Origin of the sequence: Microbacterium sp. CH1 (assembly GCF_001595495.1) — a bacterium.
In the GTDB taxonomy this organism is placed as follows: Bacteria; Actinomycetota; Actinomycetes; order Actinomycetales; family Microbacteriaceae; genus Microbacterium.
In genome coordinates this window covers 661,851-771,077 of sequence record NZ_LOSO01000011.1, presented here as the reverse complement: position 1 = coordinate 771,077, position 109,227 = coordinate 661,851, and the positions used below count along the sequence as shown (strand labels likewise).

Genomic DNA, 109,227 nt, shown 5'->3' with positions numbered 1-109,227 from the left:
CCCCCGCAGCGCAGAGCACCACCGCCCAGAGCGCGGGCGTTCCGGTGGTCACCGCCACGGCGCCGAGGGCGGTCACGGCGATCTCTCCCGGAACGACCACGAAGAACGCGTCACCGAGCACGAGCAGGCTCATCGCGGCCAGGCTCCAGGGGCCGGCGAGGACGTCGGCGATCAGGTCTGTCGGCACGGGCGTCACTCTGCCCCGGGGCGGTGAACGGGAACCAACGCGCGGATAACCGGTGACCCGTGATCCAGCATCCGGTGAACATCCGGTGCCCGACCCCGATTCCCCTCGGCGGGGACGGGGAGCGCGGCCATCCTGAAGGGGTGAGAGTCGCGATCGTCACCGAGTCCTTCCTTCCGCACATGAACGGTGTGACCGGATCCGTGATGCAGATCCTTCGTCACCTGGAGCGCCGAGGGCATGACGCCTGTGTGCTCGCTCCGGCCGCGATCGGAATCCCGGCAGAGCTGCACGGCGCGCCCGTCACCGCGATTCCCAGCGTCCCGCTCCCGGGATACCGGGACGTCCGCGTAGGCGCGGCGACGGCTCGAAGGATCGGCACGGAGCTCGACCGCTTCCGTCCCGACGTCGTCCACCTGGCGTCGCCGTTCGCGCTCGGGTGGCGGGGCCTGCTCGCCGCGGAACGCGGAGGTGTCGGGACGGTCGCGGCGTACCAGACCGACGTGGCCGCGTACACGGAGAGATACCGCGTCGCGGCAACGACCGGGATCGCCCATGCCCACATCGCCCGACTGCACCGCAGGGCGACACTCACGCTCGCGCCGTCCACCGAGTCGGCACAGCAGCTGAGCCGGCTCGGCATCGACCGCATCCGGTCCTGGGGGCGGGGTGTGGACGCCGAGCTCTTCCACCCCTCGCGGCGCAGCGGCGCGCTCCGGGCCGAGTGGGGAGCCGAGATCGTCATCGGCTATGTCGGACGCCTCGCCCCCGAGAAGCAGGTGGAGGATCTCGCCGCGCTGCACGGCATTCCCGGCACGCGTCTCGTCATCGTCGGAGACGGCCCCCGGAGGGAGCGGCTGCAGGAGCAGCTTCCCGACGCCCTCTTCCTCGGGCGGCTCGACGGGGAGGTGCTCGCGGCGGCGCTGGCCTCCTTCGACGTCTTCGTGCATCCGGGGGAGAGCGAGACCTTCGGGCAGACACTCCAGGAGGCCCATGCGAGCGGTGTCCCCGTGGTCGCCACAGGCAGAGGGGGCCCGCTCGACCTCGTCCGGCCCGGCGTCGACGGGTGGCTGTACCGACCAGGAGACCTCGCAGACCTCCGCCGTCGCGTGACCGAGCTCGCCGGAGACGAGCGCCGGCGTCGGGCGTTCGGGGAGGCGGGCTGGAGCGCGGTGCAGGGCCGGAGCTGGGCGCACCTCGGAGATCAGCTCCTGGATCACTTCGAGGAGGCACAGACGCTGCACGTCGTGGACCGTCGTCTGCGCGCTCGCCGCCTCGTCCGGCCGGAGCCGGCCCCGCACGCCCCCGCGCGCCGCTGGCGGCGGATCGTCGCCCTCGGCGACTCGGTGACCGAGGGGCTCTGCGATCCCGGACCCGATGGGGCGCTCCGCGGGTGGGCGGACCGGCTCGCGCTGCTCCTCGCCGCGCGGGGAGGCCTCCACTACGCGAACCTCGCGATCCGGTCGAAGCGCGTGGCCGACGTATGCGGACCGCAGCTGGAGCGGGCGCGCGAACTCCGCCCCGACCTGGTCACCGTCCTGGTGGGTGCCAACGATCTCGTGAGGCACCGCGTCGACGTGCCCGCGCTCGCCGCGAGCCTGGAGACCGCGGTACGGCGGCTGCGTGCGACCGGTGCCGACGTGATCCTGGTCACGCCGTTCCTGCCCGCCCGTCGCGCGGCGGCGCTGTACGCGCGGCGCTTCTCCGCCTTCGCCACGGCGCTCGCCGGGGTCGCTGCGCGGACCGGTGCGATCCTCATCGACACCGATCTGCTCCCGGCGCTGGGGGAGCGACAGCACTGGGGCGAGGACCTCGTGCATCTCGGCAGTCGGGGTCACCGCGTGCTCGCCTATCGCGTCGCGGAGGTGCTCGGGGTGCCGCACGCCGATGCGCTGGGAGCGCTGGATGCGGCGTTGCACGAGAACGAGCCGATCGGACGCGCGGCCTGGTGGCGGCAGTACGCGCTCCCGTGGGTGTGGCGACGACTGCACGGCCGCGCCGCGGGGGACGGGCGTCGGGCGAAGCACGACGACTACGTCTACCTCGGGCGCTCCACCGTGCCGCAGGATGCCAGCGTGGTCTGACCGGCGGGAAGCCTCAGCGTCGCCCCATCCCGTGGTAGGTCCAGCCGGCAGCCCGCCAGGCGTCGGCGTCCAGACAGTTCCGCCCGTCGATCACGATGCGGCCCCGCACGAGCCCGCCGGCGTGCTGGGGATGGAGCTCCCGGCGGTACTCGTCCCACTCCGTGACGACGACGACCGCATCCGCGTCCCGCAGCGCCTCGTCCCTGGACGAGGCGTACCCGAGTTGCGGATGCCGTGCGCGGGCGTTCTCGATCGCCGCGGGGTCGGTCACCACGACATCGGCGCCCAGTCCGCGCAGCCGCACGGCCACCTCCAGGGCGGGGGAGTCGCGGACGTCGTCGCTGAAGGGCTTGAAGGCCGCACCGAGGACGGCGATCCTCCGCCCGAAGACGAGGCCGCCGAGCGCATCCACCACGAGGCGCACCGCCCGATCCCGTCGGCGGAGGTTGATGGCGTCCACCTCGTGGAGGAACCCGACGGCCTCCCCGCGTCCGAGCTCCTGGGCGCGCGCCGCGAACGCGCGGATGTCCTTGGGCAGGCAGCCGCCCCCGAACCCGATCCCCGAGCCGAGGTAGCGGCGGCCGATGCGCGAGTCGTGTCCGAGTGCTTCGGCGAGGAGGGTGACGTCCGCTCCGGCCGCCTCGGCGATCTCGGCCATGGCGTTGATGAACGAGATCTTCGTCGCGAGGAACGCGTTGGCGGCACCCTTCACGAGCTCAGCGGTGGCGAGGTCGGTGACGAGGAAGGGCGCGCCCGCGTCGATCGCCGCGGCGTACACGCGGCGGAGCAGGTCGACGGCGGCGGCGCCCTGCGGGGTGTCCTCGGCGCCGACCACCAGACGGTCGGGGCGGAGGGTGTCGTGGACGGCCCAGCCCTCCCGGAGGAACTCGGGGTTCCAGGCGAGCATCGCGCCGGTCTGCGCGATCCGACGGGCGAGACGGGTGGCGGTGCCCACGGGGACCGTCGACTTCCCGGCCACCACCGCCCCCGGCCCCAGGTGCGGGAGCAGCCCGTCGATCGCCGCGTCGACGAAGCGGAGGTCGGCTGCGGGCCCGGAGGCGGACTGCGGGGTGCCGACCGCGAGGAAGTGCACCTCCGCCCCGGCAGCGGCCGCCGGATCCGCGGCGAAGCGCAACCGCCCTGACCGCACTCCCTCCTCGAGGAGCTCGGCGAGGCCCGGCTCGAAGAAGGGCGCGGCGCCCGCGGTGAGGTCGGCGACCTTGCCCTCGTCCACGTCGATCCCCACGACATCGTGACCGAGCGAGGCCATCGCCGCGGCGTGCACCGCTCCCAGATACCCGCATCCGATCACTGACATCCGCATGCGCTCAGCACAGCCGAGCCTTCTCTCGCTCCGGCGCACGCCGGGTGAACACCGGGTGACGGTCGGGTGTCGGGACCGGGTCGCGCGCGGAGCCCTCGGGTCTTCGGGCACACGCTGGTAGTGTGGTCGAGGGTGACCCCGGTCATCCGATAACTTCACATCGACTCATGGAGCGATCGGCGGAGAAGCTGGTCCCCTGTGGTGGGTTCCTCGGCGCAGGTCGGGTGGCTTTCTACTGGTGGCCAGCGCAGGCGAGATTCGCGGGAATGCCCGCGCGCCCGAACCCTTCCGTTCCGCTCCTTTGAACACGCTCGCGCGTCACACGGATTCGCGAGTCTAAACAAAGAAGGAGAGACCTCTTGGAAGGTCCTGAAATCACCGCCACCGAGGCCGTTCTCGACAACGGCCGCTTCGGCACCCGCACCATCCGCTTCGAGACCGGCCGCCTCGCGCAGCAGGCTCAGGGCGCCGTCGCCGCCTACCTGGACGGCGAGACCATGCTCCTGTCGGCCACGAGCGCGGGCAAGCACCCGCGTGAGGGCTTCGACTTCTTCCCCCTGACGGTCGACGTCGAGGAGCGCTCCTACGCCGCCGGCAAGATCCCCGGCTCGTTCTTCCGTCGTGAGGGTCGTCCCTCGACCGAGGCGATCCTGGTCTGCCGTCTGATCGACCGTCCGCTCCGCCCGTCGTTCGTCGACGGCCTGCGCAACGAGGTCCAGATCGTCATCACGGTCCTCTCGATCGCGCCGGGCGAGTTCTACGACGCCCTCGCGATCAACGCCGCGTCCGCGTCCACCCAAATCTCGGGTCTGCCGTTCTCGGGCCCCGTCGCCGGTGTGCGCCTCGCGTTCATCCCCGGTCACGGTCAGCACGAGGACCAGTGGGTCGCGTTCCCGACCGCCGAGCAGGTCTCCGAGGCCGTGTTCGACCTCATCGTCGCCGGCCGCGTGGTCACCAAGGCCGACGGCTCCGAGGACGTCGCGATCATGATGGTCGAGGCCGAGGCGACCGAGGGCAGCTGGAACCTGATCAAGGCCGGCGCCACCAAGCCCGACGAGACCATCGTGGCCCAGGGCCTCGAGGCCTCGAAGCCGTTCATCGCCCAGCTCGTCAAGGCCCAGGCCGAGCTCGCCGCCACCGCGTCGAAGGAGCCGGGCGTCTACCCGGTCTTCCCCGCGTACAGCGACGAGGTCTACGACTTCGTGTCCGAGCGCGCGTTCGCCGAGCTGAGCGACGTCTACCAGATCGCTGACAAGACCGAGCGCCAGAACGCCGACGACGCGATCAAGGACCGCGTCAAGGCCGAGCTCATCGAGGCCACCGAGGCGGGCTCGCTCCCGGCTGCGGCCCCGCTGGAGTTCTCCGCGGCGTACAAGTCCGTCACGAAGAAGATCGTGCGTGGTCGCATCCTCACCGAGGGCACCCGCATCGACGGCCGCGGGCTGGCGGACATCCGTCCGCTCGACGCCGAGGTGCAGGTCATCCCGCGCGTGCACGGCTCCGCGATCTTCCAGCGCGGCGAGACCCAGATCATGGGTGTCACCACGCTGAACATGCTCAAGATGGAGCAGCAGATCGACTCGCTGTCGCCCACGACGAGCAAGCGCTACATGCACCACTACAACTTCCCGCCCTACTCGACCGGTGAGACCGGCCGCGTTGGTTCGCCGAAGCGTCGCGAGATCGGGCACGGCTTCCTCGCCGAGCGCGCTCTGGTGCCGGTTCTGCCGAGCCGCGAGGAGTTCCCGTACGCGATCCGTCAGGTGTCCGAGGCGCTGAGCTCCAACGGCTCCACCTCGATGGGCTCCGTCTGCGCGTCGACCCTCTCGCTCCTCAACGCGGGTGTGCCGCTGCGCGCCCCCGTCGCCGGCATCGCGATGGGTCTCGTCTCCGACGAGGTCAACGGGGAGACCCGGTACGCGGCGCTGACCGACATCCTGGGTGCGGAGGACGCGCTCGGTGACATGGACTTCAAGGTCGCCGGCACGAGCGAGTTCGTCACCGCCATCCAGCTCGACACGAAGCTCGACGGCATCCCGTCGTCGGTGCTCGCGGGCGCGCTGACCCAGGCCAAGGACGCTCGTCTGACGATCCTCAACGTCCTGAACGCCGCGATCGACGCTCCCGACGAGATGGCGCCCACCGCGCCGCGCGTCATCAGCGTCCAGATCCCGGTCGACAAGATCGGCGAGCTGATCGGCCCGAAGGGCAAGACGATCAACGCGATCCAGGACGAGACCGGTGCGCAGATCTCCATCGAGGAGGACGGCACCGTCTACATCGGCGCGACCGACGGCCCCTCGGCCGAGGCCGCCCGTGCCCAGGTCAACGCGATCGCCAACCCGACCAACCCGGAGGTCGGCGAGCAGTTCCTCGGCACGGTCGTGAAGATCGCCACCTTCGGCGCCTTCATCTCGCTGCTGCCGGGCAAGGACGGTCTGCTGCACGTCACCGAGGTGCGCAAGCTCGCCGGTGGCAAGCGTGTGGAGAACGTCGAGGACGTGCTCTCCGTCGGCCAGAAGATCCTCGTGAAGATCACGAAGATCGACGACCGCGGCAAGCTGTCGCTCGAGCCCGTGCTCGACGACGCGCCCGCTGCGGACGAGACTCCGGCCGAGGACGCCGCCGAGTAAGACAACGGATGACACGGAACCCGGGTCTCTCCGTCGGAGAGGCCCGGGTTCCGTCGTCTGTGCCGTGATCGAAACGTTATGGGAAGTTTGCGCGCCGTTCCCCGGATTGGTCGGGACGTTCGCGCATGTCGCATACCCTCGAAGTACGCACCGGGGGGTGCCAGCGAAGCAGTGATGTCGATCGGCTCCGGCCGGTCACGGCGGGGGTGAGAGTATGCGGTTGTTCAGCGTAGGCGCAGGAACACCGGCTGAACGCGCCCCGCAGGAGCACGAGGACCACCCGTCCGCCCCCATCCCGATCGTCGGGCCCGGCGTGGGGGAGTCCATCCGCGCCGCCCTCGGCGAGACCGGGTACGAGACGTTCCCGCTCATGCTCGGCGCCGCGGAGTTCGGATGGAACGTCGATCTCGAGACGAGCCACGGCATCCTCGACCGCTACGTGGAGTTCGGCGGCAACGCCATCCATACCGCGGACGGGTTCTCCGGCGGGCGGAGCGAGCACATCCTCGGGCAGTGGCTGCGGTCGCGGGACCAGCGCGAGCGGGTCGTCCTGAGCGTGCGCATCGGCGCGCACGCCGACAACCCCGGCCTGGGATCGGTCAACCTCGTCCGTGCCGTCGAGGGGTCGCTGACCCGGCTCGGCGTCGAGCGCATCGACGTGCTGTACCTCGACGCCACGCTGGACGCGACGACCAACCTCGAAGACACCCTGGCCACGGTCGAGTGGCTCGTCGAGGCGGGGAAGATCGGGGCGCTCGGTGCGTACGGCTTCACGCCGGAGAGGCTCGTCGAGGCGCGGATCCTCGCGTCGGCGGGGTATCCGCGCATCACGGTCATCGACACGCCGTACAACCTCGTCCGTCGGCAGCCGTTCGAGGGCGACCTGCGGCTCGTCGCCGGCGCGCAGAACCTCGCCGTGACGCCGTCCCACGCGCTGGAGCACGGATTCCTGTCCGGCCGTCACCGGACGAAGGCGGTCGCGTCCCGCGGCGTCCGCGGCGAGCAGCTGCGGGGTCACCTCAACCGCCGAGGGACCAAGGTGCTGCGTGCGCTGGATCAGGTCGCGGCGGAGCTCGCCGTGCCTGTCGCGGCCGTGTCCATCGCGTGGCTGCTCGCGCAGCGCACGGTCGCCGCGCCGATCGTGAACACGTTCGCGACCGACCACGTCGACGAGCTCATGCAGGGCGCGGGCGTGACGCTGTCCCGGGTGCAGGTCGCCGACCTCACCCGCGCGGGCGCCTGAGCTCGCGGCGCCCGTGACATAGGGTGGAAGAGGAAGACCGGCGGATGCTGGCGACGAGGCGAGCGAGCGAGTTGTGACGCACTACATATATCTGGTCAGACACGGTGAACATCAGGATGCCGAGCACGGCCTCGCCGACGGACCCCTCTCCCCGCGCGGTCAGCGGCAGGCGGAGCTCATCGCGGATCGCCTGTCCGGCCTCCCGCTCGACGCCGTCTGGCATTCGCCGCTCCTCCGCGCCGCGGAGACGGCGCGAGCGATCGCCGGCCGACTCCCGTCCGTGGATCCGGAGCCCTCCGCGCTGCTCTTCGACTGCGTGCCGACGGGGATGACGGAGGAGACACCGGCCGTGTTCGAGCCCTTCTTCGGCTCCGTGACCGAGGCGGAGATCGAGGCGGGCCGCGCGCAGATGTCCGATGCCGTCAATGAGTTCCTCGTGCGGAAGACCGGCGACGTGCACGAGGTGCTCATCACCCACAACTTCGTGATCTCGTGGTTCGTGCGCGAGGTCCTCGCCGCACCGGACTGGCGCTGGATGACCCTGAACCAGTCGCACTGCGGGTTGACGGTGATCGCGCAGAAGCAGGGACGGCCATGGACCCTGCTCACGCACAACGACACCGGCCATCTTCCGATGGAGCTGCGGACGGGCATCCCGGACGCGTTGCTGGTCTGATCGACGCCTCCGCGCGCCGCGACCCCCGGCCGACGCCCGGAAATAGACTGGACGCATGACCACGAAGGTAGCCCTCGTCGGCGGGACCGGAAAGCTCGGGACGATCATCGCTGCGGTGATCGAGGAGCTCGAGGGCTTCGAGGTGAGCCGGGTGCTGACGTCGGCGAGCGACCTGTCGGAGCTCGCGGGCGCCGACCTCGTGATCGACGCCTCCACGCCGCAGGTCAGCATCGACGTGGTGCGCACGGCCGTGGAGCACGGGCTCAACATCCTCGTGGCCACCTCCGGCTGGTCGGCGGAGCGGATCGCCCTCGTCCGGCCGCTCGTCGAAGCCGCCGACACGGGAGCGGTGTTCATCCCGAACTTCTCCCTCGGCTCCGTTCTCGGCTCGGCCCTCGCGGCGGCCGCCGCGCCCTACTTCGGCTCGGCGGAGATCGTCGAGGCGCACCGGGAGACGAAGGTCGACTCGCCCAGCGGGACCGCCGTCCGCACGGCGGAGCTCATCGCCGCCGCGCGTGCGACCCAGGGTCCGGTGAGTGCGCCGCATGCCGATCAGCGCGCCCGAGGACAGCAGGTCGGCAGCGTGCCCATCCACTCGCTCCGCCGCCCAGGGGTGATCGCCAAGCAGGAGGTGATCCTGTCCGGTCCGGGGGAGTCGCTGACCTTCACGCATGACACCACGGACCCGGCCCTGGCGTATGCGCCGGGGATCCGCCTGGCCGTGCCCTATGCGGCCACCGCCACCGGCGTCGTGGTGGGCCTGGAGAACATGCTCGACATCGGCATCCGCTCGTGATGTCGCGGATCGGGGTCGGGCTGATGGCCGCGGCCCTCCTGCTCTATCTCGTCGTGGCGGGCTGGCTCGCCGTCATGTTCCTCGCCGTGGGGACGCCTGTCTCCATCGGGATGGGCATCACGCTCCTCGTGCTCGCACCCGTGGGCGGGTGGGCGCTGGTGCGCGAGATGCTCTTCGGGTTCGGTGCCGACCGTCTGGGACGCCTGCTCGACGCCGAGGGCGGCATGCCGCCCGTGGAGACCGAGCTCACGCCCAGCGGACGCATCGCCCGCAAGGATGCCGACGCGCTCGTCGCGCGCTACACGGCGGAGGCGGAGGCGGCGCCCACCGACTGGCGGGCGCGCTACCGTCTCGGCGTCGTGCAGGACGCGGCGGGACGCCGCAAGGACGCCAGGGCGAGCATCCGACAGGCGATCAGCCTCTCCCGCGCCTGACGTCCACGCGGCTCAGGCGAGAGTCGCCTCGAGCGTGATCTCGATGCCCGCGAGAGCCTGGGACACCGGGCATCCGGTTTTCGCCCCCTCGGCGATCTCCTGGAACTTCTCCGCGGTCAGACCCGGAACCGTCGCGTTGACGTTGAGGTGGCTGCCCGTGATGCCGACGCCCGGCTTGAAGGTGACCGAGGCGCTGGTGTCGACGCGCTCCGGGGGCGTGCCGTTCTCGGCGAGTGCGTGCGAGAGCGCCATGCTGAAGCAGGAGGCATGCGCCGCGGCGATGAGCTCCTCCGGCGTCGTGGTCGTCTCGCTGCCCTCGCTGCGGGACCTCCAGTCGATCGGGAACGTCCCCAGATGCGAGGAGGAGAAGGCGACCGTGCCGGAACCCTCCGTGAGCGATCCGGTCCAGGTGGCGGCGGCTTCACTGGTGACGGGCATGGTTCCTCCGGTTCTGACGCCACCGGGGGAGCGGCGTCGCTTGCTCGTCAGCCTACCGAGCGACCGGGCCTTCGGGAACCGGCGTCAGGCGGCGCGGCGCGGTCGGCCGGTGAGCCCGACGCGCTGCAGCAGGAGGTAGAGCTGGCACCCGAGGCACAGTCCGAACACGGCGTTGAGGAAGGCGGCGAGGAACGCGGCGGCGGTGGCGATCGGAAGGGCCCACGGCACGCCGGCGAGGTGGAGCAGGAGGCCGAGTCCCACGACGACGAGACCCACGCCCTGGGCGAATCGCGGGGGACGAGGATCCTCCAGCTCTGCGGGCGGCGCGAGGCGCGGACGGACGAAGCGGCGGAAGAGGACGCCCCACGGTGCGGTGGCGGGAGAGACGACGCCCCAGAGGAAGAGCCCCGCGATCAGCGTGGCCAGGACGAAGCCAGGGTCGAGCACGCGCGCGACGAGCCCTGCAGTGGATACCGCCCAGCCGCCTCCTCCGATGAACGCGAACTCCGACGACGTCGTGAGCGCGAACCAGCGATCGGCGGTCCGCGCCGTGGAGATCCCGATGAGGGCCAGGAACGTCGCGACGGCGAGCAGGAGTGCGGTGATCCCGGCGGCGAAGCGGGGCCCGCGCGGATCGATTCCGGGGGGAGGGGTCATCATCTGCTCCAGACGGGGTCTCAGACGGCGGCGAGGGCGTGGGTCAGGATCTCGCGAGCGGGTATGCCCGCGAACCGGGCACTGACTCGCCCGGTGGCGTCGAGCACGAAGGTGGTCGGCGTCTGCAGCACACGGTAGCGCGCCGAGAGATCCGGGCGGTGCGTGAGATCGACCTCGATGTGCGCGAGGCCGGCGTCCTCAGACGCATAGGAGCCGAGAAGACGACGCACCTGGGGGCACCGGGCGCAGGTCTCCGTGCTGAACTGCACGAGCGTCGCCGTGGCCCCCAGCGCCGCGCCCTCCGCATCAGCGGGATCGAACCGCAGGTCGCCGCCGTCGCGGCGGCGGCCCTCTCTCCCGCGGAGCACGAGCCCGACCACGGTGGCGAGCACCAGCAGCGCGGCCAGGGCGGCGAGAGCGAGCGCGGGGGACATCCCTCGAGGCTAGAGCCGTGGCCGCAGAAGCGTCGCGATGTTTCGGTCCGTGACGTGCGGATCGCGTCACGGCCACTGCCCCCGCCGGGAGCGGGGCGGGTATCCTGACAACCATGAGCGCCGCTGTTCCGACTCCGTACGAAGACCTGCTCCGCGACGTGCTCGAGACGGGCACGCACAAGAGCGATCGCACCGGGACCGGGACCACGAGTGTGTTCGGGCGGCAGATCCGCTTCGATCTCGCGGAGGGCTTCCCCCTCATCACCACGAAGCGCGTGCACTTCAAGTCCATCGCGTACGAGTTGCTGTGGTTCCTGCGCGGCGATTCCAACGTCCGCTGGCTGCAGGAGAACGGGGTCTCGATCTGGGACGAGTGGGCGGACGAGGACGGCGACCTCGGCCCGGTGTACGGCGTCCAGTGGCGGTCCTGGCCGACTCCCGACGGCGGCAGCATCGATCAGCTGACCGAGGTCATCGAGCAGATCCGGCGCACACCCGACTCGCGGCGTCTCCTCGTCTCCGCCTGGAATCCCGCCGACATCCCGGACATGGCGCTCGCACCGTGCCACGCACTGTTCCAGTTCTACGTCGCCGACGGAAAGCTCTCCTGCCAGCTCTACCAGCGCAGCGCGGACATGTTCCTCGGCGTCCCCTTCAACATCGCCTCCTACGCGCTGCTGACGATGATGATCGCGCAGCAGGTGGGGCTGGAGCCCGGCGACTTCGTGTGGACCGGCGGGGACTGCCACGTCTACGACAACCACGTCGAGCAGGTGCGCGAGCAGCTCACGCGAGAGGCCTACCCGTACCCGACGCTGCGGTTCGCGCGGAAGCCGGAGTCGATCTTCGACTACCGGTTCGAGGACTTCGTCGTCGAGGACTACCAGCACCACGCACCGATCAGGGCGGCGGTGGCGGTATGACCTGGGTGGGGCTCATCTGGGCCGAAGCCGCCGGAGGCGTGATCGGCGCCGAGGGCGGCATGCCCTGGTACGTGCCGGAGGATCTGGCGCACTTCAAGGAGACCACGCAGGGGGCTCCGGTCGTCATGGGACGCAAGACCTGGGACTCGCTGCCCGAGCGATTCCGTCCCCTGCCCGGTCGCGACAACATCGTCGTGACCCGCCAGCAGGACTGGACGGCGGAGGGCGCCCGCCGTGCGTCCACGGTGTCCGAGGCCGTGCGCGGCCAGGAGAAGGTGTGGATCATCGGCGGTGCGGAGATCTTCCGTCAGGTGATCGCCGACGCCGACCGGCTCGAGGTCACGGAGCTCGACCTCACGGTCGACGGCGACACGTTCGCTCCGCCGAAGACCGGGTGGCGCGTGGTCGACGAAGGGGACTGGCAGACCTCCCGGACGGGCGTCCGGTATCGCTTCCTGAGGTACGAGCGCTGATGCCCACCGCACTGATCACCGGAGCCAGCGCGGGGCTGGGCGCCGAGTTCGCCCGTCAGCTGGCACGTCGACGCGCCGACCTCGTGCTCGTGGCCCGCTCGGAGGAGTCGCTCTCGGCTCTCGCGGGGGAGTTGCGCGGCGAGTGGGGAGTGGCTGTCGAGGTGCTCCCGGCCGATCTGTCCGAGGAGGCGGGCGTCGAGCTCGTCGCGGCTCGGCTCCGTGATCGGGACGATCCGATCGACCTGCTCGTGAACAACGCCGGGTTCGGATTGCCGTTGCAGTTCGCCGACAACGACATCGAAGACGAGGTGCGGCATCTGCGTGTGCACGTCGAGGCCTCCATGCGCCTGATGCACGCGGCCCTGCAGACCATGCGGGGGCGGGGCGGTCGGATCATCAACGTCGCCTCGGTGGCCGGTTTCATCTCGCGGTCGACGTACTCCGCCTGCAAGGCCTGGCTCATCGACTTCAGCCGGTGGGCGAACACCGCCTACGGCCCGGACGGCGTGAGCGTCACGGCACTCTGCCCCGGTTTCACGCACACGTCCTTCCACGAGCGGATGGGTCTCGCGGTCGGCGAGGAGGGCGTGCCGACCTTCCTGTGGCTCGATGCCCGAGACGTCGTGCGCGAGGGGCTCCGCGACGCGGCGCGCGGCAAGGCCGTGTCCATCCCCTCCGTGCGTTACAAGGCCGTCGTGGCCGCGACGAAGGTGCTGCCCCGATCCCTCACCGCGGCGGTCGCCCGTCGGGGTCGGGTCTGACCCGCCGTCAGCGGAACCTCCCGAGACGGATCCCGGCGAGGGCGATGGCGGCGATCGTCTCGCCGTCCGTGATGCGGCCGTCGGCGATCATCCGCAGGACCTCGCCGAACGCCACCCACTCCACGGTGTCGATGCCCTCCTCCGCGCGGCTGTCGACCGCATCGTCGACGCGCTCGATCTCCCGGGCCAGGAAGACGTGCTCCGTGGCCTCCGCGACGCCGTCGAGCGCGTGGGTCGTGCCGAGGAGCTCCCACCGGAGCGCCCGGTACCCGGACTCCTCGAGGAGCTCGCGTTCCGCGGCGGCACGCGGGTCCTCACCGTCGGAGCCGCCGGCGGGCACCTCGACGGACGGGCCGATCGTGTAGCGATCGATGGTGACCAGGCAGACCCGGTCGTCGGCGTCCATCGCGACGATGAACACCGCCGGGTTCCGCACCGTCATGACGCCGTAGACGCCCCGGCCACCCGGTCCGGTGACGTCGTCCTCGCGGACGCGGATCCAGGCGTTCTCGTAGGTCGTGCGTGAGGCGTGCGTGATCCAACCCATGGTGCGAGCCTACGGCCGACAGGAGAGGAGGACCGGACGCGTCCGCGACAGCGCCATCCGACCCGATACGCTGGACGCATGACGCACTCGGGCAACCCCTTCGGACAGGTTCTCGTCGCGCTCGTCACTCCGATGACGGCCGACGGCGAAGTCGACTGGCCCGCCGTCGAGAAGCACATCGATGACGTGATCACCGCAGGCGCGGACGGCATCGTCGTGACGGGAACGACCGGCGAGACCTCGACCCTGACGGACCCGGAGAAGCTCAAGCTCGTCGAGGTCGGCAAGTCCGTCTCGTCGGGTCGCGCGAAGATCATCACGGGGGGCGGGTCGAACGAGACCGCGCACGCCATCGAGCTGTACAAGGCCAGCGAGAAGGCCGGTGCCGACGGCATCATGATCGTCACGCCGTACTACAACAAGCCGACGCAGGCGGGCATCCTCACGCACTTCCGGCTCGTCGCCGACGCCACCGACCTGCCGGTCATCCTGTACGACATCCCCGGGCGGACCGGTGTCCCCATCAAGTACGAGACGATCCTCCGGCTCGCCAAGCACCCGAACATCCTCGCGGTGAAGGATGCCAAGGGCGATTTCTCCGAGGTGAGCCGTGTGCTCAACCAGACCGACCTCATGTACTTCTCCGGTGACGACGCGAACGTGCTGCCGCACCTGTCGATCGGGGCGACCGGCCTCATCGGCGTGACGGCGAACGTCGCCGCCGCTCCGTACCGGACCATCATCGACGCGGTGAACCGGGGCGACCTCGCCACTGCGACCGCTGAGCACAAGCGGCTGGAACCGCTGGTCCGGGCCGTCATGACGCACGTCCCCGGCACGGTCGCCGCGAAGTACATCCTGCACGGGCTGGGTCGCATCTCCAGTCCGCGTGTCCGCCTTCCCCTCGTCGGCCCGGAGGAGTGGGAGGCCGCCCTCATCGAGGACGAGCTCGATCTCGTCAGCGGCGTGCCGGGGGCGGAGTTCTCGAACTTCCGGCCCGATCGCAACGCGGCCGCGGGCGGCGCCCTGCCGAAGGTGCACGGCACGACGCGCTGAGCCGCGTCACCATGAACGAACGGACGCGTGGAGTGTCCGACTGAGGAGACAGCATGTCCATTCCCCTGGCCGAACCGTCCGCTCTCGACGAAGGGACGCTGCGGGTCATCCCGATCGGCGGCCTGGGGGAGATCGGTCGCAACATGACCGTGTTCGAGTACGCCGGCAAGATCCTGATCGTGGACTGCGGGGTGCTCTTCCCGGAGGAGCACCAGCCCGGCGTCGACCTCATCCTCCCCGACTTCGAGCCGATCCGTGACCGTCTCGACGACATCGTGGGCGTGGTGCTGACGCACGGGCACGAGGACCACATCGGGGCGGTTCCGTACCTGCTGCGGCTGAAGAGCGACATCCCGCTGATCGGCTCCGGACTCACGCTCGCCCTCGTCGAGGCGAAGCTGAAGGAGCACCGCATCAAGGCCTTCACCCTGACCGTGAAGGAGGGTCAGCACGAGAAGGTCGGGCCGTTCGACCTCGAGTTCGTCGCGGTGAACCACTCCATCCCTGACGCGCTGGCCGTCGCGATCCGCACCCCCGCGGGCATGGCCCTCGCCACCGGCGACTTCAAGATGGACCAGCTGCCCCTGGACGGCCGCATCACCGATCTGCGCGCGTTCTCGCGCCTGGGGGAGGAGGGCGTCGACCTCTTCCTCGTCGACTCCACCAACGCCGACGTCCCCGGCTTCACGCCCACGGAGCGCTCCATCGGCCCGGTCCTCGACCAGGTCATCGGCAAGGCTCCGCGCCGCGTGATCGTCGCGAGCTTCTCCAGCCACGTGCACCGCGTGCAGCAGGTGATCGACGCCGCGCACGCGCACGGGCGTCGAGTCGCGTTCCTCGGCCGCAGCATGGTCCGCAACATGACGATCGCGGAGCAGCTCGGCTACCTCAAGGTGCCGGCGGGCGTGCTGATCGACTTCAAGAAGGCACGCGACCTCCCGGACGAGCAGATCGTCTACATGTCGACCGGTTCGCAGGGCGAGCCGATGGCCGTGCTGAGCCGCATGGCCAACATGGACCACGCCATCGAGGTGAGCGAGGGCGACACCGTGATCCTGGCGTCGAGCCTCATCCCAGGCAACGAGAACGCCGTCTACCGCGTCATCGACGGGCTCACGAAGCTGGGCGCGAACGTCGTGCACAAGGCCAACGCGCGGGTGCACGTGTCGGGGCACGCCGCGGCCGGTGAGCTGCTCTACTGCTACAACATCCTCAAGCCGAAGAACGTCCTCCCTGTCCACGGGGAGTACCGGCACCTGATCGCCAACGCCAAGCTCGCCCAGGACACCGGGATCCCCGAGCAGAACACGATCATCGCCTCCAACGGCACCGTGATCGACCTGAAGGACGGCGTCGCCCGGGTGGCCGGGCAGCTCGACCTCGGGTTCGTCTACGTCGACGGCTCGACCGTCGGCGAGATCACCGATGCCGACCTCAAGGACCGTCGCATCCTCGGCGAGGAGGGGTTCATCTCGGTCATCGTCGTCGTGGATGCCGCGACCGGGCGCATCATCTCGGGGCCGGAGATCCACGCGCGCGGCGTCGCCGAGGACGACGCCGTGTTCGACGACGTCGCTCCGAAGATCGTCGCCGCGCTGAAGGAGGCGTCCGGCAACGGTGTGCGCGACACGCACGCGCTGTCGCAGGTCGTCCGCCGGACGATCGGCCGCTGGGTGAACCAGAAGCTGCGTCGTCGCCCGATGATCGTCCCTCTCGTCATCGAGGCCTGACCCTCGGATCACGGCGTGCCGTCGCGCGCCGTGATCGTCGAGTTCCGCGTGGTGACGCGGAGATGTCGGTCGCGGGTCGTACCGTGGAGGCATGGCCAGGAGCAGCACCAAGACCGAGCGCGCCTCGACGAGCGCCCCGTCGCGCCCCAAGCGGCAGGCGGCTCCGAAGGCGCAGCCCGCACCCAAGAAGTACATCGACGAGGCGGACAAGCCGCCCGTCGCCGCGCGCGCCTGGAACGGGCTCGCGCACGGCGTCGGCGGACTCTTCCGGGCCTTCGGGCCGGAGACGCTGCAGAAGGACGACCGCAGGGACGGATTCCCGTTTCTGCTGGTGATCCTGGCGGCGCTCGGTGCCGTCAACGAGTGGTTCTTCATCGGCAACGAGGTCGCGGCGAACATCAGCGCCTACTCGGTGGGGCTCTTCGTCGGTCGGGTGGCCTTCATCATGCCGGTGCTGCTGCTCCTCCTGGCGGGATGGCTGTTCCGGCATCCGTCGTCTGTGCACGACAACGGGCGCATCGGTATCGGCTTCGGGATGTTCGTGCTCGCTCTGGCGGGGATCTTCCACGTCGCCGGCCCTCGTCCCCACCCGAACCAGGGCATGCCAGCGCTGAGCGAGTCCGGTGGCCTGCTCGGGTGGCTCGTGGGGCAGCCCCTGACGTACCTCACCGACATCCCGGCCTACCTCATCCTCGGGCTGCTCGCCGCCCTGAGCATCCTCATCCTCACGAAGACGCCGCCGAACCGCATCGGTGCGCGCCTGGGAGACCTCTACGCGTGGATGTTCGACGCGGAGCGCCCGGAGAAGCCGGCGAAGGACACCGCGGCCGCGCTCGACGAGGCCGACAAGGTCGACGACCCGGACGTGCTGCCCTGGTGGCGACGCAACAAGACCGGTCGCGAGGAAGACCCCGACGAGGGCACGCTCGCGTCCGACGACATCACCGCGCTCCTGTCCACCACGGAGGCCACCCCCGCATACGACCAGGCCGTGACGGTGGCGAACCCGTACGACGCGGCGACCGAGGTGCTCAGCGACGTGCGGTCCGTGACGGACGCCCTGGCGGAGCAGCAGACGACCGCGCTGCTGGACGACGAGTCGGACACCGGCGAGATGCCGGAGTTGCCCGGACTGGACGGCTTCGGCACGGAGGGCCCCGGCGACCGCGGCCCGCAGGCCCCCGTGGCCCCCTACATCCTCCCGTCGCCGGGCGTGCTGTCCGAGGGACCGCCCTCGGTGGCTCGCTCGGAGGCGAACGACCGCATCGTCGAGCAGATCACCAGCGTCCTCGACCAGTTCAAGGTCGACGCCAAGGTCACCGGCTTCTCCCGTGGTCCGACGGTCACGCAGTATGAGGTCGAGGTCGGCCACGGCGTCAAGGTCGAGAAGATCCTGCAGCTCAGCAACAACTTCGCCTACGCGGTCGCCTCCAACGACGTTCGCATCCTCTCGCCGATCCCCGGCAAGAGCGCGATCGGCATCGAGATCCCGAACACCGACCGCGAGACGGTCGCCCTCGGCGACGTGCTGCGGTCGGCGGCTGCGCAGAAGAGCACGCACCCGCTCACGATCGGTGTCGGCAAGGACGTGGGTGGCAACTTCGTCGTCGCCAACCTCGCGAAGATGCCGCACCTCCTGGTCGCCGGTTCCACTGGCTCCGGTAAGTCCAGCTTCGTGAACTCGATGATCACGAGCCTGCTCATGCGGGCGCGCCCGTCCGACGTGCGCATGGTCCTCATCGACCCGAAGCGTGTGGAGCTGACGAGCTACGCCGGTGTCCCGCACCTGATCACCCCCATCATCACGAACCCGAAGAAGGCCGCCGAGGCGCTGCAGTGGGTCGTGAAGGAGATGGACATGCGGTACGACGACCTCGCGTCGTTCGGCTTCCGCCACATCGACGACTTCAACCGCGCCGTGCGCGCGGGCGAGGTGGAGGTGCCCCCGGGCAGCGAACGGGTGCTCAAGCCGTACCCGTACCTCCTCGTCGTGGTCGACGAGCTCGCGGACCTCATGATGGTCGCCCCGCGCGACGTCGAGGACTCGATCGTCCGCATCACGCAGCTCGCCCGCGCCTCCGGCATCCACCTGGTGCTCGCCACGCAGCGCCCGAGCGTCGACGTCGTCACCGGCCTCATCAAGGCGAACGTGCCGTCCCGTCTCGCGTTCGCGGTCACGAGCGTCACCGACAGCCGCGTGATCCTCGACAGCCCCGGCGCCGACAAGCTCATCGGCCAGGGTGATGCGCTCTTCTCGCCCATGGGCTCGTCGAAGCCGTTCCGGCTGCAGGGTGCGTGGGTCGACGAGAAGGAGATCGACGCGGTCGTCAAGCACGTCACGCGTCAGGCGCGTCCCGAGTACCGTGCCGACGTCCAGGAGGCGATGGAGCCGGCGAAGAAGAAGGAGGTTGACGAGGACATCGGCGACGACCTCGAGCTCCTGCTCGCGGCGGCCGAGCTCATCGTCTCCTCGCAGTTCGGATCGACGTCGATGCTGCAGCGCAAGCTGCGGGTCGGCTTCGCCAAGGCCGGACGCCTCATGGATCTCCTCGAGTCGCGCGAGGTCGTCGGCCCCTCGGAGGGCTCGAAGGCGCGCGATGTGCTCGCGACCCCCGAGCAGTTGCCGCAGGTCATGGCGAAGCTCCGCGGCGAAGACGTTCCGTCGGCTCCGGCGGCTCCGGCTGCGCCCGCCGCCGCAGCGGTGCCGCCGGCCGAGCGGGACCCGTTGGAGGCGCAGTACGACGGCCTGCCGGTCGTCGAAGCGGAGGGCGACGAAGACGCCTGGGGCCTGACGGGACGCGACTGATGGCGATCCCTCGGCAGCTCCCCAACGCCATCACGGTGGCGCGCATCCCGCTCGCCGTGGTGTTCTTCGTCCTCCTGCTCGTCGGCGGGACGTACGGCCTCGCCGATCTCACCGTGCGCTGGATCGCCGCCGTCCTCTTCATCGTCGCCATCTCGACCGACTGGGTCGACGGCTACCTCGCACGTCGCTACGACATCGTCAGCGACTTCGGCAAGCTGTGGGATCCGATCGCGGACAAGCTCCTCACCGGCGCCGGATTCGTCGGGTTGGCGATCCTGGGCGAGGTCTCCTGGTGGATCGTCGTGATCATCCTCGTCCGCGAGTGGGGGATCACCATCCATCGGCTGGTCGTCGCGAGCGAGCACGTTGTCGCGGCCGCCTGGATGGGCAAGATCAAGACGGCGTTCCAGGGCGTCGCCCTCGGCTGGGCTCTCCTGCCGCTGCACGTGTTCATCGGGCTCAGCCCGTGGACCGTCGTGACGACCGTCCTCATGGTCATCGTGCTCGTGCTCACCGTCGTCAGCGGGATCGACTACATCGTCGCGCAGGTGCGCGGCGCGCGTCAGAGCCGATGAGCGGCACGACGCCGGCCGAGGCTCTGGACGCTCTGCATGAGCGCGGCTGGACCCTCGGTGTCGCGGAGTCGCTCACCGGCGGTGCGGTGTGCGCGGCGCTTGTCGCGATTCCCGGCGCCTCCGCCGTGCTCCTCGGCGGCGTCGTCGCCTACGCCACCCCCGTCAAGCACACGCTGCTCGACGTCGACACCGACCTGCTGGAGCGATACGGGCCGGTGCATCCGGAGGTCGCGCGGCAGATGGCCGCCGGAGTGCGCGAGGCCGTCGCGGTGGATGGTCTCCCCGCCGATGTCGGGCTGTCCACCACGGGGATCGCGGGCCCGGAGTCCCCGGATGGGCAGCCCGTGGGCACCGTCCACATCGGCGTGGTCACCCCAACAGTGAGCCGGACCCGACCGTTCCACTTCGAGGGGGACCGCGACGCGGTGCGAGCGCAGACGGTCGCGGCGGTCCTCGATGTGCTGGCAGCTACGCTGCGGGAATAGCGACTCCCCGCGTCATGTTGATACGGATGTGCTCACATTTAAACCACAGAGTGCAAGGGTAGATTCTGTGCAAGCCAGGAGGACTAGACTGGCCGTCTCTTCGAGGGAGACCTCGATTCACGAACTGCGGAGGAGGTTCCGATGATTCTTGTACGACAGGAGATCGGCGACGTGCTGAGGGACTTCCGTCTGCAGAAGGGGCGGACGCTCCGGCAGGTCGCGAGCAAAGCATCCGTCGCTCTCGGTTATCTCAGTGAGGTCGAGCGCGGACAGAAGGAGGCCTCGAGCGAGATCCTCGCCTCGGTGGCAGAGGCGCTCGACGTCCCCATCTCCACGATCATGCGCGAGGTCGGGGACCGCATCTCGGTGCTCGAAGGCATCCAGGTCTTCCCGGACGTCGTTCCGGACGACCTGGTCGCGTCCGTGGAGCCCGAGCTCTCGCTCCGCTGACACTCGGAGATCCCCCTGATGCGACGCAGTGAGTTCCTGCGCGCCGTCGACGCCGAGTTCCATGCCCGAGCCTCTTCTCTGGTGAATGACCTCGTGCTCTCCGGCATGGGGGGACGAACGGCGCTCGAGGCTCTCGAAGCCGGGGTACCTCCGCGCGACATCTGGCTCGCGCTCTGCGCCGACATGGATGTCCCCGAATCCCGTCGCCACGGCGTGGGGCGTCTGGAGCCGCGCGGCCGGTGACGGCGGCTTCCCGGGTGTGCGGAAGTCCGACACGCCGAACCGGCGTGTTGTCGAAAATCTGTTCGAACCAGGCGTAGTCTTCTGCACAAGTGGTCAGACGGTTCTGGTCCCCACGATCCCCGGCTCCTCGACGCAATGTCGGAGGCCCGCCGTACCGTGAGGTCCAGGCTGAAAAGCCATACGCCTTGTCGGAGAGTTCCTTCCGCCGGAAGAGCCGCGACAGCCTACAGGCGGCAGCACACGCGCAGAAGGAGCACACCATGCCATCACCCGCCGACCGCGAGAAGTCCCTCGAGACCGCCCTCGCCCAGATCGACCGCCAGTTCGGAAAGGGCTCGGTCATGCGGCTGGGCAGCGATGAGCGTGCCCCTGTGGCCGTCATCCCCACCGGCTCCATCGCCCTCGACGTCGCCCTCGGCGTGGGAGGTCTGCCGCGTGGACGCATCGTCGAGATCTACGGCCCGGAGTCCTCGGGTAAGACGACGCTGACGCTGCACGCCATCGCCAACGCCCAGCGGGCCGGCGGTATCGCGGCATTCATCGACGCGGAGCATGCGCTCGACCCCGACTACGCCGCGAAGCTCGGCGTCGACATCGACGCCCTTCTCGTCTCGCAGCCCGACACGGGTGAGCAGGCTCTCGAGATCGCCGACATGCTCGTGCGCTCCGGTGCCATCGACCTCATCGTCGTCGACTCGGTGGCGGCCCTGGTGCCGCGTGCGGAGATCGAGGGCGAGATGGGAGACTCCCACGTGGGTCTCCAGGCCCGCCTCATGTCGCAGGCGCTGCGGAAGCTCACCGGTGGTCTGAACCAGACGAACACGACGATGATCTTCATCAACCAGCTGCGCGAGAAGATCGGCGTGTTCTTCGGCTCCCCGGAGACCACTGCCGGTGGTAAGGCGCTGAAGTTCTACGCCTCCGTGCGTATGGACATCCGCCGCATCGAGACGCTCAAGGACGGCACGGACGCCGTGGGTAACCGCACCCGCGTCAAGATCGTCAAGAACAAGATGGCCCCGCCCTTCAAGCAGGCGGAGTTCGACATCCTCTACGGCGTCGGCATCTCCCGCGAGGGCAGCCTGATCGACTTCGGCGTCGAGCACGGCATCGTCAAGAAGTCGGGATCGTGGTATACCTACGACGGCGATCAGCTGGGCCAGGGCAAGGAGAACGCGCGCACGTTCCTGCTCAACAACGCCGACATCGCCCTGGCGATCGAGAGTCAGATCAAGCAGAAGCTCGGTATCGGCGGCCCGGCCGCGGCTCCGGGTGCTGATGAGCTGGCCGAGCGTCGCCCGGCCTGATGAGTGACCAGCGTGGGGGCGATTCCGAGCGGATCGCCCCCATCATCCCTCTCTTCGGCGGACCCACGCGGGCGGAGCATCCGGCCGGTGGCGGTGCAGACGAGTCGTCGTCCGCACCGCCTGCGCGGTCGGGGCCGCCCGCGGACGCGGCGGGACTCTGGCGGTCGACGTGGCACGAGCCCGCGTCGGCAGGGGCCCCGTCGGTCGACGACGGTTCTCCCAGCGCGCGGCACCCGGCCCGGGGTGCCTCGGCGCGAGCCGCTTCCCGGGGCGGGAAGACCACCACGTTGCGCGCCGTCGGCGGCGTGTCCCGCTCGACGGAAGAGGGGGCGGACGCAGAGAGCGGCCCCTCGGCGGCGGAGATTCGAACGACGGCGGAGGAGTCGTTGGTGCGGAAGCTCCGCACGCGGTCGCTGTCCGTCTCCGAGGCCCGGCTGGTGTTGAAAGGGCACGGGCTTGCGACGGACGCCGTCGAAGACGTGATCGACGACTTCGTACGGCGCGGATACCTCGACGACGCCGTGCTCGCCGAGCTCCTCGTCACGTCCGGCGTCGAACGCAAGGGCCAGGGGCGGGTCGCGCTGTCTCGAGCGCTCGCGCAGCGGGGCATTCCTCGTGACGTCATCGACGCCGCGCTCGATGAGCTGCCCGACGACGACGCGGAGCGGGCACTGGAGTTCGCCCGGACCAAAGCGCGGTCGATGGGACGCCTCGACCCCGACGCGGCGCTCCGCCGGTTGGTCGGGCAGCTGTCGCGCCGCGGGTACGGGGGATCGGTCGCCATGAACGCGGCGAAGACCGCGCTGCGGGAAGCCTCGTTCGGCGGGGGCGTCTCCGGCGTCCGGTTCGTGGACTCCGACTGACGGTTCGCACGCGATCGGCTCTCGGCGACGCTCGTACAATGGGAGCATCATGACTATCCCCCGCAGTGAACCGACGATCATCAGCGCGTCGTCGGCGGCCGTCGACGACGACGGGCGCCAGCGATCCTACGAAGTGCGCACCTTCGGCTGCCAGATGAACGTCCACGACTCCGAGCGTCTGTCCGGGTCCCTGGAGAGCGCCGGCTACATCCGCGCCGAGGCCGGAGCCGAGGCCGACGTGGTGATCATCAACACCTGCGCCGTCCGGGACAACGCCGCCGGGAAGCTCTACGGGACGCTCGGGCACCTGGCCGCCGTCAAGCGCCGCAAGGCCGGTATGCAGATCGCCGTCGGTGGCTGCCTCGCGCAGATGGACAAGCAGGCCGTGCTCGACAAGGCCCCCTGGGTCGACGTGGTCTTCGGCACGCACAACATGGGGTCCTTGCCCGGTCTCCTGGAGCGCGCGCGCCACAACGGTGACGCCGAACTCGAGATCCTCGAGTCCCTCGAGGTCTTCCCGTCGACGCTTCCCACCAAGCGTGACTCCGCGCACAGCGGCTGGGTGTCGATCTCCGTCGGCTGCAACAACACCTGCACCTTCTGCATCGTCCCGAGCCTCCGGGGCAAGGAGAAGGACCGTCGCCCGGGCGACATCCTCAACGAGATCCGCCTGCTGGTGGAGGACGGCGCCATCGAGGTGACGCTCCTCGGGCAGAACGTGAACTCGTACGGGGTGGAGTTCGGGGATCGTCAGGCGTTCGGAAAGCTCCTCCGCGCCGCGGGCGAGATCGAGGGGCTCGAGCGCATCCGCTTCACGAGCCCGCATCCCGCCGCCTTCACGGACGACGTGATCGACGCGATGGCGGAGACGCCCGCCGTCATGCCGCAGCTCCACATGCCGCTGCAGTCGGGGAGCGACCGGATCCTCAAGGCGATGCGTCGCTCCTACCGCAGCGAGCGCTTCCTGGGCATCCTGGACCGCGTCCGCGAGCGCATCCCGCACGCGGCCATCACGACCGACATCATCGTCGGCTTCCCCGGCGAGACCGAGGAGGACTTCGAGGACACGATGCGCGTCGTCGAGCAGTCGCGCTTCTCCGGAGCCTTCACCTTCCAGTACTCGATCCGCGAAGGCACCCCGGCGGCCACCATGCCGGACCAGGTGCCCAAGGACGTCGTGCAGGCTCGCTACGACCGGCTGATCGCGCTCCAGGAGCGCATCTCGCTCGAGGAGAACCAGAAGCAGGTCGGCCGGGAGGTCGAGGTTCTCGTGTCCACGGGCGAAGGCAAGAAGGACACGGAGACGCGTCGCCTGACCGGGCGGGCGCAGGACAACCGGCTCGTGCACTTCGAGGTCACTCCCGGGTCCGAGCTGCCGCGCCCAGGGGATGTCGTCACGGTGACGGTGACGCACGCCGCACCGTTCCACCTCCTTGCCGACGACCCGACCGGTGCCCCGCTCCGCATCCGCCGGACGCGTGGCGGGGATGCCTGGGATCGGGGACAGGCCGAGTCGTGCGCCGTGCCGGCACCGAGCGACGGCGCTCCGCGCGCCGTCTCCCTCGGACTGCCGACCCTCCGCGTCGGAGTGTGACCGCGCCTCGGCTCTGGGCCGTCGTCGGCGCGACCGGCACGGGGAAGAGCGATCTGGCGCTCGATCTCGCCGAGGAGCTCCGGCGGCGCGGCAACCCGGCGGAGATCGTCAACGCCGACGCCATGCAGCTCTACCGTGGCATGGACATCGGTACCGCGAAGCTGTCGGTCGCCGAACGTCGCGGCATTCCGCACCACCTCTTCGACGCGCGAGAGGTGACGCAGGACGCCGCCGTGGCCTGGTATCAGCCGCTCGCACGAGAGGCCGTGCGGCAGATCCACGCGGCGGGAGGAGACGCGATCCTCGTCGGTGGATCCGGACTCTACGTGTCGAGCGTCGTCTACGAGTTCCACTTCCCGCCCCGGGACCCCGCTATCCGCGAGCGTCTCGAGCAGGAACTCGATCGCGAGGGCGTCGGGTCTCTGCTCCAGCGGTTGCGTGAGCGCGATCCGGAGGCCGCGGCCCGAGTGGACCCGCGCAACGGGAGACGCGTGATCCGCGCGCTCGAGATCATCGAGCAGGGGAGCGAGACGCATGGTGCCGTCCTCCCCGAGACGCCGACGCTCTGGTATCCGCACACGCGTCTGATCGGGCTGCACGTGGATCGGGGCGAACTCGTCGCCCGCCTCGATGCGCGCGTGCGTCGGATGTGGGAGCACGGCCTGGTGGCCGAGGTCGCCGGGCTGCGGGACCGCGGTCTGGAGCGGGGGACGACAGCCCCGCGGGCGATCGGATACGCGCAGGCGCTCGCACAGCTGGACGGACGCTCCACCGCCGAGGAGGCGATCGCCGAGACGCAGGCGCTCACGCGGCGCTACGCCCGTCGGCAGGTGTCGTGGTTCAAGCGCTACCCGGAGCTGGAGTGGGTGACGCCACCCGTGGCCGTCGTCGACCTGCTGCGGGACTGACCGCGATGTCGGTGGCCCGTGCGAGCATGCGCGTATGGCCACTCACTACTTCACCGCGTCCAGCCTGGACGGCTTCATCGCGACTGCCGAGCACTCCCTGGACTGGCTGCTGAGCCAGGACATCGACATGGAGGGTCCGATGGCGTACCCCGCCTTCGAGAAGAGCATCGGCGCGCTGGTGATGGGGGCATCCACGTTCGAGTGGGTCATGCGCCATGAGGAGGGCCGCTGGACGTACACGCAGCCCACGTGGGTGCTCTCGCATCGTGATCTCGCGGTGCCGGAGGGGGCCGATGTCCGCGTGACGAGTGCCGACATCCGCGACGTGCACAGCGCGATGCTCGACGCCGCGGGTGGCAAGGATCTCTGGGTGGTCGGCGGGGGAGACCTCGCCGGGCAGTTCGCCGACGCGGGGCTGCTGGACGAGGTCTGGGTGCAGTACGCACCCGTGACCCTCGGCAGCGGGGCCCCGCTGTTGCCGCGGCGGCTCGATCTGGAACTGATCGAGGTGGCCCGCAACCGCAGCTTCCTCTGCGGGCGCTATCGCGTCGCACGGCCGGGCGCAGGGTCGTCGGCTCCCTAGACTGGTCCCATGGTCGCATTCACCAAGGGGCACGGTACCGGCAACGACTTCATCATCATCGCCGACCCCGAGGGGCAGCTGGAGTTGACAGCGGAGCAGGTCGCCGTGCTCTGCGATCGCCACTTCGGCATCGGCGCGGACGGCGTGCTGCGCGTCGTGCGCTCGTCCGCGATCCCGGAGGGTGCAGCCGCCCTGGCAGAAGAGCCGGATGCCGAATGGTTCATGGACTATCGCAACGCCGACGGCTCCGTCGCGGAGATGTGCGGGAACGGGATCCGGGTCTTCGCCCACTACCTCGTCCGCTCGGGTCTCGCGGCGATCGAGCCCGGCAGCACGCTCCCGATCGGCACCAGAGCCGGCGTCCGTGACGTCACCCGCAGCGTGAGCGGCTATCAGGTCGACCTCGGCGCGTGGAAGCTGTCGGGAGACGACCCGCTGGTGCGCGCGGACGGGCTGACCGTCACCCGTCCGGGACTGGGCATCGACGTCGGGAACCCGCACGTCGTGGTGGCACTGGCCTCGGACGCGGAGCTCGGACTGCTGGAACTCACCCGCACGCCCGAGCTGGAGCCGGCTCCGCCCGCGGGAGCCAACGTCGAGTTCGTGGTGCCCGGTGAGCCCCTCGTCCGCGACGGCATCGGGCACGTGCGGATGCGCGTCTTCGAGCGCGGCGTCGGCGAGACGCTGAGCTGCGGGACGGGTGTCGCCGCCACGGCTCTTGCTGTGCGCTACTGGGCCGGCACTCAGGCCCCTGACAACTGGCAGGTCGAGGTTCCCGGCGGCACGCTCGGCGTTCGCATGTTCCCCGCCGAAGACGGAGAGCACGTCGCGCTGTCCGGGCCCGCGCAGCTCGTCTATCAGGGTGAGGTCGACCTCGTCTGAGGCCGCGGGGCTGACCTCTCAGACGACGTCGATGGGCTCCGTCGGCGGTGTTCCGTGCTTGCGCACCTTGAGGATGCGATAGCCCTTGCCGGTCGCCGTCCGGAAGACGCTGTAGCCGGGCTGGAAGGTCGCCGCGATCCAGCGCTGCAGGGAGTCGGCGCCGAGGTTCCGCTGGACGACGAGCCACGCATCGCTCCGCTCGTCGAGCCTCGGGATCCACTTCTCGAGCAGACCGTGCAGCTCGTTCTTGCCCACCCGGATCGGGGGATTGGATCGGATCGTGCGGAAGGTCACGTCTGCGGGAACATCTTCGGGCAGTGCGGCGTTGATATTGGAGAGGCCGAGGGCTGCGGCGTTGCGACGCACGAGGTCCAGAGCCCGCTCGTTCACATCGACCGCCCAGACGGTCGCGTGCGGCGAGGCCAGCGCCATCGACAGGGAGATCGGCCCCCACCCGCTGCCGAGGTCGAGAAGATGACCTCCCGGTGGAACCGGAGGCATGTTGGCGAGAAGCACTGCGGTGCCGGCATCGAGTCGATCCGGGCTGAAGACGCCACCCGCGGTGGTCACTTCGAGCTCTCGTCCTGCCAGGGATACGCGGATCTTGCGCAGGTTCTCGGGGCTAGCCGGGGCCGCAGTGAAGTAGTGGTCGGACCCCATACGGTGAGCGTACCGGACGGCGCGGGCTAAGGTTAAGGCTCGCGAGGAAACCAGAGACAGGAACGGATGACGGAGACGAAGACACCCTCCACCGACGACCAGACGGTCGACCGCGTGCTGGCGAACGCAGAGAAGCGCTCGGAGGTGCGGATGTTCGGCGCCGCGCAGGCGCTCCAGGACGAAGCGACGGCCGCGCACTCGACCGCAGACGGCGACCAGTGGGACCTCGAGGACCGGCATGCGCTGCGGCGCGTGGGCGGTCTGTCGACCGAGCTCGAAGACGTCACCGAGGTCGAGTATCGCCAGCTGCGGCTCGAGAACGTCGTGCTCGTCGGCGTGTATCCGCAGGGGGCCCAGGAGGACGCGGAGAACTCGTTGCGCGAGCTCGCTGCGCTCGCGGAGACGGCAGGCGCCGTCGTGCTCGACGGCGTGCTGCAGCGCCGTCCGCACCCGGACGCCGCCACCTACCTGGGACGCGGCAAAGCGCAGGAGTTGAAGGACATCGTCGCCGCCGTCGGCGCCGACACGGTCATCGCTGACACCGAGCTGGCCCCCAGCCAGCGACGTGCGCTCGAAGACGTCGTGAAGGTGAAGGTGATCGACCGGACCACCGTGATCCTCGACATCTTCAGCCAGCATGCCAAGAGCCGAGAGGGCAAGGCCCAGGTCGAGCTCGCGCAGCTCGAATACCTGCTGCCCCGCCTGCGCGGCTGGGGTGAGTCGATGAGCCGCCAAGCCGGTGGACAGGTCGGCGCCGGAGGCGCGGGCATGGGCTCGCGCGGACCCGGTGAGACGAAGATCGAGCTCGACCGCCGACGCATCCGGACGAAGATGGCGCTCCTGCGCAAGCAGATCCGCGACTTCGCTCCCGCGCGCGAGGCGAAGCGGGCTGAACGCAAGCGCAACACCATCCCCTCCGTCGCCATCGCCGGGTACACGAACGCCGGGAAGTCGAGTCTGCTCAACGCTCTGACGAGCGCGGGCGTGCTCGTGGAGAACGCGCTGTTCGCGACCCTCGATGCGACCGTCCGTCGGTCCGAGACCGAAGACGGCCGCGTGTACACGCTCACCGACACGGTGGGATTCGTGCGCAACCTGCCGCACCAGCTCGTCGAAGCCTTCCGCTCCACGCTGGAGGAGGTCGGTGACGCGGACGTCGTGCTGCATGTGGTCGACGGCTCGCACCCCGACCCGGCCGGCCAGCTGCAGACTGTGCGCGACGTGATGGGCGATGTCGGCGTGCGCGACATGCCCGAGATCGTCGTCTTCAACAAGGCCGACCTCATCCCCGAGGACGAGCGGCTCGTGCTGCGCGGTCTGGAGCCGCGGGCGCACTTCGTCTCGTCACGGTCCGGCGAGGGCATCGTCGAGCTCCGCGCGGCGATCGAGGAGGCGCTGCCGAAGCCGGCCGTCGAGCTCCACGCCGTGATCCCGTACGACCGCGGTGACCTCGTCGCGGCGATCCACGAGACCGGGATGCTGCTGTCCGTCGAGCACCAGGAGGCAGGGACAGCCGTGCACGCGCACGTGTCCGAGCGTCTCGCCGCCGACCTCGCGGCCTACGTCGTCAGCGACTGACGGCGGAGGCTCAGCGAGCGAGGAAGCGCGCCTCGACGGTCGCCGTGAGGACGATGTCCTGCGGCTCGTACTCCATGGCCGGCGCGGTGTCGGCCGCGAAAGCGACGGCACCGCGTGCCTTCCCCAGCGGAGCTCCGGGCGATGGCGCCGCGGAGAGCAGGCCCATGTCGGCGATCTCCAGGGGCGTCACCTCGGCGAGGCCGAGCGCGGTGGCGTACGCCTCCGCTCTCGTCACCGCGACGCCGACGGCCTGCGCGGCGACCTCGCGCTCCACGCGGACGCGGGTCTCGAGGGTGAGGTGCCAATCGACCCCGCCGATCTCGACACCGTCCCACGCGGAGATGTCGGAGATCCAGAGGGAGAGTTCGGAGGCCTCCGCGAAGGTCGCGGTCACGTCGATGCTCGCGTAGTACACCGGGGCGAGCCGCTTGCCATCGGCGTTCCAGGGGCGCTCGGCGCGCACGGAGAGCCGCGTGCTGCTCCAGTCGAGGGCGGAGCCGGCGTCCACGCGTCCCACGATGCTGCTGCGGACCGGCTCGGCCAGGCGCATGACGTGATCGACGACGGTCGCGCGCTCCGGACCCTCGGCGCGGACCGAGACGCGGATGGTCGCCCGTTCCGGCGCCAGGCGGGCTTCGTGTTCGCCGCGGACGGTGACGGTCACATCGCTCATGGGGCGACTCTACGCGACGGGCACGGCGGCGGGGAATGGCGGCGGCGGCGCAGACGTTGTAGTCTGTGATGCTCGGGCGCTCGTCGTCCGAGGCTGACAATTCCACAGTGTGACAGCGGCTCCTTCGAGAGAAGGACCACGGGGCTGATCGGTTTCGACAGCGCCTGTGAATCCACGAGAAGCGGGCCGAGGATGCAGAGTTATCTCGTAAACGCTCTCTGCAAAACAATAGTTGCCGAATCCAAGCGCAACGACTTCGCCCTCGCTGCCTAAGCGAGCCCGATAGTCCGTCAGACCGTATGTGATTCCGATACGGATCCTGGCGTCATCTAGGAATCTTGCTGCGTGACGGCGTCTGGACGTCACGTGGGACTCTTCCCAGGCTGGGCTCGTCGACTTAGGTGTCTGTGACAAAGGTCGGAGCCGAGCAGAACGCTTCCACAGACTGCGCCCGGAGAAGGCGTGGAGACTCAGCGTTGGACGGGGGTTCGATTCCCCCCAGCTCCACCAGGTCGCTGTCACACAGAACGAGGCCCGCCTCCCTAGTAACCACTAGGGAGCCGGGTCTCTTTTGCGTTGTGGATAACTCGTCAGGCGGCGATGCCTGCCCACACTTTGCCCACATCTGCTGCGGTCGCCCGCTCGTCGAGCCGGTTCGCGACGTCGTCGAGGTTGTCGTCGAACAGGTCGGCGTACGTGTCGAGGGTCATCGCCGCAGACTTGTGTCCGAGCATCCGCTGCACGGCCTTCACCAGCGCGCCCGAGCTGATGGCGAGCGACGCCGCCGTGTGCCTGAGGTCTTGCGGCGTGAGCCGCTGCAGGCGGGCTTCCTCAGTCGCGCGTGCAAACAGGGCCCGGCGCCCTCGCTCGTCTTGGCGCGCCGCAGGAAGTTGCCGCTCGCATCACCGAACACGAGATCGCCCTTCGACTTGCCGCCGCACTGCCCCTCGAGTGCGTCGACAACGAATCCGGGGAACGGGACTGTCCGCTTCTCCCACGACTTCGGCGCGCCGATCTCGATCACTCCGTGTGCCTCGACCGCGGCCCGGTTCACGTGCACGCGACGGCCAGGCATGTTGATGTCGGAGACGCGGAGCCCGATCGCCTCGCTCCATCGAAGCCCACAGTAAGCGAGGACGAGGGTGAGCCTGACGAAGGTGTGGTCGTGCGTCGCAGCCGCGAGGCGCACGACCTCCGCCTCGGAGAGGTATCGGCGCTCCTTGGCCGAGACCTTCTTCGGCAGGTTCCTCGCGCCGCGGGCCGGGTTCTTCGAGATCCGACGATCGCGCACCGCGACGTCGAGGATGCCGGCGAGCACGCCGAGCGCGCGCAGCACCACGGGCGCGGATCGCGGGCCGGGTGGTGTTCCGTCGGACCCGCTGCCGGTCGGTGACTGCCGTGCCGGCATCCTGCGCGACGACATCGACGAGATCAGGCGGAGCGTCAAGGCCACCGACTCACGGCTCTACGGCGTCGAGCAAACCCAGAACTTCCAGGCACGCGACATCCTCGGCATCCGCGAGGAGATCGGTCAGATCCGCACGTCCGAACGCGACCAGTGGGACGCGATCGAAACGACGGCCGACAAGCGCCGGCAGAACCCAGGAGGCACTCCATGAGCAAGATCTGGTTCCCGCTGCAGCGAGCGATCCGCACCGCGGTGCAGGTCTTCATCGCTGCGGCGGCCGTCCTCGCGACGACCGTCGTCGTCGCCCCGCAGATCATCGACGCCGTCGCCGACCTCGTGCCCGGGCCGGTGATCGCCTGGGCGACGGCCGCGGTCGCGACGCTCGCCGCGATCAGCGCCGCCATCGCCCGCGTGATGGCAATTCCTGCCGTCGACGAATGGCTCCGCCACATCGGCGCAGGATCGGCACCGGCCGGAGCCGTCGTCGCTCAGATCGACGGCAACGCGACCGGACTGACCCGCCGCCAATGGCGCCATGCAGGACGGCGCTGACACCGGCACCGACGACGTGGCCGAACTCTCCCGCGAGTGACGCCGACAGACGAGACCCCCACCTAGCCTCCTGGCTGGGCGGGGGCTTTTCGCGTTCACGGGGCACCGAGGATCGCCGGGGCGGTGGTGACGTAGAGCGGCAGTCCGGCCGCGCTCATCGCGCGCACGGGCTTAGCTGATCGCGTCCATCTGTCCGGTGACCGGGCTGGTGTTCGCGGGCTCCGGGACGAGGTACAGGCCGGTTGGGGCGCTGGCTGTGTAGGCGAGCGTATCCACCCATGCGCGGTTGATCGCGGGTTGCCGGCTGCCGGCGTACTTGAAGACGATGGACGAGCCGGCGTGCACCCATACGGTCGTGCGTCCTCCGCCAACGCTGCTGTCGTCTTTCCAGGTGAAGGGAAAGGGCTCGCCGCGGCGGAGCTTTGCGGTGATGACGAGCTGAATGTGCGTGAGTGCGCGATCCTCGACCTCGACCTTGGGTCCACCGTCGTAGATGAACTTGCCCATAGTGGGCTCCTCTGTTCTGCCACAGGAACCTGTGTCAAGAGGCGCAACCGAGCTGATCGCTTTGTGGTGTAGCTTCACGGTCCCACGTCACTGGAGGAATAGCCACCCTCTACGTTTGTCCGCCCGTGGAGACAAAAGTCGGGGTGAAGCTCAGCTCAAGCCTTCACCCCAGAAGTCGTCATTCCAGTCCCTGAAGGAGTTGCCCTGCGCACTCGGCGCGGCTCCAGCGGGGTGGTCGACGCTGACAACCGCTCTCGTGTACTGGGTGACGAGGACGCTGAGCGTTTCGAACCGAGAAGCGAAAGTCACAAAGCCCGATTCGCCCTGGGACGCGGATTCGATCCGCTCCATCAGATCGCCGACGTCGCAGTCTGCGGCCAAAATGAAACTGTCTCCGTCGATGCTGATTCGTGTAGTGGGATTCATGGCAATCTGTGCATCGTTCGCGGAAAATGGTTCATGCGATGTTCTGTTCACGCAACACTACGCCCCTCACTGACCCTGCACTTCCGGGGCTTGCGTAACCGTCGAACCTGTGCAGGCCAACGCGCGTAGACCGTCACCCCTAGAGTGAACCCATGGGAACCATCCAGTACGGCGACAGCAGCGAGATCCACATCGAAGACCGAGCTCTCGCGCACCTCAAGGTTGCGATCGCGACCAAGCTGCGCCGCAACGAGAGCTTCACCCTCTCTTGGAAGCACCCAGAAGGCGACGCCCCCGGTCGCTCCACAATCTGGCTTCACCCGTCCATCCCCCTGCGTTTCACGTTCGAGACACCGGAGAACCCGCAACTCAACGCCAAGTGGGTTCAGACGCTCATGATGGAAGCCAGCTCCTCCGGCGGTATCACCCTCGTCGACGAGGTCGTTGACACCCCAGTGGAAATCGATGCTTCCACCCTCGCCGGCCTAGGGGCAGAATAGGCGGCACCGGGGAGGGGAGCGCGCGCCCATCTTGCGGCGCAGCTTGCTCGGTTGATCCCCTTCCCGCCGACCGCGGGGAGGGGATCATCTCTTCTCACTCGACGCTGATGGAGAGCGGTAGCGCGGCGGCCTGACCGTGGCCGAGAACTGCCGGTGTCGACGGAGCTGGGAGTGACCGGCGGTGCTGACCCAACGCGATGCACGGCTCTAGCGCGGCCAGCGTCCTTCGGCGAGCACGTCGGCGGGGTCGCCGGCGGTCGAGCGGAGCTCGGCGATCACGGGTGCCGGGTCGGTGGTGTACCTGTTGCGGGAGCAGAGCGGGTCGAGGGCGATGCTGGGCTTCACGGTGGGGGAGAGGGCCCGAGTGGGCATGGCCGGGTGTCCTTCCTCCGGCCGAGACGAGATCTCAGTCTACGGTTGCCTCGTCGCCGCAGCGTGGGTGCTGGGGCGGAGGGGGGACCTCGTTACGAACGTGACCATCGCGCTGAGCTATGTCGGCGACGACGAGCTTCCTGCCGACGACCCCGGATCGACCAGAGCAGACAGCTCGTGGGCCCTCGCGCTCGAGCGCTTCATCACCTTCCCACCGTGGACGATCGAAACCCCGGAGGGACCCGAGTACGCGCTCTGGTGGGAAGCCCGCCAGGGAAGCGACTGCGAAGACGGTCTGCGACAGGCGCCGCGGCGCGGTGACCGCGATCGTCTATGCGGTCACCCAGCGGACGCCGTCGGCGTCGGGCGCGAAGCGGCGCCCGGCGTCCGTCTCCAGCTCCTCCATGAGCGGGATGATGACGCTCCACAGCGCCCAGTGCTCCGGCGTGCCTTCACCACCTTGTGCCCTCCCTTCCCACCGGGCGGCCGCCGGAAGCGGAACGCGGAAGCCGAACCGGGTCCCCGTCGAGTCGGTGACCTCTGCGCTCAGCGACCCCGCTCCGGCCGCCAACTGCGTCAGGGTGAAATCCCGGGGGACGATGAGTGTTCCCCGCGCACGGTCCCAGGCCTCGCGGACCGCCGTCAGGAACGGCCCCGCGATGATGTCGGTCGTCATCAGAAGTCTCCTTCCCCGATCGGCGGGACAGCGCCCGCCCGTTCGACTCCCTCATCGCGATGATCGCAGGCGGAGGGACCGGATGTCTGTCCCCTCTTCGGGGGACGCGACCGATGCGCGGTGCGCGTACGGCCGAACCGGCGCGCGCGCAAGGGGGTCGGAGGCGACTGCGCTCGCGAGGTACCAAGGGGGTCCACGACGAAGGGAGACGCCATGCCGAAGGGCGATGTCGACACGTTCCACCAGGAAGGCGGCTGGTTCAATCGCGTCCAGGGCGAGGTGAACACGTTCAGCGGGCCGCATGACACGAAGGACGAGGCGGTCGCCGTCGGGCGGGAGACGGCTCGGGCGCGCCAGGTCGAGCACCTCATCCGACGGGAGGACGGCACGATCGGGGAGCGGAACAGCTACGGCAACGACCCGCGCGACGTCCGCGGCTGAGAGGTGGGCGGGGATGCACGCGGCATGACAGCCCTGGTGGCCGAGGCAGGCGAGGCCTAGCATTCGGTCATGGGGTTCATCATGTACGACAGCACGAGCCAGCTCCACATCGAGGACCGCGCGCTCGCGCACCTCAAGGTCGTGATCGCGACGAAGCTCCGACGCAACGAGAGCTTCACGGTGTCGTGGACCCACCCCGAGGGCGACGCATACGGACGCTCCACGATCTGGCTGCACCCGTCGATTCCGCTGCGCTTCACCTTCGAAGGGCGGGAACCGCCGAAGCTGAACCCACAGTGGATCGACGACCTCATGCAGTCGGCGAACTCGACCGGCGGCATCACCCTCGTCGACGAGATCGTCCAGAGCTCGTCGACGGAGTGACAGCGCAGGAGCCCCACCTCGTCGCGAGGCGGGGCTCCTGCGATCCGGACGAGCGGCTCAGTGTGAGTGGTCCGGATCCTCGGCGAGCACATCGTCGCCGTCGTCATCCGATCCGTCCGTGGGCGGAACGGTGCGCGGTTCGCCCTTGTTGTCCTCCGCGCCGAGGTTGTCGTTCTCCTCGGGGCCGGGGGAGGGCTCGGTGCTGATGTCGTTGCGGTCGCTGTCGGTACCCATGCGCATTCCTTTCCTCGACGGATGTCACCAGCATCGTCCGTCTGCGGCCTCAGGCCCAGCGGCTTGACAACAGCAGCCGAGTGGTGTGCGGCGTCAGCGCTGTCCCTCGATGAGGAGGAGCCCCTGCTTCGTGTCGGCGACCTTCACCCAGCCGTCGCCGAAGAGGTAGGTCATGCCGTACCCGTCCTCGTCCGTGCTCATGGCGAACTGCGGGTCCTCGGTGACGTACGTGCCCTGAGCGTCTTCCTCGCTCCGCCACCCCTCCTCCTCCAGGCCCGCCTGCGCGCGCTCCGCCTCCTCGGCGGACAAGGGGGACCAGCCGTACATCTGACCGTGGTCCGAGGGCACGCTGAAGTCCGCCCAGAAGCAGAGGAGTCCCTGTGTCAGCTCGATGCCCCCGACACGGAACTCGCGTGGCTCTGCCGTCCAGCCGGCGTCGGTGAGGGCCGCGACGGTGCCTTCGGTGATCATCGACTCGCACGTGAGCTCGTCCCCGCTCGGTGTCGCGCTCGCGCCGGCGTCTGCCGTGGGAGCGGCCGAGCCCGGCGCCGACGGATCAGGGGTGCTGCCACCCGTGCAGGCCGTGAGGGCGGCTCCCGCGAGCACGAGACCGGTCAGGATCGCGAGTCGTCGGGTGGTCATCGTGGCCTCGGGGTGGTCAGTCGTGCAGGAGACGGAGGAACTCGTCGTGAAGGGTGCCGTTGGTGGCGAGCGTCGAGCGGGCGGAGATCGTCTCGGAGCCGTCGAATGCCGTCATGCGCCCGCCGGCCTCATTCACGATCGCCACAGCCGCTGCGATGTCGTACTCCTTCACATCGAACTCCGCGACCGCCTCCAGTCGCCCTTCGGCGAGGAGCATGTAGGCGTAGATGTCGCCGTACGCCCGATCGCGCCAGACGCGCTCGCTCAGGCGCAGCAGGGCATCCAGCTGCCCGGCGTCACGCCACTGCGCGATGCTCTGGAAGCTCACGCTGGCCTCGTCCAGCGAGGAGACGGTCGAGGTGGCGAGACGGCGCTCGCTGCGGTCGCTGACGGTCCAGGCGCCATGTCCGGCCGCCGCCCACCAGCGTCGACCGAGGGCGGGCATGCTGACCACGCCGACGCGCGGCACGCCGTCGATCGCGAGGGCGATCATCGTGCCCCACAGCGGGACACCGCGGAGGAAGTTCGCGGTGCCGTCAATCGGGTCGATGATCCACTGCCGGGCGGTGCTGCCCTGAGCGCCGAACTCTTCGCCGAAGATGCCGTCATCGGGACGATCCTCCTCGAGGATCCGGCGGATCGCCCGCTCTGTCGCCAGGTCGGCGTCCGTCACGTGCGAGTGGTCCGCCTTCGTGGAGATCTCCAGGTCGGCGGCGTCGAAACGGGGGAGCGACTGGGCATCCGCGGCGTCGGCGAGGCGAAGGGCGAGCTGGAGATCGGCGCGCAGGTCGGCGGCGTCGGGAGTGGCGGTCACGCTTTCAGGATAGTCGCCGCCCGGACCGCGCCCGCAGAGACCATCGGCCAGGATCAGGGGGGCGAAACGCCCGAGCCACGCCCGGGCCGCGCTGGATTTCGTGTCGGCGCCATCCGCTGGTAATGTAATTCCTCGGTCGGGGTTATCCCGGGCCACGCACCTCTAGCTCAATCGGCAGAGCAACTGACTCTTAATCAGTGGGTTCAGGGTTCAAGTCCCTGGGGGTGCACGGAACAAGCCTCAGAGATCTCGCCATCTCCGGGGCTTTTTCTCTGCCTGTTTCGGGGCCGGATCGCTCAGGGCGGGATCGAAATCGTGCCTCTCGCGGCCGGGAGAGGCACCTTTTCGAACCCGCATGGGGCGGGAGGGACGACCTGCCGACGCGGGGATCGGAAACGCGCGCTGCGGCGGCGGGTGACGCGGGCGTCAGGCGCGGCGGACGGAGAGCAGCTGCCAGCCCTCCGGGACCTTCGCCTCGATGCCCGCCATGTCCTCGGCCTCGATCTGCTCGACGCCGTCGACGCGCTGGAACGTCCCCGTGGCCTCCATCTTCGCCTCACCCTTGAGCATGCGCACCGGAGCGGAGGTGAGCGCGTAGCCCGGCTCACGATGAGCCTCGAGCTGTGTGTGGACGTCTTCGAGGGATGTCCCGGTGACGTCGACGGTCATGGATCCTCGGGGGCGGATGAGGGCGACGAGCATCCGTCCAGTCTACGAGCGGACCGTGCTGCTCACAGATCCCAGTCGAGCGTGGAGCGCACGTCGATGGGGGCGTCGTGGCCGGCGTCCTCGCGGATCAGGTAGACGACGACGCGCGACTGCGCGGTGATGAGCACGCTCGTCAGAGCGTCGCCGGTCGCCAAGTCGATGAACGTCGGTTGCGAGCGCGCCGCCGCCTCGATCCGAGACATGAGGTCCGCGACATCCGTGCTGCGAGGCAGGAGGAAGTCGTGCCCATCGATCTCGATGTGCGTCGTCGTCATTCCCGTCTGGTTCCCCATGGGCTCCACGGTACGAACCACCTCGATCCCCGACAAGAGGGGTTGAACCCTGTCGACCCTCGTGTTAGGAGCGGGTGAGAGCGCTCTCGCTGCCGTCCGGCTGCTGCTGGTCCGCGGGCTCGGGGACGAGGTACAGACCGCTCGGGGCGTTGGCGGTGAACGCGAGGGCCTCGATCCAGGCGCGGTTGACGCTGGGCTGGCGACTGCCGTGGTACTTGTACACCAGCGAGCTTCCGGCATGGATCCAGACCGTCGTGCGGCCGCCGCCCATGCTGACGTCGTCCTTCCAGGTGAAGCCGAAGGGCTCGCCACGGCGGAGCTTCGCGGTTATGACCAGTTGGATGTGAGTGAGAGCGCGGTCTTCGATGTCGACCTTGACGCTGTTCTCGTAGATGAACTTGCCCATCGCAAGATTCCCTTCTCTCCACGGGAACCTGTGCAAGAGGCGCGGCCGAGATGACCGCTGGTGTGGGGTGTGCTCAGCGTGTCACACATTCGCCCGATCTCCTATCCCACCGGGGTGTCGCGAGTCCTGGCGTGTCTCTCCGTTTCAGGCCACCGGCTCGAGGAGGGTCGGGTCGGAGGGGTCGACGGTGCGGGTGTTGCTCACCTTGCGGTCGACGACGTGTCCGCGGAGCGTCGCCGCGACATCGGCGGAGGTGTGATCGAGCATCGCCAGCGTGTCGAGCTTGGTCTGCCCGGTGAGCTTCTCCGGTGTGAGCCACGCGTCCCAGGTGTCCGGAGTCAGGAAGGCGGGCATCCGGTCGTGCACCTCCCCACCGGCGTCTCGCGCTTCCCGGGTGACGACGACGAAGCAGCGCACCTTCTCTCCCTCATGCTCCATCGACCAGGTGAGGCCGGCGGCGGCGAGCAGGCCGTCGCCGTGGAGGAAGTGCGGGGTCTTGTGGCCCTTCTCGCCCGTCCATTCGAAGTACCCGCGCATCGGCACGAGGCACCGCGCGGCGGAGAACGCCGGCGCCCAGAACCCGGCGGCGAGCTTCTCCATCCGCGCGTTGATCAGCGGGGCGCGCTGCGGACGGTTGGGGGGACTCTGCCAGTCCCACCGCACGAGTTCGAGGATGCGGCCCTCGCCGCGGTCCCGCACGATCGGGGCGCTCTCGGTCGGCGCGATCGAGTACGCGCCGTGCCAGGACTTCCACCAGTCCTCCGGTCGCCCACCCTCGGCGACGAATTCCCGGATCAGCTCGTCCGTCGTCGCGTCGTTCGCGAATCGTCCGCACATGTCGTCGCCTCCGTCTCGCCGGTCGCTCGCGCCGCGGTCGGCATCGCCTCCATCATGGGGCATGGCGCGGACATCCGGTCAGACGACCTCGATCACCGTGCCGGCGGTGAGGCTCGAGAGCTGGGCGAAGGTCAGCGGCATGACGGTGTGCGGATGGCCGGCCGCCGCCCAGATCACGTCGTGCGCCTGCAGGGTGCTGTCGATGAAGGTGGGGAGGGACGTGGGATGGCCGACGGGCGCCACTCCGCCGATCGCCTGTCCGGTGGCGTCGCGCACGGTGGCGGGCGGTGCCATGACGACCTCGCTCGCCCCCACGCTTCGCGCCAGGACGGCGAGGTCCGCCCGATGCCCGCCGCTGGTCATGACGAGGACGGGCCGACCGTCGGCGAGGAAGACGAGACTGTTGGCGATCGCGGCGACGTCGCAGCCGATGGCGGCGGCCGCCTCGGCGGCGGTGCGCGCCGAGTCCGGAAGGACCCGGATCTCGGTCTCGACACCGGCCGCGAGGAGGTGTTCCTGCACGCGTCGGCTGCGCTCGGGGAGGGGAGGAGCGTCGGTCATGTCCTCACGGTAGCCGAGCGGGTCAGCCGGCGTCACCGACGAGGATCGCCGCCGCGTCCTCGGTGGCCACGTCGCCGGGCTCGTCGTCGATGTGCGCGAGGACCTTCCGGCCGAGGAGGATCGTCAGCGCGGCCAGCAGGACGGCGGCGGCGGCGAAGAGGTACGGCACGGTGGCGGTGAACAGGTGCCACAGCAGGGCCGCGATCGGCGGGGCCATCGCGCCGCCGAGGAAGCGGACCGCGGAGTAGGCCGAAGAGGCGACGGAGCGGGGGAGGTCGGTCGCCTCCATGACGGCCTCGGTCAGCACGGTGTTCATGATGCCGAGGAGCAGACCGCCCACGATGATGCACACGACGAGAGCGGCCGGTTCGGCGACGACGAATCCCGCGACCACGAGGTCGACGGCGAGCAGGGGCAGCACGGTGAGGATCACGTGCGTCCTCGGCATCCGGCGCATCAGCACCGGCGCGACCCACACGCTGGTGATCGCGAGGGCGACACCCCAGCCGAAGAACGTCAGGCCGATGCCCATCGCGCCGAAGCCCAGGGGGAAGGGCGAGAACGCGAGCAGCACGAAGAAGCCGATGTTGTAGAACAGGGCGGCCACGGCGAGGATCGCGAGCGCGGGACGGCGCAGAGCCGTGAAGGGGGCGGAGAACTTCACCGGGGTGCGCTTCTCGCCCGGACCCCGCAGCAGCACGAGCACGGCGATGAAGGCGATGGCCATCAGGGCCACGACGCCGAAGAACGGGCCGCGCCAGCTCTGCTCGCCGAGGATGCCGCCGAGCAGGGGACCCACGGCGATACCGAGGCCGAGCGCCGCCTCGTACAGCACGATGGCCGCGCTGCTGCCGCCGGATGCGGCGCCGACGATCGTGGCCAGCGCCGTCGAGATGAACAGCGCGTTGCCCAGCCCCCAGCCGGCACGGAAGCCGATGACCGCGTCGACGCTGCCGCTGATCGCGCAGAGGAGGGCGAACACGACGATCAGGCCGAGACCGACGAGGAGGGTCGCCTTGGCGCCGATCCGGCTGGAGATCCAGCTGGTGACGAGCATCGCGAGGCCGGTGACGAGGAGGTAACTGGTGAACAGCAGTTCCGTCTCGACCGGCGTGGCCTCGAGGGACTCCGCGATGGCCGGGAGGATCGGATCGACGAGGCCGATGCCCATGAAGGCGACGACGCACGCGAAGGCGACGGCCCACACCTGGGCCGGCTGCCGCCAGACCGAGGGGGCGGGGGTTGCGGGGGCGGTGTTCAACGGATGTCTCCTGTCCGGTCGGCTGAGGTGTGGGCGGCGAGGATCTCGGCCGCACGGGTGAGGGCATGCCAGTCGTCGTCGTCGAGGTCGGCGAACCGCGGTGCGATCGTCGCCCGGAACTCGGAACGCCAGGCGGCCAGGGCCGCCGTGCCGTCGGGGGTCGCGGCGACGACGGTGGCACGGGAATCGTCGGGGTCGGGCGAGCGGCGGACGAGGCCCTCGCGTTCGAGGGTGCCCAGCAACCGGGTCATCCCGGGCTGTGTCGTGCGGGCCGCCGCGGCGAGCTCGCCGACGCGACGGGGACCCGACTGGTCGAGCAGGCTGAGCACCCGCCATTGCGCGGCGGGGGCCTCGTTCCCCGCGTCCTGGGCGGCGATGCGACCCAGCGCGTAGCCCGAGAGCACGAGCGACGGGATGACCTCAGAGCGATTCATACCAGAAAGTATATACCGGTTGGTATGTATCAAGGTCACCGTCGGGCGTGCGCGATCCTCGCCGAGAGCTGATGCGCGTGAGCGAGGAGGATCCGGCCCAGCTCGGCCTGACGCTCCGGGCCGAAGCGGAAGGCGACACCGGTGAGGCTGAGCGCCCACTCCGGGCGTCCGGCGCGGTCGAACACCGCCGCGCCGAGGCCCCAGCTCCCCTCGACGATCAGGCCGGGGTTGACGGCGAACCCGCGTTCCTTCGTCTCGGCGAGGCGCTTCCGCAGCGGGCGCTCGCCGTGGGCACGCCCCCAGTTCTCGACGAGCTCCGGATGGCGCTCCAGGTAGGCATCCACATCGTGGTCGGGGAGGAAGGCGAGGATCGCGAGGCCGGCGCTCGCCACGCCGAGCGGGAAGCGCACCCCCTCGCTCAGCACGAACGAGCGGATGGGGAACGACCCCTCCTCGCGCAGCAGGCAGACCGTCTCGTCCGCGCGGCGGACGGAGAAGAAGGCGCTCTCCTCGGTCTTCACGGCGAGCGACCGCACGATGTCCCGGGCCAGGGTCGTCACGTCGTATCGTGCGGCGGCCACGGATCCCATGAGGAAGAGCTCGGGTCCGGGCATCCAGCGCGTGCTGTCGGCGTCGCGGTCGACGAGGCCCTCCGCGCGGAGGGCGCTGAGCAGGCGATGCGCGGTGGGCCGGGAGAGGCCGGCGCTGCCGGCGAGTTCTTGCAGGGTGGCACCGTCGGTGCCGGCGGCCGTCACCAGTCGCAGGAGCCGCGCCGCCCGCGCGACGGCCTGAGTGCCGGGGACGGGATTCGTCGCAGTGTCCACATCGTGGACGCTAGTGGCGCGGGCGTCCACATCGCAAGAGGGCGCTGGCAGTGACTGCGCCGGGGCGGGAGGCTGGTGGGGACACGGAACCGAAGGAGCAGACGTGATCGACAAGCAATGGGAGTCCGCGGCCGCCGCGGTCGCCGACATCCCGGACGGCGCCTCGCTCGCGGTCGGAGGCTTCGGGCTCTCCGGGAACCCGATCGCCCTCATCGAGGCGCTCCTCGCCCAGGGCACGACCGACCTCAGCGTCGTCAGCAACAACTGCGGGGTGGACGACTGGGGGCTCGGCATCCTGCTCGCCGCGCAGCGCATCCGCAAGATGACGTCGTCGTACGTGGGGGAGAACAAGGAGTTCGAGCGGCAGTTCCTGTCCGGGGAGCTCGAGCTGGAGCTGACCCCGCAGGGCACGCTCGCCGAGAAGCTGCGGGCGGGAGGATCCGGGATCGCGGCGTTCTTCACCCAGACGGGCGTCGGCACCCAGGTGGCCGAGGGCGGTCTGCCTCGCCGGTACCACGCCGATGGCTCGATCGCGGTGGCCTCGCCACCCAAGGACGTCCGCACGTTCACGGTGCACGGCGAACCGCGCGAGTTCGTGCTGGAGGAGGCGATCACCACCGACTTCGCCCTTGTGCACGCGGCCCGCGGCGACCGGCACGGCAACCTGGTTTTCACGAAGGCCGCGCGGAACTTCAACCCGCTCGCCGCGATGGCCGGGCGCGTGTGCATCGCGCAGGTGGAGCGGCTCGTCGAACCGGGAGAGCTCGACCCGGACGCGATCCATCTGCCCGGCGTCTTCGTGCACCGGATCGTCGAGGTGGGCGAGGACATCCCGAAGCGCATCGAGCGACGGACCGTCGCCGCGGAAGGAGCCTGACATGGCGCTCACGAGAGACCAGATGGCCGCGCGTGCGGCGGCCGAGCTGCCGGACGGCGCGTATGTGAACCTCGGCATCGGCCTGCCCACGCTCGTGCCGAACCACGTCCCGTCCGACGTGACCGTGGTGCTGCAGTCGGAGAACGGCATCCTCGGGGTCGGGCCCTATCCGCGGGAGGACGAGGTCGACCCGGATCTCATCAACGCGGGGAAGGAGACGGTGACCACGCTGCCCGGGGCGGCGTTCTTCGACTCCGCCCTCAGCTTCGGCATGATCCGCGGCGGGAAGATCGATGCCGCGATCCTCGGGGCGATGCAGGTCTCCGCCACGGGCGATCTCGCGAACTGGATGATCCCCGGCAAGATGGTCAAGGGCCCCGGGGGCGCGATGGACCTCGTGCACGGCGCCGGACGGGTGATCGTGCTGATGGAGCACGTCGCCAAGGACGGCTCGGCGAAGATCGTCGACGTCTGCACGCTGCCGTTGACCGGACGCGGCGTCGTGGACCGGATCATCACGGACCTCGCGGTGATCGACGTGACGCCGGACGGGCTCGTCCTGGTCGAGCTCGCGCCCGACGTCTCGGTGGAGCAGGTGCGGCAGGCCACGGAGCCCCCTCTCCGCCTCGCCCCGGAACTGGACAACGGAAGGACCGAGATCAATGAGTGAGAACGACGTCGTCATCGTCGCCGCGGCGCGCACCCCGCAGGGGCGGCTGAAAGGACAGCTCGCCGCGTTCACGGCGCCGCAGCTCGGATCGTTCGCGATCCGCGGTGCGCTGGAGCAGGGCGGGGTGGACCCGGCAGACGTCGATGCGGTCATCGTGGGGCAGGTGCTCGCCGCGGGGTCGGGACAGAACGCCGCCCGTCAGGCCGCCATCGGCGCGGGAATCGGCTGGGACGTCCCCGCCCACTCCGTGAACAAGGTGTGCCTGTCGGGGCTCACGGCCGTGATCGACGCGGCGCGCATGATCCGGACCGGGGACGCCGAGGTCGTCGTCGCCGCCGGCATGGAGTCGATGACCCGTGCACCCCATCTGCTCATGGGATCGCGCGATGGCTGGACCTACGGCACCGTCGAGGTCCTCGACCACATGGCCTACGACGGGCTGACGGACGCCTACGACCGGGAGAGCATGGGCGCGTCCACGGAACGGCACAACGCGCGCTATGAACTCACCCGGGAGGCCCAGGACCAGGTCGCCGCGCTCTCGCATCAGCGGGCCGCCGCCGCGCAGGAGAGCGGTGTGCTGGACGCGGAGATCGTCGCCGTCGAGGTGCCGCAGCGTCGGGGCGAACCCGTGCGGGTGACCCGAGACGAGGGGGTGCGCCCCGAGACCACGGTGGAGACCCTCGCGGGACTGCGAGCCGCCTTCGCCGAGGGCGGCTCGATCACGGCGGGCAACTCGTCCCAGATCTCGGACGGCGCCTCCGCCGTCGTCGTCACGACGCGCGGGACGGCCGAGGCCAAGGGCTGGCCGGTGCTCGTGACCGTCGGGGCGAGCGGCCAGACCGCCGGCCCGGACAATTCGCTCCAGGCGCAGCCCGCGCGGGCGATCGAGCAGGCATGCCGGAAGCAGGGCATCACGCCGCAGGACCTCGACCTCGTGGAGATCAACGAGGCGTTCGGGGCCGTCGTGGCCCGCTCGCAGACGGAGCTCGGGCTGGACGATGAGATCGTCAACGTGCACGGCGGCGGCATCGCGATCGGTCATCCGATCGGTGCCTCCGGCAACCGTCTCGTGGTGCACGTCGCGCACGAGCTGGCCCGCCGGGGAGGCGGAACCGCGGCGGTCGGCCTGTGCGGCGGCGGCGGTCAGGGCGAGGCGCTCATCCTCACCCGGTGACGCGGGAGGCGCGGGGGCGCGTCAGGACCGCTTGTCCTGGGCGTGCCCCTGCGCGTCGGCGAGGGCCTTCTGCGAACGGAACTGCAGACGCTGCGCCTTCTTGGACTTCTTCACCGACTGCGGGGAGTCCGCGTCCACCGGCACGCCGTGGCGCTCGCGGCGCATGTCGACGACCGCGCCGACCGCGAGCGCCATGGTGATGCCCCAGCTCACCCACGACAGGAGCGAGCGCCAGGTGATGGGTTCGTTGCGGGTGCCGCGCAGCAGCGAGATCCCAGCCGAGATCGCGGCGACGAGTCCGGTGCTGAAGAGGTAGCGCATGCCCCTACGGTACCCGTCGGGAGCGCACGCGGCTCGGTGGCTTGACAAGGCGGGGGAGCGACTGTCAGGGCGTGCGTCCCGAGGCACCGGATATCATGGGAGGGTCGCGGTTCGCCCGCGGCCGCAGAAACCGTGTATCTACCGGCCGTCGGCATCTCCGGCGGACAGCGGCGGCACCCGACATCGCGTCGTCGACGCGCGAGAGCCATGACACACGCCAGCACCACGCCCGATATCGCCGAGCCGAGCCTCTTCCGCCTCGCCGGCCTGCCCTACTTCCTCATCGCGTTCATCGCGCGTCTGCCCTTCGCCATGATGGTGGTCGGTGTGCTGACCGTCGTCGTGTCGGCGCGGGAATCCCTGTCGCTCGGCGGGCTCACGTCCGCTGCGGTCGGTCTCGGCACCGCCTGCTTTGGCCCGCTCCTGGGCGCCGCCGCCGACCGCTTCGGCCAGCGCACAGTCCTCCTCGCGCTCGCCGTGGGCAACGCGGCGATGCTCCTGCTCTTCACCGCGGTGGTCTACGGTCCGGCCGCCGACGGCTTCGTGCTTCTCACCGCGATCGGCATCGGTGCGACGGCCCCGCAGGTCGCGCCGCTCTCGCGCTCCCGTCTGGTCACGATCATCGGCGAGCGGATGCCGGCGGAGCGCCGCGCCCGCACGGTCTCCGGCACGATGGCGTACGAGTCGGCCGCCGACGAGACCGTCTTCGTGTTCGGTCCTTTCCTCGTGGGCGTCCTCGCCTCGGCACTCGCGCCCTGGGCCCCGCTGGTCGGCGCCGCCGTGCTGACCCTGGTGTTCGTCGGGGCCTTCGCGCTGCACCCGAGCGGGCGGCATGTCTCGCAGGACCGCACCGAGGACGGTCGGGCGCCCTCCGCCGTGTCCGAGCTGTTCCGGCCGCAGCTCCTCATCGTCGTCCTCGGCATCCTCGGCGTCGGCATCTTCTTCGGCACCATGCTCACCTCGCTCACGTCGTTCATGGCCGACCTCGGTGCCCCGGAGCAGGCGGGCCTGCTGTACGGCGTGATGGGCGTCGGCTCCGCGCTGCTGGCCCTGGGTGTCGCGTGGCTCCCCGCGCGGTTCTCGCTCCGGGCGCGATGGCTCGTCTTCTCCGGAGTCCTCCTCGCCGGCTCACTGCTGCTCGGCATCGTCGACTCGCCGGCGGGGATGATGCTCGCTCTGGCCATCATGGGCATCGGCATCGGTCCGACCCTTGTCACCCAGTACAGCTTCGGAGCGGCGCGGAGCCCCCGTGGCCGGTCGGCGACGGTGATGACGATGCTCGGCTCCGGCGTGATCGTCGGCCAGTCGATCGGCGCCGCGGTGGCGGGGGAGATCGCGGAGAGCCTCGGCACGTCGGCCGCCGTCGTGCTTCCGATGATCGCAGCCGGCATCGCGTTCGCGGCGGGTCTCGCCAACTGGGCCCTCAGCGGTCTGCACCGCGGAACGTCCGCTGTCAAGGCCTGACCGAGGACCAGCGGTCGGCGCTCATCCTCGGTAGGTTGGAAGCTCCTGGACCGAGGAGTGCCCCTGTGACCGCTGCTGATTTCGTCGTCGTCGCCAACCGCCTCCCGGTGGACCGGGTCGTGGGGCCGGACGGCGAGGAGACCTGGCGGACGTCGCCCGGCGGCCTCGTCGCCGCGCTCGAGCCGATGATGCGCCGCGTGCACGGCGCCTGGGTCGGCTGGCCCGGTCAGCCGGACGTGGAGCTCGAGGCCTTCGATGCCGACGGGATCCATCTCATCCCGGTGACGCTGAGCTCCGAGGAGGTCGCGGACTACTACGAGGGCTTCGCCAACGACACGATCTGGCCGCTCTACCACGACGTCATCGCCCCGCCGCAGTACCACCGTGAGTGGTGGGAGGCGTATGTGCGGGTCAACCGCCGGTTCGCCGAGGCCGCCGCGGCCGCCGCCGCTGAGGACGGCACCGTCTGGGTCCACGACTACCAGCTCCAGCTGGTGCCGCAGATGGTCCGCGAGCTGCGCCCCGACGTCACGATCGGCTACTTCCACCACATCCCGTTCCCCGCGCACGGCCTGTACGCCCAGCTTCCGTGGCGCGACCAGGTCCTCCGTGGACTGCTCGGCGCCGACGTCATCGGCTTCCAGCGGGCGCAGGACGCGACCTACTTCCTCACCGCGGTGCGGCGCCGGTTGCGCTACGAGGTGAAAGGGCCGAACATCACGGTCCCGGAGCAGGGCGGCTCACGGACGGCGATCGCCAAGGCGTTCCCGATCTCCATCGACACCGCCCCGTACCTCGAACTCGCCGCGCGGGAGGACGTCCGGGCGCGGGCCGCGGAGATCCGCGCGAGCCTCGGCAACCCCAAGCGCATCCTCCTCGGTGTCGACCGCCTGGACTACACCAAGGGCATCGGGCACCGGATCAAGGCCTACGGCGAGCTCCTCGAAGACGGCCGCCTCGATGTGGAGGACGTCACGCTCATCCAGGTGGCGAGCCCGAGCCGGGAGCGGGTGGACGCCTACGCGCACCTCCGGGACGAGATCGAGCTCGCGGTGGCCCGCATCAACGGCGACCACGACACGGTCGGCCACTCCGCCATCCGCTACCTGCATCAGGGGTACCCGCGCGAGGAGATGGTCGCCCTGTACCTCGCGGCGGACGTCATGCTCGTGACGGCGCTGCGCGACGGCATGAACCTCGTCGCGAAGGAGTACGTCGCCACGCGGACCGACAACCGCGGCGTGCTGGTGCTCAGTGAGTTCACCGGCGCGGCGGACGAGCTCCGTCAGGCCGTGCGCGTCAACCCGCACGACATCGCGGGACTCAAGGACGCGATCATGGAGGCGGTGGAGATGTCGCCCGCCGAGCAGGGACGCCGCATGCGGTCCCTGCGCCGACGGGTGCTGGACAACGACGTGAACGCCTGGTCGTCGTCCTTCCTCGAGGCCCTCGCGGACGCCCGTCGCCGCTGACCGCCCCCCTGCACCCCCCTTCTTCCTCTCGATCGGAGACACCGTGACGCGCCCCTGGATCCCCGGAACCGCCGACGCCGACCTCACCGCCCTTGCGACGACGCCGCGCCTGGTGGTCGCCCTCGACTTCGACGGCACCGCCTCCCCGCTCGTCGTGGACCCCATAGCCGCGCGGGCGCTGCCGGAGGTCGCCGCGCAGATGACGCGCCTGGCCGCGATGCCGGACACGGTCGTCGCCTACGTCTCGGGGCGCAGCATGCACGACCTCCGGGAGATCACCGAGCACACCGACGACTCCGTCGTGGTGCTCGCCGGATCGCACGGCGCGCAGTACTGGTTCCCGGGCGAAGGCGCCGCTGACGCGCCGGGCGATGCGACCGAGGCCGGGGCGCGCGAGGAGCTGTGGGCGGCCGCGCAACCGATCATCGACCGCTACGAGGGGGCGGAGCTGGAGCCCAAGACCTTCGGCATGGGCGTGCACACCCGGCGCGCGGACCGGGACACCGAGGAGAAGGTCTTCGCCGAGATCGACGCCCTCGTCGCCGAGCGCTTCCCGCACTGGCGGCGGCGCGCCGGTCACCGGGTCCTCGAGTTCTCGTCGCGGAACGAGGGCAAGGACGCCGCGATGATCGCCCTCCGGGAGCGCTTCGACGCGACGGGCATCCTCTTCGCCGGCGACGACGTGACCGACGAGGACGCGATGCGCGTGCTGCAGGAGGGCGACCTCGGCGTGCGCGTCGGGCCGGGGGAGAGCGCCGCGACCCTCCGTGTGGACTCCCCACAACAGATCGCCGCGCTTCTGGAGACGCTCGCGAACGAGAGGGCCGTCGCGCAGGAATAGACTCTCGTCATGTCCTCGCATGATCCCTCCACCAGCGCGCCCATCGACATCAAGCCCCGCAGTCGCGTCGTCACCGACGGCATCGAGGCCACGACCTCCCGCGGCATGCTCCGTGCCGTCGGCATGGGGGATGCCGACTGGGACAAGCCGCAGATCGGCATCGCGTCCAGCTGGAACGAGATCACGCCCTGCAACCTGAGTCTCGACCGGCTCGCGCAGGGAGCGAAGGAGGGCGTGCACTCCGGCGGCGGCTACCCGCTGCAGTTCGGCACGATCTCGGTCTCGGACGGCATCTCGATGGGCCACGAGGGGATGCACTTCTCGCTCGTCTCCCGCGAGGTCATCGCCGACTCGGTCGAGACCGTGATGATGGCCGAGCGCCTCGACGGCTCCGTCCTCCTCGCCGGCTGCGACAAGTCCATCCCCGGCATGCTCATGGCCAGCGCGCGCCTCGACCTGTCGAGCGTCTTCCTCTACGCCGGGTCGATCGCGCCGGGCTGGGTCAAGCTCTCCGACGGCACCGAGAAGGACGTCACGATCATCGACTCGTTCGAGGCGGTCGGCGCCTGCCGTGCCGGCCTCATGAGCGAGGAGGACCTCAAGCGCATCGAGTGCGCCATCGCCCCCGGTGAGGGCGCGTGCGGCGGCATGTACACGGCCAACACCATGGCCTCCGTCGCCGAGGCGCTCGGGCTCAGCCTCCCGGGCTCCGCCGCGCCGCCCGCGGCCGACCGTCGTCGCGACTACTTCGCGCACCGGTCGGGCGAGGCGGTCGTGAACCTGCTCCGCCAGGGGATCACGACGCGCGACATCCTCACCAAGGAGGCGTTCGAGAACGCGATCGCCCTCGCGATGGCCCTCGGCGGCTCGACCAACGTCGTCCTCCACCTCCTCGCCATCGCCCGCGAGGCCGAGGTCGAGCTGAGCCTGCACGACTTCAACCGCATCGGCGACAAGGTCCCGCACGTGGCCGACATGAAGCCGTTCGGCAGGTACGTCATGAACGACGTCGACCGGCACGGCGGCATCCCCGTGATCATGAAGGCGATGCTCGACGAAGGTCTGCTGCACGGCGACGCGCTCACCGTCACCGGCATGACGCTCGCCGAGAACCTCGCCGAGCTCGACCCGCAGCCGATCGACGGCGAGGTCATCCACACGTTCGACAACCCCATCCACGCCACCGGCGGACTCACGATCCTGCACGGATCGCTCGCGCCCGAGGGTGCCGTCGTCAAGACCGCCGGCTTCGACGCGGCCGTCTTCGAGGGCCCCGCCCGGGTCTTCGAGCGGGAGCGCGCCGCCATGGACGCGGTCGCCGAGGGCAGCATCGAGCCGGGGACGGTCATCGTCATCCGGTACGAGGGCCCCAAGGGCGGACCGGGCATGCGCGAGATGCTCGCCATCACCGCGGCCATCAAGGGCGCGGGGCTCGGAAAAGATGTACTACTCTTGACGGACGGACGATTCTCAGGCGGCACAACCGGCCTGTGCATCGGCCACATAGCACCCGAAGCGGTGGACGCAGGTCCTATCGCCTTCGTGCGCGATGGTGATCTGATACGGGTCGATATCGCAGCTCGCTCTCTCGATCTACTCGTCGACGAGGCAGAGCTCGCCTCCCGCCGCTCTGGCTGGGAGCCGCTTCCCCCGCGCTACACCCGAGGCGTTCTTGCCAAGTACTCGCGCCTCGTGCGGTCCGCCGCCGAGGGCGCGACGACCGGCTGATCCATCGACCGGCTCAGCAACCGCTCGATCGGAGCGCCGGTGTCCCGCACAGTTCATCAGAAGGAAAGTCATGACTGCTGACTCCGTCTCGGCCGTGCCGAGGCCGCCCGCCCGCCCATCCGCTCCGGAGATCACCGGTGCGGAGGCCGTCGTCCGCTCGCTCGAGCTGCTCGGCGTCACGGACGTCTTCGGCCTTCCCGGCGGCGCGATCCTCCCGGTCTACGACCCGCTCATGGACGCCTCGCAGCTGCGCCACATCCTCGTGCGGCACGAGCAGGGCGCCGGCCACGCGGCCGAAGGCTACGCGTCCGCATCCGGCAAGGTCGGCGTGTGCATCGCCACCTCCGGTCCCGGAGCGACCAACCTCGTCACGGCGATCGCCGACGCCTACATGGACTCGGTGCCGCTGCTGGCGATCACCGGTCAGGTGTTCTCGACGCTGATGGGCACGGATGCGTTCCAGGAGGCCGACATCGTGGGGATCACGATGCCGATCACCAAGCACTCGTTCCTCGTGAAGGACGCCGCGGACATCCCCGGCGCCATCGCCGCGGCCTACGAGATCGCCGGCACCGGGCGCCCCGGCCCGGTGCTCGTGGACATCACCAAGGATGCGCAGCAGGCGACGGCCCCGTTCGTGTGGCCGCCGAAGATCGACCTCCCCGGGTACCGACCGGTGACCAAGGCGCACGGCAAGCAGATCCAGGCGGCCGCCGCCCTCCTCGCGGAGGCGAAGAAGCCGGTGCTGTACGTGGGCGGAGGCGTCGTCCGCGGCCGGGCCGCGGCGGAACTGCTCGAGCTCGCCGAGTCGACCGGAGCGCCCGTCGTGACGACGCTGATGGCGCGCGGCGCGTTCCCGGATTCGCACCCGCAGCACCTGGGCATGCCCGGCATGCACGGCACCGTTCCCGCCGTGCTCGCGCTGCAGGAGGCCGACCTCCTCGTCTCGCTCGGCGCCCGGTTCGACGATCGCGTCACCGGCAAGGCCGCGCTGTTCGCGCCGCACGCGAAGGTCGTGCACGTCGACATCGATCCGGCGGAGATCTCCAAGATCCGCACGGCCGACGTGCCGATCGTGGGCGATGTGCGCGACGTGCTCACCGACCTCGACGCCGCCTTCCGCGGAGCGACGGCCGACGCGAAGCCCGACATCGAGGAGTGGTGGTCGTACCTCGACGGGCTCCGCAACGAGTTCCCCCTCGGGTACGCGCCGACGACCGACGGTCTGCTCGCCCCGCAGTACGTGATCCAGCGCATCGGCGAGCTCACCGGTCCGGAAGGCATCTTCGCCTCCGGTGTGGGACAGCACCAGATGTGGGCCGCGCAGTTCATCAAGTACGAGCGTCCGAACGCCTGGCTGAACTCCGGCGGGGCGGGCACGATGGGCTACTCGGTGCCGGCGGCCATGGGCGCCAAGGTCGCGGAGCCGGAGCGCCAGGTCTGGGCGATCGACGGAGACGGCTGCTTCCAGATGACCAATCAGGAGCTCGCCACCTGCGCGATCAACAACATCCCGATCAAGGTCGCGATCATCAACAACTCGTCGCTGGGCATGGTCCGGCAGTGGCAGACGCTCTTCTACGACGGCCGTCATTCCAACACCGACTTGAACACCGGGCACGGCACGATCCGCATCCCCGACTTCGTGAAGCTCGCGGAGGCGTACGGCTGCCTCGCGATCCGCGTGGAGAAGGAGGAGGAGGTCGACGCCGCCATCCAGCTCGCGCTGGAGACGAACGACCGCCCCGTGGTGATCGACTTCGTCGTGAGCGCCGACTCCATGGTGTGGCCGATGGTGCCGCAGGGGGTCAGCAACAGCTATGTCCAGTACGCGCGCGACCACGCGCCCGCGTTCGACGAGGAGGACTGAGCCATGTCGACCCACGTCCTGAGCTTGCTGGTGGAGAACACCCCCGGCCTCCTGACCCGCGTCGCCGGCCTGTTCGCGCGCCGGGGCTTCAACATCGACTCCCTCGCCGTCGGCGTGACCGAGGTGCCGGGGATCTCCCGCATCACGGTCGTCGTCGACGTGGAGGAGCTCCCGCTCGAGCAGGTGACCAAGCAGCTCAACAAGCTGATCAACGTCATCAAGATCGTCGAGCTCGACCCGGCGTCGTCCGTGCAGCGCGAGCACATGCTCGTGAAGGTGCGCACGGACAACGCCAGCCGTTCGAACGTGATCGAGGTCGTCAACCTCTTCCGCGCCTCGGTCGTCGACTACGCCGCCGACGCCCTCGTCATCGAGGTCACCGGGGACAAGGGCAAGGTCGAGGCGCTGCTGCGCGCTCTGGAGCCCTTCGGCATCAAGGAGATCGCCCAGTCCGGCCTCCTCGCGATCGGCCGCGGCGGCAAGAGCATCACCGAGCGCGTCCTGCGCGGCTGACCCTTCGACAGACTCAGGGACCGCGCGTCCCGCACAACCACAACCAAGGAGAGAAACCAGTGAGCACCGAGATCTTCTACGACGACGACGCCGACCTGTCCCTGATCCAGGGCAAGAAGGTCGCCATCGTCGGCTACGGCTCGCAGGGCCACGCCCACGCCCAGAACCTGCGCGACTCGGGTGTCGAGGTCGCGATCGCCCTCAAGGAGGGCTCGAAGTCCGCCGCGAAGGCCGAGGAGGCCGGCTTCCCCGTGAGGACCGTCGCCGAGGCGACCGAGTGGGCCGACGTCATCATGATCCTCGCGCCGGACCAGCACCAGCGCACGATCTACAGCGAGTCCATCGCCCCGAACCTGACGGCGGGCAAGACCCTGGCCTTCGCGCACGGCTTCAACATCCGCTTCGGCTACATCGATGCTCCCGAGGGTGTCGACGTGATCCTCGTCGCGCCGAAGGCTCCCGGTCACACCGTGCGTCGCGAGTTCGTCGCCGGTCGTGGTATCCCGGACATCATCGCCGTCGAGCGCGACGCGTCCGGCCAGGCCTGGGACCTCGCGCTCTCGTACGCGAAGGCGATCGGCGGCACCCGCGCCGGCGTCATCAAGACGACCTTCACCGAGGAGACCGAGACCGACCTGTTCGGCGAGCAGGCCGTGCTCTGCGGTGGCATGAGCCACCTGGTGCAGGCGGGCTTCGAGACCCTCGTCGAGGCGGGCTACCAGCCGCAGATCGCCTACTTCGAGGTGCTGCACGAGCTCAAGCTCATCGTCGACCTCATGTGGGAGGGCGGCATCGCCAAGCAGCGCTGGTCGATCTCCGACACCGCCGAGTTCGGCGACTACGTCTCCGGCCCGCGCGTGATCGACGAGCGCGTCAAGGAGAGCATGAAGGGCGTCCTGTCCGACATCCAGTCCGGTGCGTTCGCGAAGCGCTTCATCGAGGATCAGGACAACGGGGCCGAGGAGTTCCTCGCCCTCCGTGCCAAGGAGGAGCAGCACCCCATCGAGGCGACCGGCAAGGAGCTGCGTTCGCTCTTCGCCTGGAAGCAGCAGGACGAGGACTACGTCGACGGCAGCGCCGCGCGCTGATTCGACTCGCGAACGAACGGGCGTCCCTCCGGGGGCGCCCGTTCGGCGTTCCGTACGGCATTCCGGGGCGCAGACATCGGATGTCTATGCCAGGATGGACGCATGCGACAGGAATGGTTTGATGACGCCCGCTTCGGCATGTTCGTCCACTTCGGCCTCTACAGCGGGGCCGCGCGGCACGAGTGGGTGCAGAACTACGAACGCCTCACCGACGAGGAGTACCGCCCCTACTTCGACAACTTCGATCCCGACCTCTTCGATGCCGCGGCCCTGGCGAAGACCGCCAAGGAGACGGGGATGGGCTACGTCGTGCTCACGACGAAGCACCACGACGGCTTCTGCCTCTGGGACTCGAAGCTGACCGACTTCACCTCCGTCACGGCGGTCGGGCGGGACCTCGTGCGCGAGTACGTCGACGCCCTTCGTGCCGAGGGCATCCGCGTCGGCCTCTACCACTCGGTCATCGACTGGCATCACCCCGACTTCACGGTGGACTGGAACCACCCCCGACGCGACGACGAGAACGCGCACGCCCTGAACGAGGGGCGCGACATGGCCCGTTACCGCGAGTACCTGCACGGCCAGGTCCGCGAGCTGCTCACCGAGTACGGCGACATCGACTACCTGTTCTTCGACTTCACCTACCCGGAGTCCAAGGACGGCTGGGAGGGGAAGGGACCGCAGGACTGGGACGCCGAGGCGCTGCTCGCGCTGTGTCGCGAGCTGCAGCCGGACATGCTCGTCAACGACCGGCTCGGCATCCCCGCGGACTTCGTGACGCCCGAGCAGTACCAGCCGACGGCTCCGATCGTCCGCGACGGGGTGCCCCTGGTGTGGGAGGCGTGCCAGACGCTCAACGGCTCCTGGGGCTATCACCGGGACAACACCGACCAGAAGTCGCCGGTGCTGCTCGTGCAGATGCTCGTCGACTCGGTGTCGATGGGCGGCAACATGCTGCTCAACATCGGTCCGGACGGGCGCGGGGCGATCGCGCCCCGGGACGCGGCGACTCTCGCCGAGATCGGGGAGTGGATGCGCCTCCACGACCGCGCCGTGATCGGGGCCGGCCACGCGCCGTTCACGCCGCCCCGAGAGGGCGTGTACACGCTCCGCGGCGACCGGCTCTACCTGAGCCTGTTCAGCTGGCCGCTGGGCTTCGTGCATCTGCCCGGCCTTGCGGGCAAGGTCTCGTATGCGCGCCTGCTGAACGACGGGTCCTGGCTGCGTACGAGCGTCAGCGACCCGGACCAGCAGGCCGACCTGATGACGCCGGCAGGCGAGGCCGAGGGGACGCTCACGGTGCATCTCCCGGTGCGGCGTCCCGACGTGCTGATGCCGGTCATCGAGCTGCGCCTGACGGGGGAGTGAGGCCGTCGGTGGCGGCGGCTCAGGCCGTCGCCACCGGGATCTCCATGCCCTCCAGCGCGAGGCGTGCGGCGCCGTGCAGGATCGCGTCCGCTCCGGTGGCTGCGGCTTCGATCCGCAGGCGCTGGGTCGCGAGCGGGTGGCAGGCCTCGTAGACCCGGCTGCGCACCGCGGCGATGAACGGCTCGGAGGCGCTCATGCTCCCGGTCAGGAAGAGGGCATGCGGGTTGAAGAAGTTCACGACCCCGGAGAGCGCCTGACCCAGGTGGGTCCCCGCCGTGCGGACGAGCGTCGTCGCCAGCGGGTCCGCGTCCCGTGCCAGTGTCAGCACGTCGGCCGTGGTGCGGACGACGGTGTTGCCGCGCTCGCGCATCTGGCGGACGAGGCTCGCGCCGCTGGCCACCGTCTCCAGGCAGCCGGTGTTGCCGCAGGAGCAGGGGATGTCCCCGCTGCCGTCGATCCGCGTGTGCGTGATGTCGCCGGCCGCAGCGGTGGCCCCGCGGTGGATGTGGCCGTCCACGATCATCCCGCTGCCGATCGCGGTGCCCGCCTTGACGGTGATGCTGTGCTGGGTGTGCCCGAGCTGGCGACGGTGCTCGCCGAGGGCGGCGAGGTTGGCGTCGTTGTCGACGAAGACGGAAACGCCGTGGCGTGCCGAGAGGTGCTCGCCGACGCGGAATCCGGGCCACCCCGGCATCCGCGAGGGCTGATCCACGGCGCCGGTCTCGACGTCGACGGGGCCGGGCAGGCTCACCCCGATCGCGTGGACTCGCGTCTCGGCGAGCAGGCGCTCGAACACCTCCGACACTCTCTCCAGTGTCGCCTCCGGGCCGTCCGCGACGTCGATCGCGATGGTCTCCGAGCGGAGCAGGCCGCCGCTGAGGTCGTGCCGGCCGATGCGGGCATGGCGCCCGCCGAGATCGGCGGACAGCACGATGCCGTCGCCGGCGATCCGGAGCACGCGCGGCCGTCGTCCGCCGCGGGAAGTGCCGGCCCCGGCCTCCTCCAGCACGCCGGCATCGAGAAGCGCCTGCACGCGCAGGCCGACGGTGGAGGCGGCCACGCCGAGAGCGGAGGCGAGCTCCGAGCGGGAGCGGGCCTGCCCGCGCGCGACGAAGTCGAGGATGCGCCGTGTGTGCGGGTCGTCGACGGGGGTGTCGGCGGGGTTCGTCATGGAGGTCCTTCGTCTCGGAGCATGGTCAGCGTAGCGGGGGGATGTCGCATGTTTCGGAGGCGTGACGAATTATCACCACCCGATAAACATCGGATGTTCAGCTTGCGGCACCCTGCGAACTATGACAGCGTAACTTCATACGAAATCCTACTTGGTTAGTTCGAGTCTCGAAATAACCGTTCCCTTCTCAGGAGGCATTCAATGAAGAAGTTGCGTGTGGGGGCTGTCGCCGCTGTCGCGGGCGTGGCCGTGGCGATGACCGGCTGTGCGAGCAGCGGGGGATCCGGAGGCTCGGCCGACGGCGACACCGTCGTCGTGGACATGTGGGCCGGCAGCGAGTCGGACGTCGACGCGCTGGAGGCGCAGATCGAGTTCGCGCAGAAGCAGAACCCGGACATCGAGATCAAGCTGCAGACCTCGCCGTGGAGCGACTTCTTCACGAAGCTCACCACCAACATGGCCAGCGGCAACATGGCCTGCATCACCGGCATGAGCGGTGCGCAGCTCGGCGGCTACACGGCGGGCTTCCGTCAGCTCAGCGACGAGGACCTCGAGACCGCCGGCATCGACTGGTCGGAGTTCAACCCGAGCGCGGACGGCATCCTCAGCTTCGAGGGCAAGGTCTACGGCGTGCCGTTCGACGTCGCCACCATGCTCGTCTACTACAACCAGGACATGCTGACGGCCACCGGCGCCGCGACTCCGGAGATCGGCTGGACGTTCGACGACTTCGCCACGATCGCGGCCGACGCCACGAAGGACGGCAAGTACGGCTTCGGCATGGGCATGGGCGGCTACCAGTGGATGTCGATGCCGATCGCGTACTCCGCCACGCAGCCCGCCTCCGAAGACGGCACACTGCACATCGACGACGAGGACTTCGTCGACGCGGCGTCCTGGTACGCCGGCCTGGTCACCGAGAAGAAGGTCGCGGCTCCGGTCGCCTCCGCGTCGGACACCGGCTGGGGCGAGAACCAGTACACGGGCGGCAACGCGGCGATGGCCGTCGACGGCACCTGGAACGCGGTCAGCTACCTCAACAACGAGTCCGGCTTCGCCGCCGGCATGGTGCCGCTGCCCGCCGGCGTGGACGGCAACCCCGGTCCCATCCTCGGCTCCGGCTACGGCATCGCCGAGAACTGCAAGAACCCGGAGGCCGCGCTGAAGGTGCTCGGCTCCCTCGTCGGCGAGGACGCGCAGGACTACATCGCCTCGTCCGGCCGCTCCTACCCGGCCCGCACCTCGTCGCAGCCGCTGTACTTCGAGTCGATCGACGAGCAGTACCGGGACCAGGTCCAGTCGGTGTTCGAGGCCGCGTTCGGCGACACGGTGCCGCTCTACATGACCAAGAACTGGCAGAAGCTCGACAGCTACATCCAGCCCAACCTCGTCAGCGTCTACAACGGCCAGATGACGATGGAGGAGCTGCTGTCGAACGCCCAGGCGCAGTTCGGCGAGTGAGCCGGATCCGGCCCGCACAGCAGTAACAGAGAAAGACGACGAGATGACGATCACGACGAGACGTCGAGGATCGCTCGCCAAGGTCGAGGGCCGCCAGGCGCTGGGTTTCGCAAGCCCGGCCCTGGTGGGCCTCGCCCTGTTCACGATCGTGCCCGTGGGGCTGTCGATCGTGATGAGCGTGTTCGACTGGCCGACCTTCGGCGAACGCACCTTCAACGGGGTGGACAACTACGTCAAGTTGTTCACCAGCAGTCCGGACTTCTGGCCCGCGCTGCGGAACTCGGCCGTGTACACGCTGCTGTACGTGCCGTTGAGCGTCGCTCTCTCGCTCGTGCTCGCCCTCGGACTCGGCCCCCGCATCCGCGGCCGCGGTGCCCTGCGCGTCCTCTTCTTCATCCCCGTCGTGACCCCGATGGTCGCGAACGTCCTGGTGTGGAAGATGATGCTGCAGCCCCAGGGGCTCTTCAACGGCCTCTCGGTCACCTGGTTCGGCATCGAGCTGCCGAACTTCCTCGCCGACCCCAACTGGGCGATGATCATGGTCGTCGTCATGAGCGTCTGGCAGGGTCTCGGCTACAACATGCTGATCTTCTCCGCGGCCCTCGAGCAGCTCCCGGAGAGCGTGCTGGAGGCCGCCAGTATCGACGGTGCGCAGGGGTTCCGGCGGGTCTGGAGCATCATCATCCCGATGATCTCGCCGTCGATCTTCTTCGCGACGATCATGACGATGATCACCTCGCTCCAGGTCTTCGTCCAGCCGCAGATGCTCACCGGAGGCGGCCCCGGCAACGCCACCAAGCCTCTCGTGATGTACATCTGGGAGCAGGGCTTCACCTTCGGCGACCTCGGGCTCGCCGCCGCCGCCGCATGGATCCTCTTCGCGATCATCATCGCGATCACGGGCATCCAGTTCGCCGCACAGAAGAAGTGGGTGCACTATGAGCACTGAGACCCTCGTCCGGCCCACCGGCACCGCCCCGCGGCGTCAGCGCGAGCGCGAGCGGGCCCGCGGCGCGGCGACAACGCCCGGCGCCCGTGCCCGGCTGATCCTCGCGCACGTCACCATCTACGTCGCGGCGCTCATCTTCATCGCGCCGCTCGTCTACGCGTTCTTCTCGGCCCTCAAGCCGAACTCCGAGATGTTCTCGATGCCGCCCACCCTCGTGGGCTCCGAGATCCGCTGGAGCAACTTCGTCGACGTCTTCGCCTACGGACCGTTCCTGACGTACATCATGAACTCGTTCATCGTGGCGATCGGCGGCACCCTGGTCGTGCTCGTGGTGTCGACCACGGCCGGATACGCGTTCGGGCGCCTGCGGTGGAAGGGCAGGGACGCGGTGTTCGTCCTCTTCCTCGCCACCCTGATGGTGCCCGCCGAGGTGCTCGTCATCCCCATGTTCCAGGTCATGCAGTGGTTCAACTGGGTCGACACCTATCAGGCGCTCATCCTGCCCTTCGCGTTCGGCGCCTTCGGCACGTTCCTGATGCGGCAGTTCTTCCGCGGCATCCCCTACGAGCTGGAGGAGGCGGCCCGTGTCGACGGCGCGGGTCCCGTCCGGTCGTTCCTGCAGATCATCCTGCCGCTGTCGAAGTCCGCGGTCGCCGTGCTCGCAGTCTTCACCTTCCTCTCGTTCTGGAACAGCTACCTCTGGCCCCTCATCGTCACCGTCGACTACAACGCGCACGGCACGCTGCCCGTCGGTCTGGCGAGCTTCGCCGGCCTCACCGGCACCCGCTGGGACCTGCAGATGGCCGCCGCCATCATCTCGATGATCCCCACCACCCTGCTCGTGATCGTGCTGCAGAAGCACCTGGTTAAGGGCATCGCGATGGCCGGACTGGGCGGACGATGAGCGCCGTCGGGCAGCAGACGGACGACCCTCGACGAACCACCACAGGCCTCGCGGCCGACCTGGCGCTGGCCGGGGTGGACATCGGGGGCACGAAGATCGCGGCCCTCGTCGTGGACGCCTTCGGAGTCGTCCTCGCACGCGGGAGCGTACCGGCGCCCGCGAGCGTCGGCGGCGCGGCGATGGCGGATGCGGCGGCCGGTCTCGTCGCGCGGCTCGCAGCCGAGGCCGGTGTCACGGTCGCCGCGGTGGGGGTGGGCGCCGCGGGGGTCATCGACCACGAGAGCGGCACCATCCGCGCCGCGTCCGCCCTGTTCGCGGACTGGGCGGGTTTCCCGCTCGGCCCGGAGCTGGCGCAGCGCCTCGGCGTCCCGGTGCGGGTGGAGAACGACGTGAACGCCTTCCTCCTCGGTGAAGCCGCCGCGGCGGGTCCGAGCGTGCCCGATGTGCTCGGTGTGATGCTCGGCACGGGCGTCGGCGGCGCGCTGGTCATCGGCGGGGAGCTGCACCACGGCCCGCACGGCGCGGCCGGGGAGATCGGGCACACGCCCGGTTACAGCGACCTCGGCTGCACCTGCGGGCAGACCGGTCACCTGGAGACCCTGGCCTCCGGGACGTCGATCGCCCGGCGCTTCGAGGAGCGCACCGGGCGTCCGGTCAACGATGCCAGGGAGGTCGCGGAGGCCGCCAGGGCCGGCGACGCCGACGCCCGCGCGGTGTTCGACGACGCCGGGCGTGCGCTCGCTCTCGCCTGTGCGAGCGCCGCGACGCTCCTCGACCTGCCGACCGCCATCGTCGGCGGCGGGGTCACGGCGGCCTGGGACCTCCTGTCGCCATCTATCGAGCAGACCCTGCGCACCGACGCCCCGGTGTCCGGCATCGCGCTGCGCATCGTTCCCGCCGTCCTGGGCGCCGACGCCGTCGCGCTCGGCGCCATCGAGAGCGCCCGGCGCGCCCTCGCCCCCGTTTCCTGACCACGACTGCGACCGCAGAGGAGAACAGCACCGTGACCGCACGCCCGGAAGCCCACGAGATCTGGATGGGTCCGCTGCCGCCGCTCGCCGAGGGCGGGCTCGCGCGGCCCCGGATCGGCATCGGCGGCATCTCCATCGAGTCGAGCACGTTCTCCCCGCACATCTCCGGGGACGAGGCCTTCACGATCCGGACCGGAGACGCGCTGCGCGCGTACTACCCGTTCCTCGATGCCGGGCGTGAGCTCGCCGAGGCCGCGGAGTGGGTCCCGCTCACCCACGGCCGGTCGCTGCCCGGCGGCGCCGTGGACCCGGACACCTATCAGCGGATGAAGGAGGCGCTCGTCGAGGGGATCCGCGCGCAGGGGCCGCTCGACGGCTTCTTCTTCGACATCCACGGCGCGATGAGCGTCGTCGGGATGGACGATGCCGAGGGTGATCTGGCCCTCGCGGTGCGCGCGGCGTTGGGGCCGGACACCCTCGTCTCCACGTCGATGGACCTGCACGGGAACGTGTCGGAGACGCTGCGCGACGCGGTGGATCTGCTCACCTGCTATCGCATGGCCCCGCACGAGGATTGGCTCAACACGAAGGAGCGGGCGGTGTGGAACCTGCTCGACCGTCTCCGCGGCCCGCACGGCGGCGACGTGCAGGCGCGGCGGCCCTTCACCGCCTGGGTGCCCGTACCCGTGCTGCTGCCGGGGGAGAAGACGAGCACGCGGCTGGAGCCCGCGCAGAGCATCTATGCCGAGCTCCCCGAGATCGAGGCCCTGCCCGGTGTCGTCGACGCCTCGGTGTGGATCGGCTACGCGTGGGCGGACGAGCCGCGCTGTCAGGCCTACGTCGTGGTCACCGGGGACGACCGGGAGGTCATCGCCCGGGAAGCGGAGCGCGTGGCCCGGATGTTCTGGGAGGCGCGGGAGGACTTCGTGTTCGTCGCGAAGACCGGAAGCCTCGACGAGGCGCTGGAGGAGGCTCTGGCGTCCGGAGCCCCGCGTCCGTACGTGATCTCCGACTCCGGGGACAACCCGACGGCCGGGGGAGCGGGGGATGTGACCTGGACCCTCGCCCACCTGCTCCAGCGACCCGAGCTCACCGACGGGACGCACACGACGCTGGTCGCCTCGATCTTCGATCCGCGGGCCGTCGCCGAAGCCGTGGAGGCGGGCGTCGGTGCGACGGTCACGCTGTCCGCCGGAGCCGCGGTCGACTCCGGGCCCCACGGACCGGTCGAGATCACCGGCACGGTGTTCTCCGTCACCGATGGCGACCCGGACGCCGACACCCAGGTGGTGATCGCGGTCGGCGGGCTGCACGCCATCGTGACCGCGCGCCGCAAGCCCTTCCACCACCTCTCCGACTTCCGGATGCTGGGACTCGAGCCGACGACGGCCGACGTCGTGGTCGTGAAGATCGGCTATCTGGAGCCGGAGCTGTATGAGCTGGCCGCGGGATGGACGCTGGCGCTCACCCCGGGCGGGGTCGACCAGGACCTGCTCCGGCTCGGGCACCACCGCGTGCGTCCCGGGGTGTTCCCGTTCGACACGACCGGCGACCCCGACCTGACCGCGGTGGTCGTGCGCCGCGGCGCCGATGAGGAGGACACGGCATCATGATGAACTTCGAGAAGCGCACCGGCCCCGACTTCGGTGCGACGGCCCCGGTCTACCCGGCGAACGGCGTGCCGGACTGGTACCGCGACGCCAAGCTCGGCTTCTTCGTGCACTGGGGCCTGTACTCCGTCCCGGCGTGGGCCGTGCAGCACGGCGAGGGCGTGAACATCCCCACCGAGGACGCCTACGCGTGGCACCAGTACGCGGAGTGGTACGGCAACACGGTCCGCATCCCGGGGAGCCCGACGTGGGAGCGCCACCAGCGCACCTACGGACCCGGGACCTCGTACGAGGACCTCGCCGACCGATGGGACGCCGCCGCGTTCGATGCCGACGCCTTCGTCGGTGAGCTGGTGTCGGCGGGGGCCCGCTATGTCGTGCCCACGACCAAGCACCACGAGGGGTTCTGTCTGTGGGACACCGCCACGACGGGATTCAACGCCGTCGCGCGCGGCCCTCGTCGCGACCTCATCTCCGAGTTCCACGACGCCACGCGGCGGGCCGGGGCCAGGTTCGGCGTGTACTACTCCGGAGCGCTCGACTGGCACGTGAGCGACTTCCCGCCGATCGAGTCGGACACCGACCTGTTCCGGTTCCGTCGCAACGACGCCCACTTCTCCCAGTACGCCGCCGCGCAGCTCGAGGAGCTCGTGGACCGGTTCGCGCCCGACGTGCTGTGGAACGACATCGAGTGGCCGGACGGCGGCAAGGGCACGGAGGACTACGCCGTGGCCGCACTGCTGCGGCGTTACTTCGACGCCGTCCCGGACGGCGTCGTCAACGACCGGTGGGGCGTGCCGTACCACGGCTTCCTCACCCGCGAATACACGGACATCCCGGACATCATCCCCGAGCCCTGGGAGTCGACCCGCGGGCTCGGCTACTCGTTCGGGTTCAACCAGGCGGAGGACGAGCGGCACTCGCTCTCCGGGGCGGCCCTGATCCGGCTCCTCGTCGACGTCGTCGCGAAGAACGGCAACCTGCTCATCAACGTGGGTCCCGCGGCGGACGGGTCCATTCCGGCGCTGCAGCGGAAGGCGATGCAGGAGCTCGGCGGCTGGCTGTCCGTGAACGGCGCGGCGATCTACGGCACACGGCCCTGGACGCGGATAGGGGAGCGGACGGGGGCTCCTCGTCGCTACACCACGTCGACCGATGCGGTGCACATGCACGCGCTGGACCCGGCGGCAGGCGAGTTCGAGCTGCCGTCCGAGCTCGCGGGCGCTGCGCTGTCGTGGGCGGACGGGACTCCGGCCCAGACGTTCGCGGACGGCGGTTCGACCCGCATCGTGATCCCGGCCGGACTCCGCGAGGCTCCGGTCGCCGTGCTCACCGCGCACGGCGCCTGACACAGGCTCCGCAGAAGGGCCCCCGTCGGTGATCCGACGGGGCCCTTCGTCGCTGGACTAGGGGCGCGTGCGCTCCTCGAGAACCTCGATCACGTGGCGGTACGGGCGGCCGGTGGCGCGGGTCATGCCGATCTCGCAGGTGCGGTTGGCCGACACGAACGCGTCGAAGCCGCCGCGGGCCGTATCGGCCGCGGCGACTTCGGCCGATTCCTGGGCCGTCGCGCTCGCGGTGAGCTCGGGGTGCAGCATTCCTCGGTCGCCGGCGAACGCGCAGCAGCCCCAGCCGTCGGGCACGAAGACCTCGTCGGCAACGGCGGCAGCGATCGCCGTCAGTGCCCCGGTCGCGCCGAGCGCGGTCGTCGAACAGGTCGGGTGCACGGCGATCGAGGGGAGCTTCGCATCGACGGAGAGGCGCGGCAGCACCTCCCGCGCGACGAACGTGGTGGCGTCCTCGATGCGCAGACCGGCGTACTCCGGATGGGCGGCGACGGCCTGGGTGAGCATCACGTCGAGGCCCTCGGTGCAGGAGGCGGCGTCGCAGACGACCGGGAGCTCCCCGTGACGGCTGGCGTCCCAGAGCGAGGCCAGCACCCGGTCCGACATGAGGCGGTAGCCGTCGAGGTGTCCCTTGGACTTCCACGGCGTCCCGCAGCAGAGCCCGCCGTTCTCCTCCGGGACCACGACGGGGATCCCGGCGCGGTCGAGCAGCGCGCGCAGGGCGTCGCGGGAGCCGGGGCCCTCGTCCTCCGGGCCGAACATCGTGCCGATGCAGGCGCCGAAGAAGACGGCCTGGGCATCGGGCGGGGACACCGGTCGCGCCGGAGCAGTGCCGCCGCGGGGCAGGCCGCCGTCGTAGAGGGGCACGGTGTCGGCGCCGAGCACCGCTCGTCCGATCCGCGTCGCGCCGCGCACGAGCGGGACGGGGAGCGCGTCGGCGACCGTCAGGGCGACGCCCCCGGCGCGCGTGACGGTGCTCCAGTGCTTCGCCGCCGTTCCCCACGCGGCCCCCTCCACGGCGTTCTCCTGCTCGGCGCGGAGGCGGCGGACGAGGTCGCCGGTGTTGATGTCCACCGGACACGCGACGCCGCACATGCCGTCGACCGCGCAGGTCTGCACGCCGTCGTAGTCGTAGTCCGCGCGCAGGTCGCGCAGCAGCGTCGTGTCGCCCTGCTCCTCGGCCCAGGCCATGTCCCGGCGCAGCACGATGCGCTGTCGTGGTGTGAGCGTGATGCTCTTGCTCGGGCACGTGGGCTCGCAGTACCCGCACTCGACGCAGCGGTCCACCTCGCGCTCGACCGTGGGCACGCGCTTCAGATCCTGCAGATAGGAGTCCGGGTCGTCGGACAGCACGACGCCGGGGTTGAGGATGCCGTCCGGATCGAACAGCCGCTTGATCTCCCACATCATGTCGGTGAGCTCGTCGCCGTACTGCCGCCGCACGAACGGCGCCATGATGCGGCCGGTGCCGTGCTCGGCCTTGAGGGATCCCTCCTGCGCGAGGACGAGCTCGACGAGGTCGTCCGTGAAGCGGCGGTACCGCGCCACGCTGTCGGGGTCGTCGAAACGCTCGTTCAGCAGGAAGTGGACGTTGCCGTCTTTCGCGTGCCCGAAGATGACGGACCCCTCGTAGCCGTGCTCCGCGAACAGCTCGATCAGGCGTTCGCAGGTGGCCAGCAGCCGGGGGACGGGGACGACGATGTCTTCGAGGAGGGCGGTCGTGCCGGACGGCCGCGCTCCGGCGACCGCCGTGTAGAGGCCCTTGCGGACGTGCCACAGCGCGGCGCGCTCTGCCGCATCCGTGGTCAGTCGCGGAGCGACGGCGAGAGGAAGGGCGTCGAAGTGCGCCTGGGCGGTCGCGCTCGCGACGGCGAGGCCCTCGTCGTCGGCGGCGTGCACCTCGACGAGGAGGGCGGCGTGGCCCTGGACGTCGATCTCGGAGATCGCGGCGGGGACGTCGCTCAGGCCCTGGGCGACACGCAGTGAGGCGGCGTCCAGGAGCTCGATCGTCGCAAGTCCGAGCTCCGTGAGTGCGGGGAGCGCGGTCATCGCCGCCGACAGGGTGTCGAAGACGAGCAGACCGGTGGCGATCGCGGGGCGCACCTCGATGGTGCGGAAACGGGCCTCCGCGACGAAGCCGAGGGTCCCTTCCGATCCGATGAGGAGGTGTTCGAGGATCCGCACCGGGTCGTCGAAGTCGAGCAGGGCGTTCAGTCCGTAGCCCATGGTGTTCTTCATCGAGAACTGCTGCCGGAGGAAGGCGACGTTCTCGGGCGAGGCGAGCAACCGCTCCCGGAGCGACGACAGCCCGGCGAACAGGGCGGGTTCCGCGGCGCGGAGCACGTCCGCGGCGTCCGCGCGTCCGGTGTCCAGAATCGTCCCGCTGGGGAGCACGACGACCATCGAGGTGATCGTCTGGTACGAGTTCTCGGTGATGCCGCAGGCCATGCCGCTGGAGTTGTTGGCGACGACGCCGCCGATCGTGCAGGCGATCTCGCTGGCCGGATCCGGCCCGAGCTTGCGGCGGTACCGGGCCAGTCGTGTGTTCACCTGCCGGACGGTGGCCCCGGGGCCGACACGGACCGCGGCGCCGTCGTCTTCGATGTGGATGTCGCGGAAGTGGCTGCGCGTGTCGACGAGGATGTCGCCGCTGATGCCCTGTCCGGAGAGGCTGGTGCCCCCGGAGCGGAACGTGAGCGCGCGCCCGGCCGCCCGGACCGCCGTGAACGCGCGGGCGACACCCTCCGCGTCCGCGGGGGAGAGCACCGCGTCCGGGACGAGCAGGTAATGCGAGGCGTCGTGCGCGCGGGCGAACCGGTCGATGGATCGGGCGTGGACCTGCGTCTCGGCTCCCAGCAGCGCCGGGTCGAGAGGGTGGTCGAGGGTGGTGGGCACGGTGCTCCTCTGCTCCGCTCGAAGATTGTCAGACAAGTGTACTGAAGGACGGACGCCTCATTAGACTGTTCCGCATGACCTCGATCGCGGAGCGCCCCCTCGGCGTGGTCGGCGTGGTCGACGCCGTGACCGGACAGCTACGCACCCGGATCCTCTCCGGCGAGATCCGCTCGGGGGAGCCGCTCACCGAGGCGGCGGTCTCCCAGGCCTACGGCGTCGCCCGCCCCAGCGCGAAAGCGGCCATCGAGCAGCTGGTGGCCAGCGGACTGCTCGTGCGGACGGCCCATCGCACGGCGCGTGTGGTCGGCATCGAGGCGGAGACCGTCCGCGACGTCTACCGCACCCGGATCCGGCTGGAGAGCGCGGCGCTGCGCGAACTGGCGGAGAGCGCCGCCGTGCCGGCGGCCGCTGTGGCGGCGAACGCCGAGCTGCAGGCGATGGCACCGGGCCCCGATCCCGCGACGGTCGATCCCGACCTCCGTTTCCACACGGCCCTCATCGACGGGCTGGGCAGCGAGCGCACCAGTCGCATGTACCGGAGCGTGCTGGACGAGGTGCGGCTGTGCATGGCGCAGGTGCAGGGGCGGCGTCTCCTCGACGCGGAACTCATCGCCGCGCAGCACGCGGAGATGCTCGAGGCCGTCGCCGCCGGGGACGCGGAGCGCGCGGCCGCGGTGCTGCGTGCCCACCTCGCCTCGGCGGAGGATCGCCTCGTCGAGGCCCTGGGCGCCTCCTGACGTCAGCCCGCGTCGGCGGGGGCCTCCTCGATCTGGATCGGCGCATCCGTCGGGTCAGCCCAGACGGGCGCCGGGAGAGGCGTGTCGACCTGGCCGGCCTGGATCGCGCGGAGGGCTTCGGTGATCTCGTCGGCGTTCTCGGGCACGGCGAGGCCGCACGTGCGCAGCTCCGACGCGAACTGCAGGGTGAGCCGGATCTTCCCCGCCTCAATGGCCTCGGAGGTGGTGCCGGTGCGGATCTCGCTGCCGGTCTGGATCGCGGGCACCTCGTCGCAGACGTGATAGACCTTGCCGCCGTCGACCCACACGACCTCATCGGCCCCGAGGAGCTGGATCACGGCGGACTGGTCCGCGGTGTACTGCTCGACGGACGGCGGGGCGAAGCTCGTGCCGACGATCGCGGCGAGGACGGCGAGGACGATGCCGACGATGCCGGCGGTCGCCTTCTGTCCTTTGTCCATGTCCTTGTTCAGGAAGATGAGGATGACCAGGGGGAGGAAGGCGACGACCGCGATGATCGCGCCGAGCTGGTTCTGGACGAAGAAACGTGTCTTGTCCGCGCGCCGCGCCGGGTCGAGGGTGTTGGCCTTCTTCCACAGGATCGAGCCGATGATCGACAGCGCGGCGATCACGACCAGCAGGACGAGCAGGGCGATGAACGCCCACTGCGGGAACTGCGCGGTCGCTCCCTGCTCTTCCAGGAGGCCGGTGTCCGGATCGCGGAGCAGCGCGCCGCCCTCGTCGACGAACTCGCGCTGACGCAGGAGCCAGAAGATGCCGACGCCCTCGCCCGCGATCGCGAGCGCCCAGAGGACGGCGGCGATGATGCGGAAGCGCGTCGCGGAGGCCTTCGCCTCCGGGCTCGGCGTCCAGCCCGCGGGCGGCTCTCCGGTCGCGGCGCCGGTCGCGGAACGACGCGGCGCGGCGGACGACGTCTGCTCGTTCTCGGCCATGGTTGTCCTTTCCCCCGAAAGTGCCCGGCGACCCCGCCGAGGCATCCCCGAGCCTAGTGGCCGCGGTGTCCTACGCTGGAGAGATGACATCCGATTCGGACGACGCCCTGAGCTGGGAGGGCGACGACAGCGCGGAGCGACGCCCCCGGGACGCCGCACGGCGCGCCACGCCGGCTCCGGAACCGACCCCGGCCGAGGCCGTCACGCCCGCGGCGTCCGCACCGGCGTCGGGGGACGAGACGACCGCGGCGCCCTCCGGGCTCAGCAACGCGATGCTGGTCCTCGTCGGCGTCGTCGGCGGCGTCTACCTGCTTTACACCCTCGGCTGGATCGCGGGCGGTCTCCGGCTGCAGCCGCTCGCCTCGTTCCTCGTCGCGGATTTCATGTTCCTGCCCTGGTTCGTGCTGGCGATCGCCGCCCCCGCGCTCTGGTTCCTCGCGACGTGGGTGCTGACGAGGGGCCGGGCCTCCTGGATCCGCGCCGCTGTGCTCCTGGCGGGCGTCGTGCTGCTCGTGCCGTGGCCGTTCGTGACCGTGGGGGTGATCGGCTCATGACCGCTCCGAAGTCCCCGTCCGCCGTGGCGACCGGCTCGCCGCGCTGGCTCGTCTGGACTGTCATCGCCCTCGCCGGGCTCTTCTACGCCTACGCGGTGTGGAACGCGGTCGCCCACCTCATCACCATGGCCCAGACCGGCCTCACCGGCACCGGATGGGCGACGCTCCTGTTCGGCGTGGTGTTCCCCGTCCTCGTGTTCGGGTTCGCCTTCGCGATCGGGCGGCGGCGGCGGGTGGGCGAGCTCGCCCTGACGTTCCTCGCCGGACTCGGGATCGTCGCGGTGTTCTGGATGAGCCTGCTCGCGCTGAGTCTGACGCTGCCCAGCGCCTGAGCCCGATCCGTCACGCCGTCACACGGCACGGAGCGGTCCCGGCGCTCCGGTAGAGTTGTCGCGATCGCGCCCCCGACGGTGTGCGGCGCATCGGCCCCTCCCGCCTGTCGCGCTGCCCCGAAGGATCCACTGTGCCGAAGCCTGTCGTGCTCATCGCCGAAGTACTCTCTCCCGCCACGATCGAGGCGCTCGGCCCCGACTTCGACGTCCGCCACGTCGACGGCACCGATCGCGAGGCGCTCTTCGCCGCTCTCGCGGAGTCGGACGCGGTGCTCATCCGCTCCGCCACCCGCATCGACGAGGAGGCGCTGTCGCACGCGCCGAAGCTCAAGGTCGTCGCGCGGGCCGGCGTCGGCCTCGACAACGTCGACATCAAGGCCGCGACCGCGGCCGGCGTCATGGTCGTCAACGCCCCGACGTCGAACATCGTCTCCGCCGCCGAGCTGACGGTCGGCCACATCCTCAGCCTGGCCCGCCGGATCCCGGCCGCGCACGCCTCGCTGTCCGCCGGGCAGTGGAAGCGCAGCTCCTTCACGGGCGCCGAGCTCTTCGAGAAGACCGTCGGCATCGTCGGACTCGGCCGGATCGGCGCTCTCGTCGCCGCTCGCCTCGCCGCCTTCGACATGCGCGTGGTCGCGTACGACCCCTACGTCACCTCGGCGCGCGCCCAGCAGCTCGGCGTGCAGCTCCTCTCGCTCGACGAGCTCGTCGCCGAGGCCGACTTCCTCACGATCCACATGCCCAAGACCCCGGAGACGACGGGCATGATCGGCGCCGAGCAGTTCGCCGCCATGAAGCCGACCGCCTTCGTCGTCAACGTCGCCCGCGGCGGGCTCATCGACGAGGAGGCGCTGCACGAGGCGCTCGTCGCCGGCGAGATCGCCGGGGCCGGTCTGGACGTCTTCACCTCCGAGCCCCCGGCCGAGGGCGGCAGCGCCCGCGCGCTCCTCGACCTCCCGAACGTCGTCGTGACCCCGCACCTCGGTGCGAGCACGGAAGAGGCGCAGGAGAAGGCCGGCGTCTCGGTCGCGCGCTCGGTGCGGCTCGCGCTCGGCGGCGACCTCGTCCCGGACGCGGTCAACGTCGCGGGCGGCGTCATCGACCCGTACGTGCGTCCCGGCATCTCGCTCGTGGAGAAGCTCGGCCAGATCTTCGCGGCGCTGGCCACGTCGCCGCTCACGAGCCTCGACGTCGAGGTGCACGGCGAGCTCAACGACTACGACGTGAGCGTGCTCAAGCTCGCCGCCCTCAAGGGCGTGTTCACGAACATCGTGAGCGAGACCGTGTCGTACGTGAACGCTCCGCTCCTGGCGGAGCAGCGCGGCATCACGGTGCGCCTGCTCAAGGACGACGTGAGCGAGGAGTACCGGAACGTCATCACCCTCACGGGGGCGCTGTCCGACGGGTCGCAGCTCTCGGTGTCGGGCACGCTGACCGGACCGAAGCAGGCCGAGAAGCTCGTCGGCATCAACGACCACGCCCTGGAGCTGCCGATCGAGAAGCACCACGTCGTGATGCTCTACACCGACCGCCCCGGCATCGTGGCCGTCTACGGGCAGAAGTTCGGCGAGGCCGGGATCAACATCGCCGGCATGCAGATCTCGCGGCTCGCGGCGGGCGACCAGGCGCTCAGCGTGCTGACGCTCGACTCGCCCGTGTCCGAGGAGCTGTTGGACGACGTGCGCGGCGCCATCGACGCTGACCTCTTCCGCCAGATCGAGATCACCGAGGTCTGACACCACAGAGCGGGGGAGAAGGGCGGGAGCGCGATGCTCCCGCCCTTCTCCGTATCTGCGGCCCTACCCGGCGTCAGGCGGTGGCGCGCAGCACGAGCGCGATGAGATCGGCGAGCTCGTCGCTGCGCGGGACCAGCCGCTCCGGGCCGTGCACGTCGAGCGAGTTGTTGAAGTAGAGGCCGTCGCTCACGAGCATCACGAGGTCGAGGCTGGCGGTGTCGCGGACGTGCGGACGGATCGTCTCCGCCCAGCGACGCCGGGTCTCGCGGAGCATGTCGGACGCGGCGGTCGAGCCGCCCTGCGCCAGCCGGGTCGTGGCGATGAGCGCCCGATCGAGGGCGTCGTCCTCCATCACCGAGGTCCGGACGTAGTACGCGACGGGACCTTCGTCGGCGGTCCGCATGCGCTCCAGATCGAGGGTGGTCAGGTGGTCGAGGCGCTCCAGGAGCCCGGCCTCCAGGTCGTCCTTGGAGCGGAAGTGGTAGAGCAGGCCGCCCTTGGACACCCCGGCGGCCTTCGCCGTGGCCTCGAGTGTCGCGGCGCGTTCGCCGTCGTCGATGAGGATCGCCTCGAAGGCGTCGAGGACCTTCTCACGGGCGAGGGGAGGGCGGGGCATCGGTCATCCTCTGAGCGGGATCGGGAGGGCGGCATCTGTTACTATACCAGCCGGACGGTTTAGTAACGAGTCGTCCGCAGGAAGGAAAGGTGTTCCATGACCCGTACTGCGTCGATCCCGACGACAGAGACGGAAGCTCCCCGCGTCGGGGCTCGGGGGTGGGCGGCGCTCGTCGTCCTCATGCTCCCGGTGCTGCTGGTGTCGGTGGACAACACGGTGCTGAGCTTCGCGCTGCCCGAGATCTCGATCTCGCTCGCGCCGAGCGGGGCCGAGCAGCTCTGGATCATCGACGTCTATCCGCTCGTGCTCGCCGGACTCCTGGTGACCATGGGAACGCTCGGGGACCGCTTCGGGCGTCGCCGCCTGCTCCTCATCGGCGCCACCGGATTCGCCGTGGTGTCCGCGCTGGCCGCCTTCGCGCCGACCGCGGGCCTGCTGATCGCCGCCCGTGCCCTGCTCGGCTTCTTCGGCGCCATGCTGATGCCGTCGACGCTGTCGCTGCTGCGGTCGATCTTCCAGAACCGCGACCAGCGCCGCATGGCCATCGCGGTCTGGGCGTCCGCGTTCTCCGCCGGATCCGCGCTCGGCCCGATCGTCGGGGGCTTCCTCCTCGAGCACTTCGCGTGGGGCTCGGTGTTCCTCATCGCCGTCCCCGTCCTCATCCCGCTGCTCATCGCCGCGCCGCTGCTCGTGCCGGAGAGCCGTGACCCGAACCCCGGCCGCATCGACCCGCTCAGCATCGCCCTCTCGATGGCCGCGATGATCCCGGTCGTCTACGCGATCAAGTCGTTCGCGGTCGACGGTCCGTCGCTGTACGCCGGGGGATGGGCTCTGCTCGGTCTCGTGATGGGGACGCTGTTCGTGCGCCGTCAGCTCCGCGCCGACACCCCGATGCTCGACATGGCGCTGTTCCGCCGTGGGTCGTTCTCGGGCGCGATCCTGGTGAACCTGCTCAGCGTCGTGGCCCTCGTCGGGTTCCTCTACTTCGTCTCGCAGCACCTGCAGCTCGTGCTGGGGCTCTCGCCGATGGTCGCGGGCCTCGCTCTCGTGCCCGGGATGGCGGCCATGATCGTCGCCGGACTCACGGTGGTGCCGATCTCGCGGCGGGTTCCGCCGCACGTGCTCATCCCGGCGGCGCTGGTGTTCTCCGTCGCGGGGTACCTCATCGTCGCCTTCACGACGCACGAGCACGGTGTGGCGCCGCTCATCCTCGCCTTCGTCGTCCTCGGCATCGGCATCGGTGCGGCCGAGACCATCTCGAACGAGCTCATCCTCTCCAGCGCCCCCGCGGCGAAGGCGGGTGCCGCGAGCGCGGTGTCCGAGACGGCGTACGAGCTCGGGGCCGTGCTGGGGACCGCGATCCTCGGCGGCATCATCACCGCGTTCTACCGCGGCGCGCTGGTGCTGCCCGAGGGGCTTCCGGCGGACGTGGCGCGCGCTGCGCAGGAGACGCTGGCCGGCGCGTACACCGCCGCCCACGAGCTCCCGGCCGCGCTCGGCGACGCCCTGTGGCAGGCCGCGGCCGACGCGTTCGGCTCGGGAGTCACGGTCACGTCGCTCATCGGTGCGGGCCTCGTCGTCGTCGCGGCGGTCATCGCGGCCGTCACACTGCGCAAGGCACCCACGCACTGACCACTACGCTGGGGGGACCGGCCCGTTCGACCCGCGGTCGCGCCGCGGCCGGTCCACCCCCGTGCAGTGCGCAAGGAGTCTCATGTCGCGTGTCGTGAAGCTGGCCGTCATCCCGGGTGACGGCATCGGTCCCGAGGTCATCGCCGAGGCGGAGAAGGTGCTCGACGCCGTCACCGCCGACAGCGCCGTGACGTTCGACAAGACCCGCTTCTCGCTCGGTGCCGGGCGGTACCTCGAAACCGGCGACACGCTCACCGACGACGACCTCGCCGCGATCTCCGCCCACGACGCGATCCTCCTCGGCGCGGTCGGCGGCACGCCGGGCGACCCGCGCCTGAAGGACGCGAACATCGAGCGCGGACTCCTGCTGAAGCTCCGGTTCACCCTCGACCACTACGTGAATCTGCGCCCCTCGAAGCTCTTCGCCGGAGCGCCCGGTCCGCTGTCCGGCCCGGGCGAGGTCGACTTCGTCGTGGTCCGTGAAGGGACGGAGGGGCCCTACGTCGGCAACGGCGGAGCGATCCGGAAGGGGACGCCGCAGGAGGTCGCGAACGAGACCTCCGTGAACACGGCGTTCGGCGTCGAGCGGGTCGTCCGCTACGCCTTCGCGCTTGCCGAGCGCCGCCGTCAGAAGCTCACGCTCGTGCACAAGACCAACGTGCTCGTGCACGCCGGTGCGATCTGGCAGCGTATCGTGAACGAGGTCGCCACCGAGCACCCCGACGTCGCCGTCGACTACCTGCACGTCGACGCGGCCACCATCTTCCTCGTCACCGATCCCTCGCGTTTCGACGTGATCGTGACGGACAATCTCTTCGGTGACATCCTCACCGACCTCGCCGGCGCCGTCACGGGCGGCATCGGCCTCGCCGCCTCGGGGAACATCAACCCCGATGGCGCCTTCCCGTCGATGTTCGAGCCCGTGCACGGCTCGGCTCCGGACATCGCGGGTCAGCAGAAGGCCGACCCGACCGCCGCGATCCTCTCCATCGCGCTGCTGCTCGACCACCTCGGCCTGACGGCCGAGTCGGCGCGTGTGAGCGCCGCGGTCGAGGCGGACATCGCCGCCCGCAGCGGTGCCCGCACCACCGCGGAGATCGGCTCCGCGATCACTGCCCGTCTCTGAACGGCGGGCGTAGGCTGACAGGGCGCGAGGATGCGCCCACCCCACGAGGATTGGATGACGACATGACGACGATCGACGCCGAGACGAGCGTAGCTCCCCTGGAGTTCGCCGTGACGAAGAACCTGAACGCGGCCTCGCCGGCACGCGTCGCCGAAGTGTTGGAGAACCCCGGTTTCGGGGTCGTCTTCACCGACCACATGGTCGACATCTGCTGGTCGGCCAAGGGCGGTTGGCACCGTCCGCGCGTGCAGCCCTACGGCCCGATCCCGCTCGACCCGGCGGCGTCGGTGCTGCACTACGCGCAGGAGATCTTCGAGGGCATCAAGGCCTACCGTCACGCGGACGGTTCGATCCACACCTTCCGGCCCGACCGCAACGCCGCGCGCCTGCAGGCGAGCGCCCGCCGCCTGGCGCTGCCGGAGCTGCCGACGGAGTACTTCATCCAGTCGCTGCGCGAGCTCATCGCCGTCGACGGCCGCTGGGTGCCGTCCGGCGCCGACCAGAGCCTGTACCTGCGGCCGTTCATGTTCGCCAAGGAGGCCTTCCTCGGCGTGCGCGCGGCGCAGAAGGTCGCCTACTACGTGATCGCGAGCCCCGCCGGTGCGTACTTCACGGGAGGCGTGAAGCCCGTGCGGATCTGGCTCTCCGAGGACTACGCCCGCGCGGGTCGCGGTGGCACCGGCAAGGCGAAGACGGGGGGCAACTACGCCTCCAGCCTCCTGCCGCAGGCCGAGGCCAGTGCGAAGGGCTGCGACCAGGTCGTGTTCCTCAACGAGAACCGCGATGTCGAGGAGCTCGGCGGCATGAACGTCGTGTTCGTGTTCAAGGACGGTCGTGTCGTCACGCCCGAGTCGGACAGCATCCTCGAGGGCATCACGCGCGACTCGCTGCTGCAGCTCGCCGAGGACCGCGGCTACACGGTCGAGAAGCGTCCGATCTCGATCGACGAGTGGCGTGAGGGCGTGGCCTCCGGTGACATCGTCGAGGTGTTCGCCTGTGGCACGGCCGCGGTCGTGACCCCGATCGGAGCGCTCGTGGGCGAGGGCTTCGACGAGCCGCAGCCGCTGGGCGAGCTCGCGCTGTCGCTCCGCGAAGAGCTCACCGACATCCAGTATGGGCGCCGCGAGGACAAGCACGGCTGGCTCCTCCGCCTCGACGCCTGACCCGATTCCCCGAGACCCCGTCTTCCCGCCGACACCCCGCCGTGTCGACGCGTGGAAGGCGGGGTCTCGGCGTGTACCCGGGGTCTCGCGCGCTGGGACGGTTCCTGCACAACGCGGGGGGAGTGGGGGAAGAGAGGTGGGGGGTGTGGAGAACGAGAGGTGAGGGGAGGAGGCGGGGGAGAGTGAGGGGATGTCGCGGCGCCTCTCGTTCTCCGAAGCCTGGGATCTCGTGCGGTCGCGGGAGGAGGTCCTCGACGCGGGGGTCACGGAACGGGAGCTGGGGGAGGCGGTCGCGCACGGCAGGCTGCGACGCGTGCACCGCGGGGCGTACGTCGACGGGGAGGTCTGGGACCAGCTGTGGCCCGAGGGAAGGCAGCTCGTGCGGGTGTGCGCCGTCCGTCGAGCCAGCGCCGGCGGAGGTCCGGTGTTCTCGCACCTCTCCGCGGCGGCGCTCTGGGGGCTGCCGCTCGTGGGCCCGATCCGGGACGACGTACACACCGCGATCCGCAGCCGTCGGCACAGCAGGACCGAGGCCGGAGTCGTCCGACACCAGATGGCGCTCGACGAGGGCGACATCGTCCGGCGGCACGGGCTCCGGTGCACGTCGCTGATCCGTACCGTGGTCGACCTCGCCCGGCTGCTGCGCCCGGAGGCCGTCGTCGCGGCCGGGGACGCGGCTCTGCGGATGGTCTCGATCGACGGACACGAGGTCGACCACGATGAGGTCGCCGCGTGGCGGGCCGAGGTCGACCGGCTGTGCGTGGCGGGGCTCCGGGGCGTGCGTCGCGCGCGGTGGATCGGAGCCTTCGCCGACGGACGGGCGCAGCTTCCGGGCGAGAGCGTGAGCCGCCTGCAGCTCCACCGACTCGGCTTCCGGGACATCGATCTGCAGATCCCCGTCGTCGGCTCCGACGGCGCGCGGTACTTCGCCGACTTCGGCTTCCCGCGGTCGCGGGCCTTCGGGGAGTTCGACGGAGAGGACAAGTACCGGGACGCGGAGCTGCGGACGACGCCCACGGCGGCCGATGCGGTGATGGCGGAGAAGCACCGCGAGGACGAGATCCGCGGGGTCACGGGGTGGCGCGTGGTGCGCTGGGGCTCCCCGCACATCCGCACCCCCGAGGACCTCGGGCGCCGGCTCGCCGCGTTCGGCATCCGCCCGCCCGGCTGAGGTCTGCCGAGCCCCCGGGGTCGCGTCGAGACCCCGCTCCGCCTCCGCACGTGAGCCGGGGTCTCGACGAGAGAGCGGGGTCTCGACGGGGGAGCAGGGGATCTAGGGTGGAGGGATGAAGATCGCTCGGTTCCGCCACGACGACGCCATTATGTACGGGATCATCGACGACCGCGAGCTCGTGGTCCTCGCCGGAGACCCGATGTTCTCCGGCTACGAGACCACCGGCGCGCGCATCCCGCTGACCGAGGCCACGCTGCTCGCGCCCGTGATCCCGCGCTCCAAGGTCGTGTGCGTCGGGAAGAACTACCACGACCACGCCGCCGAGATGGGGGGAGTGGCCCCCGAGGAGCCGCTGCTGTTCCTCAAGCCGAACACCGCCGTGATCGGCCCGGACGACGCGATCGTGCGTCCTGTCGCGCTGTCCGAGCGGACGGAGTACGAGGGCGAGCTCGTGGTCGTGATCGGACGCATCGCCAAGAACGTGAAGGCGGAGAACGCCCTCGACCATGTGCTCGGCTACACGATCGGCAACGATGTCACGGCGCGTGACTTGCAGCGCAAGGACGGGCAGTGGTCGCGGGCGAAGGGCTTCGACACGTTCTGCCCGCTCGGCCCCGTGATCGAGACGGACTTCGACCCCGCGCAGGCCACGATCGAGACGCGGGTGAACGGCGAGGTCCGCCAGCACGCACCGCTCACCGACATGATCCACTCGGTCGCCGCGATCATCGAGTACGCCTCGGCGGTGTTCACGCTCCTTCCGGGCGACGTCGTCATGACGGGGACCCCCGCCGGCGTGGGCACGTTCGAGGCGGGCGACACGGTCGAGGTCGAGATCTCCGGGCTCGGCATCCTCCGCAACACCGCGCGCGACGCCGCTCCCGCGTCATGACCGAGGTCGCCCTCACGGCGATGCAGCAGCAGGCGGTCCAGCGCCGCACCGTGCTCGTGCTGTCGCTGGGGCAGGTGCTCGGCGGCATCGCCTTCGGAGCCACCGTGTCGCTCGGTGCGCTGCTCGCCGCGGACATCTCCGGCAGCGACGCGCTGTCCGGGCTCGCGACGGCGTCGGTGACCCTGGGCGCCGCGGTCTGCGCGATCCCGCTCGCCCGGATGGCTGCACGGCTCGGGCGGCGTCGCGCCCTCACCCTCGGCAATCTCTTCGCCCTCATCGGCATCGCCGTGGTGATCCTCGCGGCATCCGTGCGCGTCTTCCCGCTCCTGCTCGTCGGCATCCTGCTGATCGGTGCGGGGAACGCGGGCAACCTGCAGTCCCGGTTCGCGGCGACGGACCTCGCGGCCCCGCAGCATCGTGGGCGCGACCTCTCGATCGTCGTGTGGTCCACGACGATCGGCGGCGTGGCGGGCCCGCTGCTGCTCGGTCCGGGGGAGATCGTCGGCCAGGCGATCGGCATGCCACCGCAGACCGGCTCGTACGTCTTCTCGTTCGTCGCGCAGTGCGCGGCGCTCGCGCTCTACCTCGTCGCCCTCCGCCCGGATCCGCTGCTCGCCGCGCAGCGACTCGCGCAGGCGGCAGCCGCCGCGACGAGCGCCGCCGTGGCGGACCGCCCGCGCGTGGCCCGCTATGCGATCTTCGCGATCGCGGGGTCGCACGTGGTGATGGCGTCGGTCATGGCGATGACCCCCGTGCATCTGTCCCACATGGCGCACGGCGCCCACGGTGCGGCGGCGACCCCGGCCGACGTCTCGGCGCTCGTCGGGATCACCATCGCGCTGCACGTCGGCGGCATGTACGCGCTCTCTCCGGTGTTCGGCGTGCTGGCCGACCGCTGGGGGCGGCTGCGCGTGGTGCTGCTCGGGCAGGCTCTGCTCGGCGGTGCCCTGGCCTTCGCCGTCTTCGCGGGCACCGAGGCGTGGGGCGTCATGGTGGCGCTCATCCTCCTCGGCCTCGGGTGGAGCGCCGCCACGGTCGCCGGCGCCGCCCTGCTCACCGAGGCGTCCGCACCCGACGTCCGCACGCGGCGGCAGGGTCGCAGCGACTCGCTGATGAGCCTGTCAGCCGCCGCCGGGTCGGTCCTCGCCGGCGTCGTGCTGTCGAACTTCCAGTACGCCGGGCTCGGCATCGCGGCCTCGGTGCTCGTCCTCGCGATCGTCGCGCTGTCGCCGCTTGCCCGGAGCAGCGCGCGGTGAAAGCCTGGGACGGCGTCGGGGAAGCCTATGCCGCCTCGTACGCCGCCCTGTGCGCGGGCACGGTCGATGTCCTCGCCGCAGCCCTCGGACCAGCGGAGGGTCGCAGCCTCCTCGACGTCGGGGCGGGCGAGGGTGGCCTCGCGGACCGCTTCGCCGGCCTGGGGTGGAACGTCACGGCCTGCGAACCCGAGCCGACAATGCGCGCCGTCGCCCGCCGGCGGCACCCGACGCTGCGCATCATCGACGGCGGCCTGCCGACGCTGCCGTTCGCCGATCGTTCCGTCGACGCCGTCGTGGCGAACTTCGTGCTGAACCACGTCTCCTCCCCGCGGACCGCCGCCCGCGAGCTGGGGCGGGTCGCACGGGAAGCGGTCGCCGCGACGACCTGGACCCGCTCCCCGTCGTGGTTCTGGACCGAGGTCGTCGAACGCGCGGGGCTGCGGCCGTCTGCGGGGGAGAGGCTTCCGGCCGAGGAGGACTTCGCACGCACCGCGGACGGCTTCGCGGCCATGCTTGTCGAGGCCGGACTCCCGGAGGTGGCGGTCAGCGAGCACACCTGGACCTGGCCCGCCGATCCGGACGCCCTGTGGGTCTCGGTCGAGGGGGGTGTGGCCGGCGCCGGGGCGCAGTATGCCGGCCTCTCCTCGGCCGAGCGATCCCGGTTCCGCGCGGGGTTCGAGGAGACCGTCGCGGCGCATCGGGTGGGAACGGTGATGCTCCTGGAGCACCGCGCGGCCGTGGCGGTCTCGCGCCGGGGCTGACCGGCACGCACCCGTAGAATCGAAGGGCTATGGCTACTCCGCATCCCCTCACCACGACCGCCAGCGGCGCCGACGTCCGCGTCCGCTTCTGCCCCTCCCCGACAGGGCTGCCGCACGTTGGCATGGTCCGCACGGCTCTGTACAACTGGGCGTACGCCCGCCACAACGGCGGGAAGATGGTGTTCCGCATCGAGGACACCGACGCCGCCCGCGACAGCGAGGAGAGCTTCCGCCAGCTCGTCGACGCGCTCACGTGGCTGAAGATCGACTGGGACGAGGGCGTCGAGGTCGGCGGCCCGCACGCCCCGTACCGCCAGTCCGAGCGGCACGACATCTACCGCGAGGTCATCGACAAGCTCCTCGCGACGGGCGCGCTCTACGAGAGCTACTCGACGGCCGAGGAGATCGACGCCCGCAACGAGGCCAACGGCCGCGCGAAGCAGCTCGGCTACGACAACTTCGACCGTGACCTCACCGATGAGCAGAAGGCCGCCTTCCGCGCCGAGGGCCGGCAGCCCGCCCTCCGCCTGCGGGTGCCGGACGAGGACCTCACGTACGTCGATCTCATCCGCGGGGAGGTCACCTTCCCCGCCGGCTCCTTCCCGGACTTCGTCGTCGTGCGCCCCAACGGCGTGCCGCTGTACACGTTCGTGAACCCCGTCGACGACGCGCTGATGGGCATCACCCACGTGCTCCGCGGCGAAGACCTCATGCCGTCCACCGCGCGACAGCTCTCGCTCTACGCCGCTCTCATCGACGCAGGTGTGACGACGTTCGTGCCGCGGTTCGCCCACATGCCGCTCGTGCTGGGGGAGACCGGAAACAAGAAGCTCTCCAAGCGCGACCCGCAGGCCGATCTGTTCCTGCACCGGGAGCGCGGCTTCATCCACGAGGGCCTGCTGAACTACCTCGCGCTCCTGGGGTGGTCGATCGGCCCGGACCGCGACGTCTTCTCGCTCGACGAGTTCATCGCCGCCTTCGACATCGAGAACGTGAACCCCAACCCGGCCCGCTTCGACCAGAAGAAGGCCGAGTCGATCAACGGCGACCACATCCGCATGCTCGACGTGAAGGACTTCGCGGAGCGCACGGTCCCGTACCTCGCCGCGGCCGGCCTGTTCGACGAGCCGACCCACGAGCAGCTGGTCCTGGCGTTCCGCGCGGCTCCGCTGGTGCAGGAGCGTGTGCAGCTGCTGGGCGAGGTGCCGGGCATGCTCGGCTTCCTGTTCCGCGACGAGGTGTCGTACGACGCGGATGCGCTCAAGGGGCTGCCGGCCAACGCGGCCGAGGTGCTGGACGCCTGCGTCACCGCCCTGGAGCCGGTCACCGACTTCACCCCGGAGAAGATCCAGGAGGCGCTGTCGACGGCGCTCGTGGAGAACCTCGAGCTCAAGCCGCGCGTGGCCTACGGGCCCCCGCGTGTGGCCATCACCGGACGCCGCGTGTCGCCGCCGCTGTTCGAGTCGATGGAGCTGCTGGGCAAGGACGAGTCGCTTCACCGCCTGCGCGCGCTCTCGGCGTTCCTCGCCCACTGATCCGCGACGCGCCCGAGCGGCGACACGGCACCGGTGGTTTTGGTGATCGGTCGCCGCTCGGGTAAGCTTGACTCTCGGTGCGAGGCTCCGGTTTCGCCCTTGGGGTATGGTGTAATTGGCAACACGGCTGATTCTGGTTCAGTTGTTCTTGGTTCGAGTCCAGGTACCCCAGCACTTCGAAAACCCCCGCTCCGGCGGGGGTTTTGCTTTTCCGGCACGGTGGCCTCAGTTCTTCACGCGGCTTCGAGGAAGGGCTCGTACCGATAACCCGTCTCGTCGAGGATCGACACTGTCGATTCGGGGACCTCGAGGAATGCGCCCGGCAGATCGTTCAGCGGCTCGGAGACGATCACGTGCGCACGGCGGCCGAAGACGCGCAGCCGTTCGGCATCGGGGTACATCCGGCGAAGAGTCTCGATGTCGGTGGAGTGGAAGAGGGAGCGGGAGCGCCCAGCCGTCGAGTACCGGAATGCCCAGACGGTGGCGCCGTCGGACACCGCGAAGGTTCCCTGGACCGGGAAGCGGACGCCACGCTCGCGCCCCACGCGCTCGGCCTCGCGGATGGCCGCCCGCATCCCCGCGATCGGATCGTCCTGGAGGCCGAGGGTCAGGGCGAGGTGGAACAGCACCTCAGAGTCGGTGGTGCCCTGGATCTCCGGGTAGAGGGAGGGATCGACGGCGAGCGTGAGGTCGCGTTTCACGGTCAGGAAGTCCGCCAAGCCGCCGTTGTGCATGAAGAGCCAGTTCGCGTGCCGGAACGGGTGGCAGTTGGTCTGCTGGACCGGCGGGCCCGCGGCAGCCCTCACATGGCTGAAGAACAGCGGGCTGCGGATCGTGCGGGAGATCTCGCGCAGGTTCAGATCGTTCCAGGCGGGCTCCATACTCCGGAACAGAGCGGGCTGCACAGGCTGCCCTGCGTCGTCACGGTTCGGCACGGGATACCAGCCGAGGCCGAACCCGTCCCCGTTCACCGTCTCCGCACCCAGGGGTGAGTCCAGAGACTGCGCCACGAGGGAATGCCGCGCGTCGAGGATCACCTCCGACGGGTGCAGCGGTTCTCCCACGTACGCCAGCCACCGACACATGTCGACACCTCGTCCCCGACCCGATCACGTCTGTGCCCGACGATACGCGGGATCCACCGTGCGGTCGACCGTGTGTGGCGGGGCTGCGCGGTCACCCACTGTCCCCGGCTCCTGGAACAATGACGAGGTGATCGGTATGAAGTCCTTCTGGAACGCGCTCCCCACCGAGGGGCGCTGGTTGCTGTCGACCGTGGCGATCCAGACCCTCGGGCGGGGGATGACGCTGCCGTTCACGATCATCTACCTCCACGAGGTCCGCGGCTTCGACCTCGGGTTCTCGGGTGCGCTCATGAGCCTCATCGCGATCACGGGGCTCGTGGTCACGGGTCCCGGCGGCACGCTCATCGACCGCTTCGGCGCCCGGCGGGTGCTGATCGTGGGCCTGCTGGCGATGATCGCGGGGTGCACGCTCCTCGCCTACGCCACACATCCCGCCGTCGCGACCGTCGCGGTCGTGCTCATCGGGATCAACTTCGGGGTCTCCTGGCCCGGCTTCAACGCCCTGATCGCCTCGGTGGTCGACGGCGAGGTCCGTCAGCAGTACTTCGGCGTGAACTTCGCCCTCGTCAACCTCGGCATCGGCGTGGGAGGCATCATCGGCGGCTTCTTCGTCGACGTGACGGAGCCGTCGACCTTCACCACGATCTTCCTCATCGACGCGGCCACGAGCCTCATCCCGCTCGCTCTGCTCCTCGGCCCGCTCCGGCACGTGCGCACCCAGGCGGACCCGGACCCTGCGGTGACCACCGAGGGCGGTTACCGGGAGATCCTGCGGCGCCCCGCGGTGCTCTGGATGACGCTGCTGACCTTCTTCTCCGTCTTCATCGGCTACGGACAGATCGAGGCCGGCTTCCCCGCCTACGCCCGTCAGATCGCCCAGGTCTCGACCGCCGTCGTCGGCATCTCGTTCGCGGTGAACACGGCCGTCATCGTGCTGCTGCAGTTCGCCGTCCTCCGGCTCATCACCGGGCGCCGGCGCACCAGGGTCATGCAGGTCATGGCCCTCATCTGGGCCGTCTCCTGGGTCATGCTCGGCGCCGCGGGCCTGCTTCCGGACTCGGTCACGGCCGCGATCGCGGTGATCGCGTTCATGGGCGTGTTCGCGTTCGGAGAGACCATGATGCAGCCGACGATCCCGGCCATCTACAACGATCTCGCGACGGACCGCACCCGCGGGCGCTACAACGCCCTCAACTCCGCGGCCTTCCAGGGCGGAGCGATCCTCGGTCCGCTCGTCGCGGGGGTGCTCCTCGGCGTCGGCGTCAGCGGCTGGTTCATCGCGGTCATGGTCGCGGGCAGCCTCGCCGTCGGCGTGCTGGCGGTGGTGCTGGAGCGGGTGCTCCCGGCAGCGGCCAACGGCAGCAGCGCCGAGGTCCATCGAACGGACGAGGTCGAACGGACGCCGCCGGTCTAGGCTCCGAGCATGGCCCTCGAACCGCTCTTCCTCCGTCTCGACCGGATCGCGGGTGGGCGGCAGGCCGGCGTGCTGATCAGCGACGCCGGTCGCACCCATCCGCGGACCGTCCGTGCCTTCACCTGGATCCTCTGGCTGCTCGTCGCCGAGCTGGTGCTCGGGGTGGGCGCCGTCGTGGTCGCCCTGGTGCTCGCCGCCGACGGCGACAGCGTGCCCTTCGCCGTGTGGATGCGCACCCTCGTGGTGCTGGCGATGACGGCGACGCTGTTCTACTTCGCGTGGCGCGCACGCCGCGGATGGCGCTGGGCCTACCTCCGGCTGCGGTTGTTCGCGCAGATCTTCCCCGTCATCACGCTCGTCATGGCGGCGATCCCCGGCCTCTACCCGGTCTGGATGGTCACCGAGCAGATCGTCTTCAGCCTCATCATGATCGGGATCGCGGACTTCCTCACCAGCGACCACATGCGGGCGGTCTTCGCGAAGGACACCGACGCGGATAGCACGCCGGCGGGGTGAGACGCCACTCCCTTCCCGCCGAGACCGCGGTCACTCCACACTCGGAGGAGCTGCACGGCGGGAGGAGAGACGCATGGCGCGACTGGTGCGAGTGGTACCCGGCCAGGACCCGGGTTTCACACGGAAGCGGACGAGCTCGGGGTTCCGGTACGTCGATCCGACGGGGGAGCCGGCGCCCGAGGCGGATCGCGAACGCATCAGCGACCTGGTGATCCCGCCGGCGTGGCAGGACGTGTGGATCGCGGCCGACCCGCTCGCGCACATCCAGGCCGTCGGGATCGACACCGCCGGGCGCAAGCAGTACCTCTACCACCCGCTCTGGCGGGTCTCCCGTGACCGTCGCAAGTTCGTCCGGGCGCTGGATCTCGCCGCAGCTCTGCCCAGCGCCCGCGCGCAGGTCACCAAGGCGCTCAAGGAGGACGGGCAGACGAAGGAGCGCGCCCTCGCGATCGCCTTCCGCCTCCTCGACGACGCCGCGCTGCGGATCGGTTCCGAACGCTACCTGGCGCGTCACGGCAGCCGGGGCCTGACCACCCTCCGCCGCCGCGACGTCCGCATCGACGGCGGCGACGTCGCCCTCTCCTTCCCGGCGAAGAGCGGACAGACCGCCGCGATCGAGATCACCGACGAATCCCTCGCCGAAGCCCTCACCGACTTCGCGAGCGGCGCCTCGACCGCCTTCCTCCTGGCGTACCGGAAAGGCCGGCGGCGGGTGAAGATCACGCCCGCCGAGGTCAACACGTACCTCAAGGACGTACTCGGGGCCAGCTTCTCGGCCAAGGACTTCCGGACGCTGCACGGCACGATCATCGCCGCAGACGCCCTCGCCCGCATCGGAGCCCTCGACCGCCGCGGTCAGCGGAACCAGGCCGAGCGTCTCGCGGTGCAGGCGGCGGCGACGGCGCTCGGCAACACGACCGCGGTCGCCCGCAACAGCTACATCGATCCCCGTGTGTTCCGGCAGTACGGTCGGGGGCGGACGCTCGACCTCGACGTGACGCCCGAGACGGCGATCCGGCGACTGCTGGGCGGACCGGAGACGTCGCGGAAAGTCAACCGGCGAGGGACAGGACGGCGCGGTTGAACGCGCCGACGCTCCCCGGTCGTCCCCGGGAAGATGCCAGGATGGGGGGATGCACACCGCGAACCTGACCCGTGAGGAGACTGCGGCGCGATCCGCCGCGATCACCCTGCACCGCATCCGCGTCGAGCTGGACCTGACCGGAGCCCCGGAGCGGGCGCGCACGGGCTTCCCGACCACGACCGTCCTGGAGTTCGATGCGACCGTCCAGAGCACGTGGCTCGACTTCATCGGCGAGGAGGTCGTCCGCGTCGAGGTGAACGGGGAGCAGCGGGACGTCGTCTACGACGGGGCGCGCCTGACGATCGACGGCCTCGCGGCCTCGAACGTCGTCCTGGTCGAGGCGGTCGGTGCCTACAGCCGGTCGGGGGAGGGGCTGCACCGGTTCCACGACCCGGCAGACGACCGCACCTACCTGTACACCCAGTACGAGCCCGCGGACTCCCGTCGGGTGATGGCCTGCTTCGAGCAGCCGGACATGAAGGCGGAGTACACCTTCGTCGTCGACGCACCGTCCGGGTGGGAGGTGCTCTCGAACCAGTCGCCGGCTCACGTCGACCTCGGCGTCGGCGTGCAGCGGGTGCAGTTCGCCCCCACGCTGCCGATCTCGAGCTACATCACGGCGATCGCGGCCGGCCCCTATGCCCGCGTCGACGGGGAGTGGACCAGAGACGAGCAGCGGGTCGCCCTCGGCGTCTTCGTCCGCCGTTCGCTCGTCGACCACCTCGAGGCCGACGAGATCCTCGAGGTCACCCGGCAGGGGCTCGACTTCTTCACCAACGCCTTCGCCTATCCCTACCCGTGGGGCAAGTACGACCAGATCTTCGTCCCCGAGTACAACCTCGGTGCGATGGAGAATCCCGGTCTGGTCACCTTCACGGAGGGCTACCTCTCGCGCGGCGCCGCCACCGAGGCGCAGCGGGCGGGCCGGGCCAACACGATCCTCCACGAGATGGCGCACATGTGGTTCGGCGACCTCGTCACGATGACGTGGTGGGACGACCTCTGGCTCAAGGAGTCGTTCGCCGACTACATGGGCTCGCACGCCTCGGCGGTGGCCACCCGGTTCCACGACGCGTGGGTGACGTTCGCCATGCGTCGCAAGGCCTGGGCCTATCAGCAGGATCAGCTGCCCACGACCCACCCCATCGTCGCCGACATCCCCGACCTCGAGGCCGCGAAGCTGAACTTCGACGGCATCACCTACGCCAAGGGCGCTTCGGTGCTGAAGCAGCTGGTCGCCTTCGTAGGCGACGAGGCGTTCTTCGAGGGGGCTCGCCGGTACTTCGCCGCCAACGCCTTCGGCAACACCACTCTCGTCGACTTCCTCGTCGAGCTCAGCGCGGTGTCCGGCCGGGACATGACCGACTGGGCGGCCGCCTGGCTGCAGACGACGGGCGTCTCGACGATCTGGACGGAGACCGACGCCGACGGAGGGCACCATCTCGTGCAGGACGACGTCCGTCCGCACCGCCTGCGGATCGGGCTGTACGACCGCGTGGATGGCCGCATCGTGCGGCGGGAGCAGCGGGAGCTGGACCTGATCGGGGAGCGCGTGGACATCGACCTCCCCGAGGCTGATCTCGTGCTGCTCAACGACGACGACCTCACCTATGCGAAGGCGCGCCTCGACGAGCGGTCCCTCCGCACCGTCGAGGAGTCGCTGTCCGACATCGAGGACCCGCTCGCCCGGGCGCTCGTGTGGTCGTCGCTCTGGAACGCCACCCGTGACGGCGAACTCGACGCGGCTCGCTTCGTCGCGATCGTGCGGGCGCACGCGCCGCGGGAGTCGAACGGCGGTCTGCTGGCCGCGGCGCTCCTCGACGCTGCTTTCGCGCTGCGGCATTTCGTCCGCGACGACCGACGCGACGCGGAGCAGCGCGCCTGGACCGAGGCCACGTGGTCGACGCTGCAGCAGGCGGACGCCGGCAGCGACGCCCAGCTCTCCTGGGCGCGCGCGCTGGCGGCGGCCTCGGCTTTCGACGACATCCATCACGCCGAGGTCCGTGCCCTGCTCGACGGCGATGTGCCCGAGGGCCTCGTCGTTGATCCCGACCTCCGCTGGCAGCTCCTCACGGCCCTCGTGACGACCGGCCACGCTGATCTCGCGGACATCGCCGCGGAGGAGGAGCGGGACGACACCGGCGACGGACGCACCGCCGCCCGCCGCGCTCGCGCCTCCGTCCCCGACGCGGCGGTGCGCGCGGCCGCCTGGACGGCCGCGTGGGACGACCGGTCGCTCACCAACGACCACCTCGATGCCGAGATCGGGGGCTTCCGCGCCGGCGGCCGCCGCGACCTCATCGAGTCCTTCGACGAGGAGTACTTCGAGCGGATCGGAGCCGCGTGGTCGGAGCGGAGCATCGAGATCGCTCGTCGCCTGGTGATCGGTCTGTTCCCCGCGCGGTCCTCGCTGGACCTGGTCGATGCCTGGCTGTCGGCCAGCCCCAAGGCCCCGGCGGCGCTGCGACGACTCCTCATCGAGCAGCGCGACCACCTCGCGCGTGACCTGCGGGTGCGGGGCGCACAGGGCTGACCGACAGCGATCCCGGCAGCGGTCAGCGCCTCAGGCTCTTCGCGATGGCCTTGCCCTCAGGGGACTCCGCCAGGGTGTCCCAGAGGTCTGCGGAGCTCAGCGACACGTACACCCCTGGCGCGCCCTGCTCGCCGCAGCCGTCCCCGTAGGACACGACGCCGATCTGGTAGGCGGTGTCGCGCGCCGGAGGTCGGCGGAAGAGTGGTCCGCCGCTGTCTCCCTGGCAGGAGTCCTTGCCGACGACGCCGGCACACATGTTCACTCCCGGGCGGAAGGAGTCGTAGCTGAGCTCGCATTCCTCCGTCGCGAGCATCGGCACCTGGACCTGACGGAGCCGGTCCGGGAAGTTCCCGAGAGCGGTGTCGGTGTTGCCCCAGCCGATGACGGTCGCCGACTGTCCAGGACGAAGGAGGGCGTCCGTCCCCTTGGTGGGCAGCTTCACGGGCACGATGCCCGAGACCGGGCGGTCGAGCGTCACGAAGGCGAGGTCGTAGGCCTCATCCCCCTGGAGGTAGCGCGGGTGCACGACGACCGGGCCACCGGCGTCCGTGCCGGCGAGACCGCGATCCTGACCCTGACTGCCGTCGGACAGCACGGTGCGGCCGACCGTCACCGTCACTCCGTCCACGTCGGGCACCGGGAGCCCGCTGAGGGGGTCAGCGCCCGTGACGCAATGCGCGGCGGTCATCACGACGCGCGGCGCCACCAGCGAGCCACCACAGAAGGCCTCGCCGGCGAACTGGAGGGACGCCATGAACGGATAGGCGTCGTTCGGCACCGCCGTGCCGCCGATGATCCGCGAGCTGGCACGTTCCTCGCGGTCGCCGGAATCGTCGTCCGCCCGTGCCGTCGCCGCCGTCGTGCCGACGAGGCCGGACGCGACGAGGGCGACGCCGGCGAGGGCGAGCCCGATCCTCTTCCTGCTCTGGTGAACTCCGGTCATCATCATGAGGACTGTTCCTTTCGTGACAGGTAACACGTTACGAGCGCCCAGTACAGCATCCGGTCACGACCGGAGCAAGAGTGCCCCGGTATCCTGGCCCGCGGTCAGGAGGCGCTGCCGGCCACGGCCTCGACGGTCATGCCCATCACGGTCCGTACGATCCACGGATGGGCGTGGTCGTCGGCGATGTGCGTCATGCCGAGCTTCTCCGCCACGCCTCGCGACGCCCGGTTCTCCGGGTGGATGATGGCGGTGAGGACGGTCGGTGCGAAGGTCTGCGCGACGAGGTCGACGCAGGCGCGCGCCGCCTCGGTGGCATAGCCGCGTCGCTGGCGGTCGGCGCGGACGTGATAGCCGACTTCGAGGACGGGGGAGTCGTTCACCCACTGCCAGGTAAGACCGCAGTCGCCGAGGAACTCCCCGTCGTGCGTCTCGATGATCCAGAGACCGTGGCCGTCCTCGCGGTAGCGCTGCTGCATGCGCGCGATCCACGCGGCGGCTTCGGTTCGCGACTTCGGCGCCGGGTAGTAGGCCATGACCTCGGGATCCCCGAGGAGCGCCGCCATCTCCTCGAGGTCGTCGGCGGTCATCTCCCGGAAGGCGAGCCGCGGCGTCGGGGCGGGAAGGAGGCGTCGCGGTGGGGTCACAGGTCCACGGCGTCGCCGGGCTCGAGCACGAGGAACTCGCCGCCGCCCGCCTCGGTCGCCCACTGCAGCCGCTGGCGGTGCATGTTCTTGCCGATCACGGACAGGGTCATGTCGTGCGTGCCGAACGCGCGGCGGGGCTTCACGGCGAGCACGTAGTCGATGGCTTCCCCGATCTTGAGCCACGGGGCTCCGAGCGGCGCGGCGAGGGTACCGACCTCGACGCCCTCGGGCACCGCATAGGAGTCGCCGGGGTAGTAGAACGCGTCGTTGACGAGCACGCCCACGTTGTCGATCGTCGGGATCGACGAGTGGATCACCGCGTGCGTGCCGCCGAAGAAGCGCAGGGTGAAGGCGCCGACCTCCACGGTGTCGCCGGGGGAGACGACCGTGACCTCATAGCCCTCCGCCGCCTTCGCCACGCCCTCCGGCCCGAAGATGGGGGTGCCGGGGGCCGCGCGGAGGATCCGGTCGAGGTGCTCCGGCGTCCAGTGGTCGGGGTGCTCGTGCGTGAGCACGATGGCGACCAGTCCGCTGAGATCGTGCAGCGGGGCGGTGAAGGATCCGGGATCGATCAGGAGGGTGTCGTCGTTCTGGTCCAGACGAAGGGTGGCATGTTCGAACTTGGTGACGCGCATGAGACGAGTCAACTCCTTCCCGGGGTCTGCGGCAAACGGAAATCGGCGCGCCACGCCCGGGATCTCGGGTGAGGGGGCCTCGATTTGGCGCAGTGAGAATCGCCGTGGCATACTTGAACGGTTGTCGCGGAACGGAAAAGTTCCGCAAGACGGCCCCATCGTATAGCGGCCTAGTACGCCGCCCTCTCACGGCGGTAACGCGGGTTCGAATCCCGCTGGGGTCACACAACACGACGAAAGCCCTCCGGTTCTCCGGGGGGCTTTCGTCGTTCCCGACCGTGCGCGTCAGTCGTCCGCGCGCAGCGACAGCGTCCGGAACGCGCGGGCCCGGAGCGGCACGAGCATGAGCGTCATCATCGCGCCACCGGCCACGACGAACGGCACCCAGACGGCGGTGAGGGAGGCGAGTGCGCCGAAGCCCGCCATCGCGAGCGGCATCAGGCAGTCGTCGCCGAGCCGGGTGAGGGAGCCCATCCGACCGAGGAACGCGGTGTCCACCGTCGCGGCGAACGTCGCGCTCAGCAGCACGGAGGCGTATCCCGCGGTGGCGCCGACCACAGCCGCTGCGACGGCCACCGTCCAGACGGGGCCGAACCCGAGCGCGACGATGCCCGCTCCCTGGACGAGGAGAGCGCCGAATCCGCTCCGCGCCTCGTGGCGCGGCCGCCATCTCGCGACCGCGGCCGCGCCCACGGCGGCACCGAGGCCGAGGAGGCCCTCGAACAGGCCGACCGCGGGAGCCCCCCATCCTTCGGCGTGCGCCCGCAGAGCGAGGCCGATGCCGACGGCCGGGCCGACCGCGAGGTTGAGCCCGGAGAGGGCGATGACGAGCGTGCGCGTCGTGGGGTTCGCCCCGAGGTGGGCGAACGCCGCGCCGATCGCGCGCAGGGACGACGTGCGCGGGGTCCTGGCGAGCCGGAACCGCGGGCGCAGGGCGATCGCCAGGAATCCGACGACGAGGGCGAAGGTCACCGCGTTCGCCGATGCGCTCCCCGCGAGACCGGCCTGGGCGACGAGCAGGCCGCCCAGAGCGGCGCCGCCCATCGTGCCCAGGCGTGATGCCGTCTGGATGACAGCCGCGTAGGAGGGGAGATCGTCGGTGCGCACCAGCTGTCGCCCGATGGTGCCCGCCGAGGGCTCGTAGAACGCGTCGCACACCCCGAACGCCACGGCGGCGGCGAGCAGGACGGGCACGGTCGGCGCCTGCGAGACCGTCCACACGGCAGCGGCGACGAGCACGCCCACACGCGCCGCGTTGCAGACCATCATCACCCGGCGGGCGTCGGCGCGATCCGCGACGACTCCGCCGAAGAGCAGGACCATGGCGCGCGGAATCGTGCCAGCGGCGACGACGAGTCCGGCGACGGCGGGGGAGGCGATCTGCACGGCCGTCCACGCCACCGCGATCGTCCACACGGCGTCGCCGGCATCGGACAGGGCCTTCACGCCGACCCACGCGTGCACCATCCGGTCGCGCCGGAACGGAGGAGGGGCCGAGAGCTCGAGGGGCGGGGTGAGTGCGGTCATCACGGTTCCGTGGGGAACGCGTGGGCGAAGAAGAACACGGGCGTGCGCTCCTGGCCGTCGTCCTCGTCGATCGATGCCTGCCAGTCCCGCAGCGCCTGCAGGACGCGTGCGGAGAGATCGCGCAGCTCGTCCGGGGTCGCCCAGGCGGTGGCCTCCGTGTTGGAGGCGTCGTAGTCAGCCACGGCGGGATCGCCTCGGCGGCGGTGCCAGCGCTGCAGACGGTCGATCTGCATGCGGATGCCCTGCCGCTGTGCCTCCCTGGCGAGGAGCGCATCACCGGGGGAATCGGCGAAGTCCTCCACCGACCAGGTTAGGCCCCGCCGTGCGACCGTCCACCAGCTCGTGCGCCGATCGCCGGTCGGGTCGGGGGCACGCGCGACGATCCCGGCGCGCTCGAGCATCCGGAGGTGATGGCTGATGCTGCCGACCTGGCTGTGGAGCGCGCGGGCGATCGCCGTCACCTGCGCCGTGCCGTAGAGCAGGAGGTGGTCGTAGATGCGACGCCGCAGCGGATGGTGCACGGCGGTGATCACGGAGATGTCTTCCACGCCCCGAAGGCTATGCAGCGGTTCGGAGACGCACAAGACTTCTTGTATACCGCGGAACGTCGGGCTATTCCTCCGTTCGGGGCTCAGCGGCCGCCGCCTTCCGGCGCCGTCGGCCGCGGCGGATGAGCCAGACGACCAGGACGACGACAGCGGCCACCGCGAGCCAGGGGAGGAGGAAGCCGAACGCGACCACCAGGGCGTTGAGCGAGACGACCAGACCGTTCCATCCGGCCCGCAACCCGTCGCCGAAGCCCGCGGGGTCCGCTGCGGCCGGGGCGTCCGCCCGCGACAGCTCCACCGTGAGGGACGACAGGGCCACCTGGTCCTCCAGGGCGGCGAGCTGCTGTTCGTACGACTCGAGCTGTGCCTGGCGATCGGTGAGCGCGACCTCGGCCTCGATGAGATCGGCGACCGAGCCCGACTGGCTCATGAGCTCCGTGAGCCGCTGCACCGAGGCGCGGGTCGACTCCACGCGGGCGCGGAGATCGATCGCGGTGGCGGTGACGTCCTGCTTCGTGACGGAGGACGACAGGACCTCCCCGGTGTCGCCGAGGGCGGCGATCACCGTGGTCAGGTCGTCGGCGGGGACGCGGACCGTTATCCAGCCGTACCCGGAGTCCGCGGGGACCCGCTCGGCGGGGGCATCCGTCGCGGCCGCCTTGCCGACCTCGGTGCTCTCGACGTAGCCGCCGTGTTCGACAGCGAGGTCGCCGATGGCGGCGGCGGCATCGGCGACGTCCTTCACCTGCACCGAGGCTTGGGCCGTGGCGACGATCTCCCTGGCATCCTCGGCGGACGCCGCCGCGTCCGATCCGACGGCACCAGGGAGGGTCGCCCCTTCGACGGCCCGGTCCGGCACGGCCGAGCCCGCCTCGTCGGTCGACCAGCCCACGACGCCGTCCGCGGTGGACAGGGACGACCCGCCGCCTCCCACGGCACCGAGGATCGGCGGCGTCACCAGAACCCCGACGACGAAGGCCGCCGCGATCCCGCCGGCCGTGAGCCACCGGCGTCGACGTCTCCTGGCGCGCTCTGCGCGCGGCGGAACCGGCGGCCGCTCGCCCTGGATCTCGCTGAAGACGGCCTCCTCGATGCGCGCGACGGTCGCGTCGGACACGGGCGGGAGGCTCTGCTGCGGGGTCTGGTCGTTCATGCGTCCCTCACTTCCTTGACGGCGCCGCGCAGCTGGATGCGCACGCGCGAGAGACGGTTCCGGACGACGGCGTGCGTCACGCCGAGCTCGTCGGCGGCGGCCTGGTAGGCGTAGCCCTCGGACGCGCACAGCCGGAAGATCTCCCGGTCGAGCTCGTTCAGGGTGCCCACCTCCGCGGCGATCCGCGCGGCGAGCGCGGCCGTGATCACCTGGTCCTCGACGCTCACGACGTCGGGGAGCTGATCGTCGACCGCATCCGTCGTGTGCGCCTGGTCGCGACGACGCTGGCGCAGCCGGTTCGCGGCCTGGAAGCGGCAGATGGTCGCGAGCCAGGGCAGGATCGATTCTCCCTGCAGCTCCAGCCCCGGAAGCTTGCGCCAGGCGACCACGAAGGTCTCCTGCGTCACATCCTCCGCGTCGGCGGCGGCGCCCAGGATGCCGTGGGCAATCCAGTACACGGGGCGCACGTGGGCGCGGTACAGCGCGCGGAAGGCGCTCTGGTCGCCGGCCGCCGCCTGGGCGGCCAATCGCTGGTCACTCGTCTGTCCGGGCATCCTGGTTCCGTTCGGTGTCTCTCCCTCGAGAGTGTCGGCGGATGTCCCATCGTCTCAGCACGGATTCGGATCCGCCGTCGTGTGTCGACTTCCTCGTCCCGATGACCCCCACCTCCGGTAGCATGGCCCGGGCGAGAGGGAGTATCCCGAATCCGCGCGTAACGTCATCACGAGCACCGACATCGCTGCTCCGGGCGCGCGCCGCACATCTGCGGGGGAGAGACTTTCGACTCATTCCCGACCCCTCGCGAAAGGTGCACAGCGCCCGTGGACATCCCCGTCTGGTTCGAGATCACCTCGATGGTCGTCCTCTCGATCATCCTGATCGGCGACCTGCTCCTCATCCGGCTGCGCCCGCACATCCCCTCCACCAAGGAGTCGACTCTCTGGGTCGTGTTCTATGTGGGCCTCGCCCTGCTCTTCGCGGTGCTGCTGGGGACCGTGGGCGGATGGCGGAACGCCGGGGACTTCATCACCGGGTGGGCGCTGGAGTACAGCCTCTCCGTCGACAACCTCTTCGTCTTCGTGCTGATCATGGCGCAGTTCGCGGTGCCGCGACGTCTGCAGCAGCAGGTGCTGATGGTCGGGATCATCATCGCGCTGGTCCTGCGCGGGCTGTTCATCCTCGTCGGCGTGACGATCATCGAGAACTTCTCGCCGATCTTCTACCTGTTCGGCGCCTTCCTCGTCTACACCGCCATCCGGCAGGCGATGCCGGAAGGCGAGCACGAGGACGACGTCAAGCGTGAGAACTTCATCGTCCGGCTGCTCCGCCGCCGGATCGACATCAGCGAGACCTACGACGGCTCGAAGATCCGCACGACCGTCGACGGGAAGCGGATGTGGACGCCGATGATCATCGTGTTCATCACGATCGGCGTCACCGACCTCATCTTCGCGATCGACTCGATCCCCGCGATCTTCGAGATCACGACCAACGGCTTCCTCGTCTTCGCCGCCAACATCTTCGCTCTCATGGGGCTGCGACAGCTCTACTTCCTCCTCGGCGACCTCCTGGACCGCCTCCGCTACCTTCACTACGGCATCGCCGTGATCCTCGGGTTCATCGGCATCAAGCTGATCCTGCATGCGCTGCACGTCAACGAGCTCCCGTTCATCAACGGCGGCGAGCACGTGGAATGGGTGCCGGACATCGACAACATGGTGTCGCTCGCCGTGATCCTCGTGTCGATGACGGTCGCGACGATCGCGAGCCTGATCGCCTCGTCCCGCGAGAAGCGCGCCGAGAAGCGCACCATCCCGGTCGGCGACTGAGTCCGCGCGGAGCGGGTCAGAACGCCTGCAGATTCGCCTGCAGACCGCCGTCCGCGTAGTCGCGGCGGAGGAGCCCGCGGCGGCGGAGGATCGGCACCAGCTCGTCGAGGGTGCGGTGCAGGGTCACGGGATGGAAGTCGCCCCAGAGGAGCACGCCGTCGTTGCCCCACTCGCCGATTTCCTCGACGAGATCGGCGAACTCCTCCGCGGTGCCCACGAACCCGCTGCGGTCGCGCAGCCGGCCGGTGCGGGCGAGCGCGGTGAGGTGCGCGCGGAGCGGGGCGTCCTCGCCCCGATCGCCGATCAGGCGCTGAATGCTCCCGCGGGAGACGTGCGCTCCGAAGACCGACGTGTCGAGGGGGCGGTCCAGATCGAGGGCCGTGAGATCGGTCTCCAGATCACTCGACTGCTTCCGGGCGATCTGCGCGAGTGCGGCGTCGTCCGGGTGTGCGGAGGCGGCCACGATCCGGTCGGCCTCCTCGGCGGACGCCGTGATCACGGGCTGGATGGCGAAGAGGACCTTGACGTCCTCGGCCCGGCGTCCGCGGGCGAGAGCCGCGTCGTGCACCCGCTGCCGGTACTCCCGCACCGCCTTCTCGTGCAGGGGAGCGAGCGCCAGCTGGACGTCGGAGTTCGCCCCCGCGAACGCCAGGCCGCGTCCGGAGCCGCCGGGGGAGACGATGGCCGGCTCGCCGTCCGTGAAGGGCAGGGCGTTCAGAGGGCCGTCGAAGTCGTAGTGGGTCCCGCGGTGCTGCACCGCGCGCATGCGCGTGCCGTCCGCGTAGACCCCGGAGACCGGATCGGCGACCAGCGCCCCGTCGTCCCAGCTCCGCCAGAGCGCGCGGATGCCGGCGAGCCACTCCTCGGCACGGTCGTACGCCTCGTCATGGCCGAGTTGCGGGGCCGCCGAGAAGTGCCGGGCGCTGCCGGTGTCGGTGACCACGTTGAGGCCGAGCCGGTGCCCGCTCAGGTGCTGCAGGGTCGCGAACTGCCGGGCCGAGGTGTAGGGCAGCGAGGCCGCGGGGTTCACGGTGGGCACCACCCCGAGATGACGGGTCGCCTGGAAGAGGTACGGTGCGAGCAGCAGGGGATCGTGCTTCGGGCCGCCGAACGCGTGACGCACGCGCAGGTCGATCGTGTCCGCCGAGCCGAGCGAGGGGCTGTCCTCGATGATCACGAGGTCGAAACCGGCCTGCTCCAGGGTGCGGGCCGCTTCCTGGTAGACCTCCGGCCGCGTCCAGTCGTAGTCCCAGTCCAGGGACGGATATCCCCACCCCTGGGGACCGAAGCCCCGGGCGAGGAACCACCCGAAGTGCTGCAGGCGGCTCATGCCACCGTTTCCCTGACGCTCTCGAGCACCCGCGCGAGGTCGCCGATCAGGTCGTCGACATCCTCGATGCCGATCGACAGCCGCAGCGTGCCGGGGCCGACGCCGAGGATCCGACGCTCCTCGTCGGTGCGCTGCGCGTGGCTGGTCGTGCCGGGGTGCAGCACGAGCGACCGCACGTCGCCGATGTGCGTCATGTGGGTGAACACGGACACCTCCTCCACGAAGCGACGGGCCGCGGGGAGACCGCTGCGCAGCGTGAAGGTGAAGATGGAGCCGAATCCGCCGTCGAGGTAGCGCAGCGCGGTCTCGTGGTGAGGATGCGAGGGCAGGCCGACGTAGTCCACGCTCTCCACGGCGTCGTGTGCGGCGAGCCAGCGTGCGACGGCGAGGGCGTTCTGCGACTGGCGCTCCACGCGCAGGCTGAGCGTCTCGGTGCCCTGGCCGATGAGGAACGCGTTGAGGGGCGAGGGCGAGGCGCCGAACCGCGGAGCCACCGACTCCCTGGCGTACCCGATGCGGGCGCGGCCGCCGTGCCGGGCGAAGACGCTGGGTGCGCCGCCCCGCCCGGGCAGCACGAGGTGCGGGGCGTTGTGCCCGGCGCGCTCCGCATCGAACCGGCCGTCGTCGATCACCACGCCGCCGAGCACCGCGCCCTGGCCTGCGAGGAACTTCGACGCGGAGTGCACCACGATCGCTGCGCCGTGCTCCAGCGGTCGGAGGAGGGCCGGGGTGGCCAGGGTGTTGTCGACGATCAGGGGGACGGCGATCTCGTCGGCCACGGCGCTCACCGCCGCCACGTCGAGCACGTCGTTGCGGGCGTTGGCGAGCGACTCCGCGAACAGCGCCCTGGTCGTCGGGCGTACGGCCTCCCGCCAGGCATCCGGGTCGGCGATGTCGTCCACGAACGTCGTCTCGATGCCGAGTCGGGCGAGGTTGTCCAGGAACAGCCCGCGGGTGCCCTCGTAGATGTGGGTCGAGGACACGATGTGATCGCCCGCGCCCACGACCGAGAGCAGAGCGGTGGTCACCGCGGCCTGTCCGCTGGCCACGAGCACGGCGTCGGCACCGGACTCCAGGCTCGCGAGCTGCCGCTCCACCGCGTGCACCGTGGGGTTGCCGGTGCGGGTGTACCCGAATCCGGTGCCGGTGCCGAAGTGGTCGGCGGCGTGATCGAAGTCGTCGAACTCGAACCCGGCCGTCAGGTAGATCGGCGTCACACGGGAGGCGGCAGCGGCTCGGCCTCTCGCAGCGTGGACGGCGCGGGTGGCGAAGCGGGCGGTCTCGACGGTCATGCGGGGGCCTCTCGGTCGATCGGGTGAGCAACAGAGTGTCACGGCGTGTCTCGGCGTGTCCGAGCGGTGGTAACCTGACGTCATGCGGACCGTGCTCCTTCTTAGCGGCCGCGGCGAGACCTCGATCTGAGCCCCTCCTCGTCGCGGAGTCCATCGTGGGCCGAACCGCCATCCACAGGAGACACGCCATGACCACCACCGCCGGTGCGGATTCCGCACGCCCCAGGACGCTCGCTGAGAAGGTCTGGGACGACCACCTCGTCGTCAAGGGCGAGGACGGCCAGCCCGACCTCATCTACATCGACCTGCACCTCGTCCACGAGGTCACCAGCCCGCAGGCCTTCGACGGCCTCCGCAGCGAGGGACGGCCGCTCCGCCGGCTCGACCTGACCATCGCGACGGAGGACCACAACACGCCGACGTGGGAGATCGACAAGCCCATCGCCGACCTGACCAGCCGCACGCAGATCGAGACGCTGCGCCGCAACGCCGCCGAGTTCGGCGTGCGTCTGCACTCCCTGGGGGACGCGGAGCAGGGGATCGTCCACGTCGTCGGCCCGCAGCTCGGCCTCACCATGCCCGGGATCACCGTGGTCTGCGGCGACTCGCACACGTCCACGCACGGCGCGTTCGGCGCGATGGCGTTCGGCATCGGCACCAGCGAGGTCGAGCACGTCATGGCGACCCAGACGCTGCCGCTGAAGCCGTTCAAGACGATGGCCATCACCGTCGAGGGCACGCTGCGTCCCGGCGTCACGGCGAAGGACATCATCCTCGCCGTGATCGCCAAGATCGGCACCGGCGGCGGTCAGGGCTACGTGCTCGAGTACCGCGGCAGCGCCATCCGCGCGCTCTCCATGGAGGGCCGCATGACGATCTGCAACATGTCGATCGAGGCGGGCGCCCGCGCCGGCATGGTGGCTCCGGACGAGACGACGTTCGCCTACCTCGAGGGGCGTCCGCACGCGCCGAAGGGCCAGGACTGGGACGACGCGGTCGCCTACTGGCGCACGCTGCCGACCGACGACGGCGCCACCTTCGATGCCGAGGTCTTTATCGACGCCGACGAGCTGGAGCCGTTCGTGACGTGGGGGACGAACCCCGGCCAGGGCAGCTCGCTCTCCGCCTCGGTGCCGAACCCGGCGGAGATCGCCGACCCGAACGAGCGGGCCGCCGCCGAGCGGGCGCTGGAGTACATGGACCTGACGCCGGGCACGCCCCTGAAGGAGGTGCCGGTCGACGCGGTGTTCATGGGCTCGTGCACGAACAGCCGCATCGAGGACCTCCGGGCCTTCGCCTCCATCATCCAGGGCAAGAAGAAGGCCGACGGCGTCCGGGTGATGGTCGTTCCCGGCTCCGCCCGCGTGCGGCTGGAGGCCGAGGCCGAGGGCCTGGATCAGGTCATCAAGGACTTCGGGGCGGAGTGGCGCTTCGCGGGATGCTCGATGTGTCTGGGCATGAACCCCGATCAGCTCGCCCCGGGGGAGCGCTGCGCCTCCACCTCGAACCGCAACTTCGAAGGGCGCCAGGGCAAGGGCGGCCGCACGCACCTCGTGTCCCCGCTCGTCGCGGCGGCGACCGCCATCCGCGGCACCCTGTCCAGCCCGAGCGATCTGGAGGCCTGACCATGGAGAAGTTCACCACCCACACGGGCATCGCCGCGCCGCTGAAGCGGTCGAACGTCGACACCGACCAGATCATCCCCGCGGTGTTCCTCAAGCGCGTCACCAAGACGGGTTTCGAGGACGCGCTGTTCCACGGCTGGCGGCAGGAACCGGAGTTCGTGCTCAACCAGGCGCCGTATCAGGGGGCCTCCGTCCTCGTCGCCGGGCCGGACTTCGGTACCGGTTCCAGCCGTGAACACGCCGTCTGGGCGCTTCGCGACTTCGGCTTCAAGGTCGTGCTGAGCCCGAGGTTCGCCGACATCTTCCGCGGCAACGCGGGCAAGCAGGGCCTCCTCGCGGCGACCATCACCGAGGCGGATCTGGAGCGGTTCTGGGCGATCATGGACGCCGATCCCGGCGCGCGCATGACCGTCGACCTCGAGGCGCGCACCGCCGCCATCGGCGACCTCACCGGAGGCGCGGAGGCCCGCTTCCAGGCCGACATCGGGATCGACGATTACACTAGATGGCGGCTCCTCGAAGGGCTCGATGACATCGGGCTCACGCTGCGCAACGAAGACAAGATCGCGCAGTTCGAGGCCCGTCGCGAGTCGTGGCGGCCGCGGACCCTCCCCGTCCAGTGAGACGGAGGGGGCGGGGGAGCCAGGGGTAACCCCGCCCCCGATGAATGAAGTGAGGCCCCGAATGACGACACCCGTGCGCGACGCTCTCTCCGACGACGTCCCCGCGCTGACCGGAGACGTCCTCGCCATCCGCGGAGGTCGTCCGCTGCGCGGACGGGTCGACGTGAAGGGCGCGAAGAACCTCGCCACCAAGGCGATGGTCGCGTCCCTGCTCGGGGAGACCACGAGCGTCCTGCGCGACGTGCCGGCCATCAGCGACGTCGCCGTGGTGCGCTCGCTGCTCGAGGTGCACGGCGTCCGCGTGTCGGAGGGCGACGAGCCCGGCTCCCTGGTGTTCGACCCCAGCGATGTCGAGTCGGCCCACTTCGAGGAGATCGACGCCCACGCGGGCGCCTCCCGGATCCCGATCCTGTTCTGCGGCCCGTTGCTGCACCGCCTCGGCCAGGCCTTCATCCCCGACCTCGGCGGGTGCCGCATCGGGGACCGTCCGATCGACTTCCACCTGGACGCGCTGCGCAAGTTCGGCGCGATCGTCGAGAAGCTCCCGAGCGGCATCCGCCTCTCCACGGGAGGAACCCGCCTGCACGGGGCGAACATCCACCTCCCGTACCCGAGCGTCGGCGCGACCGAGCAGGTGCTGCTGACCGCCGTCCGCGCCGAGGGCGTCACGGAGCTGCGCAACGCGGCGATCGAGCCCGAGATCATGGACCTCATCGCCGTCCTGCAGAAGATGGGCGCGATCATCTCCTACGAGCCGAACCGCGTCATCCTCATCGAGGGCGTCGAGAAGCTCCGTGGCTACGACCACCGGTCGATCTTCGACCGCAATGAGGCGGCCTCGTGGGCCTCGGCCGCCCTGGCCACGGACGGCGAGATCTTCGTCGGCGGCGCCAAGCAGCAGGAGATGCTCACCTTCCTCAACGTCTTCCGCAAGGCGGGCGGCTGGTTCGACATCCAGGAGGACGGCATCCTCTTCCGCCGCGACGGCGACATCAAGCCGGTCGTGATCGAGACCGACGTGCACCCGGGCTTCATGACCGACTGGCAGCAGCCGCTCGTGGTCGCCCTCACCCAGGCGCACGGCCGCTCGGTCGTGCACGAGACCGTGTACGAGAACCGGATGGGCTTCACCGAGGCGCTGGTCAAGATGGGGGCGGACATCGTCGTGCACCCGCGCGGCCTGCAGGACGGCCCGCGGCGCGTCCCGCGTCGTGACCTGGAGCAGGCTGCCGTCATCACCGGTCCCACGCCCCTGCACGGCGCCGACATCGTGGTGCCCGATCTGCGCGGCGGCTACAGCCACGTGATCGCGGCGCTGACGGCCACCGGCGAGTCGAAGGTGTCGGGCGTCGACATCCTGAGTCGCGGATACGAGAAGTTCCTCGCCAAGCTCGACGCGCTCGGCGCCGACTTCGACGTCCTCCGGTGAGCCCGATGGCTTCCCGGTCGCCGGAGAAGACGCGGCCGAGCGTGTTCTGGCCGCTCGCGGCGATCGTCGTGCCGCTGGTGTCGCTGATCGCGAAGGTCCGCATCATCGGTGCGGAGAAGCTCCCGCGCGAGGGCGCTTTCGTGCTGGCGCCGAACCACTACTCGGAGTTCGATCCGCTGATCGTCGCCTTGGCGGTCTGGCGGATCGGGCGCGCTCCGCGGTTCATGGCCAAGGAGAGCCTCTTCCGCGTGCCCGTGCTCGGGTGGTTCCTGCGCAAGACGGGGATGATCCCGGTCGCACGCACCTCGTCGGCGTCGTCCGCGAAGCAGACGATGGCCCAGTCGGCAGCTCTCGTGGAGCACGGCCGCGGTGTCATCGTGTACCCGGAGGGCACGCTCACCCGAGACCCCGACATGTGGCCGATGCGCGGCAAGTCGGGCGCGGTGCGGCTCGCCCTCGCCGACGGCATCCCGCTGATCCCGATGGCGCAGTGGGGGACCCAGGCGATCATGGGCCGCTACCAGAAGGGGCTGAGCCTCTGGCCGCTCCGCAAGCCCGTGACCGTGATCGTCGGCGACCCCGTCGACGTCTCCGACCTCCGCGGTCGCGCCGGCGAGCCGGCGGCTCTCACGGAAGCCACCAACCGACTCATGAATGCGATCACCGCGCTGCTGGAGCAGGTGCGCGGTGAGAAGGCCCCCGCGGAGCGCTGGAACCCGGCGAGCCACGGCCAGAAGGAGACCGGACGCCTTGACCCCTAAGAGAACCGTGCCGGCCGGACCCCGCGTCGCCGTGATCGGCGCCGGCAGTTGGGGCACCACGTTCGGCAAGATCCTCGCCGACGGCGGCGCCCACGTGACGATGTGGGCGCGCCGGGCCGAGCTCGCGCATGAGATCGACGAGGCGAAGCGCAACTCGCGCTACCTGCCGGGCATCAACCTGCCTCGCACGATGGCGGCCACGCACGAGCTGGCGACCGCGCTCGACGGTGTCGACCAGGTCTACCTGTCCGTGCCGAGCCAGTCGCTGCGGGAGAACCTCAAGGCGCTGCGCCCGCTGATCGTCTCGGGCGACGCCAAGATCGTCAGCCTCATGAAGGGCGTCGAGCGGGGCACCGGCCTGCGTATGAGCCAGGTCATCCAGCAGGAGCTGCAGTGCGATCCCGACCGGATCGCCGTGGCCTCCGGACCGAATCTCGCCCTGGAGATCGCGCGGGAGCAGCCGACCGCGGCCGTGATCTCGTCGCGCAGCCAGGAGACCGCGGACGTCGTGGCCCGGGCCGCGCGCAACTCCTACTTCCGGACGTTCGTGAACACGGACGTCATCGGCACGGAGTTCGGCGGAGTGCTCAAGAACCTCATCGCCGTCGCCATCGGCATCGTCGACGGCGTCGGCTACGGCGAGAACACCAAGGCGTCGATCATCACCCGCGGCCTCGTCGAGATGACCGACTTCGCGGTCGCGAACGGCGCTCAGCCGGAGACCCTGCAGGGGCTGGCGGGTCTCGGCGACCTCATCGCGACCTGCCAGTCGCCGCTGAGCCGAAACAACACCGCCGGGCGGCTGCTCGGGCAGGGCTACAGCTTCCAGGACGTCGTGAAGCAGATGCAGCAGACGGCCGAGGGGCTCGCCTCGGTCGCGCCGGTGCTGCAGCTCGCCCGCGAAGCCGATGTGCACATGCCGATCGTCGAGCAGGTGAAGATGGTGCTCGACGGCAAGATGGATCCCCGGGACATCGCCCCGCATCTCACGACGGACGACGACACCCCGCAGGGGGAGAGGACCAACCATGGACAAGCAGACGGTGGTGGTGCTCTTCGGAGGGCGCTCCAGCGAGCATTCGATCAGTTCCGCAACGGCGGGGGGAGTGCTGGGCGCGATCGATCGTGACCGGTATGCCGTGATCCCGGTGGGGATCACCCGCGAGGGTGCCTTCGTCCTCGAGGACGACGACCCGGCGAAGTTCCCGCTCGACGCCGCGCATCTCCCGGAGGTCGTCGACAACGGCACCCGGGTGCTCTGGCCGGAACCCGGGGGCGACCGCACCCTGCGGGTCGTGCATCCGGGCGGCGAGACCGAGGGACTCGGCGAGATCGACGTCGTGCTGCCGATCCTGCACGGACCGCACGGAGAGGACGGCACGATCCAGGGCTACTTCGACACGCTCGAGGTCCCCTACGCCGGGGGCGGCGTGCTCGACTCGGCGCTGTGCATGGACAAGCACTTCATGAAGATCGCCCTGCAGGCCGCCGGGATCGCGGTGGCGCCGGGTGTGACCGTGCGCCGTCGTGAGTGGGACGCCGACCCCGATGCCCTCCGCGCTCGTGCCGCTGACTTCGGCCTGCCCGTCTTCGTCAAGCCCGCTCGCGCCGGGTCGAGCGTCGGCGTCTCGAAGGTGTCGGTGCCGGAGGAACTCGACGCCGCCCTTGCCATCGCCTTCGCCGAGGACGACAAGGTGCTCATCGAGGCCGGTGTCACCGGCCGCGAGATCGAGGTGGCCGTCCTCGAGACGGCCGAGGGCGTCCGCGCCTCTCTCCCCGGCGAGATCGTGCTGACCGACCGCGGCTTCTACGACTTCGAGGGGAAGTACCTCGGCGGCGACGGCGTCGATGTGGTGTGCCCGGCGGAGCTGACCGAGGCGGAGGTGGCCGCCGTTCAGGAGGCCGGCGTCCGGGCCTTCCAGGCGGTCGACGGTCGCGGCCTCGCCCGGGTGGACATGTTCCTTACCCCGACGGGCGAGCTCGTCGTGAACGAGCTGAACACCATGCCCGGATTCACGCCCATCTCGATGTTCCCGAAGTGCTGGGTGGCATCGGGACTGAGCTACGGCGACCTCATCACGGAACTGGTCGAGGCGGGCCTGCGCCGCTGACGGCGTGGTTCCCCGCGCGTGCTCAGCTCGCGGGGAACTCCACCCGGTCGGTGCACTGCGCGGTCGCCGGGGCCAGCCCCGACTGGATGTTCGACGACAGGTTGTCGACGATCGACTGGAAGTCGACCTGCTCGCCGCGGCGGATGATCACCTCGATGGCCGGTTCGCGACCGTAGGTGACGAGGCGCTGGCGCTCCTCCTCCTGCTCCAGGACGAGCCAGTCGACGCCGCCGAGGGTGGTGCAGACGAGGTCGGACGGGGCGGGCGGCTCCACGCCGCAGCGCAGGACGACCGTGGGGTCTCCCCAGGCGCCCGTGGCCTGCGCGTCGGTCCACACGCGCTCGTACCCGCCGACGGTGTCCGGCAGGAGCACGGAGACGTTCGCGCAGGCCGGGTCGTTCGCGTCGGCCGCCGGCTCGAGGTGCACGGTCGTGGAGCATCCGGCGAGTCCAGCGGCGAGGGCGATCGCCCCCGCGACGGCAGCGAGGCGGCGGGAACGAAGCATGTATCCAGGCTACCTTTGACGACATGCCCTCCCGACCCGACTCCGATGATCCGCGCCTGGGAGATCTCTCGGAGGGTCGCATCCTCCGCGCCATCCTCCAGCGCACCGCGCCGGGCGCGCACACGCTCCTCGGTCCCGGGGACGATGCCGCCGTGATCGCCGCCCCCTCGGCATCGGTCGTCGCGACGACGGACACGCTCGTGCACGGGCCCGACTTCCGGCTCGCCTGGACGAGCGGGTACGACCTCGGCTGGAAGGCGGCGGCGGTCAACCTCGCCGACATCGCCGCGATGGGCGCACGCCCGACCGCACTGCTCGTGGCTCTGGCGGTGCCGCGCGACCTCCGGCTGTCCTTCGTGGAGCGCCTGGCCGACGGCTTCCGCGACGCCTGCGCGGCGCTCGCCCCCGGGTGCGCGGTGGTCGGCGGGGATCTCACGGTGTCCGAGGTGCTCACGGTCGCTGTCACGGCTCTGGGCGACCTCGAAGGCCGCCCCCCGGTGACCAGGACGGGGGCACGGCCGGGCGATGTCGTCGCCGTCGCCGGAGAACTGGGTCACGCCGCACACGGGCTGGCCGTGCTGTTCGGACGCTTCCGAGACGGCGAGACCCCGGTCCCGGTCGATCCCGCAGCTCTCGCACCCGGGGAGAGCGCTGCGGTCGCCGCGCAGCTGCGGCCGTCGCCGCCCATCGGGCTCGGCGTCGTCGCGGCCGCGGCCGGCGCGACCGCGATGATGGACGTCTCGGACGGCCTCGCCCTCGATGCGCGGCGCCTCGCGGAGGCCTCCGGCGTCACCCTCGCGCTGGACGGCGCCGCGCTCGGCGCGAGTCCGCAGCGGGCGCTCGCGGGCGGCGAGGACCATGCGCTGCTCGCGACGTTCCCCGACGGCGTGCTGCCGCCGGGCTTCCGTGCGATCGGCGTCGTGCGTCCGCGCGGCGAGGAGGACCTGCTCTGCGACGACGGTCCCGTGGACGTCAGCGGCTGGGACCCCTACCGGGACTGGGACTCCGTCTCGGGCTGAACCTCCGCCGACGCGGCGTCCTGCGGGCCGGGCTCCGCCCACCACAGGGTCGTGTCGCCGTAGGTCTTCTCCCGGAACACCCGGAGCCCGGCCGCCGCGAAGTCGGGGGAGGCGGAGCGCCGGGCGCGTTCGACGACCACCACGGCATCGTCGCTGAGCAGCGGAGCGAGGGCGGCGAGGTCGCCGTCCATCGCCTCATCGTCGATGTCGTACGGCGGATCCGTGAACACGAGGTCGTAGGGACCGGACGCGCGGCCGAGGAACGCTCGGACCGGCGCCTCCTGCACCCGTGCGGTCGCGGTACCGGAGGCCTTCGCGACGGCCGCGGCGTTGCGCCGCACGACGGCTGCGGCCTGCCGGCCCCGCTCGACGAGGTCGGCGCTCCGAGCGCCGCGGCTCAGGGCCTCGAGCCCGAGCGCTCCCGAGCCCGCGTAGAGGTCGAGCACGCGGGCGTCCGCGATCGCGTCGAGCGACTCCAGGGCGCCGAACAGGGATTCGCGCACGCGGTCGCTCGTGGGCCTGGTCCCGGCGCCGGGGACGTCGAGCCGGGTGCCGCGTGCCGTTCCGGCGATGATCCTCGTCACCCGTTCACGATACGACAGGCCGCGGACGGTCGTGTCCGTGCGGTTCCCTAGACTCGGAGCATGTCGCTCACGCTCGAATCCTCGCTCGAGGAGGCCCTCGGTGCGGCGTCGGCCAAGACGCTCGACCGCGCCTTCGGCATGAAGACCGTCGGCGACCTGCTCGCGCACTACCCGCGTCGGTACGCCGACCCGGGGGAGCTCACCCCCATCCGCGACCTCCCGATCGGGGAGACCGTCACGATCGTCGCCGAAGTCCTCTCGTCGAGCTTCCGCCGGATGCGCAATCGACCGGGGGCCATGGTCGACGTCGTCATCGGCGACGGCGTCGGTCGCATGTCGCTGACCTTCTTCGCGAAGAACGTCGGCGCGGCGGAGTGGCGCTCCAAGGACCTGGCGGTCGGGCGCCGTGGTGTGTTCTCCGGCAAGGTCGGCGAGTTCAACGGCATGACCCAGTTCGCCCACCCGGAGTACGAGCTGTTCGATGACGAGGACGCGGCGCGCCGGCGGGCGGATGCGAGGGCGGCGGTCCCGATCCCGATCTATCCGGCTACCTCCGCGATCCAGACGTGGCAGATCGCCCGGCTCGTCGGGCGCGTCCTCGACGACCTGTCGTCGGTCCCCGACCCGCTGACCCCGGAGATCCGCACCCGCGAAGAGCTGCTGACGGCGCGGGAGGCCCTGGAGGCGATCCACCGCCCGCGCTCCCGCAACGACATCGATCCCGCAGTGCGCACGCTGCGCATGCACGAGGCGCTCACGCTCCAGACGGCCCTCCTCCAGCAGCGCGACGCGGTGCGCGCCCTGGCCGCCACCTCGCGGCCGGCGGCGCCCGGCGGGCTGCTGGAGCGCTTCGACGCCGCCCTGCCCTACACGCTCACGCCGGATCAGCAGACCGTCGGCGCCCAGATCGCAGACGATCTCGTCGGCTCCTGGCCGATGAACCGGCTGGTGCAGGGCGAGGTCGGTTCGGGGAAGACGCTGGTCGCCCTGCGGGCGATGCTGCAGGTCGCCGAGAGCGGGGGACAGGCGGCCCTGATCGCCCCGACGGAAGTCCTCGCGGCGCAGCATCTGCGTTCGATCACGAAGATGCTCGGCCCGCAGCTCGCCCCGCTGCTGATGCCGACGCTGCTCACCGGGCAGATGCCGGCGGCGGATCGCCGCAAGGCCGCGCTGCGCGTCGCCTCCGGCCAGGCGCTGATCGTGGTCGGCACCCACGCGCTCCTCGGGGAGAAGACCACGTTCGCCGATCTCGGTCTCGTCGTGGTCGACGAGCAGCACCGCTTCGGGGTCGAGCAGCGGGAGGCGCTGCGGGCGAAGGGGTCCAGCCCGCACGCGCTCGTCCTCACCGCGACCCCGATCCCGCGGACGGTCGCGATGACGGTCTTCGGCGACCTCGACACCTCGGTCATCCGCACGATGCCGGCGGGGCGCGCCGGCATCGAGTCGTACGTCGCGCCGTTGGCCGAGCACCCGGGCTGGTTCAACCGGGTGTGGGAACGGGCAGCGGAGGAGATCGCGCAGGGCCGGCAGGTGTTCGCGGTCTGCGCGGCCATCGACACCGCGGCGAAGACGGCCGAGGCGGGGGAGCAGGCGCTGCTCGCCCCGGAGAGCGGCAAAGGCCCTCGGTGGGGTGTCGTGCAGCTCGACGAGGCGCTGGCCACGCATCCGACCCTCGGCGGTCTGCGACGCGCGGTGCTCCACGGGAAGATGCCCTCGGAGGAGAAGGACGCCGTCATGCAGGCCTTCGCCCGCGGGGAGATCGACCTCCTCCTCGCGACGACCGTGATCGAGGTGGGCGTGGACGTCCCCAACGCCTCGACGATGATCGTGCTGGACGCCGACCGTTTCGGAGTGTCCCAGCTGCACCAGCTCCGCGGTCGGGTGGGACGAGGCGGTGTCCCGGGTCTCTGCCTGCTCGTGACCGAGGCCGAGGCCGGATCGGTGGCGCGCGAACGCGTCGATGCGGTCGCCGCCACGCTCGACGGCTTCGCACTGGCCGAGGTCGACCTCGAACTCCGCGGCGAGGGCGACGTGCTCGGCGCGGCGCAGGCCGGAGTGCGGTCGTCCCTCAAACTGTTGCGTGTCGTCAAGGACGCCGCTCTCATCACCCGCGCCCGCGAGCTCGCGGAGGACATCCTCGCCGCCGACCCCGAGTTGGCCGCTCACCCCGGGCTCCGGGAGGCCATCGGACGGCGCGTCACCGACGAGGATCGCGCGGCGCTGGCGAAGAACTGATCGCCGTTCCGGGTGCCCTAGGCTGGATTCCATGAGCAGCCGGATCGCCGTCGTCCCGGGTTCCTTCGATCCGCCGACCCTGGGTCACCTCGACGTGATCCGGCGCGCGGCCGCCCTCTACGACGAGCTGCATGTGCTCGTGGTGCACAACCCGGGCAAGGAGGCGATGCTGCCGATCGCGCAGCGGCTCTCCCTCCTGGAGCGTTCGATCGCCGAGGACGGCATGGCGGGCAACATCGTCATCGGCTCCTGGAGCATGGGACTCCTCGTCGACTATGCGCGCGACGTGAACGCCGGCGTCCTCGTGAAGGGCATCCGCTCGCAGGTCGACGTGGCGTACGAGTCGCCCATGGCGA

General features: G+C 70.3%; 113 protein-coding genes, 3 tRNA genes and 1 other RNA gene (2 of these 117 running past the window's edge). 75 read left to right on the top strand and 42 right to left on the bottom strand.

Translation table 11 applies throughout. The annotated features are described in order from the left end of the window. Positions 1 to 187: the beginning of a DedA family protein gene (locus tag AUV07_RS07155; protein ID WP_231868211.1), read on the bottom strand. It extends 398 nt beyond the left edge of the window; 187 of the gene's 585 nt are visible here — the first part of the coding sequence; its start codon is at positions 185 to 187; its stop codon lies off the left edge, out of view. Positions 188 to 327: 140 nt separating this feature from the next. On the opposite strand from AUV07_RS07155, the gene AUV07_RS07150 reads away from it, so the two are divergent. Further along, a complete protein-coding gene (locus AUV07_RS07150; RefSeq protein WP_062635230.1) occupies positions 328 to 2,268 on the top strand; it encodes a GDSL-type esterase/lipase family protein in 1,941 nt (646 codons plus the stop codon). 13 nt (positions 2,269 to 2,281) lie between these two features. On the opposite strand, the gene AUV07_RS07145 is transcribed toward AUV07_RS07150, so the two are convergent. Beyond that, positions 2,282 to 3,592 (bottom strand): UDP-glucose dehydrogenase family protein, encoded by a 1,311-nt coding sequence (locus tag AUV07_RS07145; protein WP_062634914.1) that lies wholly within the window; start codon positions 3,590 to 3,592, stop codon positions 2,282 to 2,284. A 359-nt stretch (positions 3,593 to 3,951) separates the two neighbouring features. Between AUV07_RS07145 and AUV07_RS07140 the strand changes: the two genes are divergently transcribed. The 5 genes from AUV07_RS07140 (at position 3,952) to AUV07_RS07120 (ending at position 9,374) form a co-directional block, all read left to right on the top strand. Further along, complete coding sequence (locus AUV07_RS07140; protein WP_062634912.1) at positions 3,952 to 6,225, top strand: polyribonucleotide nucleotidyltransferase; 2,274 nt, start codon at positions 3,952 to 3,954, stop codon at positions 6,223 to 6,225. A gap of 214 nt (positions 6,226 to 6,439) precedes the next feature. Continuing rightward, complete coding sequence (locus tag AUV07_RS07135; RefSeq protein ID WP_025103211.1) at positions 6,440 to 7,468, top strand: aldo/keto reductase; 1,029 nt, start codon at positions 6,440 to 6,442, stop codon at positions 7,466 to 7,468. 73 nt (positions 7,469 to 7,541) lie between these two features. Further along, positions 7,542 to 8,144 (top strand): histidine phosphatase family protein, encoded by a 603-nt coding sequence (locus AUV07_RS07130; protein ID WP_025103212.1) that lies wholly within the window; start codon positions 7,542 to 7,544, stop codon positions 8,142 to 8,144. 55 nt (positions 8,145 to 8,199) lie between these two features. Beyond that, positions 8,200 to 8,940 (top strand): 4-hydroxy-tetrahydrodipicolinate reductase, encoded by a 741-nt coding sequence (gene dapB, locus AUV07_RS07125; protein ID WP_062634910.1) that lies wholly within the window; start codon positions 8,200 to 8,202, stop codon positions 8,938 to 8,940. Continuing rightward, positions 8,940 to 9,374, top strand: a complete 435-nt coding sequence (locus AUV07_RS07120; RefSeq protein ID WP_082749918.1) for a hypothetical protein — start codon at positions 8,940 to 8,942, stop codon at positions 9,372 to 9,374. Before dapB ends, AUV07_RS07120 begins: the two co-directional genes overlap by 1 nt. Before the next feature lie 12 nt (positions 9,375 to 9,386). Here AUV07_RS07120 and AUV07_RS07115 read toward each other — a convergent pair whose 3' ends face one another. The 3 genes from AUV07_RS07115 to AUV07_RS07105 all read right to left on the bottom strand — a co-directional run bounded on the left by AUV07_RS07115 (position 9,387) and on the right by AUV07_RS07105 (position 10,903). Continuing rightward, entirely contained in the window at positions 9,387 to 9,812 is a 426-nt protein-coding gene (locus AUV07_RS07115; RefSeq protein ID WP_062634908.1) for an OsmC family peroxiredoxin, read from the bottom strand. 84 nt (positions 9,813 to 9,896) lie between these two features. Further along, positions 9,897 to 10,469, bottom strand: coding sequence for a DUF4395 family protein (locus AUV07_RS07110; protein ID WP_062635228.1), 573 nt, complete (start codon positions 10,467 to 10,469; stop codon positions 9,897 to 9,899). A 20-nt stretch (positions 10,470 to 10,489) separates the two neighbouring features. Continuing rightward, entirely contained in the window at positions 10,490 to 10,903 is a 414-nt protein-coding gene (locus AUV07_RS07105) for a thioredoxin family protein (protein ID WP_062634906.1), read from the bottom strand. A gap of 113 nt (positions 10,904 to 11,016) precedes the next feature. On the opposite strand from AUV07_RS07105, the gene AUV07_RS07100 reads away from it, so the two are divergent. From AUV07_RS07100 to AUV07_RS07090, 3 genes are read left to right on the top strand one after another with little or no spacing between them, the layout of a single operon-like run. Continuing rightward, positions 11,017 to 11,826, top strand: coding sequence for a thymidylate synthase (locus AUV07_RS07100; protein WP_062634905.1), 810 nt, complete (start codon positions 11,017 to 11,019; stop codon positions 11,824 to 11,826). Continuing rightward, positions 11,823 to 12,299, top strand: a complete 477-nt coding sequence (locus AUV07_RS07095; RefSeq protein WP_062634903.1) for a dihydrofolate reductase — start codon at positions 11,823 to 11,825, stop codon at positions 12,297 to 12,299. The genes AUV07_RS07100 and AUV07_RS07095 overlap by 4 nt, the downstream gene beginning before the upstream one ends. Continuing rightward, positions 12,299 to 13,060, top strand: a complete 762-nt coding sequence (locus AUV07_RS07090) for an SDR family NAD(P)-dependent oxidoreductase (RefSeq protein WP_062634901.1) — start codon at positions 12,299 to 12,301, stop codon at positions 13,058 to 13,060. The genes AUV07_RS07095 and AUV07_RS07090 overlap by 1 nt, the downstream gene beginning before the upstream one ends. A gap of 7 nt (positions 13,061 to 13,067) precedes the next feature. On the opposite strand, the gene AUV07_RS07085 is transcribed toward AUV07_RS07090, so the two are convergent. Next, a complete protein-coding gene (locus AUV07_RS07085; RefSeq protein WP_062634900.1) occupies positions 13,068 to 13,607 on the bottom strand; it encodes an NUDIX domain-containing protein in 540 nt (179 codons plus the stop codon). 78 nt (positions 13,608 to 13,685) lie between these two features. Here AUV07_RS07085 and dapA point away from each other — a divergent pair, with 78 nt between their 5' ends. The 13 genes from dapA (at position 13,686) to dapF (ending at position 27,089) form a co-directional block, all read left to right on the top strand. Further along, the gene (gene dapA / locus AUV07_RS07080) at positions 13,686 to 14,663 is read left to right on the top strand and encodes a 4-hydroxy-tetrahydrodipicolinate synthase (protein WP_062634898.1); all 978 of its coding nucleotides are present in this window, start codon (positions 13,686 to 13,688) and stop codon (positions 14,661 to 14,663) included. Positions 14,664 to 14,716: 53 nt separating this feature from the next. Beyond that, positions 14,717 to 16,393: a ribonuclease J gene (locus tag AUV07_RS07075; RefSeq protein ID WP_025103223.1), complete on the top strand. Its 1,677-nt coding sequence runs from the start codon at positions 14,717 to 14,719 to the stop codon at positions 16,391 to 16,393. Positions 16,394 to 16,484: 91 nt separating this feature from the next. After that, positions 16,485 to 19,199 carry an FtsK/SpoIIIE family DNA translocase gene (locus AUV07_RS07070; protein ID WP_062634896.1) on the top strand — a complete coding sequence of 905 codons (2,715 nt, stop codon included), beginning with the start codon at positions 16,485 to 16,487 and terminating at the stop codon, positions 19,197 to 19,199. Further along, positions 19,199 to 19,774, top strand: coding sequence for a CDP-diacylglycerol--glycerol-3-phosphate 3-phosphatidyltransferase (gene pgsA / locus AUV07_RS07065; RefSeq protein WP_062634894.1), 576 nt, complete (start codon positions 19,199 to 19,201; stop codon positions 19,772 to 19,774). The genes AUV07_RS07070 and pgsA overlap by 1 nt, the downstream gene beginning before the upstream one ends. Next, complete coding sequence (locus AUV07_RS07060) at positions 19,771 to 20,259, top strand: CinA family protein (RefSeq protein WP_062634893.1); 489 nt, start codon at positions 19,771 to 19,773, stop codon at positions 20,257 to 20,259. The genes pgsA and AUV07_RS07060 overlap by 4 nt, the downstream gene beginning before the upstream one ends. 141 nt (positions 20,260 to 20,400) lie before the next feature. Then, a complete protein-coding gene (locus AUV07_RS07055) occupies positions 20,401 to 20,709 on the top strand; it encodes a helix-turn-helix domain-containing protein (RefSeq protein ID WP_025103227.1) in 309 nt (102 codons plus the stop codon). Positions 20,710 to 20,727: 18 nt separating this feature from the next. Continuing rightward, positions 20,728 to 20,952 carry a DUF3046 domain-containing protein gene (locus AUV07_RS07050; RefSeq protein ID WP_060921072.1) on the top strand — a complete coding sequence of 75 codons (225 nt, stop codon included), beginning with the start codon at positions 20,728 to 20,730 and terminating at the stop codon, positions 20,950 to 20,952. A gap of 260 nt (positions 20,953 to 21,212) precedes the next feature. Next, the gene (recA, locus tag AUV07_RS07045; protein ID WP_025103229.1) at positions 21,213 to 22,259 is read left to right on the top strand and encodes a recombinase RecA; all 1,047 of its coding nucleotides are present in this window, start codon (positions 21,213 to 21,215) and stop codon (positions 22,257 to 22,259) included. A gap of 389 nt (positions 22,260 to 22,648) precedes the next feature. Continuing rightward, a complete protein-coding gene (locus AUV07_RS17950; RefSeq protein ID WP_062634892.1) occupies positions 22,649 to 23,122 on the top strand; it encodes a regulatory protein RecX in 474 nt (157 codons plus the stop codon). 49 nt (positions 23,123 to 23,171) lie between these two features. After that, positions 23,172 to 24,716 (top strand): tRNA (N6-isopentenyl adenosine(37)-C2)-methylthiotransferase MiaB, encoded by a 1,545-nt coding sequence (miaB, locus tag AUV07_RS07035; protein WP_060921069.1) that lies wholly within the window; start codon positions 23,172 to 23,174, stop codon positions 24,714 to 24,716. Further along, a complete protein-coding gene (miaA, locus tag AUV07_RS07030) occupies positions 24,713 to 25,624 on the top strand; it encodes a tRNA (adenosine(37)-N6)-dimethylallyltransferase MiaA (protein ID WP_062634891.1) in 912 nt (303 codons plus the stop codon). Before miaB ends, miaA begins: the two co-directional genes overlap by 4 nt. A 34-nt stretch (positions 25,625 to 25,658) precedes the next feature. After that, the gene (locus AUV07_RS07025) at positions 25,659 to 26,207 is read left to right on the top strand and encodes a dihydrofolate reductase family protein (protein ID WP_062634890.1); all 549 of its coding nucleotides are present in this window, start codon (positions 25,659 to 25,661) and stop codon (positions 26,205 to 26,207) included. A 9-nt stretch (positions 26,208 to 26,216) separates the two neighbouring features. Beyond that, on the top strand, positions 26,217 to 27,089 hold the full coding sequence (gene dapF / locus AUV07_RS07020; RefSeq protein ID WP_062634889.1) for a diaminopimelate epimerase: 873 nt from the start codon (positions 26,217 to 26,219) through the stop codon (positions 27,087 to 27,089). An 18-nt stretch (positions 27,090 to 27,107) separates the two neighbouring features. On the opposite strand, the gene AUV07_RS07015 is transcribed toward dapF, so the two are convergent. Further along, positions 27,108 to 27,749, bottom strand: coding sequence for a class I SAM-dependent methyltransferase (locus tag AUV07_RS07015; RefSeq protein ID WP_062634888.1), 642 nt, complete (start codon positions 27,747 to 27,749; stop codon positions 27,108 to 27,110). A 66-nt stretch (positions 27,750 to 27,815) separates the two neighbouring features. Between AUV07_RS07015 and hflX the strand changes: the two genes are divergently transcribed. Next, the gene (gene hflX / locus AUV07_RS07010; protein WP_062634886.1) at positions 27,816 to 29,327 is read left to right on the top strand and encodes a GTPase HflX; all 1,512 of its coding nucleotides are present in this window, start codon (positions 27,816 to 27,818) and stop codon (positions 29,325 to 29,327) included. 10 nt (positions 29,328 to 29,337) lie between these two features. Here hflX and AUV07_RS07005 read toward each other — a convergent pair whose 3' ends face one another. After that, complete coding sequence (locus tag AUV07_RS07005; protein WP_062634884.1) at positions 29,338 to 30,000, bottom strand: SIMPL domain-containing protein; 663 nt, start codon at positions 29,998 to 30,000, stop codon at positions 29,338 to 29,340. 140 nt (positions 30,001 to 30,140) lie between these two features. Here AUV07_RS07005 and ssrA point away from each other — a divergent pair. Then, positions 30,141 to 30,510, top strand: a transfer-messenger RNA (tmRNA) gene (gene ssrA, locus AUV07_RS07000). Positions 30,511 to 30,590: 80 nt separating this feature from the next. Here the strand turns inward: ssrA and AUV07_RS18090 are convergent. Both AUV07_RS18090 and AUV07_RS06995 read right to left on the bottom strand, forming a co-directional pair. Then, complete coding sequence (locus AUV07_RS18090) at positions 30,591 to 30,821, bottom strand: tyrosine-type recombinase/integrase (RefSeq protein WP_269454383.1); 231 nt, start codon at positions 30,819 to 30,821, stop codon at positions 30,591 to 30,593. Beyond that, complete coding sequence (locus tag AUV07_RS06995; protein ID WP_231868210.1) at positions 30,749 to 31,336, bottom strand: tyrosine-type recombinase/integrase; 588 nt, start codon at positions 31,334 to 31,336, stop codon at positions 30,749 to 30,751. Before AUV07_RS06995 ends, AUV07_RS18090 begins: the two co-directional genes overlap by 73 nt. On the opposite strand from AUV07_RS06995, the gene AUV07_RS17770 reads away from it, so the two are divergent. Both AUV07_RS17770 and AUV07_RS06985 read left to right on the top strand, forming a co-directional pair. Then, on the top strand, positions 31,305 to 31,619 hold the full coding sequence (locus AUV07_RS17770) for a hypothetical protein (protein ID WP_062634880.1): 315 nt from the start codon (positions 31,305 to 31,307) through the stop codon (positions 31,617 to 31,619). The two genes, AUV07_RS06995 and AUV07_RS17770, sit on opposite strands and share 32 nt — an antisense overlap. Then, complete coding sequence (locus AUV07_RS06985; protein WP_062634878.1) at positions 31,616 to 31,960, top strand: hypothetical protein; 345 nt, start codon at positions 31,616 to 31,618, stop codon at positions 31,958 to 31,960. The genes AUV07_RS17770 and AUV07_RS06985 overlap by 4 nt, the downstream gene beginning before the upstream one ends. Before the next feature lie 171 nt (positions 31,961 to 32,131). On the opposite strand, the gene AUV07_RS06980 is transcribed toward AUV07_RS06985, so the two are convergent. Both AUV07_RS06980 and AUV07_RS06975 read right to left on the bottom strand, forming a co-directional pair. Next, entirely contained in the window at positions 32,132 to 32,467 is a 336-nt protein-coding gene (locus AUV07_RS06980; RefSeq protein ID WP_062634876.1) for a DUF7882 family protein, read from the bottom strand. Positions 32,468 to 32,617: 150 nt separating this feature from the next. Beyond that, positions 32,618 to 32,944 carry a hypothetical protein gene (locus tag AUV07_RS06975; RefSeq protein ID WP_157523941.1) on the bottom strand — a complete coding sequence of 109 codons (327 nt, stop codon included), beginning with the start codon at positions 32,942 to 32,944 and terminating at the stop codon, positions 32,618 to 32,620. Between the two features lie 101 nt (positions 32,945 to 33,045). Between AUV07_RS06975 and AUV07_RS06970 the strand changes: the two genes are divergently transcribed. Further along, on the top strand, positions 33,046 to 33,393 hold the full coding sequence (locus tag AUV07_RS06970) for a DUF7882 family protein (RefSeq protein WP_062634873.1): 348 nt from the start codon (positions 33,046 to 33,048) through the stop codon (positions 33,391 to 33,393). Positions 33,394 to 33,600: 207 nt separating this feature from the next. Here AUV07_RS06970 and AUV07_RS17535 read toward each other — a convergent pair whose 3' ends face one another. Further along, entirely contained in the window at positions 33,601 to 33,765 is a 165-nt protein-coding gene (locus tag AUV07_RS17535) for a hypothetical protein (RefSeq protein WP_157523939.1), read from the bottom strand. A gap of 331 nt (positions 33,766 to 34,096) precedes the next feature. Then, positions 34,097 to 34,441, bottom strand: coding sequence for a hypothetical protein (locus tag AUV07_RS06965; RefSeq protein WP_062634872.1), 345 nt, complete (start codon positions 34,439 to 34,441; stop codon positions 34,097 to 34,099). 213 nt (positions 34,442 to 34,654) lie between these two features. On the opposite strand from AUV07_RS06965, the gene AUV07_RS06960 reads away from it, so the two are divergent. After that, positions 34,655 to 34,882, top strand: a complete 228-nt coding sequence (locus AUV07_RS06960; protein WP_062634870.1) for a DUF2188 domain-containing protein — start codon at positions 34,655 to 34,657, stop codon at positions 34,880 to 34,882. 69 nt (positions 34,883 to 34,951) lie between these two features. Continuing rightward, on the top strand, positions 34,952 to 35,266 hold the full coding sequence (locus AUV07_RS06955; RefSeq protein WP_062634868.1) for a DUF7882 family protein: 315 nt from the start codon (positions 34,952 to 34,954) through the stop codon (positions 35,264 to 35,266). 57 nt (positions 35,267 to 35,323) lie between these two features. Here AUV07_RS06955 and AUV07_RS17530 read toward each other — a convergent pair whose 3' ends face one another. From AUV07_RS17530 to AUV07_RS06945, 3 genes are all read right to left on the bottom strand, one after another. After that, entirely contained in the window at positions 35,324 to 35,500 is a 177-nt protein-coding gene (locus tag AUV07_RS17530; RefSeq protein ID WP_157523937.1) for a hypothetical protein, read from the bottom strand. A 93-nt stretch (positions 35,501 to 35,593) separates the two neighbouring features. After that, positions 35,594 to 36,142 (bottom strand): hypothetical protein, encoded by a 549-nt coding sequence (locus tag AUV07_RS06950; protein WP_062634866.1) that lies wholly within the window; start codon positions 36,140 to 36,142, stop codon positions 35,594 to 35,596. 16 nt (positions 36,143 to 36,158) lie between these two features. Further along, positions 36,159 to 36,956 (bottom strand): inositol monophosphatase family protein, encoded by a 798-nt coding sequence (locus tag AUV07_RS06945; RefSeq protein WP_062634864.1) that lies wholly within the window; start codon positions 36,954 to 36,956, stop codon positions 36,159 to 36,161. A gap of 156 nt (positions 36,957 to 37,112) precedes the next feature. On the opposite strand from AUV07_RS06945, the gene AUV07_RS06940 reads away from it, so the two are divergent. Then, positions 37,113 to 37,185 (top strand) — tRNA-Lys (locus AUV07_RS06940). Positions 37,186 to 37,382: 197 nt separating this feature from the next. Here AUV07_RS06940 and AUV07_RS06935 read toward each other — a convergent pair. The 8 genes from AUV07_RS06935 to AUV07_RS06900 all read right to left on the bottom strand — a co-directional run bounded on the left by AUV07_RS06935 (position 37,383) and on the right by AUV07_RS06900 (position 42,280). After that, positions 37,383 to 37,658, bottom strand: coding sequence for a hypothetical protein (locus tag AUV07_RS06935; RefSeq protein WP_062634863.1), 276 nt, complete (start codon positions 37,656 to 37,658; stop codon positions 37,383 to 37,385). Between the two features lie 29 nt (positions 37,659 to 37,687). Then, a complete protein-coding gene (locus tag AUV07_RS06930; protein ID WP_126893022.1) occupies positions 37,688 to 37,957 on the bottom strand; it encodes a hypothetical protein in 270 nt (89 codons plus the stop codon). 64 nt (positions 37,958 to 38,021) lie between these two features. Continuing rightward, the gene (locus AUV07_RS06925) at positions 38,022 to 38,363 is read right to left on the bottom strand and encodes a DUF7882 family protein (RefSeq protein ID WP_062634860.1); all 342 of its coding nucleotides are present in this window, start codon (positions 38,361 to 38,363) and stop codon (positions 38,022 to 38,024) included. A 144-nt stretch (positions 38,364 to 38,507) separates the two neighbouring features. Further along, complete coding sequence (locus AUV07_RS06920; protein ID WP_082802883.1) at positions 38,508 to 39,200, bottom strand: SOS response-associated peptidase; 693 nt, start codon at positions 39,198 to 39,200, stop codon at positions 38,508 to 38,510. A 78-nt stretch (positions 39,201 to 39,278) separates the two neighbouring features. Beyond that, a complete protein-coding gene (locus AUV07_RS06915) occupies positions 39,279 to 39,761 on the bottom strand; it encodes a YbaK/EbsC family protein (protein WP_062635226.1) in 483 nt (160 codons plus the stop codon). A gap of 22 nt (positions 39,762 to 39,783) precedes the next feature. Continuing rightward, positions 39,784 to 41,022 (bottom strand): MFS transporter, encoded by a 1,239-nt coding sequence (locus AUV07_RS06910; RefSeq protein ID WP_062634856.1) that lies wholly within the window; start codon positions 41,020 to 41,022, stop codon positions 39,784 to 39,786. Next, positions 41,019 to 41,456, bottom strand: a complete 438-nt coding sequence (locus tag AUV07_RS06905) for a MarR family winged helix-turn-helix transcriptional regulator (protein WP_062634854.1) — start codon at positions 41,454 to 41,456, stop codon at positions 41,019 to 41,021. The genes AUV07_RS06910 and AUV07_RS06905 overlap by 4 nt, the downstream gene beginning before the upstream one ends. A gap of 35 nt (positions 41,457 to 41,491) precedes the next feature. Further along, the gene (locus AUV07_RS06900) at positions 41,492 to 42,280 is read right to left on the bottom strand and encodes an IclR family transcriptional regulator (RefSeq protein ID WP_062634851.1); all 789 of its coding nucleotides are present in this window, start codon (positions 42,278 to 42,280) and stop codon (positions 41,492 to 41,494) included. Between the two features lie 103 nt (positions 42,281 to 42,383). On the opposite strand from AUV07_RS06900, the gene AUV07_RS06895 reads away from it, so the two are divergent. Genes AUV07_RS06895 through AUV07_RS06885 form a run of 3 tightly spaced genes read left to right on the top strand, consistent with a single transcriptional unit; the run spans position 42,384 to position 45,004 of the window. Beyond that, the gene (locus AUV07_RS06895; RefSeq protein WP_062634849.1) at positions 42,384 to 43,157 is read left to right on the top strand and encodes a CoA transferase subunit A; all 774 of its coding nucleotides are present in this window, start codon (positions 42,384 to 42,386) and stop codon (positions 43,155 to 43,157) included. Between the two features lies 1 nt (position 43,158). Continuing rightward, positions 43,159 to 43,827, top strand: a complete 669-nt coding sequence (locus tag AUV07_RS06890; RefSeq protein WP_180964636.1) for a CoA transferase subunit B — start codon at positions 43,159 to 43,161, stop codon at positions 43,825 to 43,827. Then, positions 43,820 to 45,004, top strand: coding sequence for an acetyl-CoA C-acetyltransferase (locus AUV07_RS06885; RefSeq protein WP_062634847.1), 1,185 nt, complete (start codon positions 43,820 to 43,822; stop codon positions 45,002 to 45,004). Before AUV07_RS06890 ends, AUV07_RS06885 begins: the two co-directional genes overlap by 8 nt. Positions 45,005 to 45,025: 21 nt before the next feature. Here the strand turns inward: AUV07_RS06885 and AUV07_RS06880 are convergent, their stop codons facing one another. Further along, the gene (locus AUV07_RS06880) at positions 45,026 to 45,325 is read right to left on the bottom strand and encodes a hypothetical protein (RefSeq protein ID WP_025103262.1); all 300 of its coding nucleotides are present in this window, start codon (positions 45,323 to 45,325) and stop codon (positions 45,026 to 45,028) included. Positions 45,326 to 45,532: 207 nt separating this feature from the next. Between AUV07_RS06880 and AUV07_RS06875 the strand changes: the two genes are divergently transcribed. From AUV07_RS06875 to AUV07_RS06840, 8 genes are all read left to right on the top strand, one after another. Then, a complete protein-coding gene (locus tag AUV07_RS06875) occupies positions 45,533 to 46,789 on the top strand; it encodes an MFS transporter (protein ID WP_062634845.1) in 1,257 nt (418 codons plus the stop codon). 65 nt (positions 46,790 to 46,854) lie between these two features. Then, positions 46,855 to 48,261 carry an alpha,alpha-trehalose-phosphate synthase (UDP-forming) gene (locus AUV07_RS06870; RefSeq protein WP_062634843.1) on the top strand — a complete coding sequence of 469 codons (1,407 nt, stop codon included), beginning with the start codon at positions 46,855 to 46,857 and terminating at the stop codon, positions 48,259 to 48,261. Positions 48,262 to 48,304: 43 nt separating this feature from the next. After that, on the top strand, positions 48,305 to 49,102 hold the full coding sequence (gene otsB, locus AUV07_RS06865; RefSeq protein ID WP_082802874.1) for a trehalose-phosphatase: 798 nt from the start codon (positions 48,305 to 48,307) through the stop codon (positions 49,100 to 49,102). A 9-nt stretch (positions 49,103 to 49,111) separates the two neighbouring features. Next, on the top strand, positions 49,112 to 50,830 hold the full coding sequence (ilvD, locus tag AUV07_RS06860) for a dihydroxy-acid dehydratase (protein ID WP_062634841.1): 1,719 nt from the start codon (positions 49,112 to 49,114) through the stop codon (positions 50,828 to 50,830). 70 nt (positions 50,831 to 50,900) lie between these two features. Beyond that, the gene (locus AUV07_RS06855; protein WP_025103267.1) at positions 50,901 to 52,700 is read left to right on the top strand and encodes an acetolactate synthase large subunit; all 1,800 of its coding nucleotides are present in this window, start codon (positions 50,901 to 50,903) and stop codon (positions 52,698 to 52,700) included. 3 nt (positions 52,701 to 52,703) lie between these two features. Continuing rightward, on the top strand, positions 52,704 to 53,213 hold the full coding sequence (gene ilvN, locus AUV07_RS06850) for an acetolactate synthase small subunit (protein WP_025103268.1): 510 nt from the start codon (positions 52,704 to 52,706) through the stop codon (positions 53,211 to 53,213). A 59-nt stretch (positions 53,214 to 53,272) separates the two neighbouring features. Continuing rightward, positions 53,273 to 54,301 (top strand): ketol-acid reductoisomerase, encoded by a 1,029-nt coding sequence (ilvC, locus tag AUV07_RS06845; RefSeq protein WP_062634839.1) that lies wholly within the window; start codon positions 53,273 to 53,275, stop codon positions 54,299 to 54,301. A 102-nt stretch (positions 54,302 to 54,403) separates the two neighbouring features. Further along, entirely contained in the window at positions 54,404 to 55,669 is a 1,266-nt protein-coding gene (locus AUV07_RS06840) for an alpha-L-fucosidase (protein WP_062634837.1), read from the top strand. A 19-nt stretch (positions 55,670 to 55,688) separates the two neighbouring features. Here the strand turns inward: AUV07_RS06840 and AUV07_RS06835 are convergent, their stop codons facing one another. Beyond that, positions 55,689 to 56,840 (bottom strand): ROK family transcriptional regulator, encoded by a 1,152-nt coding sequence (locus AUV07_RS06835; RefSeq protein ID WP_062634834.1) that lies wholly within the window; start codon positions 56,838 to 56,840, stop codon positions 55,689 to 55,691. A gap of 201 nt (positions 56,841 to 57,041) precedes the next feature. Here AUV07_RS06835 and AUV07_RS06830 point away from each other — a divergent pair, with 201 nt between their 5' ends. The 6 genes from AUV07_RS06830 to AUV07_RS06805 all read left to right on the top strand — a co-directional run bounded on the left by AUV07_RS06830 (position 57,042) and on the right by AUV07_RS06805 (position 64,084). Then, entirely contained in the window at positions 57,042 to 58,301 is a 1,260-nt protein-coding gene (locus AUV07_RS06830) for an ABC transporter substrate-binding protein (RefSeq protein WP_062634832.1), read from the top strand. Between the two features lie 43 nt (positions 58,302 to 58,344). Next, on the top strand, positions 58,345 to 59,250 hold the full coding sequence (locus AUV07_RS06825; RefSeq protein ID WP_025103273.1) for a carbohydrate ABC transporter permease: 906 nt from the start codon (positions 58,345 to 58,347) through the stop codon (positions 59,248 to 59,250). Next, the gene (locus tag AUV07_RS06820) at positions 59,240 to 60,154 is read left to right on the top strand and encodes a carbohydrate ABC transporter permease (protein WP_025103274.1); all 915 of its coding nucleotides are present in this window, start codon (positions 59,240 to 59,242) and stop codon (positions 60,152 to 60,154) included. The genes AUV07_RS06825 and AUV07_RS06820 overlap by 11 nt, the downstream gene beginning before the upstream one ends. Continuing rightward, complete coding sequence (locus AUV07_RS06815) at positions 60,151 to 61,125, top strand: ROK family protein (RefSeq protein WP_062634830.1); 975 nt, start codon at positions 60,151 to 60,153, stop codon at positions 61,123 to 61,125. Before AUV07_RS06820 ends, AUV07_RS06815 begins: the two co-directional genes overlap by 4 nt. Before the next feature lie 65 nt (positions 61,126 to 61,190). Further along, positions 61,191 to 62,738 carry a M81 family metallopeptidase gene (locus AUV07_RS06810; protein WP_331709276.1) on the top strand — a complete coding sequence of 516 codons (1,548 nt, stop codon included), beginning with the start codon at positions 61,191 to 61,193 and terminating at the stop codon, positions 62,736 to 62,738. After that, on the top strand, positions 62,735 to 64,084 hold the full coding sequence (locus AUV07_RS06805) for an alpha-L-fucosidase (RefSeq protein ID WP_062634826.1): 1,350 nt from the start codon (positions 62,735 to 62,737) through the stop codon (positions 64,082 to 64,084). Before AUV07_RS06810 ends, AUV07_RS06805 begins: the two co-directional genes overlap by 4 nt. 57 nt (positions 64,085 to 64,141) lie before the next feature. On the opposite strand, the gene AUV07_RS06800 is transcribed toward AUV07_RS06805, so the two are convergent. Next, positions 64,142 to 66,976 carry an FAD-binding and (Fe-S)-binding domain-containing protein gene (locus tag AUV07_RS06800; protein ID WP_062634824.1) on the bottom strand — a complete coding sequence of 945 codons (2,835 nt, stop codon included), beginning with the start codon at positions 66,974 to 66,976 and terminating at the stop codon, positions 64,142 to 64,144. 74 nt (positions 66,977 to 67,050) lie between these two features. On the opposite strand from AUV07_RS06800, the gene AUV07_RS06795 reads away from it, so the two are divergent. Continuing rightward, positions 67,051 to 67,713, top strand: coding sequence for a GntR family transcriptional regulator (locus AUV07_RS06795; protein ID WP_062634822.1), 663 nt, complete (start codon positions 67,051 to 67,053; stop codon positions 67,711 to 67,713). A gap of 2 nt (positions 67,714 to 67,715) precedes the next feature. Here the strand turns inward: AUV07_RS06795 and AUV07_RS06790 are convergent, their stop codons facing one another. Beyond that, positions 67,716 to 68,666 carry a hypothetical protein gene (locus AUV07_RS06790; protein ID WP_062634819.1) on the bottom strand — a complete coding sequence of 317 codons (951 nt, stop codon included), beginning with the start codon at positions 68,664 to 68,666 and terminating at the stop codon, positions 67,716 to 67,718. A gap of 83 nt (positions 68,667 to 68,749) precedes the next feature. Between AUV07_RS06790 and AUV07_RS06785 the strand changes: the two genes are divergently transcribed. The 3 genes from AUV07_RS06785 (at position 68,750) to serA (ending at position 71,288) form a co-directional block, all read left to right on the top strand. Next, positions 68,750 to 69,220 (top strand): hypothetical protein, encoded by a 471-nt coding sequence (locus AUV07_RS06785; protein WP_062634817.1) that lies wholly within the window; start codon positions 68,750 to 68,752, stop codon positions 69,218 to 69,220. Continuing rightward, a complete protein-coding gene (locus tag AUV07_RS06780) occupies positions 69,217 to 69,552 on the top strand; it encodes a hypothetical protein (RefSeq protein WP_062634815.1) in 336 nt (111 codons plus the stop codon). Before AUV07_RS06785 ends, AUV07_RS06780 begins: the two co-directional genes overlap by 4 nt. Positions 69,553 to 69,683: 131 nt before the next feature. Then, entirely contained in the window at positions 69,684 to 71,288 is a 1,605-nt protein-coding gene (serA, locus tag AUV07_RS06775; RefSeq protein ID WP_025103283.1) for a phosphoglycerate dehydrogenase, read from the top strand. Positions 71,289 to 71,361: 73 nt separating this feature from the next. Here the strand turns inward: serA and AUV07_RS06770 are convergent, their stop codons facing one another. After that, on the bottom strand, positions 71,362 to 71,904 hold the full coding sequence (locus tag AUV07_RS06770) for a TetR/AcrR family transcriptional regulator (protein WP_062634813.1): 543 nt from the start codon (positions 71,902 to 71,904) through the stop codon (positions 71,362 to 71,364). Between the two features lie 96 nt (positions 71,905 to 72,000). On the opposite strand from AUV07_RS06770, the gene AUV07_RS06765 reads away from it, so the two are divergent. From AUV07_RS06765 to AUV07_RS06725, 9 genes are all read left to right on the top strand, one after another. Continuing rightward, entirely contained in the window at positions 72,001 to 73,536 is a 1,536-nt protein-coding gene (locus AUV07_RS06765) for an MFS transporter (protein WP_062634811.1), read from the top strand. Between the two features lie 82 nt (positions 73,537 to 73,618). After that, positions 73,619 to 74,662: a 3-isopropylmalate dehydrogenase gene (locus AUV07_RS06760; protein ID WP_062634809.1), complete on the top strand. Its 1,044-nt coding sequence runs from the start codon at positions 73,619 to 73,621 to the stop codon at positions 74,660 to 74,662. A 62-nt stretch (positions 74,663 to 74,724) separates the two neighbouring features. Continuing rightward, positions 74,725 to 75,825 carry a branched-chain amino acid aminotransferase gene (locus AUV07_RS06755; RefSeq protein ID WP_062634807.1) on the top strand — a complete coding sequence of 367 codons (1,101 nt, stop codon included), beginning with the start codon at positions 74,725 to 74,727 and terminating at the stop codon, positions 75,823 to 75,825. A gap of 190 nt (positions 75,826 to 76,015) precedes the next feature. Continuing rightward, the gene (locus tag AUV07_RS06750; protein WP_062634805.1) at positions 76,016 to 76,996 is read left to right on the top strand and encodes a type IV toxin-antitoxin system AbiEi family antitoxin domain-containing protein; all 981 of its coding nucleotides are present in this window, start codon (positions 76,016 to 76,018) and stop codon (positions 76,994 to 76,996) included. A 115-nt stretch (positions 76,997 to 77,111) separates the two neighbouring features. After that, positions 77,112 to 77,891: a fumarylacetoacetate hydrolase family protein gene (locus AUV07_RS06745; RefSeq protein ID WP_062634803.1), complete on the top strand. Its 780-nt coding sequence runs from the start codon at positions 77,112 to 77,114 to the stop codon at positions 77,889 to 77,891. After that, positions 77,888 to 79,147 (top strand): MFS transporter, encoded by a 1,260-nt coding sequence (locus AUV07_RS06740; RefSeq protein WP_062634801.1) that lies wholly within the window; start codon positions 77,888 to 77,890, stop codon positions 79,145 to 79,147. Before AUV07_RS06745 ends, AUV07_RS06740 begins: the two co-directional genes overlap by 4 nt. Beyond that, positions 79,144 to 79,908, top strand: coding sequence for a class I SAM-dependent methyltransferase (locus AUV07_RS06735; RefSeq protein WP_062634799.1), 765 nt, complete (start codon positions 79,144 to 79,146; stop codon positions 79,906 to 79,908). The genes AUV07_RS06740 and AUV07_RS06735 overlap by 4 nt, the downstream gene beginning before the upstream one ends. A 29-nt stretch (positions 79,909 to 79,937) precedes the next feature. Continuing rightward, positions 79,938 to 81,443 (top strand): glutamate--tRNA ligase, encoded by a 1,506-nt coding sequence (gene gltX / locus AUV07_RS06730; protein ID WP_062634796.1) that lies wholly within the window; start codon positions 79,938 to 79,940, stop codon positions 81,441 to 81,443. Between the two features lie 100 nt (positions 81,444 to 81,543). After that, positions 81,544 to 81,615, top strand: a tRNA-Gln gene (locus AUV07_RS06725). A 61-nt stretch (positions 81,616 to 81,676) separates the two neighbouring features. On the opposite strand, the gene AUV07_RS06720 is transcribed toward AUV07_RS06725, so the two are convergent. Next, positions 81,677 to 82,528 carry a class II glutamine amidotransferase gene (locus AUV07_RS06720; RefSeq protein ID WP_062634794.1) on the bottom strand — a complete coding sequence of 284 codons (852 nt, stop codon included), beginning with the start codon at positions 82,526 to 82,528 and terminating at the stop codon, positions 81,677 to 81,679. Between the two features lie 136 nt (positions 82,529 to 82,664). Between AUV07_RS06720 and AUV07_RS06715 the strand changes: the two genes are divergently transcribed. The 4 genes from AUV07_RS06715 to pepN all read left to right on the top strand — a co-directional run bounded on the left by AUV07_RS06715 (position 82,665) and on the right by pepN (position 88,075). Then, a complete protein-coding gene (locus AUV07_RS06715; protein WP_062634792.1) occupies positions 82,665 to 83,942 on the top strand; it encodes an MFS transporter in 1,278 nt (425 codons plus the stop codon). 9 nt (positions 83,943 to 83,951) lie between these two features. Next, entirely contained in the window at positions 83,952 to 84,458 is a 507-nt protein-coding gene (locus AUV07_RS06710; protein ID WP_062634789.1) for a hypothetical protein, read from the top strand. Between the two features lie 73 nt (positions 84,459 to 84,531). Beyond that, positions 84,532 to 85,542, top strand: coding sequence for a DNA topoisomerase IB (locus tag AUV07_RS06705; protein WP_062634787.1), 1,011 nt, complete (start codon positions 84,532 to 84,534; stop codon positions 85,540 to 85,542). Positions 85,543 to 85,591: 49 nt separating this feature from the next. Continuing rightward, the gene (gene pepN / locus AUV07_RS06700) at positions 85,592 to 88,075 is read left to right on the top strand and encodes an aminopeptidase N (protein WP_062634785.1); all 2,484 of its coding nucleotides are present in this window, start codon (positions 85,592 to 85,594) and stop codon (positions 88,073 to 88,075) included. A 22-nt stretch (positions 88,076 to 88,097) separates the two neighbouring features. Here pepN and AUV07_RS06695 read toward each other — a convergent pair whose 3' ends face one another. The 3 genes from AUV07_RS06695 to AUV07_RS06685 all read right to left on the bottom strand — a co-directional run bounded on the left by AUV07_RS06695 (position 88,098) and on the right by AUV07_RS06685 (position 90,300). Beyond that, positions 88,098 to 89,024: a S1 family peptidase gene (locus AUV07_RS06695; RefSeq protein WP_231868209.1), complete on the bottom strand. Its 927-nt coding sequence runs from the start codon at positions 89,022 to 89,024 to the stop codon at positions 88,098 to 88,100. 98 nt (positions 89,025 to 89,122) lie between these two features. Further along, positions 89,123 to 89,665, bottom strand: a complete 543-nt coding sequence (locus AUV07_RS06690) for a GNAT family N-acetyltransferase (protein WP_231868208.1) — start codon at positions 89,663 to 89,665, stop codon at positions 89,123 to 89,125. Continuing rightward, positions 89,662 to 90,300, bottom strand: coding sequence for an MBL fold metallo-hydrolase (locus tag AUV07_RS06685; RefSeq protein ID WP_062634783.1), 639 nt, complete (start codon positions 90,298 to 90,300; stop codon positions 89,662 to 89,664). The genes AUV07_RS06690 and AUV07_RS06685 overlap by 4 nt, the downstream gene beginning before the upstream one ends. 151 nt (positions 90,301 to 90,451) lie before the next feature. Here AUV07_RS06685 and AUV07_RS06680 point away from each other — a divergent pair. Continuing rightward, positions 90,452 to 90,524: transfer RNA gene (locus tag AUV07_RS06680), tRNA-Glu, on the top strand. Positions 90,525 to 90,585: 61 nt separating this feature from the next. Here AUV07_RS06680 and AUV07_RS06675 read toward each other — a convergent pair. From AUV07_RS06675 to AUV07_RS06660, 4 genes are all read right to left on the bottom strand, one after another. After that, entirely contained in the window at positions 90,586 to 91,827 is a 1,242-nt protein-coding gene (locus tag AUV07_RS06675) for an MFS transporter (RefSeq protein ID WP_062634781.1), read from the bottom strand. Then, complete coding sequence (locus AUV07_RS06670; RefSeq protein ID WP_062634779.1) at positions 91,827 to 92,375, bottom strand: helix-turn-helix domain-containing protein; 549 nt, start codon at positions 92,373 to 92,375, stop codon at positions 91,827 to 91,829. The genes AUV07_RS06675 and AUV07_RS06670 overlap by 1 nt, the downstream gene beginning before the upstream one ends. Positions 92,376 to 92,439: 64 nt before the next feature. Beyond that, entirely contained in the window at positions 92,440 to 93,528 is a 1,089-nt protein-coding gene (locus tag AUV07_RS06665; RefSeq protein ID WP_062634777.1) for a DUF4349 domain-containing protein, read from the bottom strand. Further along, positions 93,525 to 94,082 (bottom strand): RNA polymerase sigma factor, encoded by a 558-nt coding sequence (locus tag AUV07_RS06660; protein WP_062634775.1) that lies wholly within the window; start codon positions 94,080 to 94,082, stop codon positions 93,525 to 93,527. The genes AUV07_RS06665 and AUV07_RS06660 overlap by 4 nt, the downstream gene beginning before the upstream one ends. A 267-nt stretch (positions 94,083 to 94,349) precedes the next feature. Between AUV07_RS06660 and AUV07_RS06655 the strand changes: the two genes are divergently transcribed. Beyond that, positions 94,350 to 95,357, top strand: a complete 1,008-nt coding sequence (locus AUV07_RS06655; protein WP_062634773.1) for a TerC/Alx family metal homeostasis membrane protein — start codon at positions 94,350 to 94,352, stop codon at positions 95,355 to 95,357. A 16-nt stretch (positions 95,358 to 95,373) separates the two neighbouring features. On the opposite strand, the gene AUV07_RS06650 is transcribed toward AUV07_RS06655, so the two are convergent. Continuing rightward, a complete protein-coding gene (locus AUV07_RS06650) occupies positions 95,374 to 96,687 on the bottom strand; it encodes an LLM class flavin-dependent oxidoreductase (RefSeq protein WP_062634771.1) in 1,314 nt (437 codons plus the stop codon). Then, complete coding sequence (locus AUV07_RS06645; protein WP_062634767.1) at positions 96,684 to 97,979, bottom strand: O-acetylhomoserine aminocarboxypropyltransferase/cysteine synthase family protein; 1,296 nt, start codon at positions 97,977 to 97,979, stop codon at positions 96,684 to 96,686. Before AUV07_RS06645 ends, AUV07_RS06650 begins: the two co-directional genes overlap by 4 nt. 188 nt (positions 97,980 to 98,167) lie before the next feature. On the opposite strand from AUV07_RS06645, the gene leuC reads away from it, so the two are divergent. From leuC to AUV07_RS06615, 6 genes are all read left to right on the top strand, one after another. Continuing rightward, a complete protein-coding gene (leuC, locus tag AUV07_RS06640) occupies positions 98,168 to 99,604 on the top strand; it encodes a 3-isopropylmalate dehydratase large subunit (protein WP_062634765.1) in 1,437 nt (478 codons plus the stop codon). A gap of 2 nt (positions 99,605 to 99,606) precedes the next feature. Beyond that, positions 99,607 to 100,227, top strand: a complete 621-nt coding sequence (gene leuD / locus AUV07_RS06635) for a 3-isopropylmalate dehydratase small subunit (RefSeq protein WP_062634763.1) — start codon at positions 99,607 to 99,609, stop codon at positions 100,225 to 100,227. A gap of 61 nt (positions 100,228 to 100,288) precedes the next feature. Further along, complete coding sequence (gene murA, locus AUV07_RS06630) at positions 100,289 to 101,656, top strand: UDP-N-acetylglucosamine 1-carboxyvinyltransferase (RefSeq protein WP_025103310.1); 1,368 nt, start codon at positions 100,289 to 100,291, stop codon at positions 101,654 to 101,656. 5 nt (positions 101,657 to 101,661) lie between these two features. Further along, on the top strand, positions 101,662 to 102,417 hold the full coding sequence (locus AUV07_RS06625; protein WP_029989231.1) for a lysophospholipid acyltransferase family protein: 756 nt from the start codon (positions 101,662 to 101,664) through the stop codon (positions 102,415 to 102,417). Between the two features lie 31 nt (positions 102,418 to 102,448). Next, positions 102,449 to 103,546, top strand: coding sequence for an NAD(P)H-dependent glycerol-3-phosphate dehydrogenase (locus AUV07_RS06620; protein WP_174235364.1), 1,098 nt, complete (start codon positions 102,449 to 102,451; stop codon positions 103,544 to 103,546). Next, positions 103,446 to 104,528: a D-alanine--D-alanine ligase family protein gene (locus AUV07_RS06615; protein ID WP_062634759.1), complete on the top strand. Its 1,083-nt coding sequence runs from the start codon at positions 103,446 to 103,448 to the stop codon at positions 104,526 to 104,528. The genes AUV07_RS06620 and AUV07_RS06615 overlap by 101 nt, the downstream gene beginning before the upstream one ends. 22 nt (positions 104,529 to 104,550) lie before the next feature. On the opposite strand, the gene AUV07_RS06610 is transcribed toward AUV07_RS06615, so the two are convergent. After that, the gene (locus AUV07_RS06610) at positions 104,551 to 105,033 is read right to left on the bottom strand and encodes a DUF3515 domain-containing protein (RefSeq protein ID WP_062634757.1); all 483 of its coding nucleotides are present in this window, start codon (positions 105,031 to 105,033) and stop codon (positions 104,551 to 104,553) included. Positions 105,034 to 105,056: 23 nt separating this feature from the next. Between AUV07_RS06610 and thiL the strand changes: the two genes are divergently transcribed. After that, positions 105,057 to 106,052 (top strand): thiamine-phosphate kinase, encoded by a 996-nt coding sequence (gene thiL / locus AUV07_RS06605; protein WP_062634755.1) that lies wholly within the window; start codon positions 105,057 to 105,059, stop codon positions 106,050 to 106,052. Here the strand turns inward: thiL and rsmD are convergent. Beyond that, positions 106,022 to 106,636, bottom strand: coding sequence for a 16S rRNA (guanine(966)-N(2))-methyltransferase RsmD (gene rsmD, locus AUV07_RS06600; RefSeq protein ID WP_062634753.1), 615 nt, complete (start codon positions 106,634 to 106,636; stop codon positions 106,022 to 106,024). The genes thiL and rsmD overlap by 31 nt on opposite strands. 60 nt (positions 106,637 to 106,696) lie before the next feature. Here rsmD and AUV07_RS06595 point away from each other — a divergent pair, with 60 nt between their 5' ends. Together AUV07_RS06595 and coaD are read left to right on the top strand one after the other, a co-directional pair. Further along, on the top strand, positions 106,697 to 108,871 hold the full coding sequence (locus AUV07_RS06595; protein WP_062634751.1) for an ATP-dependent DNA helicase RecG: 2,175 nt from the start codon (positions 106,697 to 106,699) through the stop codon (positions 108,869 to 108,871). A 31-nt stretch (positions 108,872 to 108,902) separates the two neighbouring features. Continuing rightward, positions 108,903 to 109,227: the 5' portion of a pantetheine-phosphate adenylyltransferase gene (gene coaD / locus AUV07_RS06590; RefSeq protein WP_062634750.1), read on the top strand. It continues 173 nt past the right edge of the window; only the first 325 of its 498 coding nucleotides appear in the window; its start codon is at positions 108,903 to 108,905; its stop codon lies off the right edge, out of view.

Excerpts from the sequence above, each read along its gene's own strand:
- ilvD (WP_062634841.1), top strand. The coding sequence starts at position 49,112 with ATGTCCTCGCATGATCCCTCCACCAGCGCGCCCATCGACATCAAGCCC.
- AUV07_RS06615 (WP_062634759.1), top strand. The coding sequence starts at position 103,446 with ATGGACAAGCAGACGGTGGTGGTGCTCTTCGGAGGGCGCTCCAGCGAG.
- AUV07_RS06820 (WP_025103274.1), top strand. The coding sequence starts at position 59,240 with ATGAGCACTGAGACCCTCGTCCGGCCCACCGGCACCGCCCCGCGGCGT.
- recA (WP_025103229.1), top strand. The coding sequence starts at position 21,213 with ATGCCATCACCCGCCGACCGCGAGAAGTCCCTCGAGACCGCCCTCGCC.
- AUV07_RS06595 (WP_062634751.1), top strand. The coding sequence starts at position 106,697 with ATGTCGCTCACGCTCGAATCCTCGCTCGAGGAGGCCCTCGGTGCGGCG.
- pepN (WP_062634785.1), top strand. The coding sequence starts at position 85,592 with ATGCACACCGCGAACCTGACCCGTGAGGAGACTGCGGCGCGATCCGCC.
- leuD (WP_062634763.1), top strand. The coding sequence starts at position 99,607 with ATGGAGAAGTTCACCACCCACACGGGCATCGCCGCGCCGCTGAAGCGG.
- AUV07_RS06880 (WP_025103262.1), bottom strand. The coding sequence starts at position 45,325 with ATGCGCTACCTCTTCAGCACCGGACTCGTCGCCGCGATCTCGGCTGGG.
- AUV07_RS06720 (WP_062634794.1), bottom strand. The coding sequence starts at position 82,528 with ATGTGTCGGTGGCTGGCGTACGTGGGAGAACCGCTGCACCCGTCGGAG.
- AUV07_RS06985 (WP_062634878.1), top strand. The coding sequence starts at position 31,616 with ATGAGCAAGATCTGGTTCCCGCTGCAGCGAGCGATCCGCACCGCGGTG.
- hflX (WP_062634886.1), top strand. The coding sequence starts at position 27,816 with ATGACGGAGACGAAGACACCCTCCACCGACGACCAGACGGTCGACCGC.
- AUV07_RS06960 (WP_062634870.1), top strand. The coding sequence starts at position 34,655 with ATGCCGAAGGGCGATGTCGACACGTTCCACCAGGAAGGCGGCTGGTTC.
- AUV07_RS06875 (WP_062634845.1), top strand. The coding sequence starts at position 45,533 with ATGACACACGCCAGCACCACGCCCGATATCGCCGAGCCGAGCCTCTTC.
- AUV07_RS06780 (WP_062634815.1), top strand. The coding sequence starts at position 69,217 with ATGACCGCTCCGAAGTCCCCGTCCGCCGTGGCGACCGGCTCGCCGCGC.
- pgsA (WP_062634894.1), top strand. The coding sequence starts at position 19,199 with ATGGCGATCCCTCGGCAGCTCCCCAACGCCATCACGGTGGCGCGCATC.
- AUV07_RS07145 (WP_062634914.1), bottom strand. The coding sequence starts at position 3,592 with ATGCGGATGTCAGTGATCGGATGCGGGTATCTGGGAGCGGTGCACGCC.
- AUV07_RS06610 (WP_062634757.1), bottom strand. The coding sequence starts at position 105,033 with ATGCTTCGTTCCCGCCGCCTCGCTGCCGTCGCGGGGGCGATCGCCCTC.
- AUV07_RS06755 (WP_062634807.1), top strand. The coding sequence starts at position 74,725 with ATGACGACGATCGACGCCGAGACGAGCGTAGCTCCCCTGGAGTTCGCC.
- AUV07_RS07135 (WP_025103211.1), top strand. The coding sequence starts at position 6,440 with ATGCGGTTGTTCAGCGTAGGCGCAGGAACACCGGCTGAACGCGCCCCG.
- murA (WP_025103310.1), top strand. The coding sequence starts at position 100,289 with ATGACGACACCCGTGCGCGACGCTCTCTCCGACGACGTCCCCGCGCTG.
- AUV07_RS06965 (WP_062634872.1), bottom strand. The coding sequence starts at position 34,441 with ATGACGACCGACATCATCGCGGGGCCGTTCCTGACGGCGGTCCGCGAG.
- AUV07_RS17770 (WP_062634880.1), top strand. The coding sequence starts at position 31,305 with ATGCCGGCGAGCACGCCGAGCGCGCGCAGCACCACGGGCGCGGATCGC.
- miaB (WP_060921069.1), top strand. The coding sequence starts at position 23,172 with ATGACTATCCCCCGCAGTGAACCGACGATCATCAGCGCGTCGTCGGCG.
- AUV07_RS06705 (WP_062634787.1), top strand. The coding sequence starts at position 84,532 with ATGGCGCGACTGGTGCGAGTGGTACCCGGCCAGGACCCGGGTTTCACA.
- AUV07_RS06750 (WP_062634805.1), top strand. The coding sequence starts at position 76,016 with ATGTCGCGGCGCCTCTCGTTCTCCGAAGCCTGGGATCTCGTGCGGTCG.
- AUV07_RS06695 (WP_231868209.1), bottom strand. The coding sequence starts at position 89,024 with ATGATGATGACCGGAGTTCACCAGAGCAGGAAGAGGATCGGGCTCGCC.
- dapF (WP_062634889.1), top strand. The coding sequence starts at position 26,217 with ATGGTCGCATTCACCAAGGGGCACGGTACCGGCAACGACTTCATCATC.
- AUV07_RS06795 (WP_062634822.1), top strand. The coding sequence starts at position 67,051 with ATGACCTCGATCGCGGAGCGCCCCCTCGGCGTGGTCGGCGTGGTCGAC.
- AUV07_RS06885 (WP_062634847.1), top strand. The coding sequence starts at position 43,820 with ATGAGTGAGAACGACGTCGTCATCGTCGCCGCGGCGCGCACCCCGCAG.
- AUV07_RS06785 (WP_062634817.1), top strand. The coding sequence starts at position 68,750 with ATGACATCCGATTCGGACGACGCCCTGAGCTGGGAGGGCGACGACAGC.
- AUV07_RS07050 (WP_060921072.1), top strand. The coding sequence starts at position 20,728 with ATGCGACGCAGTGAGTTCCTGCGCGCCGTCGACGCCGAGTTCCATGCC.
- AUV07_RS07005 (WP_062634884.1), bottom strand. The coding sequence starts at position 30,000 with ATGAGCGATGTGACCGTCACCGTCCGCGGCGAACACGAAGCCCGCCTG.
- AUV07_RS06765 (WP_062634811.1), top strand. The coding sequence starts at position 72,001 with ATGACCCGTACTGCGTCGATCCCGACGACAGAGACGGAAGCTCCCCGC.
- AUV07_RS06825 (WP_025103273.1), top strand. The coding sequence starts at position 58,345 with ATGACGATCACGACGAGACGTCGAGGATCGCTCGCCAAGGTCGAGGGC.
- AUV07_RS06660 (WP_062634775.1), bottom strand. The coding sequence starts at position 94,082 with ATGCCCGGACAGACGAGTGACCAGCGATTGGCCGCCCAGGCGGCGGCC.
- AUV07_RS06920 (WP_082802883.1), bottom strand. The coding sequence starts at position 39,200 with ATGTGCGGACGATTCGCGAACGACGCGACGACGGACGAGCTGATCCGG.
- dapB (WP_062634910.1), top strand. The coding sequence starts at position 8,200 with ATGACCACGAAGGTAGCCCTCGTCGGCGGGACCGGAAAGCTCGGGACG.
- AUV07_RS06830 (WP_062634832.1), top strand. The coding sequence starts at position 57,042 with ATGAAGAAGTTGCGTGTGGGGGCTGTCGCCGCTGTCGCGGGCGTGGCC.
- AUV07_RS07075 (WP_025103223.1), top strand. The coding sequence starts at position 14,717 with ATGTCCATTCCCCTGGCCGAACCGTCCGCTCTCGACGAAGGGACGCTG.
- AUV07_RS06815 (WP_062634830.1), top strand. The coding sequence starts at position 60,151 with ATGAGCGCCGTCGGGCAGCAGACGGACGACCCTCGACGAACCACCACA.
- AUV07_RS06710 (WP_062634789.1), top strand. The coding sequence starts at position 83,952 with ATGGCCCTCGAACCGCTCTTCCTCCGTCTCGACCGGATCGCGGGTGGG.
- AUV07_RS06915 (WP_062635226.1), bottom strand. The coding sequence starts at position 39,761 with ATGACCGACGCTCCTCCCCTCCCCGAGCGCAGCCGACGCGTGCAGGAA.
- AUV07_RS06650 (WP_062634771.1), bottom strand. The coding sequence starts at position 96,687 with ATGAGCCGCCTGCAGCACTTCGGGTGGTTCCTCGCCCGGGGCTTCGGT.
- AUV07_RS06950 (WP_062634866.1), bottom strand. The coding sequence starts at position 36,142 with ATGACCACCCGACGACTCGCGATCCTGACCGGTCTCGTGCTCGCGGGA.
- AUV07_RS06925 (WP_062634860.1), bottom strand. The coding sequence starts at position 38,363 with ATGGGCAAGTTCATCTACGAGAACAGCGTCAAGGTCGACATCGAAGAC.
- AUV07_RS06905 (WP_062634854.1), bottom strand. The coding sequence starts at position 41,456 with ATGAATCGCTCTGAGGTCATCCCGTCGCTCGTGCTCTCGGGCTACGCG.
- ilvN (WP_025103268.1), top strand. The coding sequence starts at position 52,704 with ATGTCGACCCACGTCCTGAGCTTGCTGGTGGAGAACACCCCCGGCCTC.
- AUV07_RS06980 (WP_062634876.1), bottom strand. The coding sequence starts at position 32,467 with ATGGGCAAGTTCATCTACGACGGTGGACCCAAGGTCGAGGTCGAGGAT.
- AUV07_RS06740 (WP_062634801.1), top strand. The coding sequence starts at position 77,888 with ATGACCGAGGTCGCCCTCACGGCGATGCAGCAGCAGGCGGTCCAGCGC.
- AUV07_RS07070 (WP_062634896.1), top strand. The coding sequence starts at position 16,485 with ATGGCCAGGAGCAGCACCAAGACCGAGCGCGCCTCGACGAGCGCCCCG.
- AUV07_RS06770 (WP_062634813.1), bottom strand. The coding sequence starts at position 71,904 with ATGCCCCGCCCTCCCCTCGCCCGTGAGAAGGTCCTCGACGCCTTCGAG.
- AUV07_RS07090 (WP_062634901.1), top strand. The coding sequence starts at position 12,299 with ATGCCCACCGCACTGATCACCGGAGCCAGCGCGGGGCTGGGCGCCGAG.
- AUV07_RS07120 (WP_082749918.1), top strand. The coding sequence starts at position 8,940 with ATGTCGCGGATCGGGGTCGGGCTGATGGCCGCGGCCCTCCTGCTCTAT.
- AUV07_RS17530 (WP_157523937.1), bottom strand. The coding sequence starts at position 35,500 with ATGGGTACCGACAGCGACCGCAACGACATCAGCACCGAGCCCTCCCCC.
- AUV07_RS07060 (WP_062634893.1), top strand. The coding sequence starts at position 19,771 with ATGAGCGGCACGACGCCGGCCGAGGCTCTGGACGCTCTGCATGAGCGC.
- AUV07_RS06745 (WP_062634803.1), top strand. The coding sequence starts at position 77,112 with ATGAAGATCGCTCGGTTCCGCCACGACGACGCCATTATGTACGGGATC.
- AUV07_RS06930 (WP_126893022.1), bottom strand. The coding sequence starts at position 37,957 with ATGGGGAACCAGACGGGAATGACGACGACGCACATCGAGATCGATGGG.
- AUV07_RS06625 (WP_029989231.1), top strand. The coding sequence starts at position 101,662 with ATGGCTTCCCGGTCGCCGGAGAAGACGCGGCCGAGCGTGTTCTGGCCG.
- AUV07_RS06810 (WP_331709276.1), top strand. The coding sequence starts at position 61,191 with ATGGGTCCGCTGCCGCCGCTCGCCGAGGGCGGGCTCGCGCGGCCCCGG.
- AUV07_RS06840 (WP_062634837.1), top strand. The coding sequence starts at position 54,404 with ATGCGACAGGAATGGTTTGATGACGCCCGCTTCGGCATGTTCGTCCAC.
- AUV07_RS06955 (WP_062634868.1), top strand. The coding sequence starts at position 34,952 with ATGGGGTTCATCATGTACGACAGCACGAGCCAGCTCCACATCGAGGAC.
- AUV07_RS06760 (WP_062634809.1), top strand. The coding sequence starts at position 73,619 with ATGTCGCGTGTCGTGAAGCTGGCCGTCATCCCGGGTGACGGCATCGGT.
- AUV07_RS06675 (WP_062634781.1), bottom strand. The coding sequence starts at position 91,827 with ATGACCGCACTCACCCCGCCCCTCGAGCTCTCGGCCCCTCCTCCGTTC.
- AUV07_RS06835 (WP_062634834.1), bottom strand. The coding sequence starts at position 56,840 with ATGACGAACCCCGCCGACACCCCCGTCGACGACCCGCACACACGGCGC.
- leuC (WP_062634765.1), top strand. The coding sequence starts at position 98,168 with ATGACCACCACCGCCGGTGCGGATTCCGCACGCCCCAGGACGCTCGCT.
- dapA (WP_062634898.1), top strand. The coding sequence starts at position 13,686 with ATGACGCACTCGGGCAACCCCTTCGGACAGGTTCTCGTCGCGCTCGTC.
- AUV07_RS06855 (WP_025103267.1), top strand. The coding sequence starts at position 50,901 with ATGACTGCTGACTCCGTCTCGGCCGTGCCGAGGCCGCCCGCCCGCCCA.
- AUV07_RS07100 (WP_062634905.1), top strand. The coding sequence starts at position 11,017 with ATGAGCGCCGCTGTTCCGACTCCGTACGAAGACCTGCTCCGCGACGTG.
- AUV07_RS07055 (WP_025103227.1), top strand. The coding sequence starts at position 20,401 with ATGATTCTTGTACGACAGGAGATCGGCGACGTGCTGAGGGACTTCCGT.
- AUV07_RS07085 (WP_062634900.1), bottom strand. The coding sequence starts at position 13,607 with ATGGGTTGGATCACGCACGCCTCACGCACGACCTACGAGAACGCCTGG.
- AUV07_RS07015 (WP_062634888.1), bottom strand. The coding sequence starts at position 27,749 with ATGGGGTCCGACCACTACTTCACTGCGGCCCCGGCTAGCCCCGAGAAC.
- thiL (WP_062634755.1), top strand. The coding sequence starts at position 105,057 with ATGCCCTCCCGACCCGACTCCGATGATCCGCGCCTGGGAGATCTCTCG.
- AUV07_RS06685 (WP_062634783.1), bottom strand. The coding sequence starts at position 90,300 with ATGCGCGTCACCAAGTTCGAACATGCCACCCTTCGTCTGGACCAGAAC.
- AUV07_RS06645 (WP_062634767.1), bottom strand. The coding sequence starts at position 97,979 with ATGACCGTCGAGACCGCCCGCTTCGCCACCCGCGCCGTCCACGCTGCG.
- AUV07_RS07115 (WP_062634908.1), bottom strand. The coding sequence starts at position 9,812 with ATGCCCGTCACCAGTGAAGCCGCCGCCACCTGGACCGGATCGCTCACG.
- gltX (WP_062634796.1), top strand. The coding sequence starts at position 79,938 with ATGGCTACTCCGCATCCCCTCACCACGACCGCCAGCGGCGCCGACGTC.
- AUV07_RS06935 (WP_062634863.1), bottom strand. The coding sequence starts at position 37,658 with ATGCTCGTCGCCCTCATCCGCCCCCGAGGATCCATGACCGTCGACGTC.
- AUV07_RS06715 (WP_062634792.1), top strand. The coding sequence starts at position 82,665 with ATGAAGTCCTTCTGGAACGCGCTCCCCACCGAGGGGCGCTGGTTGCTG.
- AUV07_RS06970 (WP_062634873.1), top strand. The coding sequence starts at position 33,046 with ATGGGAACCATCCAGTACGGCGACAGCAGCGAGATCCACATCGAAGAC.
- AUV07_RS06890 (WP_180964636.1), top strand. The coding sequence starts at position 43,159 with ATGGCGCTCACGAGAGACCAGATGGCCGCGCGTGCGGCGGCCGAGCTG.
- AUV07_RS07105 (WP_062634906.1), bottom strand. The coding sequence starts at position 10,903 with ATGTCCCCCGCGCTCGCTCTCGCCGCCCTGGCCGCGCTGCTGGTGCTC.
- AUV07_RS07095 (WP_062634903.1), top strand. The coding sequence starts at position 11,823 with ATGACCTGGGTGGGGCTCATCTGGGCCGAAGCCGCCGGAGGCGTGATC.
- AUV07_RS06665 (WP_062634777.1), bottom strand. The coding sequence starts at position 93,528 with ATGAACGACCAGACCCCGCAGCAGAGCCTCCCGCCCGTGTCCGACGCG.
- AUV07_RS07110 (WP_062635228.1), bottom strand. The coding sequence starts at position 10,469 with ATGACCCCTCCCCCCGGAATCGATCCGCGCGGGCCCCGCTTCGCCGCC.
- AUV07_RS17535 (WP_157523939.1), bottom strand. The coding sequence starts at position 33,765 with ATGCCCACTCGGGCCCTCTCCCCCACCGTGAAGCCCAGCATCGCCCTC.
- AUV07_RS06805 (WP_062634826.1), top strand. The coding sequence starts at position 62,735 with ATGATGAACTTCGAGAAGCGCACCGGCCCCGACTTCGGTGCGACGGCC.
- AUV07_RS07025 (WP_062634890.1), top strand. The coding sequence starts at position 25,659 with ATGGCCACTCACTACTTCACCGCGTCCAGCCTGGACGGCTTCATCGCG.
- AUV07_RS06790 (WP_062634819.1), bottom strand. The coding sequence starts at position 68,666 with ATGGCCGAGAACGAGCAGACGTCGTCCGCCGCGCCGCGTCGTTCCGCG.